101 protein-coding genes, 1 pseudogene and 1 riboswitch (1 of these 103 running past the window's edge) are annotated in these 115343 nt (G+C 69.7%); of the genes and pseudogenes, 48 read left to right on the top strand and 54 right to left on the bottom strand.

Annotation, left to right across the window (positions count from 1 at the left end; all coding sequences use genetic code 11):
- Positions 1-202: 202 nt before the first annotated feature.
- Both ACBY01_RS04680 and ACBY01_RS04685 read right to left on the bottom strand, forming a co-directional pair.
- Positions 203-283, bottom strand: a pseudogene (locus ACBY01_RS04680) (IS5/IS1182 family transposase); the annotation flags it as partial.
- A 502-nt stretch (positions 284-785) separates the two neighbouring features.
- A complete protein-coding gene (locus ACBY01_RS04685; protein ID WP_416459615.1) occupies positions 786-1562 on the bottom strand; it encodes an IclR family transcriptional regulator in 777 nt (258 codons plus the stop codon).
- Positions 1563-1810: 248 nt separating this feature from the next.
- Here ACBY01_RS04685 and ACBY01_RS04690 point away from each other — a divergent pair, with 248 nt between their 5' ends.
- Positions 1811-4651, top strand: a complete 2841-nt coding sequence (locus tag ACBY01_RS04690; protein WP_416459616.1) for a TonB-dependent receptor — start codon at positions 1811-1813, stop codon at positions 4649-4651.
- 43 nt (positions 4652-4694) lie between these two features.
- Here the strand turns inward: ACBY01_RS04690 and lldD are convergent, their stop codons facing one another.
- Genes lldD through fucP form a run of 5 tightly spaced genes read right to left on the bottom strand, consistent with a single transcriptional unit; the run spans position 4695 to position 10009 of the window.
- Positions 4695-5831 (bottom strand): FMN-dependent L-lactate dehydrogenase LldD, encoded by a 1137-nt coding sequence (lldD, locus tag ACBY01_RS04695; protein WP_416459617.1) that lies wholly within the window; start codon positions 5829-5831, stop codon positions 4695-4697.
- Between the two features lie 4 nt (positions 5832-5835).
- Complete coding sequence (locus ACBY01_RS04700; protein WP_416459618.1) at positions 5836-7125, bottom strand: L-fuconate dehydratase; 1290 nt, start codon at positions 7123-7125, stop codon at positions 5836-5838.
- A complete protein-coding gene (locus ACBY01_RS04705; protein WP_416459619.1) occupies positions 7122-7970 on the bottom strand; it encodes a fumarylacetoacetate hydrolase family protein in 849 nt (282 codons plus the stop codon). Before ACBY01_RS04705 ends, ACBY01_RS04700 begins: the two co-directional genes overlap by 4 nt.
- Before the next feature lie 34 nt (positions 7971-8004).
- Positions 8005-8745, bottom strand: coding sequence for an SDR family oxidoreductase (locus tag ACBY01_RS04710; protein WP_416459620.1), 741 nt, complete (start codon positions 8743-8745; stop codon positions 8005-8007).
- A gap of 10 nt (positions 8746-8755) precedes the next feature.
- Positions 8756-10009, bottom strand: coding sequence for an L-fucose:H+ symporter permease (fucP, locus tag ACBY01_RS04715; RefSeq protein WP_416459621.1), 1254 nt, complete (start codon positions 10007-10009; stop codon positions 8756-8758).
- Positions 10010-10200: 191 nt separating this feature from the next.
- Here fucP and ACBY01_RS04720 point away from each other — a divergent pair, with 191 nt between their 5' ends.
- Positions 10201-11043: an amidohydrolase family protein gene (locus ACBY01_RS04720; RefSeq protein WP_416459622.1), complete on the top strand. Its 843-nt coding sequence runs from the start codon at positions 10201-10203 to the stop codon at positions 11041-11043.
- Positions 11040-11816 (top strand): L-fucose dehydrogenase, encoded by a 777-nt coding sequence (locus ACBY01_RS04725; RefSeq protein WP_416459623.1) that lies wholly within the window; start codon positions 11040-11042, stop codon positions 11814-11816. Before ACBY01_RS04720 ends, ACBY01_RS04725 begins: the two co-directional genes overlap by 4 nt.
- 4 nt (positions 11817-11820) lie before the next feature.
- On the opposite strand, the gene ACBY01_RS04730 is transcribed toward ACBY01_RS04725, so the two are convergent.
- From ACBY01_RS04730 to ACBY01_RS04775, 10 genes are all read right to left on the bottom strand, one after another.
- Entirely contained in the window at positions 11821-12198 is a 378-nt protein-coding gene (locus tag ACBY01_RS04730) for an L-rhamnose mutarotase (RefSeq protein ID WP_416459624.1), read from the bottom strand.
- 171 nt (positions 12199-12369) lie between these two features.
- A complete protein-coding gene (gene speD / locus ACBY01_RS04735) occupies positions 12370-12747 on the bottom strand; it encodes an adenosylmethionine decarboxylase (protein WP_416459625.1) in 378 nt (125 codons plus the stop codon).
- A complete protein-coding gene (locus ACBY01_RS04740; protein WP_416459626.1) occupies positions 12744-14351 on the bottom strand; it encodes an FAD-dependent oxidoreductase in 1608 nt (535 codons plus the stop codon). Before ACBY01_RS04740 ends, speD begins: the two co-directional genes overlap by 4 nt.
- Positions 14341-15873, bottom strand: a complete 1533-nt coding sequence (locus tag ACBY01_RS04745; RefSeq protein ID WP_416459627.1) for a polyamine aminopropyltransferase — start codon at positions 15871-15873, stop codon at positions 14341-14343. Before ACBY01_RS04745 ends, ACBY01_RS04740 begins: the two co-directional genes overlap by 11 nt.
- Positions 15866-16078, bottom strand: a complete 213-nt coding sequence (locus ACBY01_RS04750; protein WP_416459629.1) for a DUF350 domain-containing protein — start codon at positions 16076-16078, stop codon at positions 15866-15868. The genes ACBY01_RS04745 and ACBY01_RS04750 overlap by 8 nt, the downstream gene beginning before the upstream one ends.
- A gap of 10 nt (positions 16079-16088) precedes the next feature.
- The gene (locus ACBY01_RS04755) at positions 16089-16220 is read right to left on the bottom strand and encodes a hypothetical protein (protein WP_416459631.1); all 132 of its coding nucleotides are present in this window, start codon (positions 16218-16220) and stop codon (positions 16089-16091) included.
- A gap of 19 nt (positions 16221-16239) precedes the next feature.
- Positions 16240-17544, bottom strand: a complete 1305-nt coding sequence (locus ACBY01_RS04760; RefSeq protein ID WP_416459632.1) for a DUF4178 domain-containing protein — start codon at positions 17542-17544, stop codon at positions 16240-16242.
- Positions 17534-18205 carry a DUF4178 domain-containing protein gene (locus ACBY01_RS04765; protein WP_416459633.1) on the bottom strand — a complete coding sequence of 224 codons (672 nt, stop codon included), beginning with the start codon at positions 18203-18205 and terminating at the stop codon, positions 17534-17536. Before ACBY01_RS04765 ends, ACBY01_RS04760 begins: the two co-directional genes overlap by 11 nt.
- A 12-nt stretch (positions 18206-18217) precedes the next feature.
- Positions 18218-19213 (bottom strand): SPFH domain-containing protein, encoded by a 996-nt coding sequence (locus tag ACBY01_RS04770; RefSeq protein WP_416459634.1) that lies wholly within the window; start codon positions 19211-19213, stop codon positions 18218-18220.
- Between the two features lie 283 nt (positions 19214-19496).
- Complete coding sequence (locus tag ACBY01_RS04775; RefSeq protein WP_416459635.1) at positions 19497-21527, bottom strand: glycoside hydrolase domain-containing protein; 2031 nt, start codon at positions 21525-21527, stop codon at positions 19497-19499.
- A gap of 175 nt (positions 21528-21702) precedes the next feature.
- Between ACBY01_RS04775 and ACBY01_RS04780 the strand changes: the two genes are divergently transcribed.
- From ACBY01_RS04780 to ACBY01_RS04795, 4 genes are all read left to right on the top strand, one after another.
- Complete coding sequence (locus ACBY01_RS04780) at positions 21703-22959, top strand: M24 family metallopeptidase (RefSeq protein ID WP_416459636.1); 1257 nt, start codon at positions 21703-21705, stop codon at positions 22957-22959.
- Positions 22960-23067: 108 nt separating this feature from the next.
- On the top strand, positions 23068-23910 hold the full coding sequence (locus ACBY01_RS04785; RefSeq protein ID WP_416459638.1) for an endonuclease/exonuclease/phosphatase family protein: 843 nt from the start codon (positions 23068-23070) through the stop codon (positions 23908-23910).
- 10 nt (positions 23911-23920) lie between these two features.
- Positions 23921-25426, top strand: a complete 1506-nt coding sequence (locus tag ACBY01_RS04790; RefSeq protein ID WP_416459639.1) for an ABC1 kinase family protein — start codon at positions 23921-23923, stop codon at positions 25424-25426.
- A 13-nt stretch (positions 25427-25439) separates the two neighbouring features.
- Entirely contained in the window at positions 25440-25934 is a 495-nt protein-coding gene (locus ACBY01_RS04795) for a hypothetical protein (RefSeq protein ID WP_416459640.1), read from the top strand.
- A gap of 3 nt (positions 25935-25937) precedes the next feature.
- On the opposite strand, the gene ACBY01_RS04800 is transcribed toward ACBY01_RS04795, so the two are convergent.
- From ACBY01_RS04800 to ACBY01_RS04810, 3 genes are all read right to left on the bottom strand, one after another.
- Positions 25938-27287 carry an FAD/NAD(P)-binding protein gene (locus tag ACBY01_RS04800; RefSeq protein ID WP_416459641.1) on the bottom strand — a complete coding sequence of 450 codons (1350 nt, stop codon included), beginning with the start codon at positions 27285-27287 and terminating at the stop codon, positions 25938-25940.
- A 4-nt stretch (positions 27288-27291) separates the two neighbouring features.
- Positions 27292-27537 (bottom strand): DUF6356 family protein, encoded by a 246-nt coding sequence (locus ACBY01_RS04805; RefSeq protein ID WP_416459642.1) that lies wholly within the window; start codon positions 27535-27537, stop codon positions 27292-27294.
- Positions 27538-27629: 92 nt separating this feature from the next.
- Positions 27630-30083 carry a TonB-dependent receptor plug domain-containing protein gene (locus ACBY01_RS04810; RefSeq protein ID WP_416459643.1) on the bottom strand — a complete coding sequence of 818 codons (2454 nt, stop codon included), beginning with the start codon at positions 30081-30083 and terminating at the stop codon, positions 27630-27632.
- A gap of 307 nt (positions 30084-30390) precedes the next feature.
- Positions 30391-30617: riboswitch (cobalamin riboswitch) on the top strand.
- 178 nt (positions 30618-30795) lie between these two features.
- Between ACBY01_RS04810 and cobW the strand changes: the two genes are divergently transcribed.
- Genes cobW through cobJ form a run of 6 tightly spaced genes read left to right on the top strand, consistent with a single transcriptional unit; the run spans position 30796 to position 38318 of the window.
- Positions 30796-31833 (top strand): cobalamin biosynthesis protein CobW, encoded by a 1038-nt coding sequence (gene cobW, locus ACBY01_RS04815; RefSeq protein ID WP_416459644.1) that lies wholly within the window; start codon positions 30796-30798, stop codon positions 31831-31833.
- A 6-nt stretch (positions 31834-31839) separates the two neighbouring features.
- Positions 31840-35100 (top strand): cobaltochelatase subunit CobN, encoded by a 3261-nt coding sequence (cobN, locus tag ACBY01_RS04820; RefSeq protein WP_416459645.1) that lies wholly within the window; start codon positions 31840-31842, stop codon positions 35098-35100.
- Positions 35097-36218 (top strand): cobalamin biosynthesis protein CobG, encoded by a 1122-nt coding sequence (locus tag ACBY01_RS04825; RefSeq protein ID WP_416459646.1) that lies wholly within the window; start codon positions 35097-35099, stop codon positions 36216-36218. The genes cobN and ACBY01_RS04825 overlap by 4 nt, the downstream gene beginning before the upstream one ends.
- Positions 36218-36847 (top strand): precorrin-8X methylmutase, encoded by a 630-nt coding sequence (locus tag ACBY01_RS04830; protein ID WP_416459647.1) that lies wholly within the window; start codon positions 36218-36220, stop codon positions 36845-36847. The genes ACBY01_RS04825 and ACBY01_RS04830 overlap by 1 nt, the downstream gene beginning before the upstream one ends.
- Positions 36844-37569, top strand: a complete 726-nt coding sequence (gene cobI / locus ACBY01_RS04835) for a precorrin-2 C(20)-methyltransferase (RefSeq protein WP_416459648.1) — start codon at positions 36844-36846, stop codon at positions 37567-37569. The genes ACBY01_RS04830 and cobI overlap by 4 nt, the downstream gene beginning before the upstream one ends.
- On the top strand, positions 37566-38318 hold the full coding sequence (gene cobJ, locus ACBY01_RS04840; RefSeq protein WP_416459649.1) for a precorrin-3B C(17)-methyltransferase: 753 nt from the start codon (positions 37566-37568) through the stop codon (positions 38316-38318). The genes cobI and cobJ overlap by 4 nt, the downstream gene beginning before the upstream one ends.
- Here cobJ and ACBY01_RS04845 read toward each other — a convergent pair.
- Entirely contained in the window at positions 38294-39043 is a 750-nt protein-coding gene (locus tag ACBY01_RS04845) for a cobalt-precorrin-6A reductase (protein ID WP_416459650.1), read from the bottom strand. The two genes, cobJ and ACBY01_RS04845, sit on opposite strands and share 25 nt — an antisense overlap.
- Between ACBY01_RS04845 and cbiE the strand changes: the two genes are divergently transcribed.
- Genes cbiE through bluB form a run of 7 tightly spaced genes read left to right on the top strand, consistent with a single transcriptional unit; the run spans position 39042 to position 44795 of the window.
- The gene (gene cbiE / locus ACBY01_RS04850) at positions 39042-40247 is read left to right on the top strand and encodes a precorrin-6y C5,15-methyltransferase (decarboxylating) subunit CbiE (RefSeq protein ID WP_416459651.1); all 1206 of its coding nucleotides are present in this window, start codon (positions 39042-39044) and stop codon (positions 40245-40247) included. The genes ACBY01_RS04845 and cbiE overlap by 2 nt on opposite strands.
- Entirely contained in the window at positions 40244-40603 is a 360-nt protein-coding gene (locus tag ACBY01_RS04855) for a cobalamin biosynthesis protein (protein WP_416459727.1), read from the top strand. Before cbiE ends, ACBY01_RS04855 begins: the two co-directional genes overlap by 4 nt.
- The gene (gene cobM, locus ACBY01_RS04860) at positions 40600-41382 is read left to right on the top strand and encodes a precorrin-4 C(11)-methyltransferase (RefSeq protein ID WP_416459652.1); all 783 of its coding nucleotides are present in this window, start codon (positions 40600-40602) and stop codon (positions 41380-41382) included. The genes ACBY01_RS04855 and cobM overlap by 4 nt, the downstream gene beginning before the upstream one ends.
- Entirely contained in the window at positions 41379-42686 is a 1308-nt protein-coding gene (locus ACBY01_RS04865; RefSeq protein WP_416459653.1) for a cobyrinic acid a,c-diamide synthase CobB, read from the top strand. The genes cobM and ACBY01_RS04865 overlap by 4 nt, the downstream gene beginning before the upstream one ends.
- The gene (gene cobA / locus ACBY01_RS04870; protein ID WP_416459654.1) at positions 42683-43399 is read left to right on the top strand and encodes a uroporphyrinogen-III C-methyltransferase; all 717 of its coding nucleotides are present in this window, start codon (positions 42683-42685) and stop codon (positions 43397-43399) included. Before ACBY01_RS04865 ends, cobA begins: the two co-directional genes overlap by 4 nt.
- On the top strand, positions 43396-44157 hold the full coding sequence (gene cobF / locus ACBY01_RS04875; protein ID WP_416459655.1) for a precorrin-6A synthase (deacetylating): 762 nt from the start codon (positions 43396-43398) through the stop codon (positions 44155-44157). Before cobA ends, cobF begins: the two co-directional genes overlap by 4 nt.
- Positions 44154-44795 carry a 5,6-dimethylbenzimidazole synthase gene (bluB, locus tag ACBY01_RS04880; protein ID WP_416459656.1) on the top strand — a complete coding sequence of 214 codons (642 nt, stop codon included), beginning with the start codon at positions 44154-44156 and terminating at the stop codon, positions 44793-44795. Before cobF ends, bluB begins: the two co-directional genes overlap by 4 nt.
- A gap of 125 nt (positions 44796-44920) precedes the next feature.
- Here bluB and ACBY01_RS04885 read toward each other — a convergent pair whose 3' ends face one another.
- Complete coding sequence (locus ACBY01_RS04885; RefSeq protein WP_416459657.1) at positions 44921-45475, bottom strand: histidine phosphatase family protein; 555 nt, start codon at positions 45473-45475, stop codon at positions 44921-44923.
- 184 nt (positions 45476-45659) lie between these two features.
- Here ACBY01_RS04885 and ACBY01_RS04890 point away from each other — a divergent pair, with 184 nt between their 5' ends.
- The 3 genes from ACBY01_RS04890 to ACBY01_RS04900 all read left to right on the top strand — a co-directional run bounded on the left by ACBY01_RS04890 (position 45660) and on the right by ACBY01_RS04900 (position 49107).
- Complete coding sequence (locus ACBY01_RS04890; protein WP_416459658.1) at positions 45660-45890, top strand: CbtB domain-containing protein; 231 nt, start codon at positions 45660-45662, stop codon at positions 45888-45890.
- Between the two features lie 14 nt (positions 45891-45904).
- Positions 45905-46639: a CbtA family protein gene (locus tag ACBY01_RS04895; protein WP_416459659.1), complete on the top strand. Its 735-nt coding sequence runs from the start codon at positions 45905-45907 to the stop codon at positions 46637-46639.
- Positions 46640-46770: 131 nt separating this feature from the next.
- Positions 46771-49107: a GH92 family glycosyl hydrolase gene (locus ACBY01_RS04900; protein ID WP_416459660.1), complete on the top strand. Its 2337-nt coding sequence runs from the start codon at positions 46771-46773 to the stop codon at positions 49105-49107.
- Between the two features lie 89 nt (positions 49108-49196).
- Here ACBY01_RS04900 and ACBY01_RS04905 read toward each other — a convergent pair whose 3' ends face one another.
- Positions 49197-49625, bottom strand: a complete 429-nt coding sequence (locus ACBY01_RS04905) for a hypothetical protein (protein WP_416459661.1) — start codon at positions 49623-49625, stop codon at positions 49197-49199.
- Between the two features lie 402 nt (positions 49626-50027).
- Positions 50028-50900: a catalase family protein gene (locus tag ACBY01_RS04910; protein ID WP_416459662.1), complete on the bottom strand. Its 873-nt coding sequence runs from the start codon at positions 50898-50900 to the stop codon at positions 50028-50030.
- Between the two features lie 107 nt (positions 50901-51007).
- Between ACBY01_RS04910 and ACBY01_RS04915 the strand changes: the two genes are divergently transcribed.
- Both ACBY01_RS04915 and fdhD read left to right on the top strand, forming a co-directional pair.
- Positions 51008-53296: an FdhF/YdeP family oxidoreductase gene (locus tag ACBY01_RS04915; protein WP_416459663.1), complete on the top strand. Its 2289-nt coding sequence runs from the start codon at positions 51008-51010 to the stop codon at positions 53294-53296.
- A gap of 50 nt (positions 53297-53346) precedes the next feature.
- Positions 53347-54081, top strand: a complete 735-nt coding sequence (gene fdhD, locus ACBY01_RS04920) for a formate dehydrogenase accessory sulfurtransferase FdhD (RefSeq protein ID WP_416459664.1) — start codon at positions 53347-53349, stop codon at positions 54079-54081.
- 10 nt (positions 54082-54091) lie between these two features.
- Here fdhD and ACBY01_RS04925 read toward each other — a convergent pair whose 3' ends face one another.
- Positions 54092-55594: a sensor domain-containing diguanylate cyclase gene (locus ACBY01_RS04925; RefSeq protein WP_416459665.1), complete on the bottom strand. Its 1503-nt coding sequence runs from the start codon at positions 55592-55594 to the stop codon at positions 54092-54094.
- A 47-nt stretch (positions 55595-55641) separates the two neighbouring features.
- On the bottom strand, positions 55642-56271 hold the full coding sequence (locus tag ACBY01_RS04930; protein WP_416459666.1) for a TetR/AcrR family transcriptional regulator: 630 nt from the start codon (positions 56269-56271) through the stop codon (positions 55642-55644).
- 90 nt (positions 56272-56361) lie between these two features.
- Here ACBY01_RS04930 and ACBY01_RS04935 point away from each other — a divergent pair, with 90 nt between their 5' ends.
- Genes ACBY01_RS04935 through ACBY01_RS04945 form a run of 3 tightly spaced genes read left to right on the top strand, consistent with a single transcriptional unit; the run spans position 56362 to position 60504 of the window.
- The gene (locus tag ACBY01_RS04935) at positions 56362-57831 is read left to right on the top strand and encodes an efflux transporter outer membrane subunit (RefSeq protein ID WP_416459667.1); all 1470 of its coding nucleotides are present in this window, start codon (positions 56362-56364) and stop codon (positions 57829-57831) included.
- Positions 57824-58966: an HlyD family secretion protein gene (locus ACBY01_RS04940; RefSeq protein WP_416459668.1), complete on the top strand. Its 1143-nt coding sequence runs from the start codon at positions 57824-57826 to the stop codon at positions 58964-58966. The genes ACBY01_RS04935 and ACBY01_RS04940 overlap by 8 nt, the downstream gene beginning before the upstream one ends.
- A gap of 8 nt (positions 58967-58974) precedes the next feature.
- Positions 58975-60504: a DHA2 family efflux MFS transporter permease subunit gene (locus ACBY01_RS04945; protein ID WP_416459669.1), complete on the top strand. Its 1530-nt coding sequence runs from the start codon at positions 58975-58977 to the stop codon at positions 60502-60504.
- A 49-nt stretch (positions 60505-60553) separates the two neighbouring features.
- Here ACBY01_RS04945 and ACBY01_RS04950 read toward each other — a convergent pair whose 3' ends face one another.
- Genes ACBY01_RS04950 through ACBY01_RS04970 form a run of 5 tightly spaced genes read right to left on the bottom strand, consistent with a single transcriptional unit; the run spans position 60554 to position 66586 of the window.
- Positions 60554-61225, bottom strand: coding sequence for a fumarylacetoacetate hydrolase family protein (locus ACBY01_RS04950; protein WP_416459670.1), 672 nt, complete (start codon positions 61223-61225; stop codon positions 60554-60556).
- 16 nt (positions 61226-61241) lie between these two features.
- Positions 61242-63044 carry a M14 family metallopeptidase gene (locus ACBY01_RS04955; protein ID WP_416459671.1) on the bottom strand — a complete coding sequence of 601 codons (1803 nt, stop codon included), beginning with the start codon at positions 63042-63044 and terminating at the stop codon, positions 61242-61244.
- 13 nt (positions 63045-63057) lie between these two features.
- Positions 63058-64422, bottom strand: coding sequence for an ABC transporter permease (locus ACBY01_RS04960; protein WP_416459672.1), 1365 nt, complete (start codon positions 64420-64422; stop codon positions 63058-63060).
- Positions 64419-65840, bottom strand: coding sequence for an ABC transporter permease (locus ACBY01_RS04965; protein WP_416459673.1), 1422 nt, complete (start codon positions 65838-65840; stop codon positions 64419-64421). Before ACBY01_RS04965 ends, ACBY01_RS04960 begins: the two co-directional genes overlap by 4 nt.
- Entirely contained in the window at positions 65837-66586 is a 750-nt protein-coding gene (locus ACBY01_RS04970; protein ID WP_416459674.1) for an ABC transporter ATP-binding protein, read from the bottom strand. Before ACBY01_RS04970 ends, ACBY01_RS04965 begins: the two co-directional genes overlap by 4 nt.
- A 113-nt stretch (positions 66587-66699) precedes the next feature.
- Here ACBY01_RS04970 and ACBY01_RS04975 point away from each other — a divergent pair, with 113 nt between their 5' ends.
- On the top strand, positions 66700-68817 hold the full coding sequence (locus ACBY01_RS04975; RefSeq protein WP_416459675.1) for a TonB-dependent siderophore receptor: 2118 nt from the start codon (positions 66700-66702) through the stop codon (positions 68815-68817).
- On the opposite strand, the gene ACBY01_RS04980 is transcribed toward ACBY01_RS04975, so the two are convergent.
- Together ACBY01_RS04980 and fliG are read right to left on the bottom strand one after the other, a co-directional pair.
- Positions 68814-69530 (bottom strand): FliH/SctL family protein, encoded by a 717-nt coding sequence (locus ACBY01_RS04980; protein ID WP_416459676.1) that lies wholly within the window; start codon positions 69528-69530, stop codon positions 68814-68816. The two genes, ACBY01_RS04975 and ACBY01_RS04980, sit on opposite strands and share 4 nt — an antisense overlap.
- Positions 69531-69537: 7 nt before the next feature.
- The gene (gene fliG / locus ACBY01_RS04985) at positions 69538-70572 is read right to left on the bottom strand and encodes a flagellar motor switch protein FliG (protein ID WP_416459677.1); all 1035 of its coding nucleotides are present in this window, start codon (positions 70570-70572) and stop codon (positions 69538-69540) included.
- 111 nt (positions 70573-70683) lie between these two features.
- Here fliG and ACBY01_RS04990 point away from each other — a divergent pair, with 111 nt between their 5' ends.
- Together ACBY01_RS04990 and ACBY01_RS04995 are read left to right on the top strand one after the other, a co-directional pair.
- Positions 70684-73461 carry a hypothetical protein gene (locus ACBY01_RS04990; protein ID WP_416459678.1) on the top strand — a complete coding sequence of 926 codons (2778 nt, stop codon included), beginning with the start codon at positions 70684-70686 and terminating at the stop codon, positions 73459-73461.
- A 3-nt stretch (positions 73462-73464) separates the two neighbouring features.
- Positions 73465-73890, top strand: a complete 426-nt coding sequence (locus ACBY01_RS04995) for a flagellar basal body protein (protein ID WP_416459679.1) — start codon at positions 73465-73467, stop codon at positions 73888-73890.
- 136 nt (positions 73891-74026) lie between these two features.
- Here the strand turns inward: ACBY01_RS04995 and ACBY01_RS05000 are convergent, their stop codons facing one another.
- On the bottom strand, positions 74027-74452 hold the full coding sequence (locus ACBY01_RS05000; RefSeq protein WP_416459680.1) for a flagellar assembly protein FliX: 426 nt from the start codon (positions 74450-74452) through the stop codon (positions 74027-74029).
- An 82-nt stretch (positions 74453-74534) separates the two neighbouring features.
- On the opposite strand from ACBY01_RS05000, the gene ACBY01_RS05005 reads away from it, so the two are divergent.
- The 10 genes from ACBY01_RS05005 to ACBY01_RS05050 all read left to right on the top strand — a co-directional run bounded on the left by ACBY01_RS05005 (position 74535) and on the right by ACBY01_RS05050 (position 84626).
- On the top strand, positions 74535-75647 hold the full coding sequence (locus tag ACBY01_RS05005; protein ID WP_416459681.1) for a flagellar basal body P-ring protein FlgI: 1113 nt from the start codon (positions 74535-74537) through the stop codon (positions 75645-75647).
- Positions 75647-75967 (top strand): rod-binding protein, encoded by a 321-nt coding sequence (locus ACBY01_RS05010; RefSeq protein ID WP_416459683.1) that lies wholly within the window; start codon positions 75647-75649, stop codon positions 75965-75967. The genes ACBY01_RS05005 and ACBY01_RS05010 overlap by 1 nt, the downstream gene beginning before the upstream one ends.
- A complete protein-coding gene (locus ACBY01_RS05015; protein WP_416459684.1) occupies positions 75964-76386 on the top strand; it encodes a hypothetical protein in 423 nt (140 codons plus the stop codon). Before ACBY01_RS05010 ends, ACBY01_RS05015 begins: the two co-directional genes overlap by 4 nt.
- A 139-nt stretch (positions 76387-76525) precedes the next feature.
- Entirely contained in the window at positions 76526-76915 is a 390-nt protein-coding gene (locus ACBY01_RS05020) for a BON domain-containing protein (protein WP_416459685.1), read from the top strand.
- A gap of 115 nt (positions 76916-77030) precedes the next feature.
- On the top strand, positions 77031-77531 hold the full coding sequence (locus tag ACBY01_RS05025) for an OmpA family protein (protein ID WP_416459686.1): 501 nt from the start codon (positions 77031-77033) through the stop codon (positions 77529-77531).
- Positions 77532-77635: 104 nt separating this feature from the next.
- Positions 77636-78118 (top strand): CC0125/CC1285 family lipoprotein, encoded by a 483-nt coding sequence (locus ACBY01_RS05030; protein ID WP_416459687.1) that lies wholly within the window; start codon positions 77636-77638, stop codon positions 78116-78118.
- Between the two features lie 9 nt (positions 78119-78127).
- A complete protein-coding gene (locus ACBY01_RS05035; RefSeq protein WP_416459688.1) occupies positions 78128-78757 on the top strand; it encodes a retropepsin-like aspartic protease family protein in 630 nt (209 codons plus the stop codon).
- Positions 78758-79191: 434 nt separating this feature from the next.
- Entirely contained in the window at positions 79192-80229 is a 1038-nt protein-coding gene (locus tag ACBY01_RS05040) for a chemotaxis protein CheB (RefSeq protein ID WP_416459689.1), read from the top strand.
- Between the two features lie 67 nt (positions 80230-80296).
- A complete protein-coding gene (locus ACBY01_RS05045; RefSeq protein WP_416459690.1) occupies positions 80297-84265 on the top strand; it encodes a CheR family methyltransferase in 3969 nt (1322 codons plus the stop codon).
- The gene (locus ACBY01_RS05050; protein WP_416459691.1) at positions 84258-84626 is read left to right on the top strand and encodes a response regulator; all 369 of its coding nucleotides are present in this window, start codon (positions 84258-84260) and stop codon (positions 84624-84626) included. The genes ACBY01_RS05045 and ACBY01_RS05050 overlap by 8 nt, the downstream gene beginning before the upstream one ends.
- 78 nt (positions 84627-84704) lie before the next feature.
- On the opposite strand, the gene ACBY01_RS05055 is transcribed toward ACBY01_RS05050, so the two are convergent.
- The 3 genes from ACBY01_RS05055 to ACBY01_RS05065 all read right to left on the bottom strand — a co-directional run bounded on the left by ACBY01_RS05055 (position 84705) and on the right by ACBY01_RS05065 (position 88015).
- Positions 84705-85979: an MFS transporter gene (locus tag ACBY01_RS05055; RefSeq protein ID WP_416459692.1), complete on the bottom strand. Its 1275-nt coding sequence runs from the start codon at positions 85977-85979 to the stop codon at positions 84705-84707.
- Between the two features lie 32 nt (positions 85980-86011).
- Entirely contained in the window at positions 86012-87454 is a 1443-nt protein-coding gene (locus ACBY01_RS05060; RefSeq protein ID WP_416459693.1) for a sulfatase family protein, read from the bottom strand.
- 99 nt (positions 87455-87553) lie between these two features.
- A complete protein-coding gene (locus tag ACBY01_RS05065) occupies positions 87554-88015 on the bottom strand; it encodes an Rrf2 family transcriptional regulator (protein ID WP_416459694.1) in 462 nt (153 codons plus the stop codon).
- An 83-nt stretch (positions 88016-88098) separates the two neighbouring features.
- On the opposite strand from ACBY01_RS05065, the gene ACBY01_RS05070 reads away from it, so the two are divergent.
- From ACBY01_RS05070 to ACBY01_RS05080, 3 genes are all read left to right on the top strand, one after another.
- Positions 88099-88878 carry a class I SAM-dependent methyltransferase gene (locus ACBY01_RS05070; protein ID WP_416459695.1) on the top strand — a complete coding sequence of 260 codons (780 nt, stop codon included), beginning with the start codon at positions 88099-88101 and terminating at the stop codon, positions 88876-88878.
- A 136-nt stretch (positions 88879-89014) separates the two neighbouring features.
- Entirely contained in the window at positions 89015-90442 is a 1428-nt protein-coding gene (locus ACBY01_RS05075; RefSeq protein WP_416459697.1) for a DUF4139 domain-containing protein, read from the top strand.
- The gene (locus ACBY01_RS05080) at positions 90442-91938 is read left to right on the top strand and encodes a DUF4139 domain-containing protein (RefSeq protein WP_416459698.1); all 1497 of its coding nucleotides are present in this window, start codon (positions 90442-90444) and stop codon (positions 91936-91938) included. Before ACBY01_RS05075 ends, ACBY01_RS05080 begins: the two co-directional genes overlap by 1 nt.
- A gap of 4 nt (positions 91939-91942) precedes the next feature.
- Here ACBY01_RS05080 and ACBY01_RS05085 read toward each other — a convergent pair whose 3' ends face one another.
- The 7 genes from ACBY01_RS05085 to ACBY01_RS05115 form a co-directional block, all read right to left on the bottom strand.
- On the bottom strand, positions 91943-94267 hold the full coding sequence (locus tag ACBY01_RS05085; protein WP_416459699.1) for a GH92 family glycosyl hydrolase: 2325 nt from the start codon (positions 94265-94267) through the stop codon (positions 91943-91945).
- Positions 94268-94284: 17 nt separating this feature from the next.
- Positions 94285-95715 carry a glycoside hydrolase family 125 protein gene (locus ACBY01_RS05090; protein ID WP_416459700.1) on the bottom strand — a complete coding sequence of 477 codons (1431 nt, stop codon included), beginning with the start codon at positions 95713-95715 and terminating at the stop codon, positions 94285-94287.
- A 23-nt stretch (positions 95716-95738) separates the two neighbouring features.
- Positions 95739-98051: a GH92 family glycosyl hydrolase gene (locus tag ACBY01_RS05095; protein ID WP_416459728.1), complete on the bottom strand. Its 2313-nt coding sequence runs from the start codon at positions 98049-98051 to the stop codon at positions 95739-95741.
- Between the two features lie 157 nt (positions 98052-98208).
- Complete coding sequence (locus ACBY01_RS05100) at positions 98209-99255, bottom strand: glycoside hydrolase family 43 protein (RefSeq protein ID WP_416459702.1); 1047 nt, start codon at positions 99253-99255, stop codon at positions 98209-98211.
- Between the two features lie 136 nt (positions 99256-99391).
- Positions 99392-102361 (bottom strand): TonB-dependent receptor, encoded by a 2970-nt coding sequence (locus ACBY01_RS05105; protein WP_416459703.1) that lies wholly within the window; start codon positions 102359-102361, stop codon positions 99392-99394.
- A 491-nt stretch (positions 102362-102852) separates the two neighbouring features.
- A complete protein-coding gene (locus tag ACBY01_RS05110) occupies positions 102853-104445 on the bottom strand; it encodes a class I adenylate-forming enzyme family protein (RefSeq protein ID WP_416459704.1) in 1593 nt (530 codons plus the stop codon).
- Positions 104352-105206, bottom strand: a complete 855-nt coding sequence (locus tag ACBY01_RS05115) for an SDR family NAD(P)-dependent oxidoreductase (RefSeq protein WP_416459705.1) — start codon at positions 105204-105206, stop codon at positions 104352-104354. Before ACBY01_RS05115 ends, ACBY01_RS05110 begins: the two co-directional genes overlap by 94 nt.
- Here ACBY01_RS05115 and ACBY01_RS05120 point away from each other — a divergent pair.
- Complete coding sequence (locus ACBY01_RS05120; RefSeq protein WP_416459706.1) at positions 105187-105717, top strand: hypothetical protein; 531 nt, start codon at positions 105187-105189, stop codon at positions 105715-105717. The genes ACBY01_RS05115 and ACBY01_RS05120 overlap by 20 nt on opposite strands.
- Positions 105718-105738: 21 nt before the next feature.
- On the opposite strand, the gene ACBY01_RS05125 is transcribed toward ACBY01_RS05120, so the two are convergent.
- From ACBY01_RS05125 to ACBY01_RS05135, 3 genes are all read right to left on the bottom strand, one after another.
- Positions 105739-106188 (bottom strand): HD domain-containing protein, encoded by a 450-nt coding sequence (locus ACBY01_RS05125; RefSeq protein WP_416459707.1) that lies wholly within the window; start codon positions 106186-106188, stop codon positions 105739-105741.
- 92 nt (positions 106189-106280) lie between these two features.
- Positions 106281-106823: a DUF3833 family protein gene (locus tag ACBY01_RS05130; protein WP_416459708.1), complete on the bottom strand. Its 543-nt coding sequence runs from the start codon at positions 106821-106823 to the stop codon at positions 106281-106283.
- Positions 106824-106955: 132 nt separating this feature from the next.
- Positions 106956-107225 carry a hypothetical protein gene (locus ACBY01_RS05135; protein ID WP_416459709.1) on the bottom strand — a complete coding sequence of 90 codons (270 nt, stop codon included), beginning with the start codon at positions 107223-107225 and terminating at the stop codon, positions 106956-106958.
- 381 nt (positions 107226-107606) lie between these two features.
- Here ACBY01_RS05135 and ACBY01_RS05140 point away from each other — a divergent pair, with 381 nt between their 5' ends.
- The 3 genes from ACBY01_RS05140 to ACBY01_RS05150 are packed head-to-tail and all read left to right on the top strand — an operon-like array spanning position 107607 to position 111522.
- A complete protein-coding gene (locus ACBY01_RS05140) occupies positions 107607-109199 on the top strand; it encodes a DUF4153 domain-containing protein (protein ID WP_416459710.1) in 1593 nt (530 codons plus the stop codon).
- Positions 109196-109918, top strand: a complete 723-nt coding sequence (locus ACBY01_RS05145) for a response regulator transcription factor (protein ID WP_416459711.1) — start codon at positions 109196-109198, stop codon at positions 109916-109918. Before ACBY01_RS05140 ends, ACBY01_RS05145 begins: the two co-directional genes overlap by 4 nt.
- Entirely contained in the window at positions 109915-111522 is a 1608-nt protein-coding gene (locus tag ACBY01_RS05150) for a HAMP domain-containing sensor histidine kinase (protein WP_416459712.1), read from the top strand. The genes ACBY01_RS05145 and ACBY01_RS05150 overlap by 4 nt, the downstream gene beginning before the upstream one ends.
- A gap of 25 nt (positions 111523-111547) precedes the next feature.
- Here the strand turns inward: ACBY01_RS05150 and ACBY01_RS05155 are convergent, their stop codons facing one another.
- The 7 genes from ACBY01_RS05155 to ACBY01_RS05185 all read right to left on the bottom strand — a co-directional run.
- On the bottom strand, positions 111548-111799 hold the full coding sequence (locus tag ACBY01_RS05155; RefSeq protein ID WP_416459713.1) for a hypothetical protein: 252 nt from the start codon (positions 111797-111799) through the stop codon (positions 111548-111550).
- Positions 111796-112281: an SAM-dependent methyltransferase gene (locus ACBY01_RS05160; RefSeq protein ID WP_416459714.1), complete on the bottom strand. Its 486-nt coding sequence runs from the start codon at positions 112279-112281 to the stop codon at positions 111796-111798. Before ACBY01_RS05160 ends, ACBY01_RS05155 begins: the two co-directional genes overlap by 4 nt.
- An 11-nt stretch (positions 112282-112292) precedes the next feature.
- Positions 112293-112556, bottom strand: coding sequence for a hypothetical protein (locus ACBY01_RS05165; RefSeq protein WP_416459715.1), 264 nt, complete (start codon positions 112554-112556; stop codon positions 112293-112295).
- A 12-nt stretch (positions 112557-112568) separates the two neighbouring features.
- Positions 112569-112904 (bottom strand): hypothetical protein, encoded by a 336-nt coding sequence (locus ACBY01_RS05170; protein ID WP_416459716.1) that lies wholly within the window; start codon positions 112902-112904, stop codon positions 112569-112571.
- Positions 112897-113439, bottom strand: a complete 543-nt coding sequence (locus tag ACBY01_RS05175; protein ID WP_416459717.1) for a hypothetical protein — start codon at positions 113437-113439, stop codon at positions 112897-112899. Before ACBY01_RS05175 ends, ACBY01_RS05170 begins: the two co-directional genes overlap by 8 nt.
- A 101-nt stretch (positions 113440-113540) precedes the next feature.
- Positions 113541-114227, bottom strand: a complete 687-nt coding sequence (locus ACBY01_RS05180) for a response regulator transcription factor (RefSeq protein WP_416459718.1) — start codon at positions 114225-114227, stop codon at positions 113541-113543.
- Positions 114228-115343, bottom strand: partial view of a DUF4118 domain-containing protein gene (locus ACBY01_RS05185; RefSeq protein WP_416459719.1) — the final stretch only. It continues 1560 nt past the right edge of the window; the window shows 1116 of its 2676 coding nt (coding positions 1561-2676); its start codon lies off the right edge, out of view; the stop codon is at positions 114228-114230.

Genomic DNA, 115343 nt, shown 5'->3' on the forward strand with positions numbered 1-115343 from the left:
CGCGTGGAAAACATGCTTGGCGATATCCAACCCGATCGTGGTAGCCTCTGACACGGACGCCTCCCTCAGTGGTGCTTCAACACCGCCACTCTGGCACATCGATGCCGTCGGGGGGCGTCCACCCCATCAGATCAGCGGCTCAAGGGAAATCCTCGACGATTCAGCATCACGTCATCTCGCTCTAGGGGGCCATCTCAAGCACCCAGAAGATGCCGTTGAGCATGCGGGGGTCATCCACGCGCGGCGCGCCTCGCTGCCTGTTGGGCAACAGCGGCTCGATCATGCGTCATTCAAAGTCGATCGTATCGGCTCGTGCTTGACGCTGAGTCAGAAGAGTGTGTCGAGGGTAGGGTTCGAGCGGAATTCTCAAGCAGAGTAGAGCCACCTCACCGGTTCGGGTGCAAAGGTTAACGCCGCGCGGAAGTTTAACAGCCGAGATGGAGAGCGCCGCTTCCTGCGTCCTGCTGGTGGGTCACCCGGGAAACTCTCAGGGCAAGTCCTACGACGAGCTTGGAGGCGCCCGCCGTCAGGCGCATCTGCCCGTGCTGCTTCTCGGAACCCGGGTTTGATGATATCGCCGCGCCTGATCATCCAGCATAGTCAAACACCTGCGCCGATATCGCTCCGGATGGTGCCCGATTGGGATGACTTGGTCCGACCCGACAGACGGAATATTCGCTGGGTGGGGCGGCAAGGCATAGCTGGAACGATTGTCGCGACTCGCTCCGTTTGCGGTGCGACGACGAAATTAGCCGCGGTGGCGATCATAGATTCACGGCCTAGGTCTAAGGGTACGCCATCTGATCGCGCTGATCGGCCGGGGCAAGTCGCCCACTCACTACCGCGGCCGCGTCGCGAAGCGCCGCTCGGGTCTCCGGCAAGGCGACCCGGCTGCCGGGTCCCTCCACGAAAGGAATGGTCAACGCGGCCTTCGCGACATACCCCGACAATACCGGCACGGAGATGTCCATGATGCCGTTCAGCACCGGGCTGGGCGAGACGCCGTCACCGTCGGCAGCGATGCCGTCGAGGACGGGGAACAGCGCCTCTTGCTCGACCACGTGCCCGGCCTCGCGGACCTCCGCCAGCATCCCGGCACGGGCGGTACGCGGCTGGAACGCGAGCAAGATGCGGCCCGATGCCGAGAGATGCAACGGCCGGCGGTAGCCGATCCTGACGGCAAAGCCGATCAGCCCCGGCGCCTCGATCCCGGCGATCACGACCATCTCGGCGCCCGAAGCAACGGCCAAATGGCAGCTTTGCCCCGTCTCGCGCGCGAGTTCCTGCATGACGGGCAAGGCGGTCGATACCAGATCGCGCACCGGCGGCTGCCGCATCCCCAGCGTGAACAAGCGACTGGTCAGCCGGAAGCCGCTCTCGTCGCGCAGAATGTAGCGATGCTCCTCAAGCACCTGGAGCATGCGGAAGATCTCGCTGACGGAGCGGCCGAGCGCCCCGGAAATATCCGACATCGACAGGCCCGCGTCCGCCGTCGCGAGCAGTTCGAGGATCTCCAGCCCCTTCTTCAGAGCCGGGGCTTGATAGCGCGATTTCGTCGTCATCCTCGTCTCCCTGCACCACAGCTTTGAACGCCCATCCTCACACCGACAAGAGGCAGACATAACATCAGGTATGAAACCGGTTTTCATATTTCATAGCGATTAAGGTTCAGGTAAACCGTCCGAAGCGCTCCGGTAAGGAGCCAGGCATCGGGAGAGGGATCATGGGACATCTAGCAGTTGCGCACGTCGTTCATCGTCAACGGCTAAACGCGGGAGCATCCCTCCTCGCGCTGTTCTTGGGCTGGGGAGTGCCGGCGGCTGCGCAGGCCGCGGCTCCTGTCAGCGACCAGACGGCGCCTCCTTCGACTTCCCCGCAGGCACTCGGCACTGCGCAGAGCGCCACCGTATCGCCCAGCGGCGATCAGGGCACCGCCGGCGCCCAGAATGACGGCAGCGGGCTGGAGTCGGACAGCATCGTCGTCACGGGCGTACGCGCCAGCCTGTCCAGCGCCCAGAGCATCAAGCGCAACGCCGACCAGATCGTAGACTCGATCGTGGCGGAGGATATCGGCAAGCTGCCCGACCGGAACGTGGCCGAAGCGCTCCAACGCATCACCGGCGTGCAGGTCCAGCGTTCGTTCGGCGAAGGCAGTTCGGTCGCCATCCGCGGTCTCAGCCAGGTTCGTACCGAGATCAACGGTCGCGACATCTTCACCGCCAGCGGCGGTCGCTCGCTGAGCCTCGAGGACGTGCCGAGCGAGTTGCTGGCCGGCGTCGACGTCTACAAGAACCCGTCGGCGGATCTGATCGAGGGCGGCATCGGCGGCCTGATCAACCTGCGGACGCGCAAGCCCTTCGACTTCGACGGGTTCAAGGCCTCGGTGAGCGGCGGCATCAACTATTACGACCTGTACGGCGCCAGCAAGCCGCAGGCGAACCTGCTGCTCTCCGACCGCTGGGAAACCGGCATCGGCGAGATCGGCATCATGGCCGACGTCGCCTATCAGCAGACTGCGTTCCGGCAGGACCAGATCTCCAGCCAGCCATTCTATCTGCTGAACGAAGCGCGCAATGCCGACGGCACCTTCGTCAGCCCGGGCGACGTGGCGACCGCGGCCGGCCTCGGGCGTAACGGACAGCCCACCTATCTGACGCACGGCGTCGGCATCGGCGAGTATATCGGCGACCGCCGTCGTCTCGGCACCGATATCGCCGTGCAGTGGAAGCCGACCGACACGCTGCTGTTCACCGGCGAGTATATCCGGTCGGACTATAAGTTCCGCTACGGCGACTACAGCTACTTCGCCTATACCGGCGACAATCCGATCACACCCGACTTCACGCAGCCGTTCACCTTCGACGAGGACGGCAACTTCACCAGCGGCACCTTCGCCAACGTTCCGGTAAATGCCAACACCAGCCTGGAAACCCGCCACTCGGTAACGAACGACTATTCGCTCAACGCCAAGTGGACGCCGACCGACCGGCTGACCGTGAACGGCGACTTCCAGTATATCCGCGGCACCACCAGCGGACAGCGGTCGATCGTAATCCTCTCCTCCACGGCGGAGCGCGTCTACACGACCGCAGGCAACGGCGTTCCGGCCATGATCATCTCGCCGGACAACAACCCCGCCAATGGCAACGGAAGCCCCACCGATCCCGCCAACTACGCCTCGGGCGCCGGCTATCTCGACCATATCGATCACTCGGTCGGGACCGAATATGCCGGGCGCTTCGACGTACAGTATAAGTTCGATGGTTTCCTGAAGTCGGTCAGCGCGGGCCTGCGGTACACGGACCGGTCGGCGGTCACCGACTCCAGCACCTATGCCTATTATGGCCTCACCCGGCCGCTGAATTCCGATCTCTACGAACTGCGGCCGCTGGCGGGTGAACTGTATCGCGGCAACCAAGCCCTTCCCGCAGGCGCGATCTTCTTTAACCGCAACACCGTGCTCGACTACGACGACACGCGCGCGGCGCTCGCCCCGTTCGTGGATCCGTCGCAGCAGCAGGCGCTGCTCAATGGCGTCGGCTACCAGCCGAGCGACCGCAACACGCAGAGCGAGAAGACCTACACCGCCTATGGGCTGGTGAAGTTCGGCACCGATTCCTTCGCCGTGCCGTTCGATGGCAACGTAGGCCTTCGCGTCGTCAAGACGGAAGTCGGCACCGCCGGCTTCGAGAGCAGGTCCCCGCAGGTGCAGACCGGAACCGATGAAGTCACCGGGCTTCCGGTCTTCGGCAACGGGCCGGTCACGTTCGTCCCGATCACGAGAGACTCGAACTACACCAAGTTCCTGCCGAGCGTGAACCTGACCTTCCACCTGACGGATCAGCTCCAGCTTCGCCTCGCGGCGTCCAAGGCATTGAGCCGTCCCGATTTTTCGCAGCTCAATCCCAACATCGCGATCAACGAATATGTCGCGACCGGCGGGCAGCGTGTGGCTTCGTCGGGCAACGCCAATCTGAAGCCGCTGACCGCCGACCAGTTCGACGCCTCGCTGGAATATTACTTCTCGCGCACCGGATCGCTGTACGCCGCGGGCTTCTACAAGAAGGTGGACGGGTTCATCGCCAACGTCACCGCGCCGGAGACCTATACCTTCGGCGACAACAGCTACACCTATCAGGTGACCCGTCCGCTGAACGGTGACAATGGCAAGATCAAGGGCTTCGAAGTCGGCGGCAACACCTTCTTCGACTTCCTGCCCGGCTGGCTGTCGGGCTTCGGCACCCAGGCGAACTTCACCTATGTCGACAGCAAGGCGCCCAGCCCCGGCGCGACCGATACGTCGGGCAACCAGCTGTTCGTGCCGCTCGAACAGCTGTCGAAGTATAGCTACAACCTGGTCGGCTTCTACGATCGCGGCCCGCTCTCGGCCCGCGTCGCATACAACTGGCGCAGCAAGTACGTGGTGACCACCGCGGGCAACGGCAGCGGCAACCTGCCGATCTTCAACGCCGCGCGTGGCCAGCTCGATGCCTCCGTGACCTACACGGTGTCGCCGAACTTCGCGCTCACCGTGGACGGCATCAATCTCACCAACACGGAAAACCGGACCTACTACGGGATCGAAAGCCGCCCGCAGTCCTATGTTCTGAACGATCGCCGGGTGAGCATCACCGCCCGGATCACCTACTGAGGAGCCTTCCGGGGCCGGCGATCCGCGCCGGCCCCGGAGCGCATCACTGCGTCAGGACCGAGCGGTCGATCTCGGCGATGCTGCGGACCCCGGTCAGCGCCATCGCCACGCGCATCTCGCGCCCGATGAGGGTCATCAGCAGGTCGATGCCCGCCTCGCCCCGCGCCGCCAGCGCATAGACCCAGGCGCGGCCGAGCAGCACGCCTTCGGCCCCCAGCGCCAGCATCCGCACCACGTCCAGCCCGGATCGCACGCCGGAATCGGCAAGCACCGTCACCTGACCCCGCACCGCATCGGCGATGGCAGGCAGCGCGCGTGCCGTCGACAGCACGCCGTCCAGCTGCCGTCCACCATGGTTGGAGACGACGATCCCGTCGGCACCGATCGCGACAGCGGAGCGCGCATCCTCGACATCGAGAATGCCCTTGATGATGAGCGGCCCGTCCCACGCGGCGCGAATCCACTCCAGATCGGCCCAGGAGATCGACGGATCGAAGTTCGCGCCGAGCCAGCCCATATAGTCGTTGAGCCCGCTCTTGGCGCCGAGCACCGGCTCCAAGTTGCCGAGCTGATGCGGGCGGCCGCGCAGGCCGACGTCCCACGCCCAGCCGGGCCGCCCGAGCGCCTGCAGCACCCGCTTGAACGACGCGCCCGGCCCCGACATGCCGGAATGGGCGTCGCGATAGCGTGCGCCCGGCACCGGCATGTCGACCGTGAAGACCAGCGCCTCGGCTCCCTGCTCCTTCGCCGTCGCGATCAGGTCGCGCATGAACGCGCGATCGCGGATGACGTAGAGCTGGAACCACAGGGGCCCCGAACCGCTCGCGCGCTTCACCTCGGCAAGCGGGCAGATCGACACGGTCGAGAGGCAGAACGGCACCCCTGCCCTGGCGGCGGCCCGTGCCGCCTGGGTCTCGCCCCGACGGTGGTACATGCCGCTGATGCCGACCGGCCCCAGGCCGACCGGCAGCGCCATCCGCCGGCCGAACAGGCTGGTGCCGAGATCGATCTCCGCCACGTCGCGCAGCACCCGCTGGCGCAACGCAATGTCGGCGAGGTCCGCCACGTTGCGCGCCATCGTGTGCTCGGCATAGGCGCCGCCGTCCGCGTAATCGAACAGGAAGCGCGGCAGCCGCCGCCGCGCCGCCTCCCGAAAATCGAGCGTGGAGGAGACGATCATCGCGCTAGTACCGGACCTCGGCCGACACCGCATACTGCTCCAGCGATTCCGGCTTCATCTCGATCGAATAGCCGGGGCGCTGGGGCGGCATATAGGCCGCGTCGCGGATCACGCACGGATCGACGAAGTGCTCGTGCAGATGGTCGACATATTCGATCACCCGCCCCTCGCGCGTGCCGGCGAAGCACAGATAGTCGATCATCGACAGGTGCTGCACATATTCGCACAGGCCGACGCCGCCGGCATGCGGGCACACCGGCAGGCCGTGCTTGGCCGCCATCAGCAGCACCGCCAGCACCTCGTTCACCCCGCCCAGGCGGCAGGCGTCGATCTGTACGACGTCGATCGCACCGGCGGCCATGAACTGTTTGAACAGGATGCGGTTCTGGCACATCTCGCCGGTCGCGACCTTCACCTCGCCGATGCCGCGGCGGATCGCGGCGTGGCCGAGCACGTCGTCGGGGCTGGTCGGCTCCTCGATGAACCACGGCTTGGCGAAGGCGAGCGCGTTGACCCACTCGATCGCCTGATCGACTTCCCAGATCTGGTTGGCGTCGATCATCAGCTTGGCGTCCGGTCCGATCGCCTCGCGCGCGATGCGCAACCGGCGGACGTCGTCCTCCAGGTCGCGGCCGACCTTCAGCTTGATGTGGTCGAACCCGGCGTCGACCGCCTCGCGCGCCAGCCGGTAGAGCTTCTCGTCCGAATAGCCGAGCCATCCGGCCGAGGTGGTGTAGCAGGGATAGCCCTCTGCCTTCAGCGTCGCGATCCGCTCCGCCTTGCCTTCGGCCCGCTCGGTGAGCAGCGCCAGCGCCTCGTCGGGCGTGATGAAGTCGGTGATGTAGCGGAAGTCGATCGTGCGGACGAGCTCCTCGGGGCTCATGTCGGCGACGAGCTGCCATACCGGCTTGCCCGCCGCCTTGGCCCACACGTCCCAGACGGCGTTGACGACGGCACCGGTCGCCAGGTGGATCGCGCCCTTGTCCGGCCCAATCCAGCGCAGCTGGCTGTCGTTGGTGACGTGGCGCCAGAAGCGCCCCGCGTCCTCGGCGATCCAGTCGAGGTCAAGCCCGATCACGCGCTCGCGCAACGCGCCGATCGCCGCCACGCAAATCTCGTTGCCGCGCCCGATCGTGAAGGTCAGGCCATGCCCCTCCAGCCCGGCTGTGTCGGTTTCGAGGACGACATAGGCTGCCGAATAGTCGGGATCGGGGTTCATCGCGTCCGACCCGTCCAGCGACTGGCTGGTCGGAAAGCGGACATCGCGGATGCGCAGGCCGGTAATCTGCGTCACGCGCGCGCCTCCACGACGCGCTGCGTCTGCTCGCCGAGACCGTCGATGCCGAGCCGCATCACCTGCCCGACCGAAAGGAACTTCGGCGGCGTCTGCCCCAGGCCCACGCCCGGCGGAGTACCGGTGGAGATCACGTCGCCGGGCTGCAGGCTCATGAAACGGCTGAGATAGGCGATGATCGTCGGCACGTCGAACACCATCGTCGCGGTGGTGCCATCCTGATAGCGATGGCCATCGACCTCGAGCCACAGCCGCATCGCGCCATGCGCCGGCGCCTCGTCGGTGGTCACCAGCCAAGGCCCCATCGGCCCGAAGGTGTCGCAGCCCTTGCCCTTGTCCCAGGTGCCGCCGCGCTCCAGCTGGAAGGCGCGCTCGCTGACGTCGTTGATGACGCAGTAGCCGGCGACGTGATCCATCGCCTCGCTCTGGTCGATGTAGCGGCCGGGCTTGCCGATCACCACGCCCAGCTCGACCTCCCAGTCGAGCTTGGTCGCGTCGCGCGGCATCTCGACGTCGTCGTTCGGGCCGCAGATCGCGCTGGTCCACTTGTTGAAGATCACCGGCTCCTTGGGCACCTCGGCGCCGGTCTCGGCGGCGTGGTCGCTGTAGTTCAGGCCGATGCAGATGAACTTGCCGACCTCACCGACGCAGGCGCCGATGCGCGGGTTGCCCTCCACGACCGGCAGCGTCGCCAGATCGAGCGCGCCCAGCTTGGCCAGCCCCTCGGGGGTCAGCGTCTCCCCGGAGATGTCGGGAACGACCGAGGACAGGTCGCGGATCGCGCCGTCGGCGTCGAGCACGCCCGGCTTTTCCTGGCCCAGCGGGCCGTAACGCAGAAGCTTCATGCGAGAATACCTTTATGCTGTAGCGCGCTTGGGCTCAGTTGACCCAGCCGCCGTCGATCACATGGGTGGTGCCGGTGGTGAACGCGGATTCGTCGCTGGCAAGATACAGCGCAAGCGCGGCGATCTCCTCCGGCCGGCCGAGCCGCCCTACCGGCTGACGCGCAACGAACGCCGCAGTGGCATCGGCTAGGTCAGTCCCGGAGTCCGCCGCCTGTTCGGCGACGCGTTGGCGCAGCGAGGGCGAATCGATCGTGCCGGGGCAGATCGCGTTGCTGCGGATGCCCTGCGCGACGTAGTCGGCCGCGATCGCCTTGGTCAGGCCGATCACCGCTGCCTTGGTGGTGCCGTAGGCGAAGCGGTTGGGGATGCCCTTCACGCTCGACGCAATCGAGGCGATGTTGATGATCGAGCCCTGCCGCTGGTCGAGCATCGCCGGCAGGAAGGCGCGGCACAGCCGGTACATGGCGGTGACGTTGATGTTCATCGAAAAGGCGAACCCCTCCTCGTCGCAGGCCAGGATGTCGCCCGCGTGGACATAGCCGGCACCGTTCACCAACACGTCGATCGCGCCGATCTCGCCCGGCAGCGCCGCCACCGCCTCGCGATCGGTCACGTCCAGCACGATCGGGGTCACGCCGGGCACCGTCGCCAACACTTCGCCGTTCAGGTCGGCGGCATAGACGGTCGCACCTTGTGCCACGAACGCGTCGGTGATCGCGCGACCGATGCCCTGTGCGGCGGCGGTCACCAGCGCGCGTTTTCCGTTCAGTCTCATGGCCGGGTCCTCAGATTGTGATGGGTTGCACGGACGCGCGGTCCGTTCGGAAGGCGAACAGCGCGACCGCCGCGAAACAGACGAGCGGCAGGAGCACGGCGGCGTGCAGGCCACCGGCGGCGCCCGCGATCACGCCCATCAGCGGCGGTACGACCGCCCCCCCGATGATCGCCATGATGATCAGCGATGCGCCGATGGAGGCTCGCGGCCCCAGGTCCCGCACGCCTAGCGCGAAGATCGTCGGGAACATGATCGACATGAACAGGCTGGTGAGCCCCAGCGCGCCGACCGCGATCCACCCCGAAGACAGCGCGGCCACCGCGCACAAGCCGATGTTCACGCCGGCGAAGATCAGCAGCAGCCGCGTCGCCGCGATCCGCTGCATCAGCGCGGCGCCGATGAACCGGCCGGCCATGAACAGGAACAGGCTGCCCGACAGCAGATACGCCGCCGTCTTCTCGGGCGTGGCGGGAACGCTGTCCTTCACGAAATCGACGAAGAAGCTCCAGATGCCGACCTGCGCGCCGACGTAGAAGAACTGCGCGACCACGGCCGCGAGCAACCCCGGCGTGCGCAGCACCTGCCGCAAGCCGTCGTGCGCACCCTCGTGGCGCGTCTGCACCTGCGGCAGGCGGACCAGCGCGACGGCAACCGCGAGCACCGCCACGATACACGCCAGCACCAGATAGGGCATCTGCACCATCTGAGCTTCGCTCAGGCGATAGGCCTCCAGGTGGGCGCTCGACATCGTCGCCAGCGTGGCCGGGTCATGCTCGACGCCGGAGAAAATGAAGAAGCCGCCGATCGCGGGCGCGACCACCCCGCCGACGCCGTTGAAGCCCTGCGCAAGGTTGAGCCGCTGCGGCGCGCGGGCCGGATCGCCGAACGCGACGACATAGGGGTTGGCGCTGGTCTCGAGAAACGCCGCGCCGGACGCCAGCACGAACAAGGCTGCCAGGAATGCGCCATATTCGCGCACCTCCGCCGCCGGCCAGAACAGCAGCGCCCCCGCGGCATACAGCGCCAGGCCGGTCAGAATGCCCGCGCGATAGCCGAAGCGGCGCGTCACCACCCCGGCGGGCAGCGCCATCACGAAATAGCCGATGTAGAAGACGAACTGGATCAGCCCGGCCTGGGCGCGGTTCAGGTCGAGCGCCTTCTGGAACTGGCGGATCAGGATGTCGTTGAAATTGCCGGCCACCGCCCACAGGAAGAACAGACTGACGATCAGCACGAACCCGAACCGGAACCCCGGCAGGATCAACGGCCCGTCTGTCGTGGCATGCGAGGGCGTACGTGGCTGGTGCATGGATCCTTCGGTCAAGCGTCCGCTCCTGACTGCCCGTCCGTGTTCGGATCGGAGAGGAAGCCGAGGCGTTTTGCAACGGCTTTGCATATATGAAAATTCATGTCACAGGTAATGGCCGACGGCAAGAGAGGCGAAAGGTCCCTTCGATGATCCGGATCGACGCGCACCAGCATTTCTGGCGGTATACACCGGAACGCTTCGGCTGGATCGCACCCAATGGGCTATTGGCGTGCGACCGGTTGCCGGGCGACATCAAGCCGCTACTCGAAGCCGACGGCTTCGCCGGGTGCGTGGCCGTGCAGGCCGAACAGGACGAAGCCGAGACCGACTGGCTGCTGTCGCTCGCATCCGATCACGCCTGGATCTTGGGTGTGGTGGGCTGGACCGATCTGACGGCGCCCGACCTCGACGCACGGCTGGTGCGGTGGCGGGGGACGCCGCTGGTCGGCATCCGACACATGGTTCAGGACGATCTCGACCCGCACTGGCTGCTGCGCGCGGATGCCCAGGCGGGCTTACGGACGCTGCTGGCACACGGCCTCGCCTACGACATCCTCGTGCGTGGCCGCAGCCAGCTGGCGCAGGTCTCCGCCTTCGTCGACGCTGCGGGCGATGGCACGCTGGTGCTCGATCATGGCGGCAAGCCCGACATCGCCGGCGGTGAGTGGCAGCCCTGGGCCGACACCCTCCGGGCGATCGCCGAACGGCCGCAGGTCGTCTGCAAGGTCTCCGGCCTCGTGACGGAAGCCGATCACGTCGCCTGGTCGGCGGACGAAATCGAACGCTATCTCGACCATCTCCTCGCCTGCTTCGGCCCCGACCGCCTGATGTTCGGCTCCGACTGGCCGGTGTGCACGCTCGCCGGCGACTATCGACAAGTGGTGGCGCTGGTGGATGCGTTCGTGCAGCGCGCTTGTCCCGATCATCGCGCCGCCGTCTTCGGCGCGACGGCGCAGCGCGTGTACCAGCTTACGGAGCCTGACGAATGAACCTGAACCTCGACGGCAAGCTGGTGATCGTCACCGGCGGTGGCGCGGGCATCGGCGGTGCGATCTCGACCGTGCTGGCCGAGGAAGGCGCTATTCCCGCCATTCTCGGAAGAAGCCCGCTCGATGCGGCGTTCGAAGCGCGAGTTCGCGCGCTCCAGCCTGCCACGATCTTCTGCCAGCTCGATCTGCGCGACGACGCCGCCTGCGCCGCGGCGGTCGAGCACATCGTGGCACAGGGGCATGGCGTCCACGGGCTGGTCAACAATGCCGGCGCCAACGACGGCATCGGGCTGGAGGCCGGCACTGCCGCGTTCCTGCAGTCGGTGACTGCCAATCTCGCCCACTACTACGGCATGGCGCATCATTGCCTGCCGCATCTGAAGGCGAGCCGCGGCGCGATCGTCAACATCTCGTCCAAGACCGCGCTGACCGGGCAAGGGAGCACCAGCGGCTATGTCGCGGCAAAGGCGGCGCAGCTCGGGCTCACCCGCGAATGGGCGGCCGCGCTGGTCGAAGACGGCGTGCGCGTCAACGCCGTCCTGCCCGCCGAAGTGATGACGCCGCTCTACCGCAACTGGATCGAAAGCTTCGACGATCCGGCCGCGAAGCTTGCCGAGATCACGCAACGCATCCCGCTCGGCCGGCGCATGACGACCGATCGCGAGATCGCCGACACGGTCGTGTTCCTGCTGTCCGACCGATCCTCGCACACCACCGGCCAGTGGATCCTGCCGGACGGAGGCTACACCCACCTCGACCGCACGCTGACCTGAACCGTTACTCGCCCGCCACGGCCGGCTGATCCGACAGCGCGAAGATCCGCTCCGCCGGCAACCATTTGTCGCCCGGCGCCGCATCGGGAAGCGGCTGCTGCATGCGCGACATCAACGTTTCCCACGCGACGATCTCCGGGTCCGCGGCGTCCGCAGCAGCCTTCGCCGCCGGGTCGAACCCCGGCCCCGTCTTCATCATCATCACCAGCCGGTCGCCGCGCTGATAGATCTCCATCTGCTCGATCCCGCTCGCCCGGATCGACGCCACGACCGCCGACGGCACGGCACCCGGACGATGCCAGCGACGATACTCCTCGATCAGCGCGGCATCGTCTTTCAGGTCGAGCAGCAGGCAGTGCCACATGGAACTTCTCTCCTTCATATCCAGCTGCTCCCCGCTCCTGGAGCTCGCATGAGCAGGACCAAGAAAAGGGCCTTTCACTTGCCGCTCGCGTATGGGCCGTATCGATGGTGATCGTGCCGCGGCGGAACTGCCGACTGGGCAAGGGACCTATGAAAAGCAAGTCGCTCCATACCGGCTCCCCCCGACAGATCATCCGATCAACGGCGCGACCGCCATACCATAGCCCCGCGGGACCGTCCGGACCTCTCGCCCGGTGGCACCGAGCCGGTCGGCGATGATCTCCACCGCCGCGTCGGGATCGCAGCGATGGCCGCACAGAAAGATATCGACTGCGGCGTAGCCGTGCTCGGGCCAGCTGTGGATCGAGATGTGCGATTCCGCGAGTAGTGCGACGCCGGTGATCCCCTGCCCCGGCCCGAAGGCGTGCAGACGCACGTCGAGCAGCGTCGCGCCGGCCGCGGCGGCGGCAGCCCGTAGCGCGTCTTCGACGCGGCCGAGGTCGTCGAGACCCGAACAGCCGTGCAGGTCGAGCAGCACGTGGCGGCCGTCGTAGGGGAGCGGGTTCATGTCCGTGCCTCGTGGCGATGGCCGAGCTGCGCCATCGCCGCCTCGGCCGCGCGGGTGCCGTGGAAATGGGCCTCCTCGAAGATCGACAGTCCGCTCAGGTCGGCGTGCGCGAGGTAGAGCGGCGGCGGCGTGGCGAAGCGCTGCGCCGCGCCCCAGATGTAGCCGGGCGTCGGCCGGATCATCGCATGGCCCCAGCGCCACACGTCGATGCTGCGGATCGCGCCGTCCAGCTCCGGGTGCATCGCCAGCAGATCGTCGCGCACCAGCGCCTTCCACGCCTCGGCCGACCGTTCGAGCAGCAGGCGACGGCCGGCCGCCGGCGCCATGCGCGACAGCGGCTGATACCAGGTGAGCACGCTCGCGCCGGTGATCGCCTCGCTCTGATGGGTGGCGACGACGTAGCCGAGGGAGTCGCTGGTGCTCGACACATTGTCCCAGGCGACGGGAACGCCCGCCCCTTCCGGCAACCGCTCGACGGTGACGTTGGCGACCACCCAGGGCGCGTGGCTGCAGGCGGAGACGTCGCCGATCTCCGGGCAAATGCGCGCCGCGATGAACAGCGGCATCGCCAGGATGGCGGCGTCGGCGCGGAAGCGCACCGTCTCGTCCGTGGCGATGTCGAACGCGTCGACGAGGACCCCGTCGCCGTCGCGGGCGACGCGGTGGACCAGTCGGCCACTCGCGATGCGGTTCGGGAAGGCAGCCGCCATGTGCCGCACCAGTCGTGCGTTGCCCTCCGGCCAGGTCAGGAGATTGTCGTCCGTCTCGCCCGCAGCCCAGCCGCGGCGGCCGGCGAAATAGTGGATGCCGGCCCAGGCGGAGAGCTGCTCGGGCTCGGTGCCGTAATCGTCGCGGGTGCCGTAGCGGATGTGCGCCCGCAGCGGCGCGCTGGTGAAGCCGCGATCGTCGAGCCATTCCGAGAACGCCCAGCGATCGAGGGCGCGGATCGCCGGATCTGCCGAGCTATAGGCGACCGGGATGGCGAAGCCAGGCTTGCCGTCGCTCCCGATCAGGGTCGCGAAGCCCTGCATCTCCGTCTCGAAGCGGGCGAACTCGTCGCGCTCGTGCCGGGTGAGGCCGCTGCGCGGCACCAGCCCGGCCTGCCAGCGCCCCTTCCAGAACAGACGTTCCTGAAGATCGGCGCACAGCTGGAGCGGGTCGTAGACTGGCCGCCCCTCCGCCTCTCCGACGATCATGCCGAAGCGGCCGAGCATGTGGCGCAGTGCCCCCGCCTCGCGGTTGGCGACCGGCAGATAGTGCGCGCCCAGCGGGAACGCCGACACCGCGTTGCGGCCGCTGCGGGCGTTGCCGCCGACGCTGTCTTCCAGCTCGAGCAGGCGGAAGTCGTCGAAGCCGGCGTCGGCGAGCGTCCAGCCCGCCGCCAGGCCGGCGACGCCGCCGCCGGCGATCACCACGCCGGCGCGTTCCTCGCGGGCGGGCGCCGGGAACGTGCCGCCCCGCAGCCGGTGGCCGCGCCCGAAGTCGGCTCCCGACAGGACACCGTCGGGCGGCGTTTCGGCGAGGAAGGCGTGCGCGCCCGCCGCGCCCATCCCCGCTGCCGCCACCCCGCACAGCGCGAGCACCGTGCGGCGATCAGCCTTCATAGCGGCTCCACGCCTTGTCGAACTCGCGCACCAGCACCTGGTTGTCGAGCCGGTTCACCGGGGTCGGGCGCCGCGCCATGTCGGGCGGGAAATCGAACATCAGCGGTTCGCTGGCGCGGGTGAGGAAACGCCCTTCGGGGAAATGCGGCACCTCCGGGATCGGCCCGGTCGCGGCGAGCACGAAGCCCCATTCGCCGAAGCTCGGCACATAGGCGTGATAGCCGCGGGTGCGAAAGCCGACCGCCTCCAGCGTCGTGGCGACGGTCCAGAAGGCGTCGGGTGCGACGAACGGCGAGGTGCTCTGCACCACCATCATCCCCGAAGGCGACAGCAGCCGGCGCACCGCCGCGTAGAAGCTGTCGGTGTAGAGCTTGCCCACCGAGTAATCGACGGGATCGGGGAAATCGACGACGATCGCGTCGTAGCGCTGCCGTGCCTCGCGCACCCAGCGGAAACCGTCCGCGTTGATCACGCGCAGCCGGGGATCGTTCAGCGAATTGCGATTGAGCGCGGCGAGCGCCGGCGTCTTGCGGAACAGCGCGGTCATCTCGCCGTCCAGGTCGACCAGCGTGACGGTGCGCACATCGGGGTAGCGCAGCACCTCGCGCGCGGCGAGCCCGTCCCCGCCGCCCAGGATCAGCACGTCGCGTGGGTGCGCCACGCGGCCGAGCGCCGGGTGGACCAGCGCCTCGTGATAGCGATACTCGTCGCGCGACGAGAATTGCAGGTTGCCGTTGAGGTAGAGGCGCAGGTCGTCGTCGCGGCGGGTCAGCACGATGCGCTGGTAGCGGCTGGAGCGTGCGTAGACGACCGGCTCGCCATAGCTCGCCACCTCACCGAAGCGCTGCAGCCGGTCGGCGGCGGCGAAGCCGATCGCGAGCGCGACGAGCACCAGCACCGCCGCCAGCTTCTCCAGCCGCAGCGATGCCGCGCGCGGCAGCGCGAGCAGCAGCGCCAGCGCGACCGCCGCATTGGCGATACCGAAGACGAAGCCGGAGCGGATCATGCCGACCATCGGCATCAGCACCAGCGGGAACAGCAGCGACGCGAACAGCGCCCCGACATAGTCGAAGGTGAGCACGCTCGACACCGTCTCGCGAAAGTCGAAATCCTTGAGGATGCGGATCAGCAGCGGGATCTCGAGCCCGACGAGGAAGCCGATCGCCATCACCAGCGCGTAGAGCAGCACCCGGAAGTGTTCGACGAACGGGAACAGCAGGAACAGCAGTGCGGCCGAGGTGCCGCCCAGCAGCGCGATCAGCAGCTCGACGCGGATGAACAGCCGCAACTCGTCGCGCGTGACGTAGCGCGACACCCAACTGCCGACCCCCATCGCGAACAGATAGGTTCCGATCACCGTCGAGAACTGGGTGACGCTGTCGCCGAGCAGATAGCTGGCGATCGTGCTGGCGAGCAGTTCGTACACCAGTCCGCAGGTCGCGACGACGAAGGCGGACAGCAGCAGCGCGCCCGCCGGTGCCTTCAGGCGGTGCCTGGGCTGGGCGGGGTCGGCTTCAGCCATGGATGGCGGCGGCGATGATGATCGACAGCCCGATCGCGACCGCGCCGGCGAAGATCGCAACCGCGCTGTTCTGCTTGACCTCGATCTCCTCCCACAGCTTGCCGGGGGTGAGCAGGTCGAGGATGACGAAGCCGACGACGAACACGACGATGCCGATGGCGGCATAGAGCAACGTGTTCAGCAGGATTGGCAGGCTGGTGATCATCGCATTTCCCCTATTTGTGCGTCGGGCCGGTGACGAGGACGCCGCGCGGCCCGGCGCGGCCGCTGTCGGCAAACGGCGACCAGGCGAAGCTGATCGCGAGCAGGAATGCCGCCGCCACGCCCATGCACCACAGTGCGAACAATACGCTCCCCCGCCGCACCTCAGTCGTCCCCGCCCGGCGCGAAATCGCTCTCGCCGACGCGTGCGCCTTCGAAGCGCAGATGCTGGAACAGCGCATAGCCGATCGGCAGCCCGATCAGCAGGAACGCCAGGAACAGAATCCCGGTCGGAAAGCCGCCGCTGGAAATGTGGACGTCGATCAACGGCGGCGAGAAGTCCGAACGCCGCCAGTCGCCGGAATTCTGCGCCCCCGTCCACTGGTTGGCGGTATGTTCGAGGACGAGATCGTAGTCGCCGCGCGGCACGCTCGCGAAGTGCGCGGCGGTGGCGTCGGAACCCTCGCTCCAGCTGCCGTCCGAATCATATCCGGAGTAGCGCTCCGCCGCCTTGTAGGCGGTGAAGCTGCGCTGGTTCGACCGGTCGACGAGCATATAGTCGAGGTCGACCCAGCCGTTCGACAGCTGGGGGATGCGGGTCGACACCGTCACCGGCTGATAGCTGCGCCCGAGCGAGAGCGGACCGATCGTCACCTCGCGGCTGCTGCCGTCGGCGGCGATCGGGAGCGTGCCGGAATAGAGCGTCGTCCGGCCGCCGGCGAAGATCGCCACCACCAGCAGCAGCGCCGCGGCGAGCAGCGCGACGGGTGCGGACTGGCGAACGAACGCGCGATGCGGCGAGGGCTGATGCGGCAGCGGCGGCCAGGGTCGCGCACTCGCGTCGACGCCGAAGGCTCGGGCGATCTCCTGCGGCGCCAGCATCTCGGATCGCGACCAGCTGACCTCGTTGCCGTCCGCCTCGCGCGAGAGCATGAACCCGGGCCGTACCCAGTCGGCGGTCTCCACGCGATCGCCGCGCCGCACGCGCCAATAGAATTCGCCGAACACGTAATCCACGCGGGCGGTGCCGTTGGCGAAGAACGCGCCGTAGCGTTCGTTGCCCAGCCGCATGTCGCGGCCGACGCGGCTCGGCACGACGGTGAGCTGTTCGCCCAGGCTCCAGCCGCCGCGGGTGGCGATCAGCCAGCGATAGCCGTGATAGGGATTGAAGAGGAGATACTCCTCCCACGCGTAGTTGCCGTTCTCACTGCGCCCGAGATAGCCGATCGCCTCCCACTCGACGCCGCGCAGCGTGCCGCGGGTGCCGAGCGGGATCGCGAGTCCCGACGCCGCCTCATGGTACGCGGCGATCAGCCGCACCTCAGGACGCGAGACGTCCAGGATGCTGCCGCAGTAGCTGCACGCGACGGTGACGCTGTAGCCCGCCGCCTTGATCGCCACGGTGCCGCCGCACGACGGACAGGTCAGCGCGGTCGCGGCCGGTGCGGGCGCCGCCGCTTCAGCCGGCATGACGCGGCATCGCCCAGCCCTCGATCGCGCGCAGATCGGTGGCGTGGAGATCGGCGAGGGTCACATAGCGCCCCTCGTAGAAACTCGTCCCGCTCGCCTCGCGCTGGAGTGTGGCGACGCTGCCGTCGGTCGAACGGAGGTCCACCGAATAGAGGCGCCAGCCGGGCGGCGCCTTGAACGGCAGCTCACCCTCGGCAGCGATGCAGGTCACCTCGCGGGCATCGCCCACCGCATAGGCGCGCTTGCCCACGTCGACGCGGGTTCCCGGGATGGCATCGCCCCCGGAGGCGATGCGGCGCAGCTTGGGCGAGCGAACGTCCTGCATCGGCCGCTCGAACGTCATCATGAACTGTCCCATCGCCTCGCCCAGCCAGCCGTGCTCGTCCTGCCCGAACAGGCACAGCCATTCGTTCCACGCGCCGTCGCTCCAGCGCCAGCGGACGCGGCCGATCACCTCGAACGCACGATCGTCGAAGCGCCCTCGCGTCCCCCGCTGGATGGGGCTGACGTCGAACGGCAGCGCCGCCTGGGTGCCGACCACGCCGATGCCGTCGTCGGTCCGCACGATCACCGAACGGCAGTAATCGCACACGACGTTCGGCAGCGCGGCCGAGCGGAATGCGACCGACGCCCCGCAATTGGGGCAGCTGAACCGCAGCATGGCGGGCGCCCTTTAGCGGATGCGCCCGAGCAGCTCGGCTTTCTTGGCGTCGAAATCCTGCTGGGTGATCGCACCCACCGTCAGCAGCTTGTGCAGCTTCTCGATCTGCGCGTACGGATCGTCGCCGCCCGCTGCGGCCGCCGGCGCCTGCCCGCCGCCGCCGAGCGACCCCGCCATCGCCTGGCCGATCGCCATCCCGGCCCCCGCGCCGACGCCGAGGCCGGCGACGCCGCCCTCCTGCCCCGCCGCCTTCTCGATCGCCTCGGCGCTTTGGAACTTGGCATAGCGGTCGAGATCGCCGACGACGCGCATCGACGAGGCCTTGTCGAGATGCGCCTGCACCGCCTCCGGCAGCGACAGGCTTTCGACGAAGAAGCTCTGGCAGCTCAGCCCCCATTGGGTGAAGGCGGGCTGCACCAGTTCGCGCAGCCGCTCGGACATCGCCGCCTGATCGCCGGCCATGTCGACGAAGGCGATCTCCGAGCCGCCTAGCGCGGTCGCAAGCTGGGTCGCGATCGCCGAGCGGAGCTGGCCCTCGACATCGCCGACGCGCACCGTCTCCAGCGTGCCCATCAGCTTGGCCTGGAAGGTCGGGACATCCTCGATCCGGAACGAATAGCCGCCGAACGCCCGGATGCGCAGCGGACCGAACTCGCGGTCGCGCACCGTCACCGGCTGCGGCGTGCCCCATTTCAGGCCGGTCTGCTCCTTGCGGGTGAAGAACAGCACGTCCGCCTTGAACGGCGATTTAAACGCCTTGTCCCAGTTCATCAGCGCGGTGAGCAGCGGCAGCGTCGCCGTCTCGATCGTGTGCTGCCCCGGCCCGAACGCGTCGGCCATCTGCCCTTCGTTGTAGAAGAACGCGACCTGCCCCTCGCGTACCGTCAGCTGCGCGCCGTTCTTGATCTCGCGATCGCGCACCGGATAGCGGATGGCGAGATCCCCCGGGGTCTCGACCCAGTCGATGACGTCGACGAACTGCTTCGACAAAAAATCCAGGATACCCATCGGCGATCTCCCCCAAATCGGGTCGAGCCTACCGCGTTGCGCCGCCCGACGCCATATGCCGATCTTCGTGCGCGATCCCGTCCTCGCGCCGCCGCACCTTAGGGCGTATCGACATCCATCGCGGAAGTCCTGAACTCCCCCTTCATCCTTTCGCATCGAGGTGCCGTCGAGCTTGTCGAGACGGCGTATCGAGAGGTCGGTCGTTGGAGCTCTCTCGATACGGGCTCTCGACAAGCTCGATCCCTACTCGAGACGGACGGGGAAAGATGAATGTCAATCCAGCCTAGCGGATCGTCAGCCGTCCCCCGGCGGCAAGCGCCGCGTGATCGACGGTGAAACCGGCGAGCGGCGCGCCGTTCAGCAGCGGCGGCCGCATGCGCTCCCCCTGTTCTGCGCCGCGTTCGATGCGGATCGTACGGCGGCCCGGCACAGCGATCTCGGCATGGTCGAACGAAGGCTCGGTCACCACGTACATCGGCTTGCCCGGCACCAGCGGATAGAGGCCGAGCGACGCCCACACGTACCAGGACGCCATGCCGCCGGCGTCGTCGTCCATGCCGTCGGCATAGCCCACCGGATCGAGCGCGAAGGCGCGGCCGTGCCACGGCTTCGCGCGCTTCGCCGGGTTGGTGTACCAATGGTCCATCGGCTGGTGGAGGATGGTGTCGACCAGCGCGCGGGTACGCTCGGGCTCGCCGCTCAGCGCGAAGAGGAACGGCGCCTGGATGTCGGGCTGGTTTGTCATGTTGAACAACCCGTCGGCGAAAAAACGGGCGAGTTCGGTGTTGAACCGCTGCCGCCCGAGCCCCTCGCCGATCAGCCAGTCGAGGTCGAACACCGGCGCCCAGCGATATTGCCACAGCGTTCCCTGATAGAGACCGCGCGCCTTCACCACGTCGAAGTCCGGTCCCACGTCGCGGAACACGCGGCTCCACATCGTGCGGTACGCCAGGGCCCCACTCCGCAGCCGCGTGGAGAGTTCGTTCTGGCCGAGGTCCTGCGCCAGTTCGGCCGCGGCCCAGGCGTCGTAGGCGGTCTCGATCTGCTGGTCGGGCGCTTCGCGCGGGAGCGTCTTGAGCTCCTCCACCATCAGCGGCAGCACCCGAGCGGCATCGAAGCCGCCGATCCCCTTGCGGCGATAGTCGAGCAGCGCGACCCCGGCATGCTCGCTCCGAACGGTGATGAACGGCTCGTGCTGCGTCGCCCATTGCACCTTCCCCGCCAGATACAGCTCGGCGAGGGAGGCGGCGATATCGGCGGCGCGGTCGGGATCGAGCAAACCGAGGAGCGGCAGCTGGGTGCGGTAGTTGTCCCAGACCGCCCAGCCGGCGTAGCGATGCTGCCCCTTCGGCACGGTGTGGAGCGTCCCGTCCGAGCGGCGATAGCGCCCGTCCGCGTCGTCGATCCGCGCCGGCGTCTGCATCGCGCGGAACAGGTGGGTGTAGAACAGCCGCGGGCGCTCCCCGTCGCCGGGCACGCGGACCCGGCCCAGCTCCTTCGCCCAGTCGGCACGCGCGCTTGCCCGCAGCTGCTCCAGCGAGCGGTGCGCGACCAGGCGATCGAGCACCCGCCGTGCCGACGCAGGATCGACCACCGAAAGGCCGGTGCGCACCGCCACGCGGTCGCCCGGCTGCACCGTGATGTCGAACGCCAGCCGGTCGCCGTCGAGCGTGACGGCCGGAACCGCGACCGGCTTGTCGTTGCGCGTCAGCGTGGCGGCGAACGACAGGTGGTAGACGCCGCTGTCGCACACGGTTCCCGCCGACATCCGCCCGCGCAGGTCCGCCGCATCGCGCGCCGTCCACTCGGCGGCGTGCCGCTTGGTATAGCCGTGCCGCGGGTCGAGGATCAGCCGCACCGTGCCGGCGCGCGGAAGGGTGAAGCGCGAAATCCCGGCCGCGCCGTTGGCGGCGAGTTCGGCGTCGATGCCGTCGCCGTAGCGGACGCGGTACCAGCCCGGGCCCGCGCGCTCGGACGCCTTGTCGATCGTCCACACCCGCGGGTCGCCGGCATAGCCGAGCGAGACGTGAAGGTCGCCGCCACCCCCGCCGCAGCCGACCCCGACCGCCCGCGTGTGGGAGAAGCCGGTGAGCTGGCCTGCCCGATAGTCATAGCCCGCATGTTCCGCCGGCCGCGTGTCCGGCGACAGCTGGACCATGCCATAGGGTCCGGTCGCGGCCGGGGTGAGCTGGCCGTGGTCGCCGGCCGTGCCGACGAACGGATCGACCAGATCGACCGGCGCCACCCGCTCCCCCGCCTGCGCCGCCGGAGAACAGCACAGCAACGGCAGCAGGAGGCAAGACAGCAGGCGCATCGAACAGGATCCTCGATCGAAGAAAGGCAGCGGGCGGCGGCGATCCCGCCGCTCTGACGCGCTCGCGTGACGGAAATGCTACAGATCCGGCGCGGCGTCTCCAAGGCCTTCACCGCCCACACCTCTTTCGGCAGCGGCATTGCGCGTCGCGGCGGAACCGCCCTATCCCGCGAGCATGGCCTATCCCCTCTCCCGCCGCGGTTTCGTCGGTACCGCGCTTACGCTGCCGACGCTCGGTGCCGTCTCGATCCTGCGCGCCGCCGAGCCGGACCTGTCGGAGCTTCGCGACCTCACCACCGCCGCCAGGCCGATCGACGCCGCCGAGCGGCTGGCGCGGGTCCGGCGCGCGCAGGAGCGGATGCGCCGCCTCGACATCGCGGCGGTGGTGGTGGAGCCGGGCGCCTCGCTCCGCTACTTCACCGGCATCGAATGGGGGCGCAGCGAGCGCGTGACCGCCGCGGTGCTGCCGCGCGAAGGCGATGCGCTGGTCGTCACCCCCTTCTTCGAAGAGCCTTCGGTGCGCGAGACGCTCGACGTGGCGGCGGAGGTGCGCGTTTGGCAGGAGGACGAGAGTCCGCTCGCACTGGTCGCCGGCTGGCTGAAGGAGCGCGGGCTGGCCAAGGGGAAGCTGGCGATCGAGGAGACCGCGCGCTTCTTCGTCGCCGACGGATTGGCTCAGCGACTGCCCGACATGCGGCTCGTCTCCGCCGATCCGATCGTCCGCGCGCTGCGCATGATCAAGTCGCCGGCCGAGATCGCGCTGATGCAGGTCGCGACGGACGTAACGCTCGCCGCCTATCGCTGGACCTGGGCGCGGGTCGAGGCGGGGATGGTCGGGCGCGACGTCTCCGCGCTGATGAGTGCCGCGACGCGCACGCTGGGCGGCGATCCGCAATTCTCGATGGCGCTGGTCGGCGAGGCGTCCGCCTACCCCCACGGCAGCCGGCAGGTGCACCGCATCGCGCCGGGCGAGGTGCTGTTGATGGACTGCGGCTGCGCGGTGCATGGCTATGAATCCGACGTTTCGCGCACCTTCTCCTATCGCACCGTTCGGCCGGAGGTGCGTAAGGTCTGGGAAACCGTCGCCAGGGGTCAGCAGGTCGCACGCCAGGCGGCCAGGGTCGGTGCGCCGGCCGGCAGCATCGACGATGCGGTTCGCGCCTTCTACGAACGCCAGGGCTACGGTCCGCGCTATCGCCTTCCCGGCCTGTCGCATCGCACCGGGCACGGCATCGGCATGGACGGGCACGAGCCGGTCAATCTGGTCCACGGCGAGACGACGCCGCTCGCGCCGGGCATGTGCTTCTCCAACGAACCCGGCCTCTACCTGCCCGGCAAGTTCGGCGTCCGCCTGGAGGATTGTTTCCACATGAGCGATGCCGGCCCGCAGTGGTTCAGCACCCCGTCCAAGTCGATCGACGCGCCGCTGTAGGTCCCGCCCGCCATCGTCGTGCAACACAGCGGTCCTACCGGCCATGCCTCGGCTTCGGCATTGACGCGCGCGCCTGCATCGCGACGATGGCCGGACCTCAGGGAGAATATGATGACGTCGATCCTGCGCCGCGGTCTTTCGCTGTTCCTCCTCGCCTCCGTCGCGGCCTGTGCGCCGACCCAGCCGCTCAAGGTGATGAGCTTCAACGTCCGCTACCCGACCGACCAGGGGCCTACCCGCTGGGAGCTGCGCCGACCGGTGATGGTGGCGACGATCCGTGAGGCGAAGCCGGACGTGATCGGCACCCAGGAGCTGTACCAGCGGCAGGGCGAGGACCTCGTCCAGGCGCTGCCGGACTATCGCTGGTTTGGGCGTGACCGGCGGGGCGGCCACGGCGACGAGCATATGGGCATCTTCTACCGCGCGGATCGCGTCCGGCTGGTGCGCCAGGGAGACTTCTGGCTGTCCGACACCCCCGATCAGGTGGCGAGCATGGGCTGGGGCACCGACCTGCCGCGCATGGCGAACTGGGGCGTGTTCGAGACGCTGGGCGGCAAGCCGCGCCGCTTCCTGTTCGTCGACACCCACCTGCCCCATCGCGACGAGGACGCAGCGGCGCGCGAGCGCGGCGTCGCGCTGATCCTGTCGCGGCTGCCCGCGATCGCACAGGATCTGCCGGTGATCGTCGCCGGCGACTTCAACGCCGATCCGTCGAGCCGCGTCTATGCGGCGATGGCCGGCACGCTCACCGACGCCTGGGCGAGCGCGCCGCACCGCACCGGGCCGGAGCGCACCTTCCACAACTTCACCGGCAATGCCGACAAGCGCATCGACTATCTGTTCGTGCGCGGCTTCACGCCCACCGACGCGCAGGTCGATGCGCGGCACGAAGGCACGACCTATGCGTCGGATCACTTCCCGGTCGCGGTGACGCTGCGCTTCGACCAGTGACGGCGCGGGCATGATCAAGACGCTGCTGGTCGCGACGCGCGACCGCAACCGCCTGGCGGAGATCCTCCAGGTCGCCTCGCGCTTCGGGCTCGGCGTGCTGCTCGCCCGGCTCGGGCTGGAACGTGGCGACGGCGACGCGGACGATCCGCAGACGCTGCCGCGGCGCACGCGGCTGGCGCTGGAGGAACTGGGCCCAACCTTCGTCAAGCTCGGCCAGATCCTCGCGACGCGCGGCGACCTGCTGCCGCCCGACTGGATCGCCGAGCTCGAGCTGCTGCACAGCCGCGCGCCGACCCTCCCGTTCGAGGAACTGCGCCCGGCGGTGGAGGAGGCTCTCGGCCAGCCGCCCGAGAGCGCGTTCGCGCGCTTCGATCCCGAACCGCTCGCCGCCGCGTCGATGGCGCAGGTCCATCGCGCGACCCTCAAGGACGGGCGGGCCGTGGTGCTCAAGATCCGCCGGCCCGGCATCCGCCCGCGGATGGAGGCGGATCTGCGGCTGATCGCGCAACTCGCCACCGCGGCGGAGTCGGCGAGCGTCGAGGTGCGCCGCTTCGCCCCCGCGGCGATGATGCGCCAGCTTGCCGAAGCCGTGCTCGAGGAGCTCGACTTCACCGGTGAGGGGCGCAACGCCGATCGCCTGCGCGCCGGCTTCGCGCGCGAACCGCAGGTGGTGGTGCCCGAGATTCACTGGGCGTGGACGTCCGAGGCGCTGCTGGTGATGGACTATGTCGACGGCGTGCCGCCGCGCGACGGCGCCACGCTGCGCGCCGCCGGCATCGATCCGGCGGCGATCGCCTCGCTCGGCGCCGACATCGTGCTCGACATGGTGCTGGTCAACGGCCGCTTTCATGCCGATCCGCATCCCGGCAACCTGCTGTGCCTCTCCGGCGACCGCATCGCGCTGCTCGACCTCGGGATGATCGGCCATGTCTCGCCGCGGCGCCGCGAGGAGTTCATCGGCTTCGTCCAGTCGCTGAACGCCGGCGATCCGGCTGCGCTCGCCGACGTGCTGGCCGGCTGGTCGACGGGGAGCGGCGTGCCGAGCGAGCGCATCCAGCGCGCCGCCGACCGGCTGATCGCGCGCCACGGAGGCGGGCGGGTGGTGCTGAGCGCGATCGTCGCCGACTTCCTGCCGCTGATGCGCGACGAAGGCATGACGATGCCGCCGGACCTGCTGCTGATCTTCAAGGCATTGGCGACGATCGACGGCGTGCTCACCGCGATCCAGCCGGAGTTCGATCTGTCCGCGGCGATGCAGCGCTCGGCGCTGCGCATCGCGCAGGCGCGCCTGTCGCCCGAGCATTGGGCGCCGACGCTGCAGGCACTGGCGTGGGAACTCGGCAAGATCGGCAGCGACGCGCCCCGGCTGCTGCGCGCCGCGATCCGCCGGCTGGAGAGCGAACCGGTGCCGCCTGAGCAGAACGCCGGTGCCGCGACGCTGGCGGCCGGCCGCTGGATCGCGAGCGCGATCGTCGTCGGTGCCGCACTGATCGCCGCCACCCTGCACTTCGGCTGAAGGACGAGCGATCATGACGACACGAAGCGCGCGATGGTCGGCAGCCGCCGTCGCGCTGGCGGTGCTGCCGATCCTCGCTGGCGGTTCCGCCCCGCCGCCGCCCGACCCCGCGACGCTGTGCAAGGCAAGCGAGAAGCCGCTGTTCTCCTGCCCGATCGGCCGCAAGCTGGTGTCGGTCTGCGCCGGCGCCGCCAAGCCGGTCTATCGGTACGGCACGGCGGGACGGGTCGAGCTGACCTCGACCGATCTCACCACCGCCAGCGTCGGCTATTCGGGCGGCGGCGAGACGCAGATCGCGGCGACGAACGGCGCCTATCGCTACATCGTCTACGACCGCACCGTACGCACCGGATTCGGCGAGGACGGGCTGCACCACCCCGACTTCGACAGCGGCCTGATCGTGCGGCGCGGCGCGCGAACGCTCTCGTCGCGGACGTGCAGCGCCGAACCCGTCCTGGGTACGCCCAATGTCGGCACGATCCCGCCCGGCGCGTTCGTCGCCGACTGAGCGCTACAGACCCTCGCCGCCGACCCAGTGCGCGTTGGACAGGCGCCGCGCCACGTCCCAGGTCTGGCGGCGGATGTCGGGCACCGCGACGATCTCCCAGAAGGCGCCGCGCGTCATCGGGCCGAGCGCGAACAGCCGCTCGCTCGCGCTGCCGTCGGCACGCACCACCTGGCCCGCGGTGGTGACGTCGAGGCCGAGATGCTCCGGGTCCGGGCGGATCGCGCCCCTCTGCGCGAGCGTGCGCAGCAGCGGCTCGCTGGTGCGCAGCAGGTCGCCTTGGGGGCCGGTGCAGTTGACGATGCGCTGCACCAGCATCGTGTCGGCCGCATCGGCCCCGCGTGGACGATAGCGCACCGTCACGCCATCCTCGTCCTCGGTGAAGCCGAGCGTCTTGCCGGCGACGATCGTCAGCCGGCCGCTCGCCCGAAGCGCCGCCAGCCGGTCAGCGACCTGAGGGGCCAGGCGGTGGCGGTGGACGTCCCACCACGGCCGCAGGTGGCGCAGGAAGCGGGCGCGGTCGTCCTGGCCCGCCTGCGCCCAGAGCGCCTGGGTAAACGGCCGAAGCTCGTCGACGGCGTTGCGCCAGCCGATCGCCTCAGCCCGCGCCCGCACGGATCGCACCAGCTTCGCCCCCGACGCCGCCGGCTTCTCGGCGAGCTTGTCCCAAGGCTGCGCCGCCGCATGCCGGTGCGGCGCCAGCCCGCGGCGCGAGATCGCGACGATCCGCCCTGCGAACCCGCGCGCGTCGAGCATCAGCACCACGTCGACCATCGTCAATCCGGTGCCGATCACCAGGACCGTGTCGGCATCGCCCAGCCCCTCGCCGACGCTCGGCTCCCACGGATCGCCCTTGTACCTCTCGGGCGAGAGATCGTCTGGATCGAGGCCGGGCGGTGCGTGCGGCGGCAGGTTCCCGACCGCGAGCACCGCGGCGTCGGCGGCGACCTCGCGCCCGTCATCCAGGCGCACCGCAACCGCGCCGTCCTCGACGATGTCGACCGCATCGCCCTGGACGATGTCGAGCCGGTCGCCCGCTTGCGCACGCGCCGCGTCGAGCAACTCGCGCAGATAGGTGCCGTAGGTCAGACGGGGCACGAAGGCGCCGGCCGCATCCGGCGTGCCGCGCGCCTCCAGCCAGCGGACGAAATGGTCGGGCGCATCGGGAAAGGCGCTCATGTTCGCGGCGCGGACGTTGAGGACGTGACTGGGGTGCGCGGCGCCATAGGCGAGCCCCAGTCCAGGCCGGGCCGCCCGCTCGATCAGCGTCGCGCGGGGCCCTCCGTGGCGCAGCAGGTTGATCGCCTGCAGCGTGCCCGAGAAGCCGGCGCCGACGATCGCGACATGACGGATCACGCGATCAGATCTCGTAGACGAGCGCGGAGCCTTCGGCGGCGGCGGTCGCGTTGCGGCGGCGCATCTGCGCGTGAAGCTGCTTCACCGTGTCGCTGCCGGTACGGGTGAACAGCGCCGGAACCACCGCATGCACCAGGCAGGCGGCCCCGCCCGCCAGCATCGCCACGCCGAACCGCGCAGCAGTCCGTGCGTGGGCGAGATAGCTCTCCCCCACGCTGCGGGGATGATCCGTGAACAGCCGCCCGATCATGCTCTACTCCCAGTTACACGCTGGGAATAGCGCATACGGTGGCCGTCCGGTTCCGCCAAGCCGGGGGCGGCATGCCCCCGGCCGGCGCGGGATCACCAGTTCAGGCCGGCGCGCGCGTAGAGATAGCGGCCGTTGAAGCCGAACGGCGAGTAGTAGGGGAAGCCGATCACGCCGGTGCTGTTGTTCGCCGCGATCGTGCGGTCGGGATAGACGTCGAACAGGTTGTTCACGCCGATGCCGAACTGCGCGCCCTTGGTCGCCTGATAGCGGAACTCCAGGTCGGTAATCGCGTGCTTGCCGCTGTGGACGTCCGCCGCCTCGGTCGTGCCGGGCTGGGTAACGTCGCCGTAGTAGGTCACGCGAGCGAGCGCGCCGAGCCGGTCGAGCGACCAGTCGATCGTGCCGGTCACCTTCTCGCGCGGCGTGCCTTCCTCCAGAATCAGGATGCGGCTGCGTGCGAACAGCGTCGGCGCCGGATTAAGCGTCGAGGTGGAGGTCGGCACGCGAGTCACGTCGACGTCGTTGAGGTTGCCTGCGACGGTGAAGTCGAAGCTGCCGGCGCCCTCGGTGCGGAGCCGATAGTGGGCAACCGCGTCGATCCCCTTGGTGGTCGAGGCCAGCCCGTTGAGGAAGAAGCGCGCCGCCTGCACGCCCGTCGGCAGCAAGGCTGCGACTTGGGGATTGTAGCCGGGGGTGCCCGGCGTGCCGGCGCTGAGGTTCTCCGACAGACCGATCTGGTCGCGGATGTGGATGCGATAGGCGTCGACGGTCAGGTCGAACCCGCCGACGCGGACGACGAAGCCGGCCGAGAGGTTGGTCGACTTCTCCGCATCGAGCGGCAGGCCACCGAGGGCCGCCGCAACCGGATCGGTCGACGGATAGGTGCCGGTCTGGACCGGCGCGCCGTTCTGAATCACCTGCGCGATCTGGGTGAAATACTGCTGCTGGAGCGACGGCGCGCGGAAGCCGGTCGAGGCCGTGCCACGCAGCGCCAGCCAGTCGGCGAGGTCGTAGCGTGCCGACAGCTTACCCGTGGCGGTCGAGCCGAAGTCCGAATAGTCCTCCGCCCGGCCGGCGACGCCGACCAGCAGCTTGTCGGTGACCTGCGCTTCCACGTCGACATAGACGCTGCCGTTGCGGCGGCTGCGCTCGATCTCGTTCAGTGGCGAGAAGCCGCCGAAGCCCTGAGCGCCGGGTGCCGCGCCCGGTACCGCGCCCGTTTCCGGATAGCCGTAGGACGCGCGTTCGCCTGCCTCGATCTTGTACCCCTCACGGCGGCCCTCGATGCCGAAGGCGACGTTGAGCGACTGGAACACGTCGAAGCTGCGCGTCACGTCGACGCCCGCAACCCACTGATCGTAGACGAGCGCGCCGTCGTAGAAGTCGGTCGGCGTATCCGTGCCATAGGAGAAGTTGGCGGAGTTCAGCGTGCGGAAATCGATCTTGTTGCGTCCGTAGCTGACGTTGAGGTCGACGTTCCAGCCGGCGACCTCCCCCTTCACGCCCAGGGCGGAGTTGAGGTCGCGCGACTTGCTGTTGATCAGCGGCAGGAAGCCGTTCAGGTAGATCGACGCGGCGTTGCTGTAGCCCGAGGTGACGCCCGGCAACCGCGGGAAAGCCGCGCTCTCCGACTCGCGCTCCTGATAGCCGGCCCAGCCGTACAGCCGCCAGCTGTCGCCCAGCGACGTGCCGGCGTTGGCGAACACCGAATACTGGTCGACCTCCGGATCGCCGAAGCGGCCGGTGATGCGGGTCGGGGTGACGCGCGGGTCGAAGTCGGCGCGATTGGTCGGCTCGCGCTTGGTATATTCGCCCGACAGCGTCAGGAAGCCGTCGCTGCCGAAGCCGATGCCCTGCCATGCCGAGGCGGTCACCGTCGGCTCGCCGGTCACGTCGCGGCTGCCGCGCGCGGTGTCGACCTGCGTGTTGTAGAAGCCGTAGGTCACCGAGGCGCCGCCGCCCTCGCGGGCCTCGCGCAGCCGCAGGTTGACGACGCCGGCGATCGCGTCGGAGCCGTACTGCGCCGAGGCGCCGTCGCGCAGCACCTCGATCCGGTCGAGCGCGGTGACGGGAATGGTGTTGAGGTCGACGGCGGCCGAGCCGCGGCCGACGGTGCCGTTGGTGTTGAGCAGCGCCGAGGTGTGCCCGCGCACGCCGTTGACCAGCACCAGCGTCTGATCGGGCGACAGGCCGCGCAGCGTCGCCGGGCGGATCGCATCGGTGCCGTCGTTTGCCGCCGGACGCGGGAAGTCGATCGAGGGCGCCACCGCGGCCAGCGCCGCGCCGAGCTCGGTCGTCCCCTGCCGCTGGAGGCTCGCCGCGCTCAGCACGTCGACCGGCGAGGCACTGTCGAGCCGGGTGCGCCCCTCGGCGCGGGTGCCGGTGACGATGATCTCGTTGCCCTCGTCCTCGGGTGTCGCGGCGCCGGCGGTGGGCGCGTTCTGCGCCTCCTCGGCCGGGATGCTTGCCTGCTGAGCCGCGGCGGGCAGCGCCACGAGCGCGAACGACGAGACGGTGAGCAGGCTGGCGACGCGGAAACGATGCATGGGAACCCCCTTGATGAGCACCGCCCGATACGCTGGCGGCAAGCAGCGGGTGCGCGCTCGCGTTGTCGCGATGCAGGCACCCTCACCGACTCGGCACCCCCTGCGGAGACCTGCGGCCTAAACGCAAAATAGGCGCCCCTCCGTCGCCTTGCGCCGGAAACATGCTTTTGGGCCTGCAAGGTTTTCTTTGAATTCCCATTCCTTGCCGGGGATATCGCCGCCGCCATGTGACCGCGCGCTTCCACTGCGGCGGATGTTGGCAGCGTCGGGGAAGTCGGATAGAGGCTGCGGCGGGATCGGCGCTGCCGATCCTCTCGATCGTGCCGGTGCCCTGCGAAGGGCTGAAATGGGAATGCGGTGCGGGGCTGTGCCCCAAATCCGCGGCTGTCCCTGCAACTGTAGGCGGCGAGCGAGGGGCACGGGCTCTCCCGGTGGGAGGGCGGCCACTGGTGTCGGGCATCGCCCGCGCCGGGAAGGCTGAGCCCCGAGCGGCGACCCGCGAGCCAGGAGACCTGCCGGCGCACGGGTCGCTCTTGCCACGATCCAGGGGATGGTCGCGGTACGGTGTTCTTCCGTCTGAGCGACGAAGCTGTGCGGCCGGGGCCGCATCGGCATGCGTCGCGGGCGTCGGACAGCGCCCGTCCGTCGGCGCCTGCCGGCCGCACGTTCGGCCCCGTCCGCTGTCGTTGCCGCGGCGCTGCGGGGAACAACCGTGCCTGATCTTTCGAAGACACCCGTCACCATCGTCACCGGCTTTCTGGGCGCGGGCAAGACCACGCTCATCAGCCACCTGATCCGCAACGCGCGCGGCCGCCGGCTCGCCGTAGTGGTCAACGAGTTCGGCACGCTCGGCGTCGACGGGGAGATCCTGAAGGGCTGCGCCATCCCCGACTGCCCCGAGGAGAATGTCGTCGAGCTCGCCAACGGCTGCATCTGCTGCACCGTCGCCGACGATTTCGTCCCCACGGTCGAGCGGCTGCTCGCGCTCGATCCGCGCCCGGACCACATTCTGATCGAGACCTCCGGGCTGGCGCTGCCCAAGCCGCTGCTCAAGGCGTTCGACTGGCCGGCGATCCGCTCGCGCATCACCGTCGACGGGGTGATCGCGCTGGCCGATGCCGAGGCGGTCGCCGCCGGCCGCTTCGCCCCCGATGTGGCGGCGCTCGACGCGCAGCGCCTCGCCGACCCTAGCATCGACCATGAGACGCCCTTATCGGAGGTGTTTGAGGACCAGCTCGCCTGCGCCGACCTGGTGCTGCTGACCAAGGCCGATCTCGCCGGGCCGGAGGGCATCGCCGCTGCCCGCGCGACCATCGCCGCCGAGGCGCCGCGCCCGCTGCCGGTGATCGAGCTGGTCGACGGGATCATCGACCCGGCGGTGGTGCTCGGCCTCGAAGCCGCGGCGGAAAACGACCTCGCCGCCCGCCCCTCGCACCACGATGGCGAAGAGGAGCATGAGCACGACGACTTCGACAGCCTCGTCTATCAGGGCGCCGAGATCGCCGATCCGGCCGCGCTGGTCGAACGGATCGAGGCGCTGGCGGCAAGCCGCGACATCCTGCGGGTCAAGGGCTATGCCGCGGTCGCCGGCAAGCCGATGCGGCTGCTGGTACAGGCGGTCGGCGCGCGCGTGCGTACCCAGTTCGACCGCCCGTGGCGCCCCGACGAGACCCGCGAGACGCGACTGGTGGTGATCGCCGAGCACGACCGCATCGACGCCGCCGCGATCCAGGCGGCGCTGGACGCCTGACGCGCGATGCACGTCGTCTTCCGCGAGAGCCACGGGCTGGAGGAGACCGCCACCCCGCGCGATCTCGGCCAGAACCCCGCGGACCTCGTGGTACTGTCCTTCTCCGATAGCGACTTGGGCGCGTTCGCTGCCGGCTGGCGCCGCGCGGCCGGCAGTGCGACGCCGCTGCCGAGCCTGCGGCTCGCCAACCTCGCCGAGCTCGCCCATCCGCTGTCGGTCGACACCTATGTCGAGCGGACGCTGGGGGCGGCGAAGGCGATCCTGATCCGGCTGATCGGCGGCAGGTCCTACTGGAGCTACGGGCTCCAGCAGGTCGAGGCGCTGGCGCGTGCCCGCGGCATCGCGCTCGCGGTGGTCGCCGCGGACGGCCGCCCCGATGCGCAGCTGGAGGCGGCCTCCACTCTGCCCGCCTCGACGGTGCAGCGGCTGTCGGCATTGTGCGAAATCGGCGGCGAGGTGGCGGCGCAGGCGGCGCTCGCGCAGCTGGCGCTTGCGGGCGGGCTTTACGCGGCGCCGGTACGCGGGGTTCGGCCGATCGCGGCAGTGGGGGCGTGGCGCCCTGCGGAGGGTGCGACCTGCCCGGCGGCGCTCGCGCTGACCACGACGCAGCCGCGCATCCTGCTGACCTTCTACCGCTCCTACCTCACTGCCGCCGATCTCGATCCGATCCGCGCCCTTCACACCGTGTTTGAAGAACGCGGGTTCGACGTGGTCGCGCTGTTCGCACCGTCTTTGAAGGACGAGGCGCGCGGCTGGTTGCGGCGCTGGGCGGCGGCGCTGGCACCGGTCGCGATCGTCAACGCCACCGCCTTCTCCGCACGCGGCGCCGACGACACCAGCCCGCTCGATGCCGCAGGGGTGCCGGTGTTCCAGGTGGCGCTCGCCACCTCCGATCGCGCCGCCTGGGACGAGGCGGCACGCGGGCTCTCGCCCGCCGACCTCGCGATGCACGTCTTGCTGCCGGAGGTCGACGGCCGCGTCTTCGCCGGCGTCGCCAGCTTCAAGGAAGCGACCGCGCCCGACCAAGCGCTGCAATTCGCGCGCCGCGAGCATCGCGCCGATCCCGAGCGCATCGCCGCAATCGTCGAACGCGTCGGCGGCTGGGTCGCGCTCGGCCGCAAGCGGGCTGACGAGCGCCGGCTGGCGATCGTGCTCTCGACCTATCCCGGCAAGGCGTATCAGATGGCGCACGCCGTAGGTCTCGACGCGCTCGCTTCGGCCGAGGCGATGCTCGGCGATCTCACGGCCGAGGGCTATGGCTGCATATCCGGCGGCAACTTGGCGCAGGCACTCGCTGCCGAGACGATCGCCTGGCCGCTGGAAGCCTATAAGGCTGTATTGTCCAGCCTTCCGGATAGCTTGCAGGAAGACCTTGCCGCCACCTGGGAAGCGCCCGAAAGCGACCCAGCGGTGATCGACGGCGCCTTCCGCTTCGCCGCCGTCCGCCGCGGCACCGCGCTCGTCGCGCTCCAGCCCGAACGCGGCCGGCCCGAGCAGCGGGCCGAGGAATATCACGACGTGTCGCGCTGCCCGCGCCACGGCTATGTCGCCTTCTACCTGTGGCTGCGCGAGCAGGGCGTCGACGCGCTGATCCATGTCGGCGCGCACGGCACGCTCGAATGGCTGCCGGGCAAGGCGGTGGCGCTGTCCGACGCCTGCTGGCCGGAGGCGCTGACCGGCGCGCTTCCGGTAGTCTATCCCTTCATCGTCAACGATCCCGGCGAGGCGGCGCAGGCCAAAAGACGGATCGGCGCGGTGACGATCGGCCATCTGCCGCCGCCGCTGGTCGCCTCCGGCACCGGCGCCGGGTTCGGTCGGCTCGAAGCGCTGCTCGACGAATTCTCCAACGCCGACGGGCTCGACCCCGCGCGCCGCGATCGGCTGCAGGCGGACATTGAGGCGGAGGCGGAGTCGCTCGGGCTGACCGAGACGCTGGGCCTCGCCAGCGCCGCCAGCCGTGCCGAGGCGATCACCCGCATCGACACCTTCGTCTGCGACGTCAAGGACAGCCAGTTCGGCGACGGACTCCACGTCTTCGGCCACGGCGACTGCGGCGACGAAGAGCGCCGCGGGCTGCTCGACGGGCTCGCCGGCCGCCGTGTCGCCGCCGGACCCTCGGGCTCGCCGCACCGCGGGCGGCAGGACGTGCTGCCGACCGGCCGCAACCTGTTCACCACCGATCCGCGCGCGGTGCCGTCGCGCTCGGCGCATGCGCAAGGGGTACGGCTCGCCGACGAGCTGATCCGCCGCCATCTCCAGGATCACGGCGACTATCCGCGCGGGCTGGTCGTCGATCTGTGGGGATCGGCGACGATGCGCACCGCGGGCGAGGAATTCGCGATGGCGCTGCACCTGCTGGGTGCGCGGCCGGAATGGGACCTGCGCTCCGATCGCGTGCTGGGCGTCGAGATCCTGCCGATCGCGCTGCTCGACCGCCCGCGCATCGACGTGACGCTGCGCGTGTCGGGGCTGTTCCGCGACACCTTCCCGACCCTTTGTACGCTGTTCGGCCAGGCGGTGCGCGCGCTCTCAGCCCGCGACGAGGGCCGCGAGTGGAACCCCTTTGCCGGCACCGCGCCCGAGCCGCGCGTCTACGGTCCCGCCCCCGGCGGCTACGGCCTGGGAATGGGCGATGCGGCAGAGACCTATAGCGACGAAGCGCGCCGCGCCGCCGGCCGCGCGTGGCTCGCCGCATCGAGCCACGCCTTCGACACAGCCGAAGATCACGCCGACGCGGAAGGCCTGCGCCGCCGCGTCGCCGGCGCCGACGCCTTCGTCCATTTGCAGGACCTGCCCGAAACCGACCTGCTCCTCGCCGCCGACTATGCCGCGCACGAGGCCGGCTTCGCCGCCGCGCAAGGCGTCGCCGGCGGCAAAGCGACGCTCTACCACCTCGACGCGCGCGATCCCGAGCGTCCCCGCGCCCGCACCTTGCCGGAGGAGATCACCCGTGTGGTCCGCTCGCGCGCCGCACACCCCGCCTGGGCGGCGGGCATGATGCGCCACGGCTTTCGCGGTGCGGCCGAGATCGCGGCGACTCTCGACCATCTCGGCGCCTTCGCGCATCTGGCGAGCGCCGTGCCGCCCGAACTGATCGACCTCTACCACGACGCGACCCTGGGCGATGAAAGGGTGCGCGCCTTCCTGGCGGAGGCGAACCCCGGCGCGCTGGCGGCGATGGAGGCCCGCTTCGCGGCGCTGCACCGCTCAGGGCTCTGGCCGACGCGGCGCAATTCGATCCTCGCCAGCCTGGGCGGCGTGGCATGAGCGGCGTGGTGCGCGGCTGGTGCCCCAATGCCTGGCGGCCGATGGCGGCAGGCGACGGGCTGCTGGTTCGCGTCCGGCCGCGGCTCGGACGGATGGACGCCGATCAGCTTCGCGCACTGTGCGAAGCGGCGCTGGCCTGCGGCAACGGCCTGATCGACGCGACCAACCGCGCCGGCCTGCAGATACGCGGTGTCTCCGAGGCGCGCTGGCCGGGGCTGATGGACCGGCTGGTCGAGGCCGGCCTGGTCGACGCCGATCCCGAGCGCGAGCGGCGCGCGACGCTGGTGCTCGCGCCGGACTGGCAGCCGGGCGACGACACCCACCGCATCGCCACCGAACTGCTCGCCCGGCTCGACGAACTGCCGGCGCTGCCGGGCAAGGTCGGCTATGCCATCGATGCCGGCCCCGCGCCGGTGCTCGGGTCTACCCCCGCCGACTTCCGCATCGAGCGTGGCGAGCGCGGCGCGCTGATCCTGCGCGCCGATGGCCGCGACCGCGGCGTGCCGCTGCGTCCCGGCAGCGAAGTCGACACGCTGATCGCACTCGCCGAGTGGTTCGTCGCCAGCGGTGGTCTGGAGGCGGGCCGGGTCGGACGCCACCACGCCCCGCTGCCCGACACGCTCGCCGGCACCGACCGCCCGGCCGCGGCGGGCGAACCGATCCACCCCGGCGCACACCCGCTGGGTGCCGCCTTGGGCCTGCCGTTCGGGCGGATTGAGGCGACGCAGATGCTCGCGCTGCTCGATGCGGCCGCGCCGATGGCGATGCGGCTGACGCCGTGGCGGGTGCTGCTGTTCGAGGGCATCGCCCCCCTCGCCATTGAGGGCTTCGTTACCGACCCTGCCGCCATCAGCGCGGCTGCCTGCCCCGGCGCGCCGGCCTGCCCCCAGGCGAGTGTCGCCACCCGGCCGCTCGCGCTCCGCCTCGCGCCCCTGGTCGCGGGGCGGCTGCACGTCTCCGGGTGCAGCAAGGGCTGCGCCTACGCCCGCCCCGCCGACGTCGTGCTGACCGGGCGAGAGGGCCGCTTCGACATCGCCTTCAACGCCCGCGCCGACGATCCGCCCGCAGAAAGCGGGCGCACCGCCGACCAACTGCTCGCCCGTTTCGAAAGACCCTGATGCCCTATCGCTACGAGACCGACGGCGCTGCAATCTATCGTCAGTCGTTCGCCACCATCCGGGCCGAGGCCGACCTCGCCCGCTTCTCGGCCGAGGAGGAGCCGGTCGCGGCGCGGATGATCCACGCCTGCGGGCTTGTCGAGCTGGCGTCGCGAATCCGCTTCTCGCCGGGCTTCGCCGTCGCCGCGCGACAGGCGCTGGCCGCCGGCGCGCCGATCCTGTGCGACGCGCGGATGGTGAGCGAGGGGATCACCCGCACCCGCCTTCCCGCCGACAACGACGTGCTCTGCACGTTGCACGACCCCGAAGTGCCCGGCATGGCGCGGACGATGGAGACCACCCGATCCGCCGCCGCGCTCGAACTCTGGCGCCCGCGGCTCGCCGGCGCGGTGGTGGCGATCGGCAACGCGCCGACCGCGCTGTTCCACCTGCTCAACATGCTCGAAGACCCCGCCTGCCCGCGCCCGGCGGCGATCATCGGCTGCCCGGTCGGCTTCGTCGGCGCGGTCGAGTCCAAGGACGCGCTGTGGGAGGCGCAACCGGTCCCTTGCGCGATCGTCGAGGGGCGCCCCGGCGGCAGCGCGATCGCCGTCGCCGCCGTCAACGCGCTGGCGAGCCGCGCCGAGTGACCTCCGCCACGATCCACGGCGTCGGACTCGGCCCCGGCGCGGCCGACCTGATGAGCGTGCGCGCCGACCGGCTCGTGCGCGGCGCCCGCCACCTCGCCTTTTTCCGCAAGGCCGGGAAGCCGGGCCAGGCGCGCCGCATCGTCGAGGGAATGCTGCGCGCCGACGTGGTCGAGCTGGCGATGGAATATCCGGTCACGACCGAGATCGCGCTCGCCGACCCCCGCTACAACGTCCAGCTCGCCGGCTTCTACGCCGAGAGCACGGAGCGCCTGCTCGCGCTCTCAAGGAGCGGCGACGAAGTGGTGGTGCTGTGCGAGGGCGACCCCTTCTTCTACGGATCGTTCATGCACCTCTACGCCCGTCTGACGCCGCACGTGCCGGTGGAGGTGGTTCCGGGCATCACCGGCATGTCTGGCGCCTGGACGGCGAGCGGCACGCCGATCACCTGGGGCGACGACGTGCTGACCGTCGCGATGGCGACGCTGCCCGAGGAAGAGCTCGTCCGCCGCATCCGCGACACCGATGCGCTGGTAGTGATGAAGATCGGCCGTAACCTCGCCAAGCTCCGCCGCGCCGTCGCCGCAGCCGGACGCGAGCATCAGGCGTGGCTGGTCGAGCATGCCGCGATGGCCGAGCAGCGCGTCACCCCGCTGGCGCAGGCCGACGGGGTCACGCCCTATTTCTCGATCCTGCTGATCCACGGCCAGGGGCGGCGACCGTGAGCACCGGCTGGATCGCCATCGCCGGGCTCGGCCCGGGAAGCGAGGCGCTGGTGACGCCGGAGGTCGCCGCGACACTGGCGGAGGCGACCGACGTCGTCGGCTACATCCCCTACGTCGCGCGGGTGGCGCCGCGCCCCGGCCTGACCCTGCACGCTTCCGACAATCGGGTCGAATTGGACCGCGCCGCGCATGCACTTCGGCTGGCGCAGGCGGGCGGGCGCGTGGTGGTGGTGTCGTCGGGCGATCCGGGGGTGTTCGCAATGGCCTCGGCGGTATTCGAGGCCATCGAGCAGGGCCCGGCGGCGTGGCGCGACCTCGACATCCGCGTGCTGCCGGGGATCACCGCGATGCTCGCCGCGAGCGCTGCGGCGGGCGCGCCGCTCGGCCATGATTTCTGCGCGATCAACCTGTCCGACAACCTCAAGCCCTGGCCGCTGATCGCCCGGCGGCTGCGACTGGCGGCGGAGGCCGATTTCGCGATCGCGCTCTACAATCCCCGGTCGAAGGCGCGCCCCGGCACGCTCGACGAAGCATTTGCGCTACTCCGCGAAGCATGCGGCGACGCGCGGCCGGTGCTGTTCGCCCGCGCCGTCTCGACCCCCGAGCAGCGACTGACCATCGTGCCGCTGCCGGAGGCGCGCGGCGACATGGCCGACATGCGCACGCTGGCGATCGTCGGGTCGAGCCGCACCCGCACGATCAAGCGCGCCGGCAGCCCGATCCTCTACACGCCGCGGTCGACGCCGTGACCGACCCAATCGAGCACGTCGGCGACCCCATGCACCTCGCGCCGCTCGGGCAGCGCAGGGCGGTCGATCATCACCACCGGCAGCCCGAGCGCGCGGGCGGCGGCGAGCTTGGCCGCGGCACCACTGCCGCCGGCATTCTTGCACACGACCCGCTCGATCCCGTGCGCCGCCAACAGCGCGTGGTCGCCGTCGACGGTGAACGGTCCGCAATCGACGACCAGTGCGTGACTGGGCAGCTTCGGCGGCATCTCGGGCACATCGACGAAGCGGAGCAGGTAAAAATGCTGCGGCTGTTGCGCGAAGGCTTCGACGTGCATCCGCCCGAGTGCGAGCATCACTCGCTCGGACGGTCCGGCGAGCGCCGCCACCGCCGCATCGAGATCGGCGACCCGGGTCCAGCGATCGCCCGCCACCGGCTGCCAGTCGGGGCGGGTGAGCGCGAGCAGCGGCACGCCGGCGTCGGCCGCCGCGGCGACGGCGTTGGCGCTGATCTGGGCGGCGAACGGGTGGGTCGCGTCAACCAGATGGGTGATCCGCTCCTCGCGGAGGTAACAGGCGAGCCCTTCGACGCCGCCGAAGCCGCCGACGCGCACCGGCACCGGCTGGGGTCGCGGCGCCACCGTGCGGCCGGCATAGCTCAGCGTCGCGGGGATGCCGCGCTCGGCGACCGCCGCCGCCAGCGCACTCGCCTCGGTGGTTCCGCCCAGGATCAGGAGGTTCGGCATGGCTGAGGTGGCGGGTCCGTGGCTGACGATCGTCGGGATCGGCGAGGATGGACCGGCGGGGCTGTCCGCGGCAAGCCGTGATGCGCTCGATCGCGCCGAGCGGGTGTTCGGCGCAAGCCGCCACCTCTCGCTGCTGCCCGACTTGCGTGATCGCGCCGTCGTGTGGCCGGTGCCGTTCGACGCCGGCCTCCCGCTGCTGCTCGCCGAGCGTGGGCGGCCGGTGGTGATGCTCGCGTCTGGCGACCCGTTCTGGTTCGGCGCCGGCAGCGTGCTCACACGACATCTCGCGCCGGCGGAGTGGGTCGCGCACCCGGTGCCGGGCAGCTTCGCGCTCGCCGCCGCGCGGCTCGGCTGGCCGCTTGAGGAGACGGCTTGCCTCGGCCTGCACGCAGCGCCGCTCTCACGGTTGCGGTCAGTGCTGGCGTCGGGACGGCAGGCGCTCGTTCTGCTGCGCGACGGCGCGGCGGTCAGGGACGTCGCACAATACCTCGACGAACACGGCTTCGGCGCCTCCACCATGTCGGTGCTAGAAGCGCTCGGAGGTCCGCGCGAACGTATCCGCAGCACACTCGCATGCGACTTCGCGTTGACGGACGTGGCCCACCCAGTCGCCGTTGGCATCGATATCGCCGGCGAGGGCGCGGTACTGCCAGCCGCATCGGGGCTGCCCAACGAATGGTTCGAGCACGATGGCCAGATCACCAAGCGGCCGGTTCGCGCGCTGACGCTGTCGGCGCTCGCCCCTCGTCCCGGCGAGCTGCTGTGGGACATCGGCGCCGGATCGGGATCGATCGGGATCGAGTGGCTGCTCACCCACCCGTCCACTCGCGCGATCGGCTTCGAAGCCGATCCCGCCCGCGCCGCCCGCGCCCGCGCCAACGCCTCGGCGCTCGGCGTCGATCGGCTGAACGTGATCGAGGGGACCGCCCCTGCGATCCTCGCCGAGCAACCGCTGCCCGATGCGGTGTTCGTCGGCGGCGGGCTGTCGGCGGCGTTGCTCGACACGCTCTGGGCGACGCTGCGCCCCGGCACCCGGCTCGTCGCCAATGCGGTGACGCTGGAGTCCGAAGCGTTGCTCGCCGAACGGCACGCGGCGCACGGCGGCAGCCTGCTGCGGATCGAACTCGCAGAAGCCGCGCCGCTCGGTCGCCGCCGCGGCTGGCAGGCGAGCTATCCGGTGGTGCAATGGAGCGTTACGCGATGATCGTCGCCGGCTTCGGCTGTCGCGCGGGGACTCCGCTCGCGTCGTTGCAGGCGGTGCTGACACTCGCCGCGGACAGCCGCGCCATCGACGCACTCGCAACGCCGGAGGACCGCCAGCCGTTGCTCGCCCCGCTAGCCGAAGCGCTCGCGCTGCCGCTGGTCCCGATCGCACCCGACGCCCTCGCCACCATCGAAACCCCCACCCGCTCCGCCGTCAGCCTCGCCGCACGGAGGACCGGCAGCGTCGCCGAAGCCGCCGCGCTCGCCGCCGCCGGACCCGGTGCGCGGCTGCTTGCCCCGCGCTGCATCTCCCCCGATCGCATGGCGACCTGCGCCATCGCCGAAGGAACGCCATGACCATCCACTTCATCGGTGCCGGCCCCGGTGCCGCCGACCTGCTGACGCTCAGGGGCCGCGACCTCATCGCCGCCTCGCCCGTCTGCCTCTACGCCGGCTCGCTGGTGTCCGAGGCGCTGCTCGCACACTGTCCGCCGGGCGCGCGGATCGTGAACACCGCGCCCATGAGCCTCGACACGATCCTCGCCGAGATGGCCGCGGCGCACGCGCAGGGGCAGGACGTCGCGCGGCTTCATTCGGGCGACCTGTCGATCTGGTCGGCGATGGGCGAGCAGTTGCGGCGGCTGCGCGCGCTCGGCATCCCCTTCACCATCACGCCCGGCGTTCCCGCCTTCGCCGCCGCCGCCGCGGCGCTGGAGGCGGAGCTGACCCTCCCCGGCCTCGCCCAGTCGCTGGTGCTCACCCGCACGCCGGGCCGCGCGAGCGCGATGCCCGAGGCCGAAACGCTGACTGCCTTCGCCGCCACCAGCTCGACGCTGGCCATCCATCTGTCGATCCACAATCTCGATCGCGTCGTCGCCGATCTCACTCCCGCCTATGGCGCCGACTGTCCGATCGCGATCGTGTGGCGCGCGAGCTGGCCCGACCAGCGCATCGTCCGTGCGAAGCTCGCGACGATCGCCGACGCCGCCGAGGGTGGCCCGGAGCGCACCGCACTGATCCTGGTCGGGCGCGTGCTCGGCGACGCGGACTTCTGCGAGAGCAGCCTCTACGCCATCGACTACGATCGCCGCTTCCGACCGCAATCGGCGGACTCGCGCTTCGCGGAGGAGGCATGACCCCCGGACTGATGATCGCCGCCCCCGCCTCGGGCACCGGCAAGACCACGGTGATGCTAGGGCTGCTGCGCGCCTTCCGCGACGCCGGCGTCGCCGTCCAGCCATTCAAGAGCGGCCCCGATTACATCGACCCCGCCTTTCACCGGGCGGCGTGCGGGCGCACCTCGTTCAATCTCGACAGCTGGGCAATGCCGGGCGCCATGCTCGACGGTCTGACGGCACGCAGCCACGACGCCGAGTTGGTATTGGCCGAAGGGTCGATGGGGCTGTTCGACGGTGTCGCGACGGATGACGCGAGCGGCAACGGTGCCAGCGCCGACATCGCGCGGCGGATGGGCTGGCCGGTGGTGCTGGTGATCGACGTCTCGGGCCAAGCGCAGTCGGCGGCGGCGACCGCGCTCGGCTTCGCGCGCTACGATGCCGCGCTGCCCTTTGCGGGCGTGATCCTCAACCGCGTCGCGAGCCCGCGGCACGAGCGCCTCGCGCGGCATGGCATGGCGGCGCAGGGCACTCGCGTGTTCGGCGCTCTGACCCGACGCGGCGACCTGCAGTTGCCCGAGCGGCACCTGGGGCTGGTGCAGGCGGCCGAGCACGCCGACCTCGAAACGCGCATCCGCGACTATGCCGCCTTCTTGGCCGAACACGTCGATCTGGCGGCGCTCCGCTCGGCAGCGGCGGCGATCGCGCGCACGCCGGCGGCGGCGGCGCTGCCGATCGCCCCGCCCGCCCAGCGCATCGCGCTGGCGCAGGACGCCGCCTTCTCCTTCACCTATCCGCACCTGCTCGAAAGCTGGCGTGCCGCGGGCGCGGAAATCCTGCCCTTCTCGCCGCTTGCCGATGAGGCGCCCGACCCCACTGCCGATCTCGTCTGGCTGCCCGGCGGCTATCCCGAGCTTCACGCCGGGCGGCTCGCCGCCGCAGACACCTTCCGCACCGGGCTGCGGCGCCACGCCGAGGACCGGCCGGTGCACGGCGAATGCGGGGGCTACATGGCGCTGGGCGAGGCGCTGATCGATGCCGAGGGCGTGTCCCACCACATGGCCGGGCTGCTCGGGCTCGTCACCAGCTATGCCAAGCGGCGGATGCACCTGGGCTATCGCCGAGCGACCCTGCATGCGCCGATCGGCGGCATCGCCACGGGGACGGCGCTCACCGGCCACGAGTTCCACTATTCGACCATCCTCGAACAACCCGACGCGCCGCTCGCCGAGGTGTTCGACGCGCAGGGCGATCCGGTGGCGGAGGTCGGCTCGCATCGCGGCGGCGTGACCGGCAGCTTCTTCCACCTGATCGCGGCGCAATGACCGGGTTCGTTTCCTTCGTCGGTTCGGGCTCGGGCGATCCCGAGCTGCTGACGCTCAAGGGTGCCGCGCGGCTGAAGGCGGCCGATGTAGTGCTGTTCGACGACCTCTCCGCCAGCCCGCTGCTGGCCCACGCGCGACCGGGCGCAGACCTGGTCGCCGTGGGCAAGCGCGCCGGCCGGCCCTCGCCCGCGCAGAGCCACGTCTCGCGACTGCTCGTGGATCATGCAGCGACCGGCGCGCGCGTCGTGCGGCTGAAGTCGGGCGATGCCGGCATCTTCGGCCGGCTGGAGGAGGAGATCATCGCGCTGCGCGAGGCGGACATCGCTTTCGAGATCATCCCCGGCGTCAGCTCGGCGAGCGCCGCTGCGGCCGCCGCCGGCATCCCGCTCACCCGCCGGCTGAGCGCACGGCGGGTCCAGTTCGTCACCGGCCACGACGTCACCGGCACGCTGCCGGAAGCGCGCAACATGGCCGCGCTCGCCGATCCGGACGCCACCACGGTGGTGTTCATGCCCAAGCGGACCTTCCCCGCGCTTGCCGCCGACCTGCTCGCCCACGGCCTCTCCGGCGACACGCCGGCGCTGCTCGCCGAGAACGTCGGCGACCCCGACCAGCGGCTCACCCGCTCGACCGTCGCCGCGCTCGCCGAGACGCTGCAGGAGGGCATCTCCGACGCGCCCGCGCTGACCCTCTACGGGCCGCTGGCGCCGTGATCGACCTCCACCTCATCGGCATCGGCACCGGCAGTCCCGACCACCTCACCCGCGCCGCCGAAAAGGCGATGCACGCGGCGGACCTGATCCTGCTGCCGCGAAAACGCGCCGACACCGCGGCGCTGCTCGATCTTCGCCGCGCGCTTTGCGCCGAGGTGCTGGGCGATGGTGCTCGCGTGGTCGAGTTCGACCTGCCCGAGCGCGACCCGAACGCGCCGTACCTGACCGCGGTGCGCGACTGGCACGCGGCGATCGCCGCAGCCTGGGCGGAGGCGATCGCCACCCACCTGCCCGACGGCGGCCGGCTCGCGCTGCTCGTCTGGGGCGATCCGTCGCTCTACGACAGCACGCTGCGCATCGCCGACCGGCTGCGCTGCGAGGGCATGGCGCTGCGCGTCTCCGTGGTGCCGGGGATCACCAGCCTCCAGGCGCTGACCGCCGCCCATGCCATCCCGCTCAACACGCTTGCCGAGCCGGTGACGATCACCACAGGCCGCCGCCTGGCCGAGCGCGGCTGGCCGGCCGACGTCGACACGGTGGCGGTACTGCTCGACGGCGGCTGCGCGTTCGACACGCTGGCGCCGGAGAACATTCACATCTGGTGGGGCGCCTATCTCGGCATGCCGACCGAAGCGGTGATCGAAGGGCCATTGGCCGAGGTGGCGGAGACCATCCGCACTCGCCGCGCGGCGCTGCGCGCTGAGCATGGCTGGATCATGGACGTCTACCTGTTGCGCCGAACCGGGCCGCAGCCGTGAGCCCGCCCCGCTTCGACGCCGCCTTCGCCGACCAGCTCGAACTGCTGATGCGCTGGCGGCGAGACGTGCGCCATTTCCATACCGATCCGCTGCCCGACGGCACGATGGCGGAGTTGCTGGAGATCGCCGCCCTCGCGCCTTCCGTCGGCAATGCGCAGCCGTGGCGGTTCGTCCGCATCCGCTCGGCAGGGCTGCGCGCGCAGCTTGCCGAGCATGTCGACGCGCGCAGTGCCGAAGCGGCGGCAGCCTATCCGGAGGCGGAGCGCCGCGGGCGCTATGCCGGCCTGAAGCTCCACGGGCTGTGCGAGGCGCCCGAACTGCTCGCCGTCTTCTGCGACGAGGCGCCCGCGGCAGGCCACGGCCTCGGCCGCGCGACGATGCCGGAGACGCTGCGCTACTCGACGGTGATGGCGATCCACGCGCTGTGGCTGGCAGCCCGCGCGCGGGACATCGGCGTCGGCTGGGTTTCGATCCTGAACCCGCAGGCGGTTCGCCGGATGCTCGACGTGCCGGAGCACTGGTCGTTCGTCGCGCTGCTATGCATCGGCTATCCGGTCGAGGCCTCCGACGTGCCCGAGCTCGAACGCCGCGGCTGGCAAGCACGTGAACCGCTCGCGGATCGGCTGATCGACCGCTGACGCCCTCCCCGTCATCCTGACGGAAGTCAGGATCCATTGCCGCTGCCGTCAGAAGCGGAGTGGACGTCCGCGCCGTACGAGACCGTCGCGCGTCTGGATGCCAGCCTCCGCTGGCATGACGATTCTTACCGGCGCAACTCCTGCAGCCGCCACTGGCCGTGGAACGACAGGACCGTCCGCGATAGCGGGGCCACGTCGATGCGCAGCGTCGCTGCCACCGGCACGCCGAGCGCGCTCGCGATGGCCGCCCGGATCACCGCGGCATGGGTGATCGCCAGCACCGGGCGGTCCGCCGCGGCCACCTGCGCCATCCACGCCGACATGCGTGCCGCCACGGACTCCAGCCTCTCCCCGCCAGGGGCACCGCGCTCCGGTGCCGCCAGCCAAGCGATCAGCGCATCCGGGTCCTGCGCGTGCAGGTCCTCCAACGACCGCCCCGCCCACGCGCCGTGATCCAAGTCGCGCAACGCCGCTTCCTGCTCGGCGGCGAGCCCGAGCAGCGCCGCGGTCTCGACTGCCGCCCGCGCCGGGCTCGTCCAGGCCTGCCCCGCTATTTCCAGCTCCAGCGCCGCAATCTTGGCGCGGCCGCCGGCGTCGAGCCGCTCGTCGGAACGCGGGAAGCCGCCCCTGCGCGCGGACGCGGTCGCGCCGGCGCAGAGCAGGGTGAGACGAGTGGCCAAGGAACGCTTCTCCTGCTCGGTTGACGCGCGCGCCGCATCCCGCCACACGGGAGGCGAGCCGGGCGGGAAGCCGGTGCGATGCCGGCGCGGTCGCGCCACTGTGATCCGCAGTTCCTGCGGAAAGCCAGACTCCGCCCGAACCCCTCACCGCTTCCGGGCGCGTCTTCCCGGCAGGAGCATGCTGATGTCAACCGTCGCCGCCACCGACTTCGCCGATCCGTTCGTTCCCGTAGGGACCGCCCCCGGCATTCCGCTGGACGAGATCGCACCCTGGGCGACGCTCGCCGCGCTGATCGCCGTAATCCTGATCTATTTCGTCAGCACCGAACAGGGCGCCTATGCGCTGTTCGACGGCATGTATGTGCACGAGTTCGTCCACGACGGCCGGCACCTGCTGGGCTTCCCCTGCCACTAAGCGGGGCGTCCGACATGATGAAGCATCTGCTCTGGCGAGGCATGCTCGCCGGTGCGCTGGCGGCGCTCGTCGCCGCCACCTTCGCGCTGTGGTTCGCGGAGCCCGCCGTCGACGGCGCGATCGCGGTCGAGGCGCAGCATGCCGCACACGCCATGATGGGCGGCGAGGAGGAACTGGTCAGCCGCGCCACGCAGAAGGGCGCGGGCCTCTACACCGCGATGCTGCTCTACGGCAGCGCGATGGGCGGCCTCTTCGCGGTGGCGTTCGCCAGCCTCTACGGCCGCGTCGTCCGGATCGGCCCGCGCAGCCTCGCGCTGCTGCTCGCGGTGACGGCGTTCGTGGTGGTGTCCCTCGTGCCCGCCCTCAAATATCCGCCCACCCCGCCGGCGGTGGGGATGCCTGAGACGGTGCAGCTGCGCACCGCAGACTTCTTCGCGATGCTCGGCTATTCGGTGCTCGCCGCGGTCGCCGGGCTGTGGCTATACCGACGGCTACACGGGCGGCTGGTCGGGATCGACCGGGTGCTTGCGGCGATCGGCGGCTATCTCGTGCTGATCGTGCTGCTCCAGCTGTCGCTGCCGGCGGTCGACGAGGTGCCGGAGGATTTCCCGGCGACGCTGCTGTGGCAGTTCCGCCTGGGATCGCTCGGCGCGCAGGCGGTGTTCTGGGCGGCGGCGGGCATTGCGTTCGGCTGGCTCGCCGAGCGCCTGCTGCTCGGCGCCCATCGGAGCCGACCCGTTCGACACTGACGTCGCTGACATCATTGCCGAAAGATTTGACAAAAAGATTTATTTAATCGACCGTACCCGCATCGCGACGCCCGCGAGCCGAAAACGGCCGCTGCTGTCGCAGTCGATGCACCGTTTGAGGGGAAGGTCGCATGCGCATCCGGAACATCAGCAGCCTGCTCGCAACCGCGGCGATCCTCGTCGCCGGCTCCGGCCTGGCGGACGCGCAGTCGCGCAAGACCGGCGTCGATGAGGCCAATCCGCTGGTCGGCACCGCTCCGCTCGACCGCAAGGAGCTGATCGGCAATGCGCCGCCGCCGGGCGAGCCGCTCTACTCGGGCATCACCTCGCCGGGCGCGCGGCTGCCGCACAGCGCGGTCGAGGCGGCACCCGTCAACGTCAACGTCGAGCAGACCTACCCGACCGGCGTCGCCACCCCCTATTACTACACCAATCCGACGATGATCGGCTTCACCGGCGGCGGCGGCCCGACCTACGGCAGCCGCGCCCAGCCGATCGTGATGCCGATCGTCGGCGACTGGACGGTGCCGCCGGTCTATACCCAATCCTATTACGACAAGGCCAAGGAAGTCGCCGCGCCCGGCTACTATTCGGCCTATCTCGACAGCTTCCGAACGCGCGCGGAGCTGACCGCGACGCTGCGCACCAGCCTCATGCGTTTCACCTTCCCCGCCACCGATCGCGCGCACATCCTGGTCAACCTGCCGGGACGCGGCGGCCAGGTCGAGATCGTCGGCGACCGCATCGTCCGCGGCGTCGCTGCCAAGCGCGACGGCAACGATACCCGCGACGGCCGCTACTTCGTGGCGGAGTTCTCGAAGCCCTTCTCGGGCTATGGCAGCTTCCGCAAATCGCCGGGCGACAACCGCGGCTACGGCATCGGCGACAAGGACGTGCTGCCCGACACCCGCAGCGTCGAGGGGAGCTACGCCGGCAGCTATCTCGATTTCACCACCCGCGAGGGCGAGGCGGTGCTGGTGAAGATGGCCCACGGCACCAGCTACGCCGATGCCGAGCGGCGGCTGCGCGAGGAAAGTCCCGGCTGGGACTTCGAGCGGATTCGCGGAGACGCGCGCGCCGCCTGGGCGCAGTTGCTCGATCGCGTGCAGGTGACCGGCGGCACGCCCAAGCAGCGGATGCTGCTCTATTCGACGCTGTTCCAGTCCTTCGCCAGCCCGCGGCTGGTCGCGCGCAAGGGCGAAGCGTTCACCGACGCCAACGGCAAGGTCCAGACCGCGAGCTACGACCGCTACGGCCCGGTGCCCTTCTGGGACACCGGCCGCAACCAGATCGTCCTGCTCGAACTGCTCGAGCCGCAGGTGGTGCAGGACATCATGCGCTCCGAGCTCGACATGGCGCGTGAGCGCGGCTTCATGAACACCTCGTTCCACGGCGACAACGCCGTGTTCCTCTACCTGGGCGCGGCGCGGCGCGGCATTCCGTTCGACTATGCCGCCGCCTACGAATATCTCCGCAAGAACGCGACCGATCCCAAGGGGCCGCGCGGCTATCTCGCTGAATATCTGAAGAACGGCTGGATCTCCGACATCGTGCCGGAGGGGAACCCCAGCCCGCCCTATGCCGGCGGCAAGGCGGGCGTCGCGAAGACGCTCGAATATGCCTGGGACGACCATGCGCTCGCCGAATTTGCGCAGATGCTCGGCAAGCGCGAGGATGCGGCGATGTTCCGCAAGCGCGCCGCCAACTATCGCAACGTGTTCGATCGTTCGACCGGTTTCATGCGCGGGCGCACCGCCGATGGCAAATGGATCGCGCCGTTCGACCCGCAGGAGCCCTATTACAACTTCATGATGAAGGAAGCGTCCGGCTGGTCGACGCTGTGGCTGGTGCCGCAGGACGTGCAGGGCCTCATCGATCTGCTCGGCGGCCGCGACGCGTTCAACGCCAAGCTCGACCGCTTCTTCGCCACCCCGTACACGCCGACGGGGATCTGCCGCGACTGCACCGGCATGGTCGGCCAGTACGTCCACGGCAACCAGCCCGACCAGCACGCGCCGTTCCTCTACACGTGGAGCGGCCAGCCGTGGAAGACGCAGGCGCTCAGCCGCCGCATCCTCGAAACGCTCTACGGCAGCGACGCCGCGGGCTACGGCTACCCCGGCATGGACGATCAGGGCGCGACCTCATCCTGGTACGCGATGACGGCAATGGGCTTCTATCCCGTCGACCCGTCGAGCGACGTCTACATCGTCTCCAGCCCCGTGTTCGACACCATGAAGCTGGCGATGGGCAACGGCAAGACGCTGGAGATTGTCGCACGCAACAATTCGGCCAAGAACCTCTACATCCAGTCGGCGACGCTCAACGGCCGCCCGTGGAGCAAGGCCTGGTTCCGCCACGCCGACGTCAAGGATGGTGCTCGGCTGGTGCTGACGATGGGGCCGAAGCCTTCCGCCTGGGGCAGCGCCCCGGCCGACGCGCCGCCGTCGATGACCCCGGCTTCCTGATACCGCTGGCCCTGCTCCCCCCTGTCCAGCGGGAAATTGCCCCGGAAGATGACGCCATCTTCCGGGGTCTTTTTTGCCGGTCGCGCGCGTCAGTCGGCGACCGTCACTTCATAGCTCGTGCCGGTCTCGTCGAGCGGAAACACCGCGGCGCTGAACGCGCCCGCGACGTACAGCACCGTACCAGCCGACATCGCTTCCACGAACCGGCGATCGCGATCTTCGAGCCGTTCCCACGAACCGAGCCGCTCCAGATCGGCCCGCCGCATCATTTCCGCGGTCACGTCCTTGCACGGCTCCGCCCACAAGAGGCCATCGGCCTCGCGACCGGCGTAGGCGAAGTCGATCACGCACCCCGGGGTACCGTCCGCCATCCTGCGATCACGCTTCCCCAACACCTTCGATGTGGGATGGCGATCGGATGCGCGGGGCGCGGGCGCCGGCGCGCCGGTCGGACGGAGGTCGCGCAAGCCCTGATGCGGGCGGGGCGTCGCGGAGAGTGGCGTGGCGGCCAGGATCATCACCCCCGCCCTCACGACTGCCGATGCTATGGCACGACGGACTGAGCCATGTCGGGGACGGCACACGCAAGCGGCTGGCGATGGGAACGACATGGTTGGCTCCTCCAGATCGCTGCGATCGAACCCCGATCGGAAGCAGGATGCAAGCGCACCGTTCGTTCCCACGCCGCGGCAAGCCGAACGATCGGACTACGCGTCGATCTCATCCAGCGTACGCGGCTCGTGGACGGGACAGCCGTTGAACTTCGCGCGATAGCCTGCCGAGAAGCGATAGGGACTCTTGCGCGCGCGGTTGATGCCGCCGAGCGGCTGGTGCGCCGCCAGCCCGTGCCACGGCGCGAAGGAAAGCCTGTCCTCCTGCCGCTCGCTGTCGCCGTTGACCCAGGCGGATTGCGGTGCGACCTACAGCGTCGCGACAGTGCGATAGGGGCTCGCCGCCTCGTCCCATTCGACCGAGGCATCCTCGATCGGCATGGTGTCAATGTCGGTGCACAGCTGCACGCGCAGTTCCCAGGTGCCGCCCTGTTCGAGCAGCAGCGCGTTCATCGCCTCGCGGATCGCGTCGGGGCGGCCGGAGGCGTTGATCGTCTCGTCGGCGAAGCCCTTGATCGCTGACACCGGCACCAGCTGGAACTTGGCGATGTACGCGCCGTAGCGGAACGGCGTCTGGCTGTAATAGGTCGCGCCGAGCGGATGGAAGGGCTTGGCGCCGCCGAGCGTGCTCAGCGTCGCCGACTCCGCACCGACCGCTTCCAGCGCGGATTCGACGGTACGCAGCACACCCGACAGCAGCTTCTTGCCGCCCTCCGCCTTGTCCGTCGTGACGGCAAGCAGCTTCAGGTTGGCGAGGAACTTCTTGGCATCCGGCGCGGAGAAGGCGGGTGCGTTGACCAGGACGAAATCCTGGGTCGTGTCGCTCTCGCTGCCCGGCAGTCGTTCGCCTTCGACGCCCAGCACTTTCAACGCGACGCCGCGCGGCAGCCGCACCGAATCGTCGAGCAGGTCGCCGGCGTTGGTGGAGAAGCGCAGGATCGCCTCGTGCTCGCCCGGCGTCGCGAAGAGGCCCTGTGCCAGCTCGTCGGGCAGGCCGGAGGCGACGGTCAGCGTTCCGCGCGCGAGGCCATGCCCCTTGGCATGGACCGAGCGCACCGCATGGCCGTAATCCTGCGAGGTGGTGTCGAGGATCTTGCCGAACTGCTCCTCCAACCCGGCGATGGTCTCGGCCTCGTCGGGCTGCGGCTGCTCGACGGAAGGGGTGTAGCGAACCGGTGCCATGGTTTTTCCCTGAAATTGCAAGCGCCTGAACCAATCGCTTGCGGAACCGTTCCCCCAGCGCGAGGATCGTCGAAGGTTGCTGGCGAACGGCGGGAAGGTGGAACAACATGTCTAAGCAGCGATCGGACGAGCCCGAGATCGAACCGTTCACCGGCCCCGCCGGCGGCTGGGGATCGGTCCGCTCACTGGCCGAGGTGCTGCCGCGCGAGCGCGTCGCGCCCGACGCGCTGCGCCAGCTCGCCCGCCAGAACAAGCCCGACGGCTTCATGTGCGTGAGCTGCGCCTGGCCCAAGCCGGCGGACCATCATCCCGCCGAGTTCTGCGAGGAAGGCGCCAAGGCGACCGCCTGGGAACTCACGACGCTGCGCACCACGCCCGAGTTCTTCCGCGAGCACACGCTCACCGAGCTGCGCGGCTGGAAGGACTATGATCTCGAGCAGCACGGCCGGCTCACCCATCCGCTGCGCTACGACGCCGAAAGCGATCGCTACGTCGCGTGCAGCTGGGAAGAGGCGTTCGACGCGATCGGCGCCTCGCTGCGCCCGCTCGATCCAAAGTCGGTCGTCTTCTACTCCTCCGGCCGCGCCAGCCTGGAGGCGTCGTACCTCTATGCGCTGATGGCGCGGATGTACGGCAACCAGAACCTGCCCGACAGCTCCAACATGTGCCACGAGTCGACCTCGGTGGGGCTGAAGGCAGCGATCGGCGTGCCGGTCGGCACCACTCAGTTGCGCGACTTCGAGGAATGCGACTGCATCCTCTTCTTCGGGCAGAACGTGGGGTCGAACGCACCGCGCATGCTCCACGACCTGCGCAGCGCCCGCAAGCGCGGGGTCGAAATCCTCACCTTCAACCCGTTGAAGGAGCGCGGGCTCGAGCGCTTCACCGATCCGCAGAACCCGATCGAGATGGCGACCGGCGGCGAGACGCAGATCTCGACGCAATATCATCAGGTGAAAGCCGGCGGCGACATTGCCGCGATGATGGGAATCGCCAAGTTCCTGATCGAGTGGGACGACGCCGCGCTCTCCGTCGGCGACCCGCCGGTGCTCGACCACGCCTTTATCGCTCAGCATACCAAGGACTTCGAGAGCTTTGCTGATGCGGTCCGTGAAGCGAACTGGGCCGATATCGAGCGCGAGTCCGGCCTTGCCCGTACGGCGCTGGAAGAAACCGCGCGGGTCTATGCCCGATCGGAGGCGGTGCTCGGCATCTATGGCATGGGGCTCACCCAGCATGTGAAGGGCGTCGAGAACGTCCGCATGCTGGTGAACCTGCTGCTGATGCGCGGCAACATCGGCAAGCCGGGCGCCGGCCCGACGCCGGTGCGCGGCCACTCCAACGTCCAAGGCCAGCGCACCGTCGGTATCACCGAGAAGACCGAGCTGGCGCCGGTCGAGAAGCTCAAGGAGCTCTACGGTTTCGATCCGCCGACGGAAAAAGGCCTCGACACCATCGAGGCATGCCGCGGTGTGATCGACGGCTCGGTCCGTGCCTTCGTCGGACTGGGTGGCAACTTCCTGCGCGCCGCACCCGATACGGACGCGATGGAGGCGGCGTGGCCGCGGCTGGACCTCTCGGTCCAGATCGCGACCAAGCTCAACCGCAACCACCTGTTCCCCGGCAAGGTCACTTATCTGCTGCCCTGCCTCGGCCGGATCGAGGAGGACGTGCAGGCAAGCGGACCGCAGGCCGTGTCGGTCGAGGACTCGACCAGCTGCATCCACGGCTCGCGCGGCAAGGCCAAGCCCGCCAGCCCGCACCTCCTGTCCGAACCGCGCATCGTCGCGGAGATCGCCAAGCGGATCGCGCCGGCCAATCCGCGCGTCGACTGGGACGGCTGGATCGCCGATTATGCCGGCATCCGCGATGCGATCGAGGCGACCTATCCGGAGATGTTCCGCGACTTCAATGCGCGGCTGTTCACGCCGGGCGGCTTCTGGAAAGGTAACAAGGCCGCCGAGCGGATTTGGCAGACGCCGAGCGGCAGGGCCGAGTTCCTGGCGCCCGGCGAGTTGAACGCCACCGGCTTCGCCGACGCCGACGGGCGCTTCCGGCTGATGACGCTGCGCTCGAACGACCAGTTCAACACCACCATCTACGGCTATCACGATCGCTTTCGCGGGGTGAAGGGTACCCGCGATGTGCTGTTCATCAACCAGGCGGACATGGCCAAGGCCGGTGTCGAGGAAGGCCAGATCGTCGCGCTGGAAAGCGATGCCGGCGACGGCACGACCCGGCGGCGCGAGGGGCTGATCGTGACGCCCTACGACATCCCGCGCGGCTGCCTGGGCGCCTACTATCCGGAGGCCAACGTGCTGCTGCCGGTCGAGCATCATGCCGAGCAGAGCCACGTCCCTGCCGCCAAGTCGGTGCCGGTTCGGATCCGGCCCTGACCGCCGCGCCGGTTCTCCCCTTCGCGCGCGTCGGCAGAGACGGCGCGCGCGTGGACCTGACGCGGCCGATCGCGACCGAGCTGCCGGTGGCGATCGAGTGCAACGGCCTCGCCTACGCCGTGCTGATGGCGAGCCCGGACGACCTGCTCGACCTCGCCTACGGCTTCGCGCGAACCGAGCGGCTGATCGACACGGTCGACGACGTGCTCGACGCCGAAGCGCACCGCCTCGATCACGGCGCGCTCGTACGGGTCACGCTGTCGTCCCGCGTCGCCGGTCGCGTCGCCGACCGGGTGCGCCATCGCACCGCGGACTCGTCGTGCGGACTGTGCGGGGTCGAGAGCCTTGAACAGGCGATGCGGCCGCTGCCGCGGACGGCACCGCGTTGGCAGGGGGAGGATGCCGCGGTGTTCGCCGCCCTCGCCGCGCTCGACGTGGCGCAGCCGCTCGGCACCGCCACGCGCGCCGCGCACGCCGCGGCCGCCTGCACGGTGGCAGGCGCGATCCGGCTGGTGCGCGAGGATGTCGGCCGCCACAACGCCTTCGACAAGCTCATCGGCGCGATGCTGCGCGGCGGCCTCGGCTGGGACGAGGGCTTCGCGCTGCTGACCTCGCGCTGTTCCTACGAACTAGTGGAAAAGGCGGCGGTGTCGGCCTGTCCGATGCTCGCGACCATCTCGGCGCCGACGACGCTGGCGATCGACCGCGCCGCGCAGGCCGGGCTGGCGCTCCGCGTCCTCGTGCGTCCCGATGCGCTGCTCGCCGTGCTGCCCTACGGAGCCTGAGCCCGGCCCGTCAGGTCGCAGCGCAGGCCCGGTTCCGGCCGCCGTCCTTCGCCCGGTAGAGCGCGGCGTCGGCGGCGCGGACGAGATCGCCTTCCCCCTCGTCCTCGGGATCGACGGCGGCGACCCCGATGCTCACGCTCACCTTGCCGGTAGGATTGCCGCGATGCTCGACGCCTGCCGCCTCCACCCGCTCCAGCAGGGCGGCGGCGCACCGCATCGCGCCGTCGCGATCGGTGTCGGGCAGCAGGATGACGAACTCCTCTCCGCCGACGCGGGCGACCTGATCGGAGGCGCGCTTCGCGGTCTGGCGCATCGCATCGGCGATCCGCTTGAGCACCGCGTCGCCGGCGACATGGCCGTAGAGGTCGTTGAACGCCTTGAAGTGATCCGCGTCGACCATCAGCAGCGACAATGGCGCGCCGACCCGGCGCGCGCGGCGCCATTCGCGCGACAGCGCCTCGTCGAACGACCGGCGGTTGAGCAACCCCGTCAACCCGTCCACGGTCGCGCGCTCGAACAACTGCCGCTCCACGAGTTCGCGACGCAGCAGTTCGCGCTGGAACAGCATCGCCAGCAGCAGCATCGCCGCGCACAGCGCCAGCGTCGCGAGCAGCGGCGGGATCGCGCGGCGCCACCACGGCGACAGGATCTCGTCGGTCGAGATCGCGACATCGAGCAGCAGCGGCACGCCGCCCGGCCGAGCGAAGCTGTAGAGCCGCTGCTCGCCATCGACCGCGGACCGGCCGACGAAGCTGCCTTCTCTCTCGGCCTTCATCCGCTCGAAGGTAGGCGTGCCGCCGATGTTGCGGTTGGCGCCCGGCTTCAGCCCCGGCCTGCGCACGAGGATCGTCCCGTCGAGCGAGAACAGGTTGATCGCGCTCTTGGGCCCGATCACGACGTCGGCGATGCTCGGCTGCATCAGGTGGAGCGGCATCACGCCGGCAACGATCCCGGCGAACCTGCCGTCGTCGTCGACGACGCGCTTGGCCAGGACCAGGCTCTCCTCGCCCTCGCGGAATCGGCTCGTCAGCAGACGGCTGAGATAGGGCTTGCTGCTGCGCGCGGCGCGAAGGGTCTGGAAATAGGGCCGGTCGGCGAAATCGGCGCCCGCCGGCACGGTGCCGGTCGACTCCGCCAGCAGCTTGCCCTGCGCATCCAGGATGAAAAGGCGGTCGAGAAACGGCGAGGCACGCCCCTTGTTGAACAGGATCGTCCGCTGGATCGGCGCGGGATAGCTCCAGATACCGTCGATGCTCAGCGCGTTCGCCGTCGCCGTAACGGCCTGCTCGGCGAGGATCATGTTGGTGGCGACGTTGCGCGAGAGCGTGGCTACCAGGTTTTCCGACGATCGCGTGGCGGTCGCCCAGGCGTCCTGCCGCGCCTGCCACAGGCCCCAGCCGACCAGCAGGATCATCGACGCCGCGATCATGATCGACAGCGCGTTGAGCTTGCGGATCAGGCTCCTTCCGACATGCGAGCCCTCGGAAGTAGCGGCAGATGGAGACGCGGCCATTCCCCCCGACTAGCAGGTTCGATCAAAAACGCATCCCTGAAGACCGGCTATTCCGGCGCATAGGCGCGCAAGAAAATCTCGGTCGCGTTGTGCGCCTCGGCTTCGACCTCCGCTGCGGTGGCGTCCGGGCCGCCCCACAGGATGCGCTGCTGCAGTCCCATGCAGAGGTAGGTCAGCACCTGCGCCGCGGCGAGCGGGTCACCGCGACGGAGCTGCCCGGCCGCCATCGCGCCCGTGAAGAAGTCGGCGAGCAGCTGCCGGGTGCGCTGCGGCACGCGCGCGAAGATCGCACCGACCTCGGGCGAGCGCCCCGCTTCCGCGGCGACCAGCCGGTGGAGCTGGCACGCCTCACGCGACACGATCTTCGTCAGGAACCCGCGCGCGAACGCCAGCACCGTCGCGCGAACGTCCGACGACGGCCGCAGCAGGTCGGCGACCTGCCGACGATAGGCGCTGGTCGCCTCGTCCACCACCGCTTCGAACAGTGCTTCCTTGGAGCGGAAGTAGCGCCACAGCGTCGCCTTGGACCCGCCCAGCTCGGCAGCGATCGCCGACATGGAGGTGCCGGCATAGCCGTGTTCCAGGAAGGAGCGCTGCGCGATCGCCAGGATCGCCTGCTGGCGGTCCTGCTTGCGCGCCTCGCGCTTGCCGCAGGGCTTGTCGGTCTCCGTTTGCATAACCGTACTATAGAGTACGCTTTTGTGTTGACAAGGCGCCGGCGCGCGCCCATCTGGCGCACCGTACCAATCAGTACGGTATTTATTTCCATGACCGGATTTTCCTTTCGGCCGTTGCTGCTCGCCGCTGCGGCCGGTGTCGTTCCGCTGGCCGCCTGTGCGCCGGTGCCGCAGCTCGGCGCCCGGCCCGAGGTGCGTGCTGCCGACGCCTATGATGCCGACCGCAGCCTGGCCCCCGCATCTGCCGCCACCGCCTGGCCCGCCGCCGACTGGTGGAGTGCCTATGGCGACCCGCAGCTCGACGCGCTGATCGCCGAAGGCCTTGCCGACTCACCCGATGTCGCTTCCGCGGCGGCACGGCTGCGTTCGGCCGAAGCTTATGCAGAACAGGTCGGCGCCGCGCGGCTGCCGTCGGTGGCGATCGACGGCAACGCCACCGAGACCAAGCAGAGCTACAACAACGGCATCCCCGCCGACTTCGTGCCGCACGGCTGGAACGACACCGGCACGATCAACGCGAATCTGGGCTTCGACCTCGACCTGTGGGGCCGCAATCGCGCCGCGCTGGCGGCGGCGACATCCGAGGCGCAGGCCTCACGGATCGACGTCGCGCAGGCGCGGCTGGTGCTGTCGACCAATATCGCCGCCGCCTATGCCGACCTCGCCCGCTTCGCCGCCGAGCGCGCGGTGCAGGTTCGCGAGCTGGCGGTACGCTCGCAGACCCAGCGGCTGGTCGCCGATCGCGTGACCAACGGCCTCGACACCCGCGCCGAGCTCAAGCAGGCCGACGCCACCCTGCCGGCGGTGCGCGCGCAGATCGCCGCCACCGACGAGGCGATCGGCCTCACCCGCAACCGGCTCGCCGCGCTGCTCGGCAAGGGGCCCGACCGCGGCCTCGCCATCGTGCTGCCGGCCTTGCCGGACGCGACCGGCGGGCTTCCCGTCGGCGTCACCACCGACCTGATCGGCCGCCGCCCCGATATCGCCGCCAGCCGCGCGCGGGTCGAGGCGAGCGCCAGCCGCATCAAGGTCGCGCGCGCCGATTTCTACCCGGCACTCAGCCTCAGCGCGCTGGTGGGCTTCCAGTCGCTGGGGCTCGACAACCTGTTCAAGAGCGGATCGACCTACGGCCATGTCGGCCCGGCGTTCAGCCTGCCGATCTTTCGCGGCGGGCAGCTGTCCGGCCAGTACAAGGGCGCCCGCGCCGAGTACGACCAGGCGGTCGCCAGCTACGACGGCAGCGTCGCCAACGCCTATCGCGAGGTCGCCGACGCGGTGACCAGCCAGCGCGCGCTGGTCAATCGCCTGTCCGAAAGCCGCCAGGCGCTCGACGCCTCCGAACAGGCCTATTCACTGGCCCGCCAGCGCTACGAGGGGGGGCTCTCCACCTTCCTCGACGTGCTTACCGCCGAGGACCGCGTGCTGCAGAACCGCAGCACCGTCGCCGATCTGGAGGCGCGCGCCTTTGCGCTCGACGTCCAGCTGATCCGCGCGCTGGGCGGCGGCTTTTCGACCAACACCGCGGCGCAGGCCGCACGCAAGGACACGACGCATGGCTGACGCCGCCCTCCCCAACCAGCCCGCCGTCGAGGCGAGCGCCCCGCCCAAGAAGCGGCGCAAGAAGCTGCTGGGCATCATCGCGGTGGTCGTGCTGGTCGCAGCACTCGCCTACGCCGCCTATTACCTGCTCGTCGCGCGATACTATGTCAGCACCGACAACGCCTATGTCGGCGCGGACACCGCCAGCGTGACCCCGATGCTCGCCGCGCAGGTGAACAGCGTCGAGGTCGCCGACACCCAGACCGTGCGCAAGGGCACCGTCCTGGTCCGGCTGGACGACAGCGACGCGCGCATCGCGGTGTCGCAGGCGGAGGCCGATCTCGCCCGCGCCCGCCGCCAGTATGGCCAGACCTCGGCGACCAGCACCGCGCTCGCGGCGCAGGTGAAGGCCCGCGACGCCGACATCTCCCGCGCCCGCGCCCAGCTCGCCTCGGCACAGGCCGATTACGAACGCGCCCGCGTCGACCTCGCCCGCCGCCAGAAGCTCGCCCCCAACGGCGCGGTTTCGGGCGAGGAACTGAGCAGCGCGACCAACGCCTTTGCGACGGCGCGGGCCAACCTGGAACTGGCCCGCGCCGGCGTCGCCCAGGCGAGCTCGACCCGCGGCGCCGCTACGGGCGAACTCGCCGCCAACAACGCGCTGATCAACGGCACCACCGCCTCGACGGCGCCGGAAGTGCTCGCCGCCCAGGCGAAGCTCGCCCAGGCCAAGCTCGACCTCGAGCGGACCGTCATCCGCGCGCCGATCGACGGCGTCATCACCCGCCGCAACGTCCAGGTCGGCCAGCGCGTCGCACCGGGGACCGCGCTGATGCTGATCGTGCCGCTCGACCAGCTCTACGTCGACGCCAACTTCAAGGAAGGCCAGCTCGAACGGGTCCAGGTCGGCCAGCCGGTGACGCTCACCTCCGACCTCTACGGCGGCGGCGTCGAATATCACGGCAAGGTGGTCGGCTTCTCCGGCGGCACCGGATCGTCGTTCGCGCTGATCCCGGCGCAGAACGCCACCGGCAACTGGATCAAGGTGGTCCAGCGGCTGCCGGTGCGCGTCGCGCTCGATCCGAAGGAACTTCGCGCCCACCCGCTGCGCGTCGGCCTGTCGATGGACGCCGAGATCGACCTTCGGGCGCACTGAGGACCGCCATGAACGCCAAGGCCGAGGCGCCCACGCCGCTTACCGGCGTGTCGCAGCTGCTCGCGGGGCTCGTCCTCGCGCTCACCAACTTCATGGTGGTGCTCGACACCACCATCGCCAACGTCTCGGTGCCGCACATCTCCGGCAGCCTCGCGATCTCGGGCAGCCAGGGAACGTGGATCATCACCTCCTACGCGGTGGCGGAGGCGGTGTGCGTGCCGCTCACCGGCTGGCTCGCCGGGCGCTTCGGCACGGTGCGGGTGTTCACCGTCGGCATGATCGGCTTCGGCCTGTTCTCGGTGCTGTGCGGCCTGTCGACCTCGCTCGGCATGCTGGTCGCGTGCCGGATCGGCCAGGGGCTGTGCGGCGGGCCGCTGATGCCGCTGTCGCAGACGCTGCTGATGCGCATCTTCCGTCCGGACCAGCGCGCGCAGGCGATGGGCGCCTGGTCGATGACCACGGTGGTCGCGCCGATCCTGGGGCCGATCCTGGGCGGCACGATCAGCGACAGCTGGTCGTGGCACTGGATCTTCTTCATCAACATCCCCGTCGCCGCGGGCTGCGCGTTCGGGGCGATGCGGCTGCTGCGCAAGGCCGAGACGCCGACCCAGCCGCTGCGCGTCGACCGGGTCGGTCTGATGCTGATGCTGCTGTGGATCGCGGCGCTCCAGATCATGCTCGATCTCGGCCGCGAGCACGACTGGTTCAACGATCCCGTCATCGTCGCGCTGGCGGTGATCGCCGCCATTGCGTTCGTGGTGTTCCTCGCCTGGGAAGCGACCGAGGCGGAGCCGATCGTCAACCTGCGCGTGTTCCGGCACCGGGGGTTCACCGTGGCGGTCACATCGCTGTTCTTCGCGTTCGGGACGTTCTTCGCCGCGGCCGTCATCATCCCGCAATGGCTGCAGCTCAGCCTCGGCTATACCGCGACCTACGCGGGCTATGCGACGGCGTTCAACGGCGTGGCGGCAGTGGTGATGTCGCCGATCGTCGCCAAGCTCTCGACCAAATACGACTCCCGCGGGCTGGTGTGCTTCGGCATCGTCTGGCTTGGCCTCACCACGCTGCTGCGCTCGCAGTGGAACAGCGAAGCCGATTTCTGGACGCTCGCGCTACCGCAGCTGCTCCAGGGGTTCGGCATGCCGTTCTTCTTCGTGCCGCTGATGACGCTGGCGCTGAGTTCGGTCGATCCGCAGGAGACCGCGGCCGCAGCCGGCCTGATGAGCTTCCTGCGGACGATGGCGGGCGCCATCGGCACCTCGGTGGTCACCACCATGTGGGACGACAGCGCGCGGGTGGCGCGCAGCGAGATCGTCGGCCGGCTCAACGACGAGCACACGATCGCGGTGCTCGGCGCGCAGGGCATGCCGCTCGACCAGATCCGCGCCATCGTCGCGCAGCTGGTGGACAAGGAGAGCATGGCGCTGGCGACCACGCACATCTTCCTGCTCTCCGCCTTCGCCTTCTTCGCCGCGGCGACGATCATCTGGCTGGCCCCGCGCCCGAAGCGGGCGGCAGGACCCGGCGCCGCACACTAGCGCGGCGAGCAGGGGAAAGCCGGTGGCGGGCGAAGTGCCCGCCGTCGGCTCACGCCATCCGGAAGTCGAGCGAGGGCAGCCCCTCGATCGCGGCAGCCACGGCGTCGCCCCGGTCGAGACGGCCGACACCCGAGGGGGTGCCGGTGAAGATCAGGTCGCCCGGTTCGAGCCGGACGTAGCGCGACAGGACCGCGACGATCTCGACCGGCGACCAGATCATGTCGGCCAGCACGCCCGACTGGCGGCGCACGCCGTTCACGTCGAGCGTGATCGCCGCCGCGACCGGCGGCCGCCCGCGGCGGATCGGCGCCACCGGTGCCGAGCGGTCGAAGCCCTTCGCCAGGTCCCACGGCCGCCCGGCCTTCTTCGCCACCGCCTGGAGATCGCGGCGGGTGAGGTCGACGCCTACCGCGCAGCCGAAGATCAGCCGCCCGGCCTCGGCAGGATCGACGTCGGTCCCGCCCTCACCCAGCGCCAGCACCAGCTCGACCTCGTGATGAAGGTCCTGCGTCCGGCTCGGGAACGGGAGCACGCTGCCGCTCGCCACGACCGCGTCGGCCGGCTTGGAGAAGAAGAACGGCTCCTGCCGATCGGGATCGCCGCCCATCTCGCGGGTGTGCTCGGCATAGTTCTGGCCGACGCAGTAGATTCGGCGCACCGGAAACCGATCGCTGCTGTCGTGGATGGCGAGGGTCGGGACGCGAACGATGGGCAGGGTCATGCCCGCAGGCTAGGCGTCATCCCGCCTGCTGGCCAGAGGCCGGCGGTGCCGGCAGCTCGCGTCCGATCGGGTAGAGCAGATGGCGCGCGTCGCGATAGGGGGAGCGGTCGACGAACCAGGCGAGCCGCGCCGCCCCGTCCGCGGCGAACTCCGGTTCGGCCGCGAGCTTCGCTTCGAACGCCGCGCGCAGCGCCGGATCGCGCGCCAGCATCGCCTCCGCCATCGGGGCGCTGGCGAACCGTTCGATCCCGCCGCCCTTCTGGAGCATGCCGGGGAAGAACCCCCAGGCGAGGAACGAGTCCGGCGCCTCCGCCTCCAGCAGCGCCGCGGCGAGCAGCCCCTTGGGCTGATCGTAGGGCACGCGTACCGAGCCCGCGGGCAGCGTCTCGCGGCGCCGTTCGTGGGTGAAGCTGCCGGCGACCATCACCCGCTGCTCGCTCGCCGGACCGAGCGTCGGCTCCGCCAGCCGCACCATATCGAGGTCGAGGGTGCGCGGCGCGGCGATCCGTTCGTAGCGAATGCCGTGGAGGTCCAGCCGGGCGATCACCTCGCTCGCGCTGGCGGGAACCCACCACGCCTGCGGCAGGGTGACGCTCGCCACCGGCTTCTGGCCGATGATCGGCAGCTTCAGCGGCTGGGGCCTTGCGACGTAGCGCACCTCCTCCTCGCCCGACGCCGCCGAGCGATAGCGTTCCAGCGCCATGCCGGCGAACGGCACCCATGCCTGCGGCCGCTCGTCGCGCTCCCAGCGCACCGCCAGCGTCTGCGGTCTGGCGGCGCGATCGGCGTCGATCGCCGCGCGCAACGCGACGGCATCGCGGCCGGCGTGACGCAGCGCCCCTTCCATCATCGCATAGGCGCCGAGCACGCGCTGGCGGTAGGGTTTGAGGCAGTGCATCTCGACCAGCACCGTCGGGATGCGCGCGAAATCGCCGTAGCCGGTCGAGTAGCGTGGTCCCTCCGCGGCGACGCGCAGCCCCTTGCTCAGGTCGCGCTCGTCGATCGCGCTGGGGTAGAAGTGCGGGTTGTGCCCCATCCGCTTCACGAACGCGTCGACGCCGGGGGTGAAGGAGGTGTTGAGCCAGCGGGTGATCGCCGGCGACTGCACATGCCGGCCCCAGCCCGCGAACGTGTAGGTCACGTCGTAGCCGTGGTCGAACCCGTCCGAGACGTGCATGTCGATGTAGAGCACCGGATCCAGCCGGTTGAGCAGCCGCAGCATCGCCTGCGTCTCCGGCGCATCGGCCTTGGCATAGTCGCGGTTGAGGTTGATGTTCTGCGCGGTCGATCGGCTGCCGGGATTGTTCGGTCCGCGCTGGTTTGGGCGATTGTAGGGGCTCGGGCGCTCGTGCCCGTCGGCGTTGTAGATCGGCACGAATACCAGATCGACGGTGTCGAGCAGCTCGGCCTTGCCGCGCAAAGCGATGTCGCGCAGCAGCATCAGCCCGGCATCCTTGCCGTCGATCTCGCCCGAATGGATGCCGGCCTGGATCAGCACCACCGGCTTGGCCGCGCCACCTTTTCCCGCGCGGACGTAATAGAGGTCCCGCCCCTCCGGCGTGGTGCCGAAGCTCTCGAGTGTCAGCAGCGGCGAGGCGGCGACCAGCCGCTCCAGATAGGCGCGCGTCTCGGCATAGCTCGGCGTCTCGGCGAACTCCGTGCGTTCGGCCGGGGTGATCCACGGATCGCCGGGTTTGGCGATCCACGCCTCGCTCGCCCCCGACCACGCGAGGGTCGGCGGCAGCGGTGCGCGCTGTTGGGCAAGCGCGGCGGGCGCAGCGAGGGTGGCCAGCAGGCCGGCGGCGAGGCGAAACGTCACGTAAGGCTCCTTGTCAGGCGTGGCTGGCGCCGCGGATGCGCGCGATGCGGCGGCCGCCGAGCCCGAGCAGCAGCCCGGCGGAGACGAGCAGCGCCAATAGCGACGCGAGCGGCGTCGAGCCCGTCGGCGCGCGCGGGGCATACTCCGGCATGCGATCGAAATCGGCGCGGGTGAACGGCCGGTCGCTGAACATGTACGGATAGAAGAACCGCCGCAGCCGATCGTGGAAGGCGGCGATGCTGTCCTGATACGCCAGCTGGCCGAACTGGTCGGTGTCGGCGATCCGGTGCAGCACGCCCTGCGCGGCGACCCCGGGCAGCAGATAGCCGACGCGCGCGCTCCAGCGCTCGCGCGCGATCAGGCTGGCGCGATAGGCGGCGACGTCGTTCGCGACCGCCTCGTCGCCGACCTGATGCATCGCGAAATACCATTTCCAGTGGAAGCGGCCTGCGAAGCGCTCCTGGCCGCGCCATTCGGGATGATGGACGAAGAAGCGCGCGAACGTCTCCGCCTTGGGTGCATCCCAGCCGTGGTGGACGACCTCGCGCTGCGCCAGCGTCAGGTCGATGCCCTTGGCGGTCGGGATCGCCCGCGCGATCGCCGCATTGGCGAGCGTCGGCAACACCAGCGTCAGCAGGATCCAGCAGCCGATCAGCGACGCCGCCGCGGTGGCGGAGGCGCGCACCACGCTGCCGACCAGCAGCGCGACGCCGAACCAGAAGCCGAGGTAGAGCGCGGCGACCAGCAACATCGCCGCCGCGCCATCGATCGGCGCCGCAGTGAGCAGCGCGCCGACGCCGAACGGCAGCGCGACCGCGGCGAGCACCAGTGCGTAGCGCAGCCCGATCCGTCGCCGCCACAGCCCGCGGCCGGGCATCGACAGCAGCAGCCGCAATCGCCCGCCCTCGCGCTCGCCGGTGACGAGGTCGTGGGTGAGCGCGATCACGATCAGCGGCGCGAGATAGACGAGCACGAACGCCCAGTCGAACACGCCGGGCAGCGCCAGCTCGGCATTGATCGCCTCCGCGTCGTAGAGCTGCTGCTGCAGCCCGAGCGCGCGGACGCGCAGCACGAACGGCTGGATGTCGCGCTGGCCGATCGCGGCGAAGGCGAGCGGCGGCGGCGCGTCGTGGGTCAGCAGGAAGCTGTAATAGGCGGCATAGCCTGCGTCGCCATCCGGCTTGCCGTGGGTGGCGGCGACGGCGGCGAAGTCGCGCTGCTGCTCGGCGGCGACGCGGGCGATCGTCGCCTCCTGCCGCGCAACCTGCGCGATGCCCGACCAGACGGCGAGCGAGGCGAGCAGGACCAGCAGCGCGAGCGAGACGACGCCCAGCCGCGAGCGCAGGATCAGGCGGAGTTCGGCATAAAGGCGGCTCATCGTGCGATCCCCCCGATGCGGCGCGCGGCAACAGTGGCGAGCAGCCCCAGCCCCGCCAGCCAGCCGAGCAGTACCGCCAGGCTCCAGCCGATCGTGCCCCGTTCGGCGGTGAGCGGATCGTACGGCCGGTAGGCGAAGCGCGGCACCCGCTTCCAGTTCTCGGCCGACACGCGCGGGTCCTCGCCGCCGATGTGCGGGATCAGTTCGGCCTGCATCCGGTTCAGCGTCTGGACGAAGCGGTAGCGAAAGCCTTCCGCCTGATCGAGGAAGTCGAAGTGCGCGGCGAGGTCGCTGGCGGTCAGCGCCATCGACAGCTGGCGGATCGCGATCAGCGGGCTCGCCGCGGCGAAGGCGTGGACGAAGCGGTTCTGCGTCGCCTCGCGCGCGGAGGTCTCGGCGGCGGCACGCGCATAGAGGCCGGTGGTCAGCCGCTCCCCTTCCATCCCGACCAGCCCGGCATATTGCACCGGCAGGTCCTCGACCCGCGCCACGCCGTAGCGCGCGAGCGTGCGTGCCTTGAAGTCGTTGAAATAGGGATCGTCGGGATCGTGGCTGTCGCCGATCTCGGCGAGATCGCGGTGCAGCGCGACTTCCGTCTCGATCCGCGTCGGCAGCGTCGCGCGCGCCGCCGCCACTTCGGGCAACGCCCGCGGCAGCAGGATCACCCCGACCATCCACAGCCCGATCAGCACCGCCAATGCGTCGCGCGAGCGGGTCGCAAGCGCCGAGACCAGCACCGCGAGCAGCGCCCACAGCAGCAGCCAGCCGGCATAGCCGAGTATCAGCAGCAGCGTCGCCCCCCAGCCGGCGGCGCCAGTCAGCGCGAAGCCGATCAGCACCGCGAATGCCGGCGCGCCCACCGCCAGCGCCACGGCGCCATGCCCGAGCAGCTTGCCCGCGAGCAGCGTCCGCCCGCCGATCCCCTGTGCCAGCAACAGCCGCAGCGTACCCCGCTCGCGCTCCCGCGCGACGCTGGTGAAGGCGAGGAAGATCAGCAGCAGCGGCGCCAGCGTCTGGAGCACGAACGCCGGGGTGAGCTGGCCGAAGCGCAGCAGCAGCGACGATTGGCGCGCCTCGGCGAAATTGGCGCTGTTCTGCCGGTGGCCCTCTAGGAAGATGGTGTTGCCGGTGTAGCTGTCGACCCCCGCGTCGAAGAAGGCGAGCGGCGCGATTGGGCGGAACACGAACTGGCCGTAGTGGACCATGCGGTGGGGATGGCGATCGGGCTGGCGATCGAACTCGGCATCGGCGCTCGCCTGGTAGCGCGTGCGATCCGCCTCCAGCCGGGCGCGACGTTCGAGGCTGACGACGCTCGCCACCAGCACGAGGGCGACGAGCAGCGCGGTTGCGATCACGCCGGCGCGGTTGCGCAGCAGCGCGCGCCACTCCTCTCGTGCGATGCGGACCGTCGGGCTCATGCGGGCACCTGCGGGTGGGCGTAGCGGGCGTGCAATGCGTTGAGATCGAAGCGCGTCTCGCCGCCGGCGGCGACGCGCTCCTCCTCGATTCGGCCGCCCGCGAGGAAGCCGATACGATCGGCGACGTCGACTGCGCTCAGCAGGTCGTGGGTCACCATCAGGATCGCCACGTCGCGCGATCGCGCCGTGGCGAGCAGGCGGTTGAACTCCAGCGTCGCCTGCGGATCGAGCCCGGAAGTCGGTTCGTCGAGCAGCAGCACCGGCACGTGGCGGGCGAGCGCCAGCGCGATGGCGACCTTCTGCCGCATGCCCTTGGAAAAGCCGCCGACGCGCTTGTCCCAAGCGTGGCGCGGCAGCCCCACCGCGTCGAGTGCGGGATCGATCACGGCGTCGCGTCCGCGCGCCGCATCGGCGAGCGCGAGGAAATAGTCGACGTTCTCGCGCGCGGTCAGATGCTCGTAGAGCGCAACGCTCTCGGGCACATAGGCGAGCAGCGCCCGCGCCGCCGCCGGCTGCGCGACAGGGTCGACCCCGCAGATCCGTACCGTCCCTGCCGACGGCGCGAGAAAGCCGAGCAGCGCGTTGAGCGTCGTCGACTTGCCTGCGCCGTTGCCACCCAGCAGCGCGTAGATCTCGCCGCGTGCGACGGTCAGGTCGAGGTCGCGCAGCACCAGCCGGTCACCATAGCTGTGGCGGACGCCGCGGATCGCGATCGCGGGTTCGGATGCAGGGGTCGTGTCGGTCAACTTCTCGGCCTCGCCTTTTCGATCTTGCGTTGCAGCAACTCGCCTCTATGAGACGGTGTAACGTGACGCAACCCCGCAGCGGGAAGCGGTACATCAGCGACATGGGGGGAAAAATGCGCATCTTTCGGACGGTGAAGCGGTCGGGCGTCATCTGGGGCTCGGCATCGGCGATGGCCCTGTCCGCCGGGCTGGTGCCGGCCGCCGCCCAAGAGGCCCGGTCCGAGGAGCCGGCGCAGGCGAGCGATCACGAACATGCCAGCGTCGACGAAATCGTCGTGCTCGGCCGCCGCCGGGTGGATCGCGTCAACGGCTCCGACGTGGTGACGGAGCGCATGTCGCAGGCCAGCATCGCGCTCGATCGCGCGATCCTGGACGACTATGGCGTCCGCCGCCTGTCCGACGCGCTCGAACTCGTCAGCGGCATCTCGCAGCAGAACAACCTGGGCGGCCTGCGCGACAACTACGCGATCCGCGGCTTCCTCGGCACGCCCGATACCGGCGCCGAATATTTCGTCGACGGCTTCCTCGCCAACCGCGGCTTCGGCCCGCCGCGCGATCCGGCCAACGTCGAACGCATCGAGGTGCTGAAGGGCCCGGTCGGCGCGGTGTTCGGCTCGGTCGATCCGGCGGGCGTCGTCAACGTCGTCACCAAGAAACCGCAATTTCGCACCGGCGGCAGCGTCACCGCAAGCGCCGGGTCGTTCGACACCTACCGGCTGGAGGGCGACGTGGAATCGCTGCTCGACCCGAGCTTCTCGGTTCGTCTGGTCGGTGCGATCGAGAACAGCGACGGCTTCCGCGACTATGTCGACCTGCGCCGTCGCCTGTTCGCGCCCTCGGCCAGCTGGCGGCCGGCGGAGGGCACGACGCTGACCTATCAGGGCGAGTATATCGAGTATCGCTCGCCGTTCGACCGCGGCATCCCCGCGATCGACGGCGATGCCGAGGCGGTGCCGCGCGACCGCTTCCTGGGGGAGCCAGGAGACGGCCGCGTCGCCTCGACCAACTGGCGCCACGAACTGACGCTCGAACAGGCGCTGGGCGGCGGCTGGTCGCTGGTCGGCGGCGGCGCCTATCGCGACGCCAGCATCTACGGCTATTCGAGCGAGGCTTCGACGCTGCTGCCCGACGCGACGCTGCGCCGCCAGCGCCGCCAGCGCGACTGGAACCTCACCGACTGGTCGGCACGCGTGGAGGTGCGCGGCACCGTCGAGGCGTTCGGCACCCACCGCCCGAGCCTGGGTGCCACCTTCTACGACCTCGACTTCGACACCTATCAGACGCGCTTTCGCCCGACCGCGGCCGAGCCCTACCCGATCGACGTGTTCGATCCGGTCTACGGCGGCAGCGCCGGCCCGCTCCTGCCGTTCACCGTCACCAACGAGCAGCGCAAGGCGGTCGCGCTCTACGCGCAGGACATGTGGGAGGCGACCGATACGCTGAGCGTCGTCGGCGGCGTCCGCTACGAGCACCTCCAGCAGCGCATCGACAATCTGCGCACCGGCCAGCTCAGCCGGTTGAAGCGCGATCCGGTCGAGTTCCGCGCCGGCATCCGCTACCGGCCCGACCCGCGCTTCGCCTTCCACGCCAACTGGGGCGAAGGCTTCCGAGCCAACTCGAGCGTCGGTCGTGAGGGCAACGCCTTCGCACCGGAAACGGGCAACGGCTATGAGGTGGGCGCCAAGCTGGTGCTGCCCGCCTTCCGTGCCGGCGTGAGCTGGTTCAGCGTCTCGAAGCGCAACATCCTCGCGACCGACCCGGTCGACGCCAATTTTCTCGCCACCGTCGGGCGCATCCGCTCGCGCGGTGTCGAGTTCGATGGCGAGGTCGACCTGGCGCCCGGCGTGCGGCTGATCGGCAACTACGCCTATACCGATGCCGAGGCGCGCGATCCCGCCTTCGCCAGCGCCGACGTGCTCAACGTGCCGCGCCATTCGGGCACGCTGCAGCTGTTCGCGACGCTGCCGGTCGCCGGTCGCGACCTCGATCTCAGCGCCGGCGGAACCTATGTCGGCCCGCGTGCGGCCGCGCTCGACGGCGGCAACCTGCGGCTCGACGGCTATTTCAAGGCGAAGGCGAGCGCCGCCTACCCGCTCACCGATCGGCTCACCGCCCGCATCGAAGTCGACAATCTGCTCGACCAGACCTACGCGCAGAGCAGCTACAGCGCCTTGTGGATCTATCCGGGCGCGCCGCGGTCGGTGCTGGGATCGCTGACGATGCGCTTCTAGGCGACGTCCTCGGCGGCGGAGCCCTCTCCGGCCGAGGCGTCGGCGGGCGGGGTCGCGGGGACGAGCAGCGTCTCCAGCTCCGCCCGCACCGCGGCGGCCCGCTCGGCGGCGTCGAGCGTCAGGCCACCCTGATCCCACTCGATCCGCGCATCGCCGTAGGCCAGCGTCGCGTCGCGCGCGACGTGCAGGTTGAGCTGGCGGCGGTCGCCGCTCTGACGCTCGGCGATCAGCCGCTGCAGTTCCTCGCCAAGCGCCGGGTGGACGCGCACGACGATGTCCTGCCCGCGCGCGACCTGCTTGAGCACGCGGCCGATCGCCTCGTCGATCGCGAGCCCCGGCGCCTGCTCCAGCGCACGTCCGGCGAGCACGTCGGCAGCGGCCAGCGCCACCTCCGCCGCTTCGCCGGTCACCGTCGCGGTGATCTCCTCGATCCGCTCGTCGGTGAGCTCGATCGAGCATTGCAGCGCGTCGACGGCCGCGAGCAACGCGGCCTGCTGCTCGCCGCGCGCCTGGTTCAGGCCCGCCTCGAAGCCATCGGCACGCGCCAGCGTCACCAGCGCCTCGTTCTCGGCGCGTAGCTGCGCCATCTCGGCCTCGAGCGTGTCGATGCGATATTGCAGATCCTCGGGGCGCGGCGCCGTGGCGGCGACCGCGGGCATCGCGAACACGCGGTCGAAGGCGAAGGGTCGGACCTGGAAGCTGGCGTCGATCATCGTCGGATCACAGGATCATGGCGTCGTCGCTGCGCGGATCGACGAGCATGATCTCGCCCGCATCTGCCAGCTGCTTGGCGAGCCGCACCAGCGCGCTCTGCGCCTCCTCGCAATCGCGCGCACGCACCGGCCCCATCGAGGCCATGTCGTCGCGCATCAGCTTGGCCGAACGCTCGGTCATGGTGCCGAAGAACAGCTGCTTGAGCTCGTCCGGCGCGCCCTTGAGCGCCAGCGCCATCTCGCGCTTGTCGGCACGGCGCACGATCACCCCGACCGCGGACGGCAGCAGCGTGGCGAGATCCTCGAAGGTGAACATCAGCGAGCGGATGCGCTCGGCCGAGTCCGGTGCGCGGTCGTCGAGTGCGTTGAGCATCGCTTCCTCGGTGGAGCGGTCCATCGCGTTGAACACCTCGGCCATCGCCTCGTGCGGGTCGCGGCGCTGCGACCGCGACAGGTTGCTCATGAACTCCGTCTTGAGCGTCTGCTCGATCTGGGTGAGCACTTCCTTCTGCACCGTGTCCATCCGCAGCATGCGCTGGATCACGTCCACCGACAGTTCGCGCGGCAGCTCGGCGAGTACGCGTGCGGCGTGGTCGGCGCGCAGCTTCGACAGGATCACCGCGACGGTCTGCGGATATTCGTTCTTGAGGTAGGAGGCGAGCACGCTCTCGCTGACGTTGGACAGCTTGTCCCACATCGTGCGCCCGGAGGGACCGCGGATCTCCTCCATGATGTCCTTGATCCGGTCGGTCGGCAGCACGCCTTCCAGCAGCCGCTCGGTGGATTCGAACGACCCGTGCAGCGATGCCATGCTCGCCACCTCGCCGGAGAATTGGACGAGCAGGTGCTCGACCACCGCCGAGGGGATGCGGCCGAGCTGGGACATGGTCGAGGACAGTTCCTTGACCTCCTCCATCGACAGCTGTTCCCAGATCGCGGCGCCGTGCTCGCGGCCCAGCGCGAGCATCAGCGCGGCGGCGCGCTGCTGACCCGAAAAGCGCTTGAGCTCGGGCGGCTCGCCGATCGGGGTCATGAGCGACATGGGGGTCTCCAAGAAGAAATCCGGTGATCGGCCCGTCCGCGGCACGGAAAGGCGCTGGTTCCCTCTATTATAGAGGGGAAGCCGGCTTCGCGGTGGAAACGGACGAGTGTCATGACGAACCTATCCGGCAGCCTGGTCGGCCTCAGCATGTTGACGGGAACCAACAGCTTCCTGACCTACGGCACGGCCGGCGCGTCGGTCGAGACGCGCGCGGTGCGCCAGGCCAAGGCGCTGTTCACCACCCCGGCGACGATCGCGCCGTGGACGCAGGCGCCGTCGAGCAAGCCGGTGTCGGCGCAGGTCTCCGCGATCCAGGCGATGAAGACGATCATCGACAAGCCCGCGACCGGTGCCAAGGCGCTGCCGGTAGACGTCGAGACCAGCTTCACCACCTACAAGGCGCTCGACCGGCTGCGGCTGCTGGCGGAGACCGCGTCCGCCGCGACCACATCCTCCGCCCAGCGCACGCTGCTCGAGGCGAGCTTCGCTAAGGGGCTCGAGGACCTTCAGGGCTATCTGAGCAGCGCCCCGTCGGACAAGCTGACGCTGGCATTCGGAGACCCGGTGCGCCGTGCCGAAAGCGTCGCGGTCAAGGCGCCGGCCGGGCTGATCGTGACGGAGGTCGCGGGCCAGGGCGTCGCGACCGCCCGCGACGCGCCGCTCGCCGGCCTCACCGGCACCGAGCAGTTCCGCGTCACCCTTTCGCGTACCAATGCCAGCGACAGCGTCCTCGTCAACCTGGCCGGGACGCCGCAGCCGCCGACGCTCGACAGCGTCGCCGCCGCGATCAACGCCGCGATCGCGGCCGTGCCCGCGCGCAACGCGCAGGGCGAGGTCGTAACGGGCGCCGACGGCAACCCCGAACCGCGCTGGAGCGGCGTCAGCTTCGCCGCCACCAAGAGCGACGGAAAATGGGGGCTGACGCTCAAGACCAACGGCATCGAGCAGGTATCGCTCGACCAGATCGACGCGCGCGACGCGGTGATGGTCGCGACCGGCGTTACCGGGCTCGACTATCCCACCGCGACCCGCATCGTGCGGATCGGCGACGCCGCCGGCGCGATGAACCGTCAGGCGCTCGGCACCATTTCCGCGGTCGACCGGCTCGCCACCGAGCGCGCCGAAATGGCCGCCGAAGCCAAGGCGGCGAGCGCCAAGACCACCACCAAGACGTCTACGACTACGACCACCACCGCCACGCCGCCGACCGTGCAGGCCGCCACCAGCGCCGGCGGCATCGTCACCGACGCCAACGGCTTCAGCTACGTCGTCGGCACCACCAGCGGCGACCTGGGCAGCAACCTGTCCGACGGCGGCGACGACTTGGTGCTGACCAAGCTCGACAGCGAGGGCAAGCAGGTCTGGCAGCGCAGCCTGGGCGCATCGGGAACGGCGCAGGGGGCGGCGGTGACGCTCGCGCCCGACGGCAGTATCGTCGTCGCCGGAACGGTGAAGGGCACCTTCGACGGCATCCCCAGCGACGGCGACATGCTGGTCGCCCGCTTCGACGCCAACGGCGACGAGAAGTTCGCCAAGCTGGTGCGCGCGACGGGCGCCGACAGCGCGAGTGCGGTGGCGGTGGGTGCCGACGGCTCGATCTACGTCGGCGGGCAGTCGGCAACCGGCGGCGGCGACGCCTTCGTCACGCGCTTCAGCGCCAGCGGTGCGCTGCAGGAGCGGCGCACGATCGACAGCGGCGGCACCGACCGCATCACCGCGCTGGCGATCGACGGCGACGGCCAGTTGCTGGCGCTGACCCGCGAGGGCACCGGATCCAAGCTGCACCGCCTCGACGCCGGCAATCTGGCGAGCGAGCTGGGCAGCCTCGACCTGGGTGCCGGCGCCGATGCGCGGGCGATCGCGGTCGCCGCCGACGGCAGCATCGCGGTCGCGGGCGCCACCACCGGCGCCCTGCCCGGCAGCCAGGTGAACGCCACCGGCGGCGGCCGCGACGGCTTCGTCGCGCGCATCGACGCCGGCTTGCAGGACACGAGCGTCACCTATCTCGCGACCGCAGGCGACGACCAGGTCGACAGCGTCGCCTTCCTGAACGGCGAGATCTACGCCGGCGGGCGGACGTCCGGCGATCTGGGCGGCACCCGACAGGGGAGCGTCGACGGCTTCGTCAGCCGCATCGACGCCGCGACCGGTGCGGTCGGCAACACCAGCCAGTTCGGCCAGGTGACGCTGCGCACCGAGCCGGTGCGCGTCTCGGCCGTCACAGGCGGCGACACCGGGCTCGGCGCGCTGGGGCTGCACCGCGGCCTGATCACCCCCGCCGATTCCGCCAAGCTGGTCGCGCAGACCAGCCTGCGCGCCGGGGACGAGTTCTCGATCCGGGTCGGTAGCGGTGCCGTGCGCAAGATCACCGTCACCGCCGACGACACGCTGACCACCCTCGCCTCCCGCGTCCGGCTCATCACCGGCAGCAAGGCGACGGTCTCCACGCCGAAGAGCGGCGATGGCACCGTCCTGCGCATCGAGCCGAAGCCGGGCCAGACGATCGAGTTCCTCGCCGGCGCCGAGGGCAAGGATGCGCTCGCCAAGCTCGGCCTTCCCGAGACGCGGGTCACCGTGCCCGCCGCGGCCACCAAGAGCACGCCCGCGGTGACCCCGGGCGGCCGCTACGGCCTGGACCTCACTCACGCGCTCCGGATCGACACCGCCGCCGATGCGGCGACCGCGCTCGACCGGATCAAGCAGGCGATCTCCGTCTCGCAAACCGGCTATCGCTCGCTCTACTGGGACGCGGCCAAGGCGGCGCGCGTCGACGGCGTGACCGGCGGCAGTTCGACCAGCATCGAGAATGCGCAGCTCGCCAACTATCAGGCGGCGCTCGATCGCCTGTCGAGCGGCACCTCCACCAGCACCGGCTTCTTCGGATTCTGAACCATGTCCAACGTCCCTTCCCTGATGGCCGGCATCGGCCGCGAGATGAAGCACCTGGCCGAGCGCCAGCGTGTGATTGCGCAGAACATCGCCAACAGCGAGACGCCCGGCTTCAAGTCGCGCGAGGTGGAAGCGCCGGACTTCGGCGACCTGCTCAACCAGCAGAACCAGGGGGGCACGCCGCACGTCGCACGGCCGCGGGTGCAGATCACCAGCGGCATGGCCTCACTCGGCGCGAGCCCGATCGGCGCGGGCAGCGTGATCCTCGACAAGGACATCAGCGAGACCAAGCCCGACGGCAACAACGTCACGCTGGAAGACCAGCTGCTGCGGATGAGCCAGGTCCAGGCGGACTTCACCGCGATGACCAACCTCTATCGCAAGCAGCAGTCGCTGCTGAAGACGGCGCTGGGCCGCGGCGGCGGCTGATCGGCGTACGGCGCAGCTACGCCATCGTCATCCTGACGAAAGTCAGGATCCATTGCCGCACCGGCTGGAGGCGAGAGCGCAGCGCGTCTGGATGCTGACTTCCGTCAGCATGACGAGGTGTGAGGGCAGTCGCTCGTCAGGCGCGCAGTTCGTGCTTGGCGATCTCGACCCGGACGCGCAGCTCGATTTCGCGTGCGATCTCGGCAAGCGCCGGATCTTCGGGCAGCTCGAACGACTCCGACCATTCGACCAGTTCCTCGACGCGCTCCGGCGGCAACGGCCCGGCGAGCAGCTCTGCGTCGAGCCGCTCGAGCAGCGACAGTCCCTTGTCGGTCTTGGCGGCAAGCTTGCGGCGGCGCTCCAATCCGGGCTCGGCGGCGGCGATCGCCACCAGCATTTCGACGGAGGTATGGGGATGGGTCGCCGACTGCATCGCCGGCGACGCGACGGTCGGCGGCGGGCCCTCGGAGGCGGCGGACGCGGTCGCGACATCCTTCGCCGCGGTCGCGATCGCGGTGAGCAAGCCCTGCTGCATCACGGGCGGCAATCCGGCGATCCGCATCGAAACTCCTGTCGTGGCCCACCTTGATGGCCATCTTCATCCTATAAGAAGTCATCGGCAATTTCCACGGACCCGCGTAATTATGCGTGTTGCTCGCCCTTTCTGGACCGCAATCGGCGCATGCCTCGCGCTGGCACTCGCGGCGCCCGCCGCCGCGGGCAACCGGATCAAGGACATCGTCGACGTAGAGAACGTCCGTCCGAACCAGCTCGTCGGCTACGGGCTGGTGGTCGGCCTCGCCGGCACCGGCGACCGCATCCGCAACACGCCCTTCACCGAAGAGTCCGTCCAGGCGATGCTCGAGCGGATGGGCGTCAATATCCGCGGCTCGCAGATGCGCACCCAGAACGTCGCGGCCGTGTCGATCACCGCCACCATGCCACCGTTCGCGCGCTCCGGCTCGACGATCGACGTCCAGGTCTCCGCACTCGGCGACGCGACCAGCCTTCAGGGCGGCACGCTGATCGCCTCGTCGCTGCGCGCGCTCGACGGGGAGATCTACGCCGTCGCGCAGGGCCCCGTCGCCGTCTCCGGCTTCAAGGCACAGGGCGCCGCCGCCAGCATCAGCCGCGGCGTCGCCACCTCCGCACGCATCGCCGGTGGCGCGATCGTCGAGCGCGAAGTACCCTATTCGCTGCGTTCGGCGACCACGCTCAAGCTCGCGCTCAAGAACCCCGACTTCACCACCGCCGGGCACATCGCCTCGGCGATCAACGGCCGGTTCGCCGGCAGCGCGCAGGTGCTCGACCCCGCCACCGTCCAGCTCACCCCCGCGGCCGGCTTCCCCGGCGGCGTCGTCGACCTGCTGTCGCAGATCGAGAACCTACCGGTCGAGGTCGACCAGCCCGCCCGCATCGTCATCAACGAGGCATCGGGCACGGTGGTGATGGGCAGCGACGTGCGGATCAGCCCGGTGGCGATCGCCCAGGGCGGGCTCACCATTAGCGTGACCGAGGCGCCGCAGGTGTCGCAGCCGGGCCCCTTCTCCAACGGGACCACGGCGGTCGTGCCCCGAACCCAGATCGCGGTGGACGACGGCGGCGGCCAGTCGCTGGCGATGGTCGGCGGCGGAGCCTCGCTCAAGTCGCTGGTGAGCGGACTGAACGCGCTGGGTGTGTCGCCCCGCGACCTCATCACCATTCTTCAGGCGATCAAGAGCGCCGGCGCGCTCCAGGCCGAGATCGAGGTGCAGTGATGGACGACGTCTCCAGCGTCGCGGGCCTCGCCGCCAGCCAGCCCCGGCTTCCGTCGATCAAGGCGGCCGCAACGGGTCAGGAGGACGCCGCCCACAAGACCGCGCGCGCCTTCGAGGCGGTGTTCATCGGCCAGATGACCCAGATGATGATGGAGACCGCCAAGCCCGAAGGCGATTTCTCCGGCGGTCACGGCGAAGAGATGTTCCGCGGCGTCCTCGCCGAGAAGCTCGGTGCAGCGGTCGCCCAGCGCGGCGGCATCGGCCTCGCGCCGATGGTGCTCGACCAGATCATCAAGCTTCAGGGAGGGTCCGCCGCATGATCGCCGACATTCTCGACACCGTGCTGTCGCTCACCGCGCTGATGGATGAGGAAAGCGACAAGCTGGTCGCTCCCGGCCTGCACCGCGACCTGGCGGAATGCAGTGCGGCGAAGGTTCGCCTGGTCTCCGAGCTCGAAGCCCAGATGGCGCGGCGCAATCGTGAGAACCCCGGCTGGCTGCAGGAACTGGAGCCCGATGCGCGCCACCAGTTCGCCGCCGCGATCGCCGGCCTGCTCGATGCCTCGGCCACCAATGCCGAGGTGCTTAGCCGCCAAATCGAGCTTTCCACCGAACTGATCACCGCCGTCGCCTCTGAGGTGCAGCGGCTGACCGGCACCGGCAGCGCGACCTACGGCGCGCACGGCGGCCTATTCCAGCAGGCGCAGGCGACGCCGATCTCGCTCAACACCCGCCTCTAAGGCGGCGCCCCCCCATCTCGACCGCGATCGCAGCGGCCGGCACGATCAGCGAGACTGCGACCCGGACGGCTACGGCCAGGACCGCAATGGCCCGGACGGCTACGGCCGGAACCAGCGCGGCGACAACGGCCGTGACTGGATGGATCGCGCGGGCGACGAGGTGCGGTCCTGGTTCGGCGACGACGATGCCGACCGCCGTCGCGACATGGACCAGCATCGCGGCAAGGGCCCCAAGGGCTACACCCGCTCCGACGACCGCATCCGCGAGGATGTGTGCGACCGGCTCAGAGACGATCCCCGCACCGACGCGTCGGACATCGAAGTCTCGGTGTCGGGTGGCGAGGTGACGCTGTTCGGGACCGTGACCGATCGCGGGTCGAAGCGCTCGGCCGAGGATTGTGTCGACCGCGTCTCGGGCGTGCAGCACGTCCAGAACAACTTGCGCGTCAAGCAGAGCGCGTCCGAGGGCAGGAACGCCTCGGCGTCGACGTCCGGCGCCGGTCAGACGGCAGCCGCCGCAAAGGCCTGACGCCTTGGCCATGGCCGGGACGCGGAGCGCGGCTTCGCGTCCCGGCCCCCATCGGCGTCCCGCGCTTGTGCCGGCCGCCCTCCCGCCCCTCCGGGGCCTCTGCCGGGATCACTCTATGAAGATCGTCTCCCCCTTCGCCGGCCGTTGGCCGCTGACGCTCCGTGCCGCGCTGCTCGCCGCCAGCCTGGGGGCTGCCGGGTGCGACCGGACGCCGCCCGTCGTCAATCAGCTGGAGAATGCGGCAGACGATGTGGCGGACGATCTCGGCATCGGCGACGACCCGGACGAGATACGCGTCCACTTCGCGGTCGGCAGTGCCGCGCTCACCGCGGAAGCGCGATCCAGGCTGGACTCGCTCGCCCGACGCTACGCCTCGCGGAACGACCCGGGCATCACCGTGACCGGCTACTCCGATACCAGCGGGAGTGCGGCGGCGAACCTTGCCCTCTCGCGACAGCGGGCGGCGGCGGTGCAGGCGTATCTGCAGGACCACGGAATCGCGCCCGGCGCCTTCGAGATCGAGGCGCGAGGCGAACGCGATCCGCGCATCGTGACCGGCAACGACGTGCGCGAGCGGGCGAACCGCCGCGTGCGCATCACCATCGACGAACAATGACCGAGAGAGGTTTGGACATGACACCGCAACGGCATCCGATCCTGGCACTCCTCCTGGCATCGGCGGCGCTCGGCGCCTGCTCGCATCCCACACCCTAGCAGCCGGTGAACGGCCCGTCGGACGCGCGCGGCGACTACAGCAGCCAGCGCATCGAGGCGGACCGCTACCGGGTGAGTTTCGCCGGCAACAGCATGACCGAGCGCCAGCCGGTGGAGACCTATCTTCTCTACCGCGCCGCCGAACTGGCCCGGCAGCAGGGCTACGACTGGTTCGAGGAGGTGCACCGCGACACGGAGAACACCGGGCGCACCGTGGTGGACCGGCCGTTCGGACCGGGCGCCTACGGCTGGTGGGGACCGTCGTGGCGCTATTTCGGCACCGGCTTCGGCTGGCGGAACTGGAGCCCGTGGTACGGCGACCCGTTCTTCGGCGACACGCTCGACGTGCGGACCATCAACAAGTACGAAGCGACGGCGGAGATCGTGATGCATCGCGGCGCCAAGCCTGCGGGCAACGCGCGTGCGTTCGATGCCGCCGATGTGCTGCGGACGCTGGGGCCGGACATCCGGACGCCGTCGCAACGCTAGGGAGGGACGATGCCGACGCCGACGCCGGACTGGCAGCAGCTTGCGCTCTATGCGGCAGCGGCGGCGGTCGTGTTGTTCCTGCTCCAGCGGGTTCCCTACATCGGCCGGGTCGTCCGGTTCGCGGTGTCGTTCGGCCTCCTGGCGCTGGCGCTGTTCCTGCTTCTCCAACAAGCGCCCTACCAGCCGACGCTGGCCCGCCTGACGGAACGGCTGGGCCTGGACCGCCAGGAAGTCGTCGGCGACGAGGTCCGGATCCGCATGGCGCCAGACGGGCATTTCTGGGCCGCCGTGGCGATCAACGGCGTGGAGCGGCGGATGCTGATCGACAGCGGCGCGACCGTGACCGTGCTGTCGCAGGAGACCGCCAAGGCCGCCGGCGTAGAGGCGGGCGGCGGCATCGTCCCGGTGATGCTGCGCACGGCAAACGGCGTCGTCCAGGCGCAGACGGGCACGGTCGAGCAGCTGCGGATCGGCAGCATCACCGCCAGCGATCTCAAGGTGGTGGTCTCGCCGTCGCTCGGCATCGACGTCGTCGGCATGAACTTCCTGTCCGAACTCGCCTCGTGGCGCGTCGAAAGGCAATGGCTCATCATGGTACCCGAAGGGGCACCATCGACGGAAGGCGCCGCACGTGACTGATGAACCGCCCCGAGAGCCCGGCGAGCCGAGCTAAAAGGCCGAGGCCGTGCACGGCGGCGAAATCGTCCTGCGCAAACGCTGGCAGCGGGTGATGTTCGGAGCGGGGCTGGTTCTGGCGGTAGCGATCGCCATCCTGCTCCGCGTCGCTGCGGGATGAACGGGGAGCGGCAGCGCCGACTCGACCTGCGACGACGCGAGAGAAGCTGCGCTGTGACGCGCTGACACCCTCCTGTTGCAGGAAGCGGCCGCTCAGGGGAACATGGGTGGTCGGCTAAGGAGGGGCGAGGATGGTACCGTCGGGGTCCAGAGCACCGACCTCGGCGGGAGCGCGTGCGTGCGCTCACATAGATCAACGCGTGCGTCCCTGCATTTGCCTAACGGAGGATCGGTACGAAGTCGCCTGGTGAATCCGGCCCGGAGCGACCGCCTGTTCGATGAGGAGAACGTCGCGGATGCAGCGCGTCGCCAAGAGAGACATCATCGCCATCGGCGGGTCGGCCGGGAGCGGCGCGGTGCTGAAGCAGGTGCTGGGCGATCTGCCCCGCGACCTGCCGGCGAGCGTGTTCGTCAGCACGCATATCCCGGCGCACTCGCCGAGCATGCTGGCGGAGATCCTCGCCACCAAGGCGGCATTGCCCGTCGTGCAGGCGCTGGACGGGCAGCCGATCGAGCAGGGGCACATCTACGTCGCCGCGCCCGATCGCCACCTGCTGCTGATGGACGGCACCATCCGGCTGGGGACCGGCCCGCGCGAGAACATGGTACGTCCGTCGATCGATCCGATGTTCCGGTCCGCAGCGCTGTCCTTTGGGTCGCGCGTGGTCGGCGTGGTGGTCACGGGCCTGTTGAACGACGGCGCTGCCGGGCTTCATGCCATCAAGTCGGTGGGCGGTACGGCGGTGGTGCAGCACCCGCTCGACGCCGAAGCCGACCAGATGCCGCTCGCCGCGCTGGAATCGGTCGAGGTCGATCACGTCGCGCCGGCGACGAAGCTGGCCGAGTTGCTCGTCACGCTCGCCGGAACCGATGCCAGCCCCCTTCGCCCATCCGCCGAAGACCTGCACCTGGAGGTGGAGATCGCCGCCGGCGCCCGGCTGGGCAGCGACCGGCTCAAGCGGGTCGCGACGCCCAGCGCGCTTTCCTGCCCGGATTGTCACGGCGTGCTTTCCGAGGTGAGCGGCAGTCGGCCGCTGCGCTACCGGTGCCAGATCGGCCACGCCTATACCGCCGAGAACCTGGCGGCGCACATCGACGAGGTCGACGAGGCCATCCGCGTCGCGATGCGGGTGATGGAGGAGCGCGTGACGCTGGTGGAGCGGATGGCGGTCGATGCGCGAGCGACCGGGCGAACGGCGGTGGCGGAGCTCTACGAAGCACGCGCGGTGGAATATCGACGTTATGCCAGCACGCTGCGCGATGCCGCGGTCACCTCACTGCGAATCGGACGAATGCCGCGAGGACAGGACATCTGATTGAATCCGTTTCTGGAATCCCTCGCAAGCGTCTACCCAGAGCGCAAACAAGCTTCGGACCCCAGGCATGCTCGACACGGATGAACAGGTGAAGACCCCCGCGACGTTGCGGGAGGAGGAGGACCGGGCAGCGGTGATGCCAGTGGTCGGGGTTGGCGTCTGCGCCGCATCGCTCCGTTCGCTGGAGACGCTGTTTTCCGGGATCGGGCCGACGTTGGGAGCCGCCTATCTCGTCGCCGTGCGCCAGCAGGAGGGGCTGGACGTCCGCACCACCGTCGAGGCGCTCACCCGCGTCTCGCCGCTGCCGGTGGGTATCGGCCGGGATGGCGAGGCGATCGAGGCGGATCGCATCTACGTCGGCGGTTCGGACGACATGATCGCCATCGAAGACGGCCATCTCAGCGTCCAGCCTGCCGCCGAGCCGGTCGGGCATCGCGGGACGATCGACACGATGCTGATCTCGCTCGCCGAGCATGCGCACGACCGCTCGGTGGCGGTGCTGCTCGGCGGGCTGGGCAGCGATGGCACCGCCGGCGTCACCGCGACCAAGAAGTTCGGCGGCCTGTCGATCGCCGAGGCGCGCACCCAGGACGACGACAACGGCGCGCAAGGCGTGGCCGGCCCGTTCGGTGTGGTCGACATGCACGTCGCGATCGACCGGATCGCGACCCAGATCGCGCTTTATCTCAGGAACCTCCACGAGATCGGCGGCACGTTCCAGGAGGACGGCGAGCCCGACGAGGTGGAAGCGCAGGTGACCCAGATCACCACGATCCTGCGCAACACCATCAGCCACGATTTCCACGGCTACAAGCGTGGCACCTTCCTCAGGCGTGTCCATCGCCGGATGCAGGTGCTCCAGATCGATACGCTGGACGCTTATGTCGCGCGGCTGCGCGACGACCGCCAGGAGGTCCAGGACCTGTTCCAGGACCTGCTGATCGGCGTCACCCAGTTCTTCCGCGATCCGCTGGAGTTCGAGGTGCTGGAGCGCGAGCTTCCGCGGCTGTTCGAGGGCAAGGGACCGGACGACCAGTTCCGCGTGTGGGTGCTCGGCTGCGCGACGGGCGAGGAAGCCTATTCGATGGCCATCCTGTTGCGCGAGCAGATGGCGCGGATGGACCACCCGCCGCATGTGCAGATCTTCGCGACCGATCTAGACGCGCGGGCGCTCGGGCTCGCCCGCGCGGGCCGCTACGCCACGTCGATCGAGGATCACGTCCGCCCCGATCGCCTGGAACGCTGGTTCGTGCGCGAGGGGGAGACCTATTGCGTGTCGAAGGAGCTGCGTGAGATGTGCATCTTCTCGCCGCACAACCTCATCAAGGATGCGCCCTTCTCGCGAGTCGACCTGCTGTCGTGCCGCAACCTGCTCATCTACCTGAATGCGGAACTGCAGAACCGCGTCATCCCGATCTTCCACTTCTCGCTGGTGTCGGGCGGCGTGCTGTTTCTCGGCAATTCCGAGAACGTCACCCGTCACCAGAAGCTGTTCGCGGCGGTCGATCGCAAGAACCGCGTGTTCCGCCGGCTGGAGACGGCCACCCGCGTCATCCCCGAATTCCCGCTGAGCCCACGCGCCCGCACCGTGGAGCCGCTGTCGAGCCTTCCGGCGGAGACGGGGTCGCCCGCGCGCCTGTCCGCGACGGTCAGCCGGCAGGCGGAGGCGATCGCCGAACGCTACGCACCGGCCTATGTCGTCGTCGACACGCAGGGGGACGTGCTTCACTTCTCCGGCCGCACCGGGCGCTTCCTCGAGCCGATCGCGGGCGTGGCCAGCCTCAACGTATTCAACCTGGTCCATCGCGACCTGCGCGTCGATCTGCGGTCGGCGCTACATCGCGCCATTTCCGAGGCGCGCCGGGTCGAACTGCCCCGGCTGGTGCTGCAGCAGGAAGACCGCGCCACCGGGATCAACCTGGTGGTGGAGCCGGTCGGCAGCAACGACGTGACCTCGCTGATCGTCCTGTTCCAGGATCTGGGGACCGTCGCGGAGGGGGCGTCGAGCGGCGACCGGCTCGACGGCGGCGAGCGGGTCGAGCGGCTGGAAGCCGAACTGCGGCTTACCCGCGACCGGCTGCAGACGACGATCGAGGAACTGGAGTCGACCAACGAGGAGCTGAAATCCTCCAACGAGGAATATCAGTCGATCAACGAGGAGCTCCAGTCCGCCAACGAGGAGATGGAGACCTCCAAGGAGGAACTGCAATCGGTCAACGAGGAGTTGCAGACCGTCAACGGCGAGCTGGCGCACCGCGTCGCCGAACTCGGCCGCAGCAACTCGGACCTCAAGAACCTGCTGGAGGCGACCCAGATCGCCACGCTGTTCCTCGACAACGACCTGCGCGTCCGCAGCTTCACGCCGTCGGCGACCGAGATTTTCCACCTGCTCGAAACCGATGTCGGCCGGCCGCTGGATCACGTGGTGTCGCGCGTCGCCTATCCCGAGTTGCAGGACGACGTGCGCCGGGTGCTGAAGGCGCTCGCGCCGGTCGAGCGGATGGTGATCGACCCGCTGACGCAGCGCCACTTCGCCGCGCGGGTGCTGCCCTATCGCAGCGTCGACAACTACATCGGCGGCGCGGTCGTCACCTTCACCGATCTGACCGCCGTGCATCAGGCCGAGGCGGCGCTGCGCGAGAGCGAGGCGCGGCTGCAGGCGCTGCTCGCGGCGGGTTCCGAGGTCGCCTACCGGATGAGCCCCGACTGGTCGGAAATGATCGACCTGTCCGGCGGCGGCTTCCTCTCGGACACGAAGGAAAGCACCGCGTGGGAGGCGCAGCACATCCCCGAGGTCGAACGGGCGCGCGTCGAGGCGGCGATCGCACGCGCGATCCGCGAGAAGAGCACGTTCGAGCTGGAGCATCGCGTCATCCGCATCGACGGCACCGTCGGCTGGACGCTCTCGCGCGCCGTGCCGATCACCGGCAGCGATGGCCAGATCCTCGAATGGTTCGGCGCCGCCAGCGACGTCACCGCCCGCCACGAAGCGGAGGATGCGCTGCGCGAGAGCCAGGAGCGGCTTCGCTCGCTGGTCGAAGGGCTGACCCAGCTCGTCTGGCGTGCGGTCGACTCCGGTCACTGGACCTGGGCCAGCCGCCAGTGGCGCGACTATACCGGGCAGAGCGAGGCGGACAGCGAAGGCTGGGGCTGGCTCGATCCCGTGCACCCCGACGATCGCCCGATCGCGCGCGAAGCGTGGCGCCGCGCGGCCGAGCAAGGCGGGTTCGAGATCGAGGTCCGGATCCTGCGCGCGGCCGATGGCACCTATCGGTGGTTCCAGATCCGTACCGCGCCGGTCGTCGACGACGGCGGCCAGATCGTCGAGTGGGTCGGCACCTCGACCGACATCGACGACCTGCGCGACCTTCAGGAGCGGCAGGGGGTGCTGGTCGCGGAACTCCAGCACCGCACCCGCAACCTGATGGGCGTGGTGCGGCAGATGACGCAGAAGACGATGCGCGCCAGCACCGACCTGGACGACTTCCGCGATCGCTTCAGCGATCGGCTCGATGCGCTGGCGCGCGTCCAGGGGCTGCTGTCGCGCCTCGGCGAGCATGATCGCGTCACGTTCGACGAACTGATCCGCACGGAACTCGCCGCGCACGGTGCCGAGCCCAGCGACGACGGTCGGATCACGATCGCGGGACCCGCCGCGGTCCGGCTGCGCTCCACCACGGTGCAGACGCTGGCGATGGCGCTGCACGAGCTCGCCACCAACGCGGTGAAATACGGTGCGCTCGGCCAGTCCGAAGCGTGCCTCACCGTCGAATGGCACATGGCGGATGGCGACGGGAACGGCAGCGGCAACGGCCAGCCGTGGCTGTATGTCGACTGGCGCGAGAGCGGCGTCGCGATGCCGCCGGCCGGCGCGACCGCGCAGGGCGGCGGGCAAGGCCGCGAGCTCATCGAACGCGCGTTGCCGTACCAGCTCGCCGCCAAGACAACCTATGTACTTGAAGAAGACGGCGTACACTGCACCATCGCCATGCCGGTCTCCACGACCAACACTTCACGTGAGCATGACGATGGCTAATCCACGACTGAAGAGCTGCTGCATCCTCGTGGTCGAGGACGAATATCTGCTCGCCGACGAGCTGGCGACGGAGCTGGAAGACGAAGGGGCGACGGTGCTGGGCCCCGCACCGACGATCGAACAGGCACTGGCCTTGCTCGAAAGTCACGCGCCCGACGGCGCGGTCCTCGACCTCAACCTGGGCGGCGAGCCGGCCTTTCCGATCGCCGACGCCCTGATCGAGCGTGGCGTGCCGCTGATCTTCACCACCGGCTACGACAACGGCGCTATCCCCGAGCGGTTCGCGGGTGTCCCGAAATGCGAGAAACCGATCAGCGTCGCGCGGGTGACTGCAGCGCTGGGCAAGGCGATCCACGCCTGACGGCGGCGCTCCCCTGCCCTTTTGAGGGACGGCGGGCTTGGACTTCCCCGGGCAGCGTCCGCTCGAGATGCGCCATTATTATCTATCCTTCGCTCCGTTCGGCCATCGCCGCTCGATCTCCAGCACCAGCGCGGCGGTGACCAGCAGGCAGGCGGCGAGGAAGAGCATCGGCGCGAGATCGCTGCCGGTCGCGTCGCGGATGCGCGGCACCACCGCCTGCGCGACGAAGCCGCCGAGATTGCCGATCGAGTTGATCGCCGCGAACCCGGCGGCGGCGCCTGCCCCCTTGAGGAAGCGCGACGGCAGCGTCCAGAACACCGGCTGGCCGGAAAAGATCGCCGCCGCGGCGAGGCACAAGGCCGCGAACTTCAGCGGGAAGCCGGGGAGAAGCGTCGCCGCCACCAGGCACAGCGCCCCGAACAGTGCGGGTCCGGCGATGTACCAGCGCTGGTCGACGCGTCGCTGCGCTCGCCGCGGGACCACCCACAGGGCCAGCGTGACGCAGAGCCACGGCAGGACGTTGAGGAATCCGTTCGCGACGTCGCCGACGCCGAAGCCCTTGACGATGGTCGGCAGCCAGTAGCTCAGGCCATAGGCGGCGAGCGGGAAGCCGATGAAGGCGAGGCACAGCAGCAGTACCCGCCGGTCGAGCAGCGCCGCCAGTGGATTGCCGTGCGCGCCGACCGGCGCTTCGCGAGCGAGTTCGGCGGCGAGCCACGCCTTCTGCTCGGGCGCCAGCCACCGCGCCTCCCCCGGCCCCCGCGGCAGCGACAGTAGCACGACCGGGACGAGCAGCAGCGCCGGAATCCCGGTCGCGACGAACACCCACTGCCAGCCCTGGAGCCCGGCGAGTCCGTCGAGGCTGAGCAGCAGCCCGCCGATCGCAGCCCCGATCGCGTTCGCCAGCGCGCTGGCGATCAGGAACAGGCCGATCGCACTCGCGCGGTGCGCCTGGGGGAACCACAGGGTGAGCGTGTAGAGCACGCCCGGGAAGAAGCCGGCCTCGGCAACCCCCAGCAGGAACCGCAGAATGTAGAAGCTGGTCTGGTCCCAGGCGAAGCCGAGCGCGATGGTGACCAGCCCCCAGCTGGCCATGATCCGCGCGAACCAGACGTTCGCGCCGGTCCGCTCGAGCAGCAGGTTGCTCGGCACCTCGAACACCGCATAGCCGAGGAAGAACAGCGCCGCGCCCAACCCGAAAGCGGCTTCGCTCAGCCCCAGGTCGTCGACCATCTGGAGCTTGGCGAAGGAGATGTTCTGCCGGTCGATATAGGCGACCACGTAGATCAGCCCGAGCAGCGGCATCAGCCGCCATGTCACCCGTCGTATCGTCGTCTCGCCTAGCGCGTCCACGCCACCTCCCCTGATTTTCTCGCGAACCCACGTCATTCGGCTGCACCCCGTGCCGGAGACGCCGCCTTCCGATCGGGTTCGCCATACAGCGGGCCCCGCTTGAAGTGCGGGGTCCCTTCGACCGGATGGTCATCCTGCTGCCATGCGCGCCAGGTCGCAAGCTTCGTGCGTAGCGAGGTAAGGACAGCGGCATGGCGGGGGTCGCCGGCGAGGTTGCGGGTCTCGTCCGGGTCGGTCGACAGGTCGTAGAGTTCCTCCTTCGGGCGACGGTAGTATGCGTCGACGATCGCCTTGGCGGCGGGGTCGCTCCGGGCGGCCTCCCGCCATGACGGGAAGTATTTCCCCGAGTCCACGCGCTTCACCCACTGGTCGATGTGCGTCGTGTAGACGGTGTCGGGACGCAGGTTGGCGATGTACTTCCACCGATCGGTGCGCACGCTGCGCATCGGATAGACGTTGATGCTGCCGTCGTTGTTGTGGGTGGTGTAGATTTCGGCGCGTCCCCTGGCGCCGGGCGTGCCGCGCAGCACCGGGGCGAACGACCGGCCGTCGATCCCCTCGGGCGCCGTGCCGCCCGCCACGTCGACCAGTGTGGGGAGGATGTCGACCCAGCTCACCATCGCGCTGGTGCGGGTCCCCGGCTTCACATGCTTGGGCCAGCGGACGATGGTGGGCACGCGGGTGCCGGTGTCGTAGAGATTCCACTTGCCGAACGGCCATTGCGCCCCGTGATCGGACGAGAAGAGCACGAACGTGTCGGGTCCGAGCACCTGATCGAACGCGGCGAGCGTGTCGCCCACTTCCTGGTCGAGCTTCGACACCGCCGCATAGTAGCGCGCCCGCGCGTCGCGGGTCGTCGGCGTATCGACCGTCTTGGGCGGCAGCGAAAGGCGGGCGGGGTCGTATCCCTGGGTCGTGTCGGGCCAGGGCACGTGCGGCCAGTTGCTGCCCACGAAGATCGCCAGCGGGCGCGTGTCCTTGCGCGCCTTGAGCCAGCGGATCGCCGCGGCGATCCCCTCGGGATCGTGGAAGCTGTCGTGCTCGAAATGATCGAAGCCGTACATGCCCGTCTGCTTGTAGTGCGACACCTTGCCGAAAGCGACGACCTCATAGCCGAGATCGTGGAGATAGGCCGGCAGCTTGCGGACGTCGGCGCGTGGCGCCTTCTGATTGGCCTCGGCGCCGTTGCGGGCGGGCATCAGCCCGGTGAGCAGCGCCGCACGGCTGGGCGCGCAGGCCGGTGACGCGACGAAGCTGCGATCGAACACCATCCCGCTCTCGGCGAGCCGGGTGAGATTGGGCGCACGAACGTTCGCGTCGCCCCAGGACGGCAGATCGTTGCCGAGGTCGTCGGCAAGGAACACCACGAGATCGGGCCGCGCCGGCGCTGCGGCCCGCGGCGCGCCCCCGGTCGCCGGCATCGGAACGGCCGCCCCCACGGCGAGGAGGAGCGACAGGATGTGGCGAAGCTTCATGGCTTTCTCCTCGAAGCGGTAGCGCGGGATGCGCGCAGTCCCGGAATCCCACGCGGGCGCCGCTGGTGTAGGCGGTCTCGTCCGCCAGGCAGGGGCGACCTACGCGTGATCCGGGCCCGTGGTCGCGCCGTCGATCGCCTCCTTGCATCGCAGGTCGAAACGCTCGGCGAGTTCGGCCAGGGTGACGTCACCCAGCCGCTGCACCAGCAGCGCCTCTGCCTCGCGCATGGCGTCGTCGACCGCCTCGTTGACGACCTTCTCGACGGCGCAGTCGGGATTCGGATGCTCGTTGCCGATTGCGAAAATGCGCGGCCCGCCGACCGCGCGATGCACGTCGAGCAGCGACACGGTTCCCAGATCCACCGCGATCGACCAGCCGCCGCCGTGCCCCTTCTCCGACCGGACGTACCCCGCCTCTCGCAGACCGGCCATGGTCCGGCGGACCACGACCGGGTTGGTGCCGAGCATGCGGGCGAGCGCCTCCGACGTCATCGGTCCGGCGTGCCGCGCCATGTGGAGCAGCACGTGAAGCATGCGGGAAAGGCGACTGTCGGTGCGCACGCCGCATTCTTTGCCACGCCGCGCCGGTTGGCAACATCCGCAACTCGCGATACATTGCGAGTTACATGAGTTGGAGATGCTCTATGCGTGCGTTCGAGAACCCCGATCATTGGGATACGACGGCCCAGCACTATGAAAAGACCGCCCATCCCTTCACCGCGCGTTTTGCCGAAGCGGCGCTGGCGCGCGTGCCGCTGGCGCCCGGCGACCGCGTCCTCGACGTCGCCGCCGGAACCGGAGCGCTCGCGCTTGCCGCTGCGCGTACGGGTGCCGAGGTGCTCGCAACCGACTTCTCGCCCGGGATGGTGGCGCGGATCGCCGCAGCCGGCCTCCCCAATGTCGAGGCGCGGGTGATGGACGGTCAGGCGCTCGACCTCCCCGACGCCGGCTTCGACGCTGTGTTCTCGATCTTCGGCGTCATCATGTTCCCCGACTGGCACAAGGGCCTCAAAGAAATGGCGCGCGTGACCCGCCCCGGCGGCCACGGCGTCGTCGCGACGTGGCAGAGCCGCGGCGCAGCAACCTTCCTGCTGCTGGGCGAGATCCGCCGGGCGCTGTTTCCCGAGCGGGAGAGCATGGCGATGCCGGACGCCGTGGGCGCGTTGAGCGATCCGGCCGATTTCGGGCGTGCCCTGACCGAGGCGGGCTATCGCGATCCGCACATCGAGCCGGTCACCTACGACTATGCGCTGGAGATCGCGGCGCTTGCCGAACCCGACACCCTGTTCGGCATGTCGCCCGACTGGACGAGCCTGTCCGAGACGGAAAAGGCTGCGGTCGTTGCGGAAGTGCGTCGGCTGGCCGATGGCCGTCCGGTCCTGCCGGTACCCTCGACCGCTCTCATCGGGGTCGCGCGCCGCTGAGGCGGAGTGACTGCTTAAGGTGGCCGCGTCGTGGTCGACCAACAGCAACGCGCTAGCCGATCGCCGCTACCGAGCCCGATTGCGTCGCGCGCCCGAACCCACCATGATGCGGCGACGGGTTCGAAGGGGGAGCGGGATGCGAGCGATCTGGGCGTTGGGGATCGTGCTGGCGGTGCCGGCGGGCGTGGCGGCACAGGAGAACGCGCCGCCGCCCGCCGCCGCTCCGGGCGCCGGCAGCGCGCAGGGCGACGTGTCGGTCACCATCTACAACGACGACGTCGCGCTGGTGCAGGACATCCGCCCGCTCGACCTGACGCGCGGCCGCGTCCGGCAGAACTTCCCCGACGTCAGCGCGCAGATCCGGCCGGAGACGGTGTCGCTGGCGGTACCGGACGCCGCGATCGTCGAGCAGAACTTCGATTATGATCTCCTCAGCCCGACGAGCCTGATGGAAAAGGCGGTCGGGGAGACGATCACGCTGGTCCGCACCAATCCCGCCACCGGCGCGGAGACGCGCGAGCGTGCGCGGGTGCTGGCGGTCAACGGCGGCGTGGTGCTCGATATCGGCGGGCGTATCGAGGTGCTGCGCGACGACGGGCTGCCGGTGCGCGCGGTGTTCGACCGGGTGCCGGAATCGCTGCGCGCTCGTCCGACGCTGTCGGTGACGCTGGCGAGCGAGCGCGCCGGGACGCGTCCGGCACGCCTTTCCTACCTCAGCCGTGGTCTCGGGTGGAACGCGGACTATGTCGCGCTGTTCGACGAGCAGAGCGGCACCGTCGACGTCCAGGGCTGGGTGACGCTGCGCAACACCAGCGGCACCACCTTCACCAACGCGAAGACGCTGCTGGTGGCCGGCGACGTCGGCAGCGCCGACGACGGCAACAGCTACATCCCCCGCCCGCCCCGCGCGCGTCGGCCGGTCCAAGTGCGTCCCGGCACGGAGAGCGCCGCGCGCGAGCAGCTGGGCGACTTCTACCTTTACCCGCTCGCCGAGCGGACGACCATCGCCGACAAGCAGACCAAGCAGGTCAGCTTCCTCGACAGCAAGGGCGTGACGGCGAGCAGCGGCTATCGTTTCGAGAACGCCTGGCTCGGCAACGCCAACGATCCGCGCAGCGCGCAGAGCGTGCTGCGGTTCGCCAACTCGGGCGCGGCCGGGCTCGGCGACGCGCTGCCGGCAGGCGTGGTGCGGGTCTATGTCCGCGATGCGCGCGGCCAGCCGCAGTTCACCGGCGAGAACCGCATCGACCATACGCCGCAGGGCTCAACGATCGCGCTGCCGACCGGCGACGCGTTCGACGTGAAGGTCCAGCCGACCACCGTCGCGCGCACCCGCCTGAGCGGCGATCGCTGGCGCACCCAGATGCGCTACCGCCTCACCAACGCACGCGCGCGGCCGGTGACGGTGGAACTGGTCCAGGGCGGGCTCGACTGGGCCGATACGCGGATCACCGACCAGAGCCGCCAGAGCGAACGCCGCGATGCCGGCACCGCGGTATGGCAGGTGCCGGTCCCCGCCAACGGGGAGGCGGTGGTCACCGCGACCTTCGACACGCGCTACTGATGCGCCCCGGCCGGTTCTCGGCGGCGCTGCTCGTCGCGCTCGCCTGCCCGCCCCCCGCGGCAGCGCAGGAGCGGGTCGTGACCTCCGCCGCGCCCGAGGCGATCGCGCTGACCGTCTATCGCGCGCCCTATGGCGATGGTGCGATCGACCTGCGCTGGCTCGACGGCTTCGCACTCGTCACCGAGACCCGGCACGTGCGCCTGCCAAGAGGACCGGCGACGCTGCGCTTCGAGGGGGTAGCGGAAGGGATCGTACCCGTGAGCGCGGTGATCGACGGCCTGCCCGGCGGCGTGGTCGAAAAGAACCGCGACGCGCGGCTGCTTTCGCCCGCCTCGCTGGTCGACGGCACGCTGGGGCGGCAGGTGACGCTCACCCGCACCGACCCCGCGACCGGCCGCAAGGTCAGCGAACAGGCACGGATCGTCGCCGGCCCGCGGCCGGGGGTGATCCTGCAGACCGCAAGCGGGATCGAGGCGCTGCGCTGTTCCGGGCTTCCCGAACAGCTGACCTATGCCGACATTCCGGCCGGCCTCTCGGCCAAGCCGGTGCTGAGCGTCGCCACGGTCAGCCCGCAGCCACGCACCGCCACCGTTCGGCTGAGCTATCTCACGTCCAACTTCGACTGGCGGGCGAGCTACGTCGCCACGGTGGCGCCGGACGGTCGCACGCTCGACCTGTTCGCCTGGCTGACGCTGGCGAACGGCAATCCCGAGCCCTTCCCCACCGCGCAGGTGAGCGCGGTCACGGGCCGGCTCAACCGGGTCGGAACCCCGCGGTTCCAGCAGGCGGCGGGCGCGCTGTCGCTGTCCTGCTATCCGCTCGGAACCACATCGGACATTCCGAAGAAGGTGTTCGAGCCGGCAGAGGAGATCGTCGTCACCGGCGCACGGATGATGGCGATGGCCGTCGCAGCGCCGGCACCGCCACCACCGCCGCCGCCCGAGGACCTCGGCGATCTGAAGCTCTATCGCGTGCCCGAGCGCGTGACGGTCAGCGCGCGCGGACAGAAACAGGTGGCGCTGCTCGCGCGCACCGGCGTGCCGTTCGAGCGGCGCTACCGCTTCACCGTCGCTGCCGGCGGCACGTTCGCACCGTCGCCCACGGCGGTGGTGCTGGCGATGCGCAACCGCAAGGACGCGCAGCTGGGCCTCCCGCTTCCGGCGGGCAGCACCGCCACCTACGCCGCACGTCCCGACGGCGACAGGCTGCTGCTCGGCACGGGCAAGCTGAGCGATCGCGCCGAAGGCGAGCGCTTCCGCATCGCCGCCGGCACGAGCACGCAGGTGCTGGTCGAACAGGCATCCGCCGCGCCCAAGGAGGCGACGATCCGGGTGACCAACGCCACCCCATCTGCCGCGACGCTCGACATCCCGATCGGCCGCGCCGGGCAGACAATCGAGGCGGACGGCAAGCCGCTCGAACAGGTCGACGGCATCGCGACCTGGTCGCCGACCGTCCCGCCCGGCGGCAGCGCCGAATTGCGCTACCGCTTCTGACGCCTCAGGCCGGCGAGCGGCCGTAGGACGGCGGCCGATCGGCCTTGGCACTGCCGAAGCGCGAGGGCTTGGCGCCCATCACGAACTCGAGCTCGCCGCCCTTCTGCAGCTCGGCATGCGCGATCCAGTTGCGGGTCCACGGCTTGCCGTTCCAGCGCACCGACTGGATGTACGGCCGGTCGGGTCCGTTGCCGGTCGCGCGGACGCGGAGCGTCCGGCCGTTGCCGACCGAAAGCTCCGCCTCGTCGAACAGCGGCGATCCGAACACGTAGAGGGCGCTCACCGGGTCGACCGGGTAGAAGCCGAGCGCACTGAACACGAACCAGGCGCTCATCTGGCCGCAGTCGTCGTTGCCGATGACGCCGTTGGGATCGTCCTTGTACATCTCGGTGAGCAGGCGCCGCACCATCGCCTGCGTCTTCCACGGCGCACCGGCGAAGGCGTAGAGATAGGCGACGTGGTGGTTCGGCTCGTTGCCGTGCGCATATTGCCCGACCAGCCCCGAGATGTCGGGCGGCGCGTTGTCGGGCAGCGTCGAGGGCGCGTTGTAGAAGCTGTCGAGCTTCTTCTCGAACGCCGCATCGCCGCCGAAATGCTCGATCAGGCCATAGACGTCGTGCTGGTTGAGGAACGTCGCCTGCCAGCCGTTCGCCTCGGTATAGTCGCGCCACCAGGGCTTGGGCATGTGGCCGATCTGGATCGGATCATACTGCGCCCACCATTTGCCGTCCGAGAACTTTGGCCGGGCGAAGCCGATCGAGGCGTCGAGCACGTTGCGATAGTTGCGGCTGCGGTCGCGCAGCCGCTTCGCATCCTCGGGCGCGCCGGCCGCGTCGGCGAGAACCGCCATCGCCCAGTCGTCATACGCATATTCCTGCGTGCGGCTGACCGACTCCCACACCTTGTCGGCCGGCACGTAGCCGAGCTGGTAATAATGCTCGCGGCCGAGCGAGGCGTCGCTGTCCTTGAAGGCTGGGTCGAACGCGCGGCGGCGGACGTTGGGCCAGGCGGCGGCATAGTCCGCCTCGATGCCCTTCGCCTTCGCCTCGGCCATCACCGAGACGGAGTGCCAGCCGATCATGCAGCCGGTCTCCACCCCCTGCAGCGGCCACACCGGCGGGCCATAGGGGCTTTGCGCGGTCTGGCGGATCAGGTCGCGGGTGAACACCGCCGCACGCTCCGGCTGAACCAGCGTCAGCAGCGGGTGCAGCGCGCGATAGGTGTCCCATAGCGAATAAGTGCTGAACGCCGGCGAGTCCGCAGGCGCCTGATGCACCTGCTGGTCGAGGCCAATGTAGCGGCCGTCGCGATCGGTCGCGAGCGTCGGCGCGAGGAAGGCGTGATATAGCGCGCTCGCCAGGATGGTGCGCTGCGCCTCGGTGCCCCCCTTCACCCGGACGCGGTCGATCTCGCGCGTCCATGCCTGGCGGGCCTTGGCGGCGGTGCCGTCGAAGTCCCATGCCGGCACCTCGGCGGCGAGCGCGGCGCGAGCGCCATCGGGCGCGACGCTCGACAGCCCGGTCTTCACCAGGATCGGATCTCCGCCGGCCTCGTCGAAGAACAGCGCGACCTTCAGGCTGCGGCCCTTCACGCTCTTCGCGCCCTTGGCCGCGGGCTTGTCGTCGTCCCCGAAGAATTCGACGCGGTCGGGCTTGCGCGACAGCTGCATCGCGAAATGGATGTGCCGCCCCTTGGCCCAGCGGTTTACCTGCCGGCTGCCGGTGAGCATGCCGTCCGGGCCCCACGCCAGGGACGCGTCCTCGATCAGCGCGCCCTTGTCCCACTTGTCGAGGATCATGTGGGCGAAGTCGATTAGTATATGGCCCGGCCCCGCCGGGAAGCGATGCCGGCTGATGCCGCAGCGCTCGGTCACGGTCAGCTCGCTCAGCACGCCCGATTCCAGCCGCACGCGGTAATAGCCGGGTTCGGCATGTTCGTCGGAGAAGCGCTGACGATAGCCGAGATCGGCCTCGCCCAGCTTGCCCGGCTTGAGCTTCAGCGGCCCGCGCGTCGGCACCACCAGCACGTCGAGCATGTCGCCGATGCCGGTGCCGGACAGATGGGTGTGGCTGAACCCCATGATCGAACCGTCGGTGCGGTGATAGCCCGAGCACGCGTCCCAGCGGCTGTTGTCGGTGTCGGGGCTCAGCTGCGCCATGCCGAACGGCAGCGACGCGCCGGGAAAGGTATGCCCGTGGCCGCCGGTGCCGACGAACAGGTCGGGCTTGCCCGCGGCGGGTGCCTGCGCCCAGGCACGCCCGGGCAGCGCCCCGCCCAGTGCCGCGAGCCCGGAGCCGGCGAGCAGCTGCCGGCGATTGGTGACGATCATCGTTCTTGGTCTCCGGATCAGTAGCGCGCCTTGAGCAGCGCCGGCTTGCGGCGCTCCAGGTCGAGGATCAGGTCGCCGAACAGGCCGTTGACCCACGCGAACCAGGTGCGGGTGAACTTGCTCGGATCGTCCTTGTGGAAGCTCTCGTGCATGAAGCCGGTGCCGGCGTGCGTCGTCTTGAGCCAGTGCAGGCACTCGCCGATCGTCGCATCGTCGTCGCTGTTGAAGGCGTGGGTGATGATCGACATCGGCCAGATCATGTCCATGCCGATGTGCGGCCCGCCGATGCCCTTCGCCGCCGTTCCCTCGAAATAATAGGGGTTGCGCGGGCTCCAGGCGAGCGCGGCGGTGCGGCGATAGAGCGGGTCGTTGCGGTCGGCGGCACCCAGCAGCGGCAGCGCCGACAGGCTCGGCACGTTCGCATCGTCCATGAAGATGGTGTCGCCGAAGCCGTTGACCTCGAACGCCCAGACCTCGCCGCCCTCACCGTCCGACATCTTGCCGTGCGCATCGAGCGCCTTGCGGACGTCGGCCGCCAGTGCCTCGGCATGGGCCGCGCCGGCCGTGTCGCCGCGCGCCTCGCGCAGCACGGTCGCGAGCATGCCCAGCGCCGACACCGCGAACAGGTTCGACGGGATCAGGAACGGGAAGACGCAGGCGTCGTCGGACGGGCGGAAGCCGGAGTGGATCAGCCCGACCTTGCGCGTCGGTGCGCCATAGCCGTCGAACATCAGCGTCTCGGTCGGCGTCGGGGTGTTCCGCTGGAAATGGTACGGCCCCGGCCCGTCCAGCCGTTGCTGCTCCTTGAGCGTGGCGACGGCGCGCGCCATGCCGCGCGCCCAATAGTCGTCGAACGGCGTCTTGTCGCGCGTCGCCGTCCAATAGGCGTGCGCCAGCCGCATCGGATAGCAGAGCGAGTCGATCTCCCACTTCCGTTCGGCGACGCCCGGCTTCATCTCGGTCAGGTCGTCCCTGGCGCCCAAGGTCGACTTGGCCGACGTGTCCTTCATGAACGCATTGGCATAGGGGTCGACCAGGATGCAGCGCGCCTGGCGCTGCAACGCGCCGACGAACAGCCGGCGCAGGTCCGCATCCTTCGGCGCCAGATGGACATAGGTCTGCAACTGCGCGGAGCTGTCGCGCAGCCACATCGCGTCGATGTCGCCGGTGATGACGAAGGTGTCGGGCTTGCCGTCGACGGTGCCCGTCTGCACCGTCGTGTCGAGCGTGTTCGGGTAGCAGTTCTCGAACAGCCAGGCGAGTTCGGGGTCGGCGATCTTGGCCTTCACCCGCTTGATCTCCGCCTCCACCGCGGTGCTCACGAAGTTGCGCTGGCCGCGCGGCGGACGCTTGCTGACGAAGCTCTTTCCCTGCGCTCCGGCCGGAACGGCAGCGGCAAGCGCCAGCGCCCCGGCGCCCATCATCACGTCGCGTCGGCCCCAGATCATCGCAATTCCTCTCCTCGTCGTTCTTATTTCGGCGTGCTCATCGAGAACGGAGCTGCGGCCTTGCCGCTCGCCCAGCCCTGGTTCGGCTTGGGCCCCATCACGAAGCGCAGCGTACCGCCCTGCTGCAGCGCCTCGCGCGACAGCCATGCCTTGTCGTGCGGCTTGCCGTTGAAAGTCGCCGACTGGATGTACACGTTCTGCTCGCTGTTGTTGACCGCCTCGATCGTCAACGCCTTTCCGTTCGGCATCGTCATCCGAACGGTGCGGAACAGCGGGCTGCCGATCGCATACTCGCCGACCGCCGGGGTCACCGGATAGAAGCCGAGTGCCGAGAAGACGTACCACGCCGAGGTCTGGCCGTTGTCCTCGTCGCCCGGATAGCCGTCCGGCGCCGCCGAGTAGAGCTTCTTCATCACGTCGCGGACGTGATACTGCGTCTTCCACGGCGCACCGGCCCAGTCGTACAGATAGGGCATGTGCTGGATCGGCTGGTTGCCGTGCGCATATTGCCCCATGTTGACGATCTGCATCTCGCGGATCTCGTGGATCGTCTGGCCGTAATAGCTGTCGTCGAAGATCGGCGGGGTGGTGAAGATCGAGTCCAGCCGGTTGACGAACTTCCTGTCGCCGCCCATCAGGTCGATCAGCCCCTGGACATCCTGCATCACCGACCAGCTGTAGTGCAGCGAATTGCCCTCGGTGAACGCATCGCCCCATTTGTACGGGTTGAACGGCGTCGCCCAGCTGCCGTCCTGGTTGCGCCCGCGCATCCAGCCGCTCTGCGCGTCGTAGAGCCGGCGATAGTTCTGCGCCTGCTCGGCGTATTTCTTCGCATCCTCGGTCTTGCCGAGCGCGGCGGCGAGGCGCGAGAGCGAGAAGTCGGCGGTCGCGTACTCGAGCGTGCGGGCGGCATTCTCCTTGATGCCTACGTCGTACGGCACGTAGCCGAGGCGGTTGTAGTATTCGACGCCTTCGCGGCCGACGGCGTTGACGACGTTGCCGCGCTTCTCGGTGGGGCGACCTTGCGAGGTGATCGCGTTCTTGACCATCGCCTCGTACAGCGTCTCGACGTCGAAGCCGCGCACGCCGTTCAGATAGGCGTCGGCGATCAGGTTGGCCGAGTTCGATCCGATCATCACGTTGCGATAGCCCGGGCTCGCCCACTCGGGCAGCCAGCCGCCCTCCTTGTAGGTGTTGGCGAGGCCCTGCATGATCTCGGCATCGCGCTCCGGGTACATCAGCGCGAACCACGGGAAGACCGCGCGCCACGTGTCCCAGAAGCCGTTGTCGGTATAGAGCACGCCGTCGTGCACCTTGCCGTCGTACGGGCTGTAGTGGACCGTCTTGCCGGCGGCGTCGGTCTCGTGGAACATGCGCGGGAACTGGAGCATGCGCCACAGCGCCGAATAGAAGGTGCGGCGGTTGTCGATGTTGGGGTCGCTGACCTGGACCCGGCGAAGCTCCTTCTCCCAGATCTGGCGCGCCTTGGCTTCGGTCTGGTCGTAGCTGTCGCGGACGATCTCCCGCTCCAGGTTGCGCACCGCCTGTTCGGGGCTGATGAACGAGGAGGCGACCTTCACCCCCACCTGCTCGCCCGCGCGCGTCTTGAAGCTGACCACCGCGCCGACGTGATCGCCTTCCTTGCTCCGATCCGCCGTCACCTGGCCGTTGTCGTCCCAGGTGCGGGTGACGGTGAAGTCGCGGTCGAACTCGGCGACGAAGTAGTTGTGGAAATTGTCCGGGACGCCGCCGTGGTTGTTGCGGACGTAGCCGGTGATGCGGCGCTTGGCCGGATCGATTTGGACCATCGAGCCGCCGTTGTAGGCGTCGAGGATGATGTGCGCGTCGTCGGCCTTGGGGAAGGTGAAGCGGAACTGCGCGGCGCGCTCGGTCGGCGTCACCTCCGCCGTCACGTCATAGTCGGCCAGATAGACCTTGTAGCGGTACGGCCGGCTGTCCTCCGCCTTGTGGCTGAACCAGGAGGCGCGTTCCTCCTCCTTGACCTTGAGCGGCCCCGTCTCCGCGAACAGCGCGAAGGCGGCATAGTCGTTCATCCAGGGGCTGGGCTGGTGGGTCTGCTTGATGCCGTTGATCTTGTGCTCGGCGTAGGTGTAGCCCCAGCCGCTGCCCAGCTTGCCCGTCACCGGCGTCCAGAAGTTCATCCCCCACGGCACCGCCACCGCGGGATAGGTGTTGCCGTAGGACAGCTGATAGGTGGAATCGCTTCCCATCAGCGGGTTGACCAGGTCGACCAGCGCCGGTTCGGCGGGCGCTTCCTGCGCGCTCGCGGGCACGATGGTCGAGCCGAGCGCACTGGTGAGCAGCATTGCTGTCATGCTGCATGCGCCGATGAACTTCTTCACGATCCGGTCTCTCCCCGTTCCAAATCTTTCTCAGCCGTCGTTCTGGCGAACGTCGGAAACTCTTAGCGCGCCGCCGCGGTCGAGCCTCGGCGTCAGAGCAGGCGCGCCCGTCGTTGCACCGACGCAACGACTATCGTTTCGCGCCTGCTGCGATCGGACGCGGCTTCACGCCTTCGTTGGTCATCACCACCGGCTTGATCGTCCCGTCGGCGGCAAACTCCATGCGGTCGATCGCGACCTGGCGGTGCTCGCCCTTGTCGTCGCCCAGCGGGCGGCGGTGATAGACGATGTACCAGTCGTCGGTGCCCGGCACGTTGACCACCGAATGGTGCCCCGCCCCGCGCGCGATGCGGAAGTCCTGCGCCAAAATCTTGCCCATCGGCTTGAACGGCCCGGTCGGGCTCGGCCCCATCGCATAGGCGACGCTATAGTCGGGTCCGGTCCAGCCGCCCTCCGACCACATCAGATAATAGGTGCCGTTGCGCTGGATCATGAACGACCCCTCGACGTAGCCGGGCGGCGTGATCTCCTTGTACGTCGTACCGTCCTCGAACGGCACGACCGACTTCAGGTCGGCGCTCAGCTTGACGACGTTGCAGTGCTTCCAGCCGCCGTAGAACAGATAGATCTGCCCGTCGGTGTCGCGGAAGGCGAAGGGATCGATCGGCTGCGCGCCGTTGTGAAAGGCGCCGATCAGCGGCTTGCCCAGCGCATCCTTGAACGGACCTTCGGGCTTGTCGCTGACGGCCAGGCCGATGCCGCCGACCTCGGCATCGCTCTGGATGTCGTTGGCGCTGAAGAACATGTAGTAGCGGCCGTTCGCCTCGATGACCGAGGGAGCCCAGATCGCATAGGCCGCCCAAGCCGCGTTCGCGACATCGAAGACGTGGCGGTGCTTGGTCCAGTGGACGAGGTCGGGCGAGGAAAACGCGTTGAAGAAGGTCTGCTGCACGTAGGACGGGCGCACCGTGTTGCGCTTGCGCAGTTCCTGCTGGTGCGGCGTGAAGCGGGGCGACACGTCGGGCGTGCCCCAGTCGTCGGAATAGGTCGGGTAGATCCAGTAGCGGTCGCCGAACACCCGCGCCTCGGGATCGGCATACCATCCCGGTACGATCGGGTTCTCCGCCAGCGCCGCCGTGCCTGCAACGAGCGCCGCACCCGCCAGCAACGCTTTCATTCCCGATCGTATCACCCAGTCCTCCCCGCCGTGGCCCGCGCTGTTCGGCGGTGCCGCCAATATGTGTCAGTCCCGTGACCCGAAACAAAGAGGTGGCTCCCGAAGGAGCCACCCCAGGCACGGGAAGCCGTATGCGTCAGAACTTGTACGCCAAGCCCACGTAGAAGCGGCGTCCGGCGTAGACGTTCGAGATGAAACGGTCCTTGGTGTCGTTGCCGAGATGCTGACGCTGCTCCGACTTGGTCAGGTTGATCACCGAAGCCGTCAGCTGCAGGTTCTCGAACACATTGTACGATCCGTTCAGGTCGACCTGTTCGTATGGATCGTCGTAGATGTTCAGGCCGGACGACAGCCCACGCACCACCTCGCCGCGGCGGTTGTACGAGGCACGGAGCAGGACGGGACCCCGCTCGTAATAGACCGACGCGTTGACCTGCGTCTTGGCGCTTCCGACCAGCGGCGACGTGCCGACCTTCGTGCCGTTCAGGCTGACGTCCGCCACCGAGGTGTCGTTGTAGGTGAAGTTCACCTGCGCGCCGAGCCCGAATTCCAGCGTATGCTGGGCATAGACCTCGACGCCCTGGGACACGGCCTTCGAGCCGTTGGCCTGCGTCGAATATTGTTGGACGAGTTCCTGCTGACCGGCGACCTCCAGTTCAAGATCGAGCACGACCGGAACGATGAAGTCGGCCACATCCTTGCGGAAGAAGGTCGCGCCGACGACCGAGCCGGGATGGAAGTACCATTCGATGCCGAGGTCGTACTGCCAGGCGTTGAACGGCTGCAGGTCGAAATTCCCGCCGTTGCCGAACCAGCCGGGAAGCGCACCGAACTGCGCGCGGTCATAGACGAACGCATCGGAATTGAAGGTAAGCGACCGTGCGCCGGCGAGGTCGCCATAGCCAGGACGCGAGATCACCTTCGACGCCGCACCGCGGATCAGCAAATCCGGCGTCGCGTTCCACGCGATGTTGAAGCTCGGCAGAATATCGGTGTAGCTCTTGGACTCGTTGACTGGGCTGAAGACCTTCACCTCTCGCTGGTTGAGCGGAAGCACGAGGCAGTTGCCGTCCTCGCCAACGGGCGGTGGAATGAACGGGTCGCCATTGGTGTTCTGGCAATAGTCGTTCTCGTAATAGAGAACATCGGTCGAGACGCCGCTCTGCTTGGTATTCACCACGCGCAGGCCGAGGTTTCCGCGGATCGCATCGGTACGGAAATTTACCTGCGTGTAGCCGGCCCAGATCCGCTCATTGATGTTGTACAGGTTCTGCGGCTCGGGCACGTAGACCGGGCCGTTGTACGTGTCGTTCAGGTACTGGATGTACCGCTTGATGTTGATCGCCGGGAACGCGCTGCTTTCGAAGCCTCCAGCGATGTTGCCGATCGACTTATCGAAGAAGAACTCCGGCAACGCCAGCGCACCGCCGGGCGTGTCCTGGAAACGACGGGTGTTGTTCGCGTCCGAGTACCACTCGTACCGCCCCGTCTCGCGATGAACGTGCCCGTCGCGCCATTTCGCACCGACCTGCACGGAGTCGATGAAGCCATCGAACTTGCGCGTGGCATCAACTTGGGCGTAGCGCTGCGAAATCGAGCTGTTGGTGAAGCCCGATCCGGTCGAGCCGAGATCGATCTGCGCCACGCCGTTCAACATGTTCTCCAGCACGTCGGGCGAGAACTGCATCGCCAGCGACTGGTCCGTGAAGTTCCAGTTGCTGAGCTTGTTGCCGTTCACCGTACCGCTGCGCGGCTTGGCCTGTGCGAAGAACTGGAACGAAGGCCCGCCGGTGGCACGGGTCTTGCCGAGGACGAAGTCGACCTTCAGCCGATCATGCTCCCACTCACCGCGGACGTCGTAGGTGTTGGAGACGGTCTTTTCGCGCTGATAGGTATCCTGCGGGGCCGGCGTTTCCATGGTGCACAGCGAAGGTCCGGTACGGCAGCCCGTCCCTTCCGGCGGGACTTCGAAGCCGGCGCCGGTGAAGATCGTGCCGCTCGGATCGAGTGTCGCGCCGGTGAAGAAGTTGCCATAGCCCCATTCCGGCACCTTGATGCTGCTCGAGGTATAGTTGCCGTTGAGCTGGAAGCGGAAATAGTTGGCGGTGATCGTCAGGTCGTCGAACGGCCGCATCTGCGCCGTCGCCTGGATGCCGAGCCGCTTGCGCTTCTGGTCGAGCACGGTCGCACCGACCGACTGCGGCGCCCAGTACCCGCTGTAATGCTGCCCGTCGCGAGTGGTCGTTCCGCCGTTCTTCCCGCTGTTCCAGTAGGAAATCGCATCGTTGTTCGCGAACGTGTTGCCGTCGACGTCGGTGGCCGGGTTCTTGGTCTTGTCGTCGGTCCACCACTGCCAGCTGTTGGCGTAGGCGCTCAGCGAGCGGTTGGTGCGCTCCTGGTAGGTTGCGCCGACGAGGAAGCCGAGGCGCTCTTCGGGATCCTTCCACGAGATGAGGCCGGACGCCTGGGGCTCGAACTTCTCCGTCACATCGGCATAGGTGCCCTCCACGGACACCGTACCCGACCACGCGTCGAGATCGAACGGGCGCCGCGTGTGGTTGATGATGACGCCGCCGACGCCGCCTTCATCGAGCCGCGCCTCCGGCGACTTGAAGACCTCGACGCTGCCGATGAGGTTGGACGGCAGCAGCAGATAGTTGAACGAGCGCGACGGGCTGCCGGAGTCTGCCGAAGCAATGAAGTTGCCGTTGAGCTCCGTCAGCGTCAGGTCCGAACTCAGGCCGCGAATACTGACCCGCGACCCTTCGCCGCCGTTGCGATCGATGATGACGCCCGGTACGCGCTGCAAGGAGTCGGCGACGTTCTTGTCCGGGAACTTGCCGACGTCTTCGGCGGTGATGACGTCGACGAATGCGTTGGCCTCTCGCTTCTGGTTGAGGCTTTCTTCGATCGACCGGCGGTAGCCGGTGACCACGATCGAGTCGCCGCCGGCATCGTCCTGCCCGGCTGCGACCGGCGCATCGGTCACCTGATCCTGAAGGCCGCTGGGCGCGACCGTCGAATTCGGATCGCCCGCCGGCGCAGACGTCCCACCGTCCTGCGCGTGTGCGACACCGCCCATGGCCACGACCACGCTCGCGGTCACGAGCAGATGGCGCACCAAGCCGGCACGCGAAGCCGCAGTCGATCGACAAAGCTGACGAGCGTTCATCTCCATCCCCATCCTAGTTGCGAGGGCACGTTCGCCCTCCCCCTCACGCTTTGTGTTCTTCGCGACGGCTGCTGCGGGAATCGCTTACTGCCGATCCACCGATCAACCCGTCGCGCCTCCATTATCATGATACAAAAAGTAAATTGTCAATTGGATGGTTGGGCTCGGAAAGCGGCTCGGTCAGATCATCGTACAGTTGTTGCCAAGTCGCCACTGTTAGCGATAACAGCCGTAATCCGGATGTTATTTGGTGCGGCGCACAATCTATTACGCCGATTTTCGGATGCGGGCCTTCTTTGCTGGCTCGACGGTTGCAGGCGAGGCTGCTCCGGGCGTCTACGCGTAGCGGCAAGGCATGCACTCCCTGCCTGAACAGGGTGCCTACAGAAGCGCTACAAACGCCCGTAACGTATCACGCCCAGCGATCACGCCATGGTGGCCAACAGCGCACGTTTGTCGATCTTGCCGATGCTCGTCAGCGGCAATGCCGCCAGCAGCCGCAGTTCGCGGGGCCGCTGATACCGCGCAATCCGTGGGGCAAGCCACTCGGACAAACCATCCGCGTCGACCGCACCGTCGGCACGCGGAACCACGAAGGCGACCAGTCGCTGACCGTAGACCGCGTCCTCAACGCCGATGACGGCCGCCTCGCGCACGTCGGGGTGGGCGAGCAGGACCCGCTCCACCTCCCACGGGCTGACGTTCTCGCCGCCAGAGACGATCCTATCGTCCGCCCGCCCGCGCAGGAACAGCCGCCCCGCGGCATCCCGCATCGCGAGATCGCCGGTGTCGAGCCACCGCCCCGCCGCGCTCGCCAGGCTGCTGCGCACCCACAGGTGTCCGGCGACGCCGTCGGCAAGGCTGCGTCCCGCCTCGTCGCGGATGTCGATCGACACGCCCCAGATCGCGCGGCCGATCGTATCGGGACACGCCGCCAGATCGTCGGGGGTCGCCATCGCCGCCACGCCGGCCTCGCTGGTGCCGTAGAGATTGAACAGCACCGGCCCGATCCGCGCGCGGGTTTCGGCTGCCAGCCGCGGCGGCATCTGGGCGCCGCCGCACACGATGCGACGCAGCGCCGGCAGTTCGTCTGCCAGGCACAGCAGGCGCTGAAGCATGGTCGGCACGACCACCAATGCGTCGACCTGTTCGGTCTCCAGGCACGCCGCGGTCCGGCGCGCGTCGAAGGCGCGGGTGAGACGAACCGTCCGGCCAAGCGCCACCGCGATCAGCAATGCCGCCAGCCCGAAGCCGTGGAACAGCGGTACGGCGATCCAGACCGACCGGCACCCACCGAGGTCGAGCGTACCCACCAGATCCGCGAAGCCGCGCGCGACGTTCGCGATCGAAGGCGCACGCGCGGCGACTTTGGGCGCGCCGGTCGTTCCCCCGGTGAGCACCACGATCCGGCCCGGCGCGACACGTCCGATCGGCCTCTCCTCGGCCGACGCCTGCGCCGACAACGACGCGAGGTCGAGCACCCGCGCCGCGCCCCCCTCAAGCAACGGCGCGGTATCCGCTTCGGCGAGCACGAGCCGGATGGCGTGCGCCTCGACCAGATCGCGCAGCTGCAGGGTCCCCATGTCCGGGTTCAGCAGGAACACGTCGCCGCCCGCCCGGGAGATCGCGAAGACCGCGCGCACCAGCGGCACGCCATTTCGCGCCAGCACGCCCACCGGTCGTCCGGGCGCGACATCATGCCGGTTCCGAAGCAGCGATGCCAAGGCGTCGCACCGTCGGGCAAGCGCGTCGAACGAGGTCCGCCCAAGGTCGTCGACCACCGCCCCCTCGGCCGTCCCGCCGATCCGCAGCAGGGTCGTCAGATGCGGCCCTGACGTCGCGACTGCCGCGACGAGACGCAGCCAGCGCCGGGGATCGAACAGGCCCGCACGCCACAGCCCCGGGAACATCGCCGCCCGGCCGTTCATCGCAGCGCCGCGCGTTGCTGGCGATCGAGCCACGCCTCCCACGCCCTGCCACCCAGCGCCGCCGCCATTCGCGCCGGCGGCAGCCACCATGGCATCCAGCGGCGGCGGCGGCTGAGCATGGCCGCGACGATGCGCACCGCCGCCTGCTCCGCCGACATCGCGGGCACGCGATCGTAGATCGCGGTCGGCGCGATCATCGCGGTGCGGACGAGCGGAAGGTAGAGCGAGCTCACCGCCACGCCGCGCGCCCGCAACTCGGGCGCGGCGCAGCGCAGCCACTGGTCGAACGCCGACTTCGACGCCTGATACGGCCCCCAATAGGGAGCGGGCGGCAGCAGCACGTTGGCCGCCGAGACGTTGATCACCTGCCCGCCCCGCGCCACCAAGCCCGGCGCGGCGGCGAGTACCAGCCGCGCCGGCGCGAGATAGTTGACACCATTGGTGCGACCGATGTCATGAAAGCGGTCGAGTGCGTCGAACAGGGGACGACGAATGGACTTGCCGGCATTGCTGACCAGAATGTCCGGAGCGAGCGCCGGCAGCTGCGACGCCAGTCGCTCGACCTGCGCGGGATCGTTGAGGTCGGTCGCGAACGCCTGTGCCGAACCCGAACGGGCACCGATTTCCGCCGCCAGCGCTTCCAGCCGCGCGGCGTTGCGCGCAACCAGCAGCACCCGCGCGCCGGAAGCCGCCACCAGCCGCGCCACCTGCTCGCCGATGCCGGCGCTGGCGCCGGTCACCAGCACCGTCTTGCCCTCGAGCGCGCGAGCGAGTGCGCGTCGATCTACCGACACCGGCGGAAACAGCAGGGATTGTAGAATCGCCGCACCCATGTCCGGCGAAGGTGGCACGCCGCCGGATATTGTAAAGCGGCGGCGCGTTTACGCCGCCGGCGTCGCCGCGGCGCTGCGTCTGGCTGCGGCGGCAGTCGCGCTGCCGCTGTTCGCCTCGGGATGCGACGGTGTGTCGTTGCGCGAACCGAAGAAGGTCGAGACGCTCGACCGCCGCGCCGCCGAGGCCGCGCAGGCGATCGGGCTGACGCTACCGCCATCCACCCGCATCGAATTCGCCAAGCATGAGGGCTGGATCGACGACGCCGCCTGGCTGGCGTTCGTCGTCGACGACGCGGAGTGGCGCACGCTGGAGGCGCAGTTCGCACGCGCGGATCCAGAGGCGCTCCCGTACTCCGCAGAGGCCGTCAGCCACCTGCCGGCGGACGAAGAGGGGTATCGCCCCAGCCGGCAACCCAGGCTGGTCGCCCGTCAACAGCGATGGCGGAACGGCACCGAGGCGATGAACATCGGCTATGCGGCGGCGGGGCCCGGCAAGCGGCGCGTCTTCCTGCTCTGGCACCAGTTGTAGACGCCGCGCGGACGACCGCGCCTAGCCGTCCGCCCCGTCGAGCAGCGCCAGCGCGTTGCGGTACTTGTCGGCGCGCAGCCGGTCGCGGTCGGTGATCTCCGGCAGCCGCGACAGGTCGAGATTGTCCGCGATGTCGGCGCGCTTGACGTCGCGCGCGGTCGGGCACGCCGCACAGCGCGCAACGAACGCCTCGTAGCTCTCGTCCTCGCGCCGAGTGAGCGCATCGACCGCGTCCGCGATCGCGCTCCCGAACCGCGCCCGGATCGTCTCCAGCGCGACGTCGCCATCCTCGACCACGTCGTGCAGCACCGCGGCGATCCGCCGCTCGGTGTCGCGCTGCTGGAGCATGATCCGCAAGGGATGGAGGATGTACGGGGTACCCGCCTTGTCGGTCTGCCCGCGATGCGCGTCGACCGCCATCACGATCGCCTGGTCCAGCAGGGCAGCGTCCCGCGCAGCTTCGCTCTCCATCGGCTTCTCCCTGATCTGACAACGCCTGCATAGCGTGCGACCGAGGTGGAAGCGACCGGCATCCACCATCCTCCGCTGGCGGTACCGCGCAGTCACTCCGTCTTCGTGATGGTCTCGGCGAGCACGGCCACGACGACGCCGACCTTGCGCACGGCCATGCGGTTGAAGACGGTCCTACCGTCAGCACGCAGGTAGAGGCGCTGGTCGGCGGTGAGCCCGCCCTTCATCCGGAACGTCAGGTGGAGGAGGTTGCCGTCGATCACCCCTGAGATCGGCCCGGCGGCATCGCTCAACGTTCCGGCGAATTTCCCCGGCGCGATCTGGCGAATGCGCCAGGTACGCTGCCGGACGGGCTTGTCGCCCTCCCGCACCGATTGCGTCACCACCAGCGTGCCGTCTGGCTCGACGTGGCCGATGCTCGCGACGCGAATTGCCGTTCGCCGCCCGCCGATGACGGCCAGCGTGCCGCTCCCCTCCGTGCGGCCGACGAAGAAGTCCGCCGGAGAAAATACGGGGGTTCGCATCGTCAGCGCGGCCGGCGACGACGGCAAGGACACGCATCCGGCCGCTCCGAGCAACGGAAGCGAGGCGAGGATCAGCCGCGCGCGAAAAAGCGGTAGGAAACGGGCTCGCATCTCGTTCCTCCATCGCATTCGATAGGACGGCGGCATCGTCCAACGAAAAGGGGCGCCCGAAGTGTCGAGCGCCCCTTCCCTAACCGAGCCGCGCTTGGGAGCAGCTCGTGTTCTTTCGGACCGTGTCCGCGATCACATCCCGTTGGACAGGTTCGTGTCGGGATCGTTGGTCCGCATGTCCTCGGCCTTGGCGTCGCCGGTCTCGCGCACCGCATCGGCCTGGTTCTCGAGACGGTCCTCGGCGGCTTCGGTCGTGGTGTTGTCGGCAGCCTCTTCCAGGTTGTCCGCCATCGCTTCGGCGTTCGCCTCGATGTTGTCGGCAGCCTGTTCGCGCGGGCTGGAATTGCACGCCGCGAGCGAAAGCATTCCCGCTGCAGCACCCAGAACGAGCATCTTCTTCATTATGCTTAACCCTTGTTGTGGACGGCACTTCAATTCGGGGCAATAATCGCCGGCCCGCCGCTTTGTTCCGGATGCGCGACAAAAAAGATCGTGTTGCGCGGCGAACAGTGGCGCTACCGGCGCCGCGTGAACCTTGGGACGTACTCGGCCAGCTCGGCGTTTTCCGACTTCCCGCCCCCTCGGTATCCCATCGAAAACAAGCAGTTCGACCGCACCGCCGCGTCCCAGAGTCGCCGCTGTATGCGGACGGCGTCGGCCAGGAAAACGTCGCGCGTTCCCGTCTGCACCGTCTCTGCACGACTTCGCCACCGATCGTGGAACGGCAGCTCGCTCGCGGCTGGATCGCTGGGCCGCATCGAGGTGCCGACAACGGAGATCGGCATGCACGACAGCGAACCGCGACGACGCTTCACCTTCCTCACCAAATGTCTCGGCGCGGGTGCGCTGATCGGGGTGGCGAACCTGCTCTTCTACGGCGAGTCGGCCGGCGCCACCCTCGGGGGCTTTGCGCTCGCCTGGCTGGCGGTGCTGGCGGCGACCCGGCCCGACCTGCGCCGCCATTCCGCCGCACGGCTCGCGCTCTTGGCAGCCGCCGGATTCGCGCTCGCCATGGTCGACGATCCCGGCGCGCTCGACCTTTGGCTGTTCTGGATCGCGCTCACCTCCGCCAGCGTGTTGCCGCAGCACTGCTACACCGATGCGATCGGCTGGTGCGGCAAGCTGGCGCTGCACGCGCTGGTCGGGATCGTCGCACCCCTTCGCGACCTCCGCCGCTGGATGAAGGCGGGCCGCGCCGGCAAGGGCCGCACGCTCGCTGCCGTCAGCGGCCTGCTCCTCCTGCCGGTGGGCGGCAGCGTGGTGTTCCTGGCGCTGTTCGCCAGCGCCAACCCGCTGATCGGCAACGCCTTCGCCACCATCGAGTTACCCGATCTCTCCTCGGCGATCCTCCACCTGCTCTTCTGGAGCGCGGTGCTGCTGCTGGTCTGGCCAAGCCTGCGTCCGCGCTTCCAGATGATCAGGATCGAGCCGTCGTCCGAAACGAACGGACACAGCTTCGGCGTTCCGGTGGCGACGGCGACGCTGTCGCTGGTCGCCTTCAACGCGATCTTCGCGATCGAGAACCTGCTCGACCTCGCCTTCCTGTGGAGCGGTGCGCCGCTTCCCACCGGGGTGACGATGGCCGACTATGCCCATCGCGGCGCCTATCCGCTGATCGCGACGGCGTTGCTGGCAGGCGTGTTCGTGCTGGTCGCCGCCATTCCCGGGACCCCGGCCGCACACAGCAGGACGGTTCGCCGGTTGATCGTGCTTTGGGTCGGGCAGAATCTGCTGCTGGTCGCGTCCAGCATCCTGCGCACGATCGACTATGTCGCGGCCTATTCCCTGACTGTCCTGCGGCTGGAGGCGCTCGCGTGGATGGCGCTGGTCGGCGTCGGGCTGGTGCTGATCGTGTGGCGCATGCTCGCCGGCCGCTCGGTCCAGTGGCTGATCAACGCCAACGCGGTCGCCGCGGGCGCGGTACTCGTCGCAGCGAGCGTGCTCGACCTGGGCGCCACCACCGCGAGCTGGAACGTCCGCCACGCCCGCACCGCCGGCGACCTCGACCTCTGCTATATCGAGGAGCTCGGCGCCTCCGCGCTGCTGCCGCTGGTCGAGCTGGAGCGGCGCGCGGGCGGACCGGTCCTCCGCGATCGCTCCGCCTATCTTCGCTCCCAAGCGATGTACCGGGTCGAGGCGGATCAGGCAGACTGGCACAGCTGGACCTGGCGCAACGCGCGCCGCCTCACCGCCGCGCGCGGGCTGCTCGGCGACACGCCACCGCGCGTGCGGGACGTCTATCAGGGCCGCGCCTGCGGCGGGGCGCCGCTGCCCCCCGATCCCGATCTCGTCGCACCGTCGGACCCGGCTGCGTCCGCGATCGATCGCGTCGAGCGCACGTCCGCCGCACCGTTGACGCGGAGGGCGCAACCATGATCCTGTGTCCCATGCCGCGCACGATTCTGGTCGCCGACGACGATCCGCACATCCGCCAGCTGCTGGTCTTCGCACTCGGCAAGGCCGGGCTCGATGCGATCGAGGCCGAGGACGGCGAGGCTGCGCTGGCGATGGTCGAGACGCACCGCCCCGACCTGATCGTGCTGGACATCAACATGCCGCGGCTGGACGGGCTGGAGGTGTGCCGGCGGCTCCGCGCGACGGCCGACCTGCCGATCCTGTTCCTCTCCTCGCGAGACGACGAGATCGACCGGGTGCTCGGCATCGAGCTCGGCGCCGACGACTATGTGGTCAAACCCTTCTCCCCGCGCGAAGTGGTGGCACGCGTCATGGCCATCCTGCGCCGGACCCATGCGCGGCCGCCGGCGGCCGATCATGCCGGCGCCGCCATCCACCATGCGCGGCTCACGCTTGACGTGGAGGGCTGGCAGGCGCACTGGGACACGAGCGAGGTGCCGCTGACCGTCACCGAGTTCTCGATCCTGCGGACGCTGGCGGTGATGCCGGGCAAGGTGTTCAGCCGCGACGCGATTATCGACCGGCTGCACGGGCCGGGCTTCGCCGTCACCGACCGCACGATCGACAGCCACATCCGCAACCTGCGCGCCAAGTTCGCCGGCCTGGGCGGCACCGACCTGATCGAGACGCGCGCGGGGATCGGCTACCGGCTCGGGACCTGTACCGGCACGGCGGCGTGATCGGCGCGGCGAAGGCGTGGGCCAAGCGGCACTGGCCGCGCCTGTCGCTGCGCACCTATCTGTTCGCGAGCTTCTTCGTGGTAGCGGCGCTGCCCGGCGTCGGCGCGGTGTTCCTGCGGGTGTACGAAAACACGCTGGTCCGCCAGACCGAGGCAGAGCTGGTCGCCCAGGGTGCGGCGCTGTCGGCGAGCGCCGCGGCGCTGTGGCCCCGGGATGCGCCGGGACGCCCCGCGCCCCCGACCGCGGCGACGCCGGTCGGCCGCTACGGCGCCGCGGTCCATCCCAACGTCGACCTGAGCGCGACGCCGATCCTGCCCGAACGCCCCTCGCCGGTCTCCGCAACCACGCCTGCGGAGGACGCGCGGCGTGCCGCCTCGCCCCTCGCGCCGATCTTCCGCACGACCCAGCGCACCACCCTCGCCTCGATCCTGCTGCTCGACCGCGAAGGCCGGATCGTCACCGGCACCGCCGCGCAAGGGAGCTATGCCGCGCTTCCCGAGGTCGCCGCCGCGCGCGCCGGCACGCCCGCCACCGTGCTGCGGCGGAACGGCGCGTATCGCGCCACCTATCGCTTCGAATGGCTGTCGCGGGCGGCGGCGATCCGCGTCCACCACGCCCGCCCCGTGGTGGTAGACGGCCGCGTCGTCGGCGTGCTGCTGCTGTCGCGATCGGCACGCTCGCTGTTCGTCGGCCTCTACGAGGATCGCGGCAAGATCGTGTTCGGCGTGCTGGCGATCCTTGGCGTGCTGATCGTCCTCTCGGGCCTGCTGTCGCGCGGCATCGCCCGCCCGATCGATGCGCTGCGTCAGGCGGCGCGGCAGGTGGCGGCCGGAAGCGGCACCGTGCCGACGATCCCGCCGACCGCGGCGATCGAGATCCAGGACCTCTACCGCGACTTTGCGGTCATGGCGGCGGCGATCGAGACCCGGTCGCGCTACCTGCGCGACTTCGCCCATGCCGTCAGCCACGAGTTCAAGACGCCGCTCGCCGCGATCCGCGGCGCGATCGAACTGCTCCAGGATCATGCCGACGCCATGTCGCACGAGGAGCGCCGCCGGTTCCTGGCCAATGTCGATGCAGACGCCAGCCGGCTGACGCTGCTCGTCTCGCGGCTGCTCGACCTCGCGCGCGCCGACATGATGACCGAGACGCACCAACGCCCCAGCGATGTCGTGGCGACCGCGCGCACGCTCGCCGACGCCCTCTCGGGAGGCGGGCTGACGGTCACGGTGAAGGCCGATCGCCCGGAAATCTTCGCGGCAATCGCGGAGAACACGCTCGAAGCGGTGCTGACCACGCTCATCGAGAACAGCCGCCAGGCCGGCGCCACGACGGTCGCGATCGCGGTGCACGCCGGCGACACGGTGGTGGTCGCGCTTTCGGACGACGGCAGCGGCATCCCCGCCGCCGACCGCGAGCGGATCTTCGAGCCGTTCTTCACCTCGCGGCGGACCAGCGGCGGTACCGGCCTGGGCCTGCCGATCGCCCGATCGCTACTCGCCGCAGCCGGCGGCGACCTGCGGCTGGTCGAGGCGGCGCGCGGAACCACCTTCCACCTGCGCCTGCAGCCGGCACGCGGTTCTCGACCCGACGGCCAGCCATAACGGCGGCGGCGTGCCGACAGCGTGCTCAGCGCGAGAGACTGCCGCGCCGGCGAACGCGGGCGGCGTGGACCGCCCCGGCGGTGTGGCAGTGTCCGCGACGTTCCGCGCGGAAGCTCTGCGCCACGCGCTTGCCGTGGAGCATCAGCGGCAGGCCGAGGAAGACCAGCGGGAAGAAGAGGACCATCAGCGGCGATCCGCCCACGGCCACGCAGATCGCACATGCGGTGGCGGTGAGCGCGAGGCCGGCCCCCCGCCAGGCGAGATCGCGGCGGGTCATGCCGCCCTCCGCCCGGCGAGGTTCGCTGCCGCCTCGCCGATGACGACGTCCGCCGACGCGCGGAGGACTGCCGCCGCTCGCTCGCCATCGGTCGCATGCCACAGCACGATATCCGCCGGCTGCACGGCTTCCTCGGTGAGCGCCCTGACGGCATCGGCGCATTCGAAGACCAGCCCGATCGCCGGATCGCGGAGCCGTCCCGCGGCGGCGCGCGCACGGCCGATCAGCGCGGGCGCGCCGTCGATGCCGCGGCCCTCGATCGCGGTGAAGCCGAGCGCCCGGGCATGGCGCACCGTCTCGATCAGCAGCGTGCCGCATCCGCAGTCGGCATCGACGATGCGAACCGCGAACCGGCCGCGCAGGCGCAGCGCCGCCAGTGTGGCGGCAAGCTGCGGCCAGCGCGGGTCGCTGCGTGCGGTCCGGCTACCCGGCGCCGGCGCGCCGGCCGGACGCGACAGCCGCTTGGCGTGGAACGCCTGCATGCACGCCCCCATCATGCCGCGCGCAACCGTTCGCGAGGATCGATGCCGAGCGGCCCGAACGGGACCAGCGGCACGAGCGGTGCCGCGGCGATCTCAAGGCTGGCGTGGTAGGTCTGGCGCTCCGCCTCGGCGAAGCTCAGCGCCGCGCGCCGCGACACGAATCTGCCTTCGAGCTTGCGGCCGCTGTCCTGCACGAGCCAGTGGCCCGCCGTATCCTGGCCGACGTAGATGACGAGCCCGTGTTGGTCGGGCTCCGGAGTGGGTTCGGACGACATGTCGTCTTCCTTCTATGGCCGAGCGTCGTTGCGCTCGACGCCGCACCTATGGGCCGGCGCATAGGGTTTCGAGATCGGTTTGCGGCAACGGCATAGTGGCGCCGTAGTGGTGCGATCGGTTCGTCGCATTTGCGGCCCCCTGCCCGACTGCTCGAACAGCCGGCGGCCGTGGATCAGCAGGAGCACGCCGGTGCTGGCGAGCAGGAAGGTCGTCAGCCCGAGCGCGAATTTGGCAAGTCCGGCCGGGCGCGCGCGGGCGGCGTCGTAGACGGCGCGGTGCGCCAGCGTCGACCCTGCCGAGGCGAGCAGCAGCGCGACGCCGACGAGCCGCGGCGGCAGCCTAACCACCGCAGGCTCCGGTGGCGGGCGTGCCGGGACTGCGCAGCTTCAGTCGTCCCGCGATCCGCGGCGGCGCGCCCGCCGATGATGCGATCGCCGTGGACGGGCGGCGATCGCGCTCGGTGCAGGCGAAGCGCTGTGCCGCCTGATACGAGGCGAAGCGGCCGAGCAGCAGCCCGGCGCTCTCGTGCACCGTCCAGCTTCCGTCGACCTCCTGGCCGACGACCAGCAGGCAGGGTTCCACGTCTTTCATGGGGGTTGCCGTCTCCAAGATGGGGGATGCCGTGGCACACGCCGGATGCTGCCAGCGGGCGCTCGCCTGCCCCTTGTCGAACAGGTGGCTGCCGAGCATCGTCAGCACGCCGCCGGCGCTCGCCGCGACGAAGCCGAGCGCGGCCAAGCCGTAACCGAGCGCGCCCTCGCCATGCGGCGGCAGGCGCAGCGCGACGAGTTGCGCAAAGGCGGCATAGGCCGCGCCCCACAGAAGAAGCCCCGATGCGCGCAGACCCAGGTCCGCGCGGCGCGAGCGATGCCACGACGCCATGCCACAATCCTCGTTGTGGCCGCCCAGCTATCGGCCGCGGCGTAGCAATTCGAGAGCGATTCCGGTCCTTCGCATAGCGCCGGCGTAGCGCCGCGCGATCGCTATCCGTCGGCGCGCAACCGGTAGCCGACGCCGAGCTCGTTCGCGATTACGCTGCCGACCGGGCCGGGCGCTTCGAGCTTCTGGCGCAGGTTGCGGATGACGATGCGGAGATACTCGACCCGCGGGTCCTCGTCCCCGCCCCAGGCGGCGGAGAGCACCCGTTCGTGGGTGACGACCCGGCCGATGTGGCGCGCGAGGATCGCGAGCACGTCGTGCTCCTTGCGGGTGAGATGAAGCTCCTCGCCACCGCGCAGCACCATCCGCCGATCGAGATCGATGCTGAGGTCGCCGCGCCGGACGATCCGCGGCGTCGCCTCGGACACGCCCTGGTGACGCAGCGCCACCCGCAGCCGGGCGAGCAGTTCGTCGGTGTCGAACGGCTTGCCGACGAAGTCGTCGGCGCCCAGGTCGAGCGCGGCGACCTTTTCCTCCACGGCGTCGCGCGCGGAGACGACCAGCACCACCGCATCGCCGTCGGCGCGGAGCAGCGGGACGAGGCTCAGCCCGTCGCGATCGGGCAGCCCCAGGTCGAGCAGCACCGCGTCGGGGTGCTCGATCGCCGCCTGGCGCAGCGCGTCGCGCGCGTTGCCGGCCTCGACCACGGTATAGCCGGCGCGGACCAGCGTGTTGCGGAGCAGGCGGCGGATGGCGACTTCGTCGTCCACGACGAGGACTTTGGCGGGCATTCAGGACAGGCCTTCCGGTGCGGGATCGCGGACGATGAGGGCGGGCGGGAAATGCAGCGCGAAGGCGGCGCCGCTACCGTCGTCGCGATTGGATGCCTCAACGGTCATGCCCATCGCCTCGGCGAACGCCTTGACGATGGCGAGTCCCAGCCCGGTTCCGCCGACCGCACGATCGGAGCCTTCGAGGCGGCGGAACGTCTCGAACACCTCCGCCTCGCCGCCCGGCGGCAGCCCCGGTCCCTGGTCGAGCACCGCCAGCCGCAGCTCGCCGAACCGGTGTCGTCCCTCGATGACGATCGGTGTGCCGGGATCGCCGTAGCGGCCGGCGTTGTCGAGCAGGTTGAGCAGGCAGTGATGGAGCAGCTGCGGGTCGGCGCGGACCAGTGGCAGGTCCGGCGGCACGTCGAGCCGGACCGCGTGCCCCTCCAGCGCCCGGCGCGCGTCGTGCGCGGCGCCGGTGACGGCGTCGCTGAGGTCGACCGGCTCGATCGCGAGCTTGAGCGCGCCGGCCTCGACCCGCGCCATGTCGAGCAGGTTGGCGACGAAGCGGTTGAGCCGCGCCGCTTCGCTCTCGATGGTGCCGATCAGCTCGGGGGTGGCGCCGTGGTGGAGCTGCGCGGCGGCGGCGATCACCGCGGTGAGCGGCGTGCGCAGATCATGGCTGACCGACGACAGCAGCGCCGCGCGCAGCCGGTCGCGGGTGCGCACGGTCTCGACGTCGCGCATCTCGGCCGCCAGCCGCAGCCGTTCGAGCACCAGCGCCGACTGATCGATCAGGCTGCTGAGCAGCGGCAGCTGGTCGGCGCGGACGGGATCGCCCGGCGTATCGCGCGCCACACCCAGCACGGCGAGAACATGGTCCCCCGCCTTGAGCGGCTGGAACAGCCATTCCGAGGCGGCGAGCGTGCCCGATCCCTTGCCGGCCGCGCTGCCGGTGTCGAACGCCCAGGTGGCGGCGGCGGTGTCCATCGTGTCGAGCTGATAGGCGGCGTCGCTCGCGGCCAGCATCTCCAGGTGCGAGCCGTGCACCGGCGCAAGCAGCACCACCTGAACGTCGAGCAGCCGCCGCACGTCGTCGCAGATCATCTGCGCCGCGACGTCCGGATCGTTGACGCT

This window comes from Sphingomonas mangrovi, assembly GCF_047975845.1.
Classification (GTDB): Bacteria; Pseudomonadota; Alphaproteobacteria; order Sphingomonadales; family Sphingomonadaceae; genus Sphingomonas.

Bases quoted from the DNA above. Each gene is read 5' to 3' on its own strand.
- ACBY01_RS04685 (WP_416459615.1), bottom strand. From the start codon at position 1,562: ATGACGACGAAATCGCGCTATCAAGCCCCGGCTCTGAAGAAGGGGCTG.
- ACBY01_RS04910 (WP_416459662.1), bottom strand. From the start codon at position 50,900: ATGGCACCGGTTCGCTACACCCCTTCCGTCGAGCAGCCGCAGCCCGAC.
- ACBY01_RS05160 (WP_416459714.1), bottom strand. From the start codon at position 112,281: ATGCAGGCGTTCCACGCCAAGCGGCTGTCGCGTCCGGCCGGCGCGCCG.
- ACBY01_RS05135 (WP_416459709.1), bottom strand. From the start codon at position 107,225: ATGAAGAAGATGCTCGTTCTGGGTGCTGCAGCGGGAATGCTTTCGCTC.
- ACBY01_RS04845 (WP_416459650.1), bottom strand. From the start codon at position 39,043: ATGCCGAACCTCCTGATCCTGGGCGGAACCACCGAGGCGAGTGCGCTG.
- ACBY01_RS04915 (WP_416459663.1), top strand. From the start codon at position 51,008: ATGTCTAAGCAGCGATCGGACGAGCCCGAGATCGAACCGTTCACCGGC.
- ACBY01_RS04865 (WP_416459653.1), top strand. From the start codon at position 41,379: ATGACCCCCGGACTGATGATCGCCGCCCCCGCCTCGGGCACCGGCAAG.
- ACBY01_RS04825 (WP_416459646.1), top strand. From the start codon at position 35,097: ATGAGCGGCGTGGTGCGCGGCTGGTGCCCCAATGCCTGGCGGCCGATG.
- ACBY01_RS05020 (WP_416459685.1), top strand. From the start codon at position 76,526: ATGGATCGCGCGGGCGACGAGGTGCGGTCCTGGTTCGGCGACGACGAT.
- ACBY01_RS05025 (WP_416459686.1), top strand. From the start codon at position 77,031: ATGAAGATCGTCTCCCCCTTCGCCGGCCGTTGGCCGCTGACGCTCCGT.
- ACBY01_RS04995 (WP_416459679.1), top strand. From the start codon at position 73,465: ATGTCCAACGTCCCTTCCCTGATGGCCGGCATCGGCCGCGAGATGAAG.
- ACBY01_RS05035 (WP_416459688.1), top strand. From the start codon at position 78,128: ATGCCGACGCCGACGCCGGACTGGCAGCAGCTTGCGCTCTATGCGGCA.
- cobM (WP_416459652.1), top strand. From the start codon at position 40,600: ATGACCATCCACTTCATCGGTGCCGGCCCCGGTGCCGCCGACCTGCTG.
- ACBY01_RS04750 (WP_416459629.1), bottom strand. From the start codon at position 16,078: ATGATCACCAGCCTGCCAATCCTGCTGAACACGTTGCTCTATGCCGCC.
- ACBY01_RS05000 (WP_416459680.1), bottom strand. From the start codon at position 74,452: ATGCGGATCGCCGGATTGCCGCCCGTGATGCAGCAGGGCTTGCTCACC.
- ACBY01_RS04805 (WP_416459642.1), bottom strand. From the start codon at position 27,537: ATGATCGGGCGGCTGTTCACGGATCATCCCCGCAGCGTGGGGGAGAGC.
- cobA (WP_416459654.1), top strand. From the start codon at position 42,683: ATGACCGGGTTCGTTTCCTTCGTCGGTTCGGGCTCGGGCGATCCCGAG.
- ACBY01_RS04975 (WP_416459675.1), top strand. From the start codon at position 66,700: ATGCGCATCTTTCGGACGGTGAAGCGGTCGGGCGTCATCTGGGGCTCG.
- ACBY01_RS04720 (WP_416459622.1), top strand. From the start codon at position 10,201: ATGATCCGGATCGACGCGCACCAGCATTTCTGGCGGTATACACCGGAA.
- ACBY01_RS04745 (WP_416459627.1), bottom strand. From the start codon at position 15,873: ATGGCTGAAGCCGACCCCGCCCAGCCCAGGCACCGCCTGAAGGCACCG.
- ACBY01_RS04705 (WP_416459619.1), bottom strand. From the start codon at position 7,970: ATGAAGCTTCTGCGTTACGGCCCGCTGGGCCAGGAAAAGCCGGGCGTG.
- ACBY01_RS04770 (WP_416459634.1), bottom strand. From the start codon at position 19,213: ATGGGTATCCTGGATTTTTTGTCGAAGCAGTTCGTCGACGTCATCGAC.
- ACBY01_RS04725 (WP_416459623.1), top strand. From the start codon at position 11,040: ATGAACCTGAACCTCGACGGCAAGCTGGTGATCGTCACCGGCGGTGGC.
- ACBY01_RS04780 (WP_416459636.1), top strand. From the start codon at position 21,703: ATGGCCTATCCCCTCTCCCGCCGCGGTTTCGTCGGTACCGCGCTTACG.
- ACBY01_RS05145 (WP_416459711.1), top strand. From the start codon at position 109,196: ATGATCCTGTGTCCCATGCCGCGCACGATTCTGGTCGCCGACGACGAT.
- lldD (WP_416459617.1), bottom strand. From the start codon at position 5,831: ATGATCGTCTCCTCCACGCTCGATTTTCGGGAGGCGGCGCGGCGGCGG.
- ACBY01_RS04990 (WP_416459678.1), top strand. From the start codon at position 70,684: ATGACGAACCTATCCGGCAGCCTGGTCGGCCTCAGCATGTTGACGGGA.
- ACBY01_RS05120 (WP_416459706.1), top strand. From the start codon at position 105,187: ATGTCCGGCGAAGGTGGCACGCCGCCGGATATTGTAAAGCGGCGGCGC.
- ACBY01_RS05070 (WP_416459695.1), top strand. From the start codon at position 88,099: ATGCGTGCGTTCGAGAACCCCGATCATTGGGATACGACGGCCCAGCAC.
- ACBY01_RS05140 (WP_416459710.1), top strand. From the start codon at position 107,607: ATGCACGACAGCGAACCGCGACGACGCTTCACCTTCCTCACCAAATGT.
- ACBY01_RS04740 (WP_416459626.1), bottom strand. From the start codon at position 14,351: ATGAAGGCTGATCGCCGCACGGTGCTCGCGCTGTGCGGGGTGGCGGCA.
- ACBY01_RS05015 (WP_416459684.1), top strand. From the start codon at position 75,964: ATGATCGCCGACATTCTCGACACCGTGCTGTCGCTCACCGCGCTGATG.
- ACBY01_RS04790 (WP_416459639.1), top strand. From the start codon at position 23,921: ATGATCAAGACGCTGCTGGTCGCGACGCGCGACCGCAACCGCCTGGCG.
- speD (WP_416459625.1), bottom strand. From the start codon at position 12,747: ATGAACCCGCTCCCCTACGACGGCCGCCACGTGCTGCTCGACCTGCAC.
- ACBY01_RS04980 (WP_416459676.1), bottom strand. From the start codon at position 69,530: ATGATCGACGCCAGCTTCCAGGTCCGACCCTTCGCCTTCGACCGCGTG.
- ACBY01_RS04950 (WP_416459670.1), bottom strand. From the start codon at position 61,225: ATGACCCTGCCCATCGTTCGCGTCCCGACCCTCGCCATCCACGACAGC.
- ACBY01_RS04960 (WP_416459672.1), bottom strand. From the start codon at position 64,422: ATGAGCCGCCTTTATGCCGAACTCCGCCTGATCCTGCGCTCGCGGCTG.
- ACBY01_RS04775 (WP_416459635.1), bottom strand. From the start codon at position 21,527: ATGCGCCTGCTGTCTTGCCTCCTGCTGCCGTTGCTGTGCTGTTCTCCG.
- ACBY01_RS05005 (WP_416459681.1), top strand. From the start codon at position 74,535: ATGCGTGTTGCTCGCCCTTTCTGGACCGCAATCGGCGCATGCCTCGCG.
- ACBY01_RS04795 (WP_416459640.1), top strand. From the start codon at position 25,440: ATGACGACACGAAGCGCGCGATGGTCGGCAGCCGCCGTCGCGCTGGCG.
- ACBY01_RS05175 (WP_416459717.1), bottom strand. From the start codon at position 113,439: ATGGCGTCGTGGCATCGCTCGCGCCGCGCGGACCTGGGTCTGCGCGCA.
- ACBY01_RS05125 (WP_416459707.1), bottom strand. From the start codon at position 106,188: ATGGAGAGCGAAGCTGCGCGGGACGCTGCCCTGCTGGACCAGGCGATC.
- ACBY01_RS05080 (WP_416459698.1), top strand. From the start codon at position 90,442: ATGCGCCCCGGCCGGTTCTCGGCGGCGCTGCTCGTCGCGCTCGCCTGC.
- ACBY01_RS05090 (WP_416459700.1), bottom strand. From the start codon at position 95,715: ATGATCTGGGGCCGACGCGACGTGATGATGGGCGCCGGGGCGCTGGCG.
- ACBY01_RS04890 (WP_416459658.1), top strand. From the start codon at position 45,660: ATGTCAACCGTCGCCGCCACCGACTTCGCCGATCCGTTCGTTCCCGTA.
- ACBY01_RS05110 (WP_416459704.1), bottom strand. From the start codon at position 104,445: ATGGTGGCTGCCGCCGGCGCGAATGGCGGCGGCGCTGGGTGGCAGGGC.
- cbiE (WP_416459651.1), top strand. From the start codon at position 39,042: ATGGCTGAGGTGGCGGGTCCGTGGCTGACGATCGTCGGGATCGGCGAG.
- ACBY01_RS05050 (WP_416459691.1), top strand. From the start codon at position 84,258: ATGGCTAATCCACGACTGAAGAGCTGCTGCATCCTCGTGGTCGAGGAC.
- ACBY01_RS04900 (WP_416459660.1), top strand. From the start codon at position 46,771: ATGCGCATCCGGAACATCAGCAGCCTGCTCGCAACCGCGGCGATCCTC.
- fliG (WP_416459677.1), bottom strand. From the start codon at position 70,572: ATGTCGCTCATGACCCCGATCGGCGAGCCGCCCGAGCTCAAGCGCTTT.
- ACBY01_RS05130 (WP_416459708.1), bottom strand. From the start codon at position 106,823: ATGCGAGCCCGTTTCCTACCGCTTTTTCGCGCGCGGCTGATCCTCGCC.
- ACBY01_RS04945 (WP_416459669.1), top strand. From the start codon at position 58,975: ATGAACGCCAAGGCCGAGGCGCCCACGCCGCTTACCGGCGTGTCGCAG.
- ACBY01_RS04935 (WP_416459667.1), top strand. From the start codon at position 56,362: ATGACCGGATTTTCCTTTCGGCCGTTGCTGCTCGCCGCTGCGGCCGGT.
- ACBY01_RS04830 (WP_416459647.1), top strand. From the start codon at position 36,218: ATGCCCTATCGCTACGAGACCGACGGCGCTGCAATCTATCGTCAGTCG.
- ACBY01_RS04785 (WP_416459638.1), top strand. From the start codon at position 23,068: ATGATGACGTCGATCCTGCGCCGCGGTCTTTCGCTGTTCCTCCTCGCC.
- ACBY01_RS04855 (WP_416459727.1), top strand. From the start codon at position 40,244: ATGATCGTCGCCGGCTTCGGCTGTCGCGCGGGGACTCCGCTCGCGTCG.
- ACBY01_RS05095 (WP_416459728.1), bottom strand. From the start codon at position 98,051: ATGACAGCAATGCTGCTCACCAGTGCGCTCGGCTCGACCATCGTGCCC.
- ACBY01_RS04940 (WP_416459668.1), top strand. From the start codon at position 57,824: ATGGCTGACGCCGCCCTCCCCAACCAGCCCGCCGTCGAGGCGAGCGCC.
- cobN (WP_416459645.1), top strand. From the start codon at position 31,840: ATGCACGTCGTCTTCCGCGAGAGCCACGGGCTGGAGGAGACCGCCACC.
- ACBY01_RS04895 (WP_416459659.1), top strand. From the start codon at position 45,905: ATGATGAAGCATCTGCTCTGGCGAGGCATGCTCGCCGGTGCGCTGGCG.
- ACBY01_RS05040 (WP_416459689.1), top strand. From the start codon at position 79,192: ATGAGGAGAACGTCGCGGATGCAGCGCGTCGCCAAGAGAGACATCATC.
- ACBY01_RS04930 (WP_416459666.1), bottom strand. From the start codon at position 56,271: ATGCAAACGGAGACCGACAAGCCCTGCGGCAAGCGCGAGGCGCGCAAG.
- ACBY01_RS05045 (WP_416459690.1), top strand. From the start codon at position 80,297: ATGCTCGACACGGATGAACAGGTGAAGACCCCCGCGACGTTGCGGGAG.
- ACBY01_RS04905 (WP_416459661.1), bottom strand. From the start codon at position 49,625: ATGATCCTGGCCGCCACGCCACTCTCCGCGACGCCCCGCCCGCATCAG.
- ACBY01_RS05085 (WP_416459699.1), bottom strand. From the start codon at position 94,267: ATGATCGTCACCAATCGCCGGCAGCTGCTCGCCGGCTCCGGGCTCGCG.
- ACBY01_RS05075 (WP_416459697.1), top strand. From the start codon at position 89,015: ATGCGAGCGATCTGGGCGTTGGGGATCGTGCTGGCGGTGCCGGCGGGC.
- ACBY01_RS04710 (WP_416459620.1), bottom strand. From the start codon at position 8,745: ATGAGACTGAACGGAAAACGCGCGCTGGTGACCGCCGCCGCACAGGGC.
- ACBY01_RS04810 (WP_416459643.1), bottom strand. From the start codon at position 30,083: ATGCATCGTTTCCGCGTCGCCAGCCTGCTCACCGTCTCGTCGTTCGCG.
- ACBY01_RS04925 (WP_416459665.1), bottom strand. From the start codon at position 55,594: ATGGCCGCGTCTCCATCTGCCGCTACTTCCGAGGGCTCGCATGTCGGA.
- ACBY01_RS05060 (WP_416459693.1), bottom strand. From the start codon at position 87,454: ATGAAGCTTCGCCACATCCTGTCGCTCCTCCTCGCCGTGGGGGCGGCC.
- ACBY01_RS05165 (WP_416459715.1), bottom strand. From the start codon at position 112,556: ATGTCGTCCGAACCCACTCCGGAGCCCGACCAACACGGGCTCGTCATC.
- ACBY01_RS04760 (WP_416459632.1), bottom strand. From the start codon at position 17,544: ATGCCGGCTGAAGCGGCGGCGCCCGCACCGGCCGCGACCGCGCTGACC.
- ACBY01_RS04965 (WP_416459673.1), bottom strand. From the start codon at position 65,840: ATGAGCCCGACGGTCCGCATCGCACGAGAGGAGTGGCGCGCGCTGCTG.
- ACBY01_RS04765 (WP_416459633.1), bottom strand. From the start codon at position 18,205: ATGCTGCGGTTCAGCTGCCCCAATTGCGGGGCGTCGGTCGCATTCCGC.
- ACBY01_RS05010 (WP_416459683.1), top strand. From the start codon at position 75,647: ATGGACGACGTCTCCAGCGTCGCGGGCCTCGCCGCCAGCCAGCCCCGG.
- ACBY01_RS05100 (WP_416459702.1), bottom strand. From the start codon at position 99,255: ATGAAAGCGTTGCTGGCGGGTGCGGCGCTCGTTGCAGGCACGGCGGCG.
- ACBY01_RS05155 (WP_416459713.1), bottom strand. From the start codon at position 111,799: ATGACCCGCCGCGATCTCGCCTGGCGGGGGGCCGGCCTCGCGCTCACC.
- ACBY01_RS04730 (WP_416459624.1), bottom strand. From the start codon at position 12,198: ATGAAGGAGAGAAGTTCCATGTGGCACTGCCTGCTGCTCGACCTGAAA.
- ACBY01_RS05180 (WP_416459718.1), bottom strand. From the start codon at position 114,227: ATGCCCGCCAAAGTCCTCGTCGTGGACGACGAAGTCGCCATCCGCCGC.